A 112,214-nucleotide genomic window follows, 5' to 3' on the forward strand; every position below is an offset into this window, starting at 1 on the left:
TCAGCGCCCAGGCCCGGTCAGCGTGATCTGCCTCCGGAGCCAGGGCGTGATGCCGATCTGCAAGCCAGAGCAGGATCGCTCCGGTCTCGAAGAGGGGCCCGTCTGGCGTTTCCAGAACCGGGATAAGGCCGTGTGGATTGAGATTGCGGTAGGCGGCGGTCTCCAGTGCGCCGCCGCGCCGGTCGACCAATACCGTTTCAAAGTCTTGCCCCATCTCTGTCAGCGCCAGGCGGATCACCAGCGAGGCGTTGTCCGGAGCATAGTGGAGGCGATAGCTTGGCGTCATGGTGGGACCTTAGGAAGCTTTGCTACAGGCGTAACGTCCGTTTCCGGCGTTTCCAATAGGAAACACGGCTTCGGCGCCTGCACATCTTTCGCACTCTGCCGCCCGGTCGCCTCAAAAGGAACTTGAAACGGTGCGATGGTGGCAAAAGCCCGATTGCCCCTCGCAGTTGAGGTCAGCTTTCCTTATAAGGCCTGCAAACCTCTTTCTCGGAGCCGTTCACATGACCGGAGAACTCTCTCCCATCGACAAGGCCAAGTTCGTCGCCGCCAAGCGGGCTGCCGACATGGTCGAGGATGGCATGCGGGTCGGCCTTGGAACGGGATCGACCGCGGCCTGGCTGGTGCGCTGCCTTGGGGAAATGGTACGCGAACAGGGGCTGAAATTCACCGCCGTTCCGACCTCGACCCGCACCGCCGAGCTGGCGCGCGAGATGGGGATCGATGTGATTTCGCTCGATGAAGCCAGATGGCTGGATCTCACCATCGACGGTGCAGATGAATTCGACGCGGACCTGAACCTGATCAAGGGCGGCGGCGGTGCGCTGCTCCAGGAAAAGATCGTCGCCACCGCCTCTGATCAAATGGTCGTTATCGCCGATGCAGGCAAGGAGGTGGAAACGCTGGGCGCCTTCCCCCTGCCGGTGGAGGTCATTCCCTTTGGCTGGCAGACCTCGCAGGCGCTGATAGAGGAAACCCTTGTTTCCATGGATGTTCTGGGCCGCAATGCCACGCTCAGGATGAATGGAGATGCGCCCTTTGTCACCGATGAAGGCAACCATATTCTCGACCTGCATCTGAAGCGGATCGGCAATGCGCGCCAGCTGGCGATGGTGCTGAACCAGATCCCGGGCGTGGTTGAAAACGGGCTGTTCATCGATATCTGTGACACCGTCATCATCGGCTACGGCGATGGCAGGGTAGAAACACGCGACATAAACGAGGGCACGGTCGAGCAGGACAGGCTGGATTTCGTCGAGACCGACAATCTGTTCACCGACCTTGCGGACTAAGAAGGCAGCACTTTCATGAGCTTTGATTACGATCTCTTTGTCATTGGCGGCGGTTCTGGCGGCGTGCGAGCGGCGCGGGTTGCAGCGGCAGGCGGTGCCAAAGTGGCATTGGCCGAAGAGGACCGCTATGGCGGCACCTGCGTGATCCGGGGCTGCGTGCCGAAGAAACTGATGGTCTTTGCCAGCGAATATTCCGGCATGGTCGAAGATGCGCAGGCCTATGGCTGGGACATCCGGCCGGGCGCCTTCGACTGGAGCGCCTTCAAGGGCAAGCTGGAGGCAGAGCTGGACCGCCTTGAAGGCATTTATCGAAACCTGTTGAAAAACAGCGGCGTCGAAAGCTTTGATGCCCGCGCCAGGCTGGTCGATCCGCATACGGTCGAACTGTCTGATGGCAGCCGCAAAAGTGCCAAGCATATCCTGATCGCCACCGGCGGTCGCCCCATCGTGCCCGAATTCCCCGGCAGTGACCTTGCGATCACCTCGAACGATATCTTCCACCTCGACAAGCTGCCGGAAAGCATCCTGATCGTCGGCGGTGGCTATATCGCCTGCGAATTCGCCGGGATCATGAACGGTCTTGGGGTGAAGACCACGCAATACTATCGCGGCGCGCAGATCCTGCGCGGCTTCGATGATGAGGCGCGTGGCCTCGTGTCCGAGGAAATGTGCCAGTCCGGAATCAACCTGCACCTTGGCACCAATGTGATCGAGATGGCTCGCGAGGGTGACAAGATCCGCGTCAAGGCCACCAATGGCGATGAGGCGCTGTTCGATCAGGTGATGTACGCCACGGGCCGTGCGCCCAACGCCGATGATCTGGGGCTTGAGGCGCTTGGCATCGAGCGCGGCCGCAAGGGCGAGATCGTTGTGGACAAATACAGCCAGACCGGGGTGCCGTCTGTCTATGCCATCGGCGATGTGACCGACCGGGTGAACCTGACGCCGGTGGCGATCCGCGAAGGCATGGCCTTTGTGGAAACCGTGTTCAACGGCAACCCCACCAGCCCCGACCATGACCTGATCCCGACCGCGATCTTCACCCAGCCCGAGATGGGCACCGTGGGTCTGAGCGAGGAAGAGGCCGCCAGGCAGGAGCCGATCGAGGTCTATGCGACCTCCTTTAAGCCGATGCAGCAGGCCTTTGCCGGGCGCGCTCAGCGGGTGCTGATGAAACTGATCGTCAGCCAGGCCTCGCGCAAGGTGCTGGGATGCCATATCGTCGCACCGGGTGCGGGCGAGATGATCCAGTTGGCGGGCATAGCGGTCAAGATGGGCGCAACCAAGGAAGACTTCGATCGGACCGTGGCGGTGCATCCGACCATGTCCGAGGAACTGGTAACCATGAAAACACCTGTACGGACCGCTTGAATATCGGGCCAAAAGCTACAGGTTAGAGCGCAGTAAAACTCTTGCCGCATATCGCGGCAGCAAAGGGATAGGAGACATATGGCTGGCAATAGCGGTGGCCCCTGGGGGGGCGGAGGCTCTTCCGGCGGTGGCGGAGGCAACCGGGGTGACAACAACGGCGGTGGCGGCGGTGGCCGGCGCCCCGAGGATCCCCAGATCCCCGAGATCGACGAACTACTGAAAAAGGGCCAGGAGCAATTCCGCGTCCTCATGGGCGGTCGGGGTGGCAATGGCACCGGCGGCGGCGGTCGTGGCGGCTCGGGGGGCGGCGGTGCTCCGCTGTTCACCAAGGGCACCGTGGCAATCGGTGTGGTGGCTGCTGCTGTCCTTTGGGGCATGGCGAGCTTTTACTCGGTCAAGACCGAAGAACGCTCGGTCGAGCTGTTCTTGGGCGAATACTATGACACCGGCCAGCCGGGTCTGAACTTTGCGCCCTGGCCTTTGGTCACCTACGAGGTGATCCCTGTGCTGGTCGAGCAGACCGAGAACATCGGTTCTGGTAGCCGTGGGATGGATGCAGGGTTGATGCTGACCGGGGATGAAAACATCATCGACGTCGATTTCCAGGTGGTCTGGAACATCAACGACCCGGCTCAGTTCCTGTTTAACCTGCGCGATCCCCGCGCCACCATTCAAGCGGTTGCGGAATCCGCCATGCGCGAGATCATCGCCCAGTCCGAACTGGCGCCGATCCTGAACCGTGACCGGGGTGTCATCACGGCACGTCTCGAAGAGCTGATCCAATCCACGCTCGACAGCTATGACAGCGGTGTGAACATCGTCCGCGTCAACTTTGACCAGGCCGACCCGCCAGAGCCGGTGAAGGATGCCTTCCGCGAAGTGCAGTCCGCTGGTCAGGAACGCGATCGTCTTGAGAAACAGGCCGACGCCTATGCAAACCGCAAACTGGCGGCAGCGCGTGGTCAGTCTGCCCAGACCCTGGAAGAGGCCGAAGCCTATCGGGCTCAGGTCGTGAACCAGGCGCGCGGTGAGGCGAGCCGCTTCTCGGCTGTTCTGCAAGAGTATGAAAAGGCGCCGGATGTGACCCGTAAACGCCTTTATCTTGAAACCATGGAAGAGGTGCTTGGCAACGTGGACAAGGTCATTATCGACCAGTCCGTTGGTGAGGGCGGCCAGGGTGTCGTGCCCTATCTGCCCCTCAATGAACTGCGCCGGACGGAGGGCAACTGATGAACAAGTCGACCCTTATTCTCCCGCTTCTTGTTGTGGCGGTGGTTGCGGGCTTGTCCGCGATCTTCATCGTGGATGAGCGCGAAAAGGCACTGGTCCTGCGGTTTGGCCGCGTGGTTGCGGTTCAGGAGGCCCCTGGTCTGGCCTTCAAGATTCCGCTGATTGACGAGGTTGTCACCTATGACGACCGGATCCTCAGCCTTGAAGTCGGACCTTTGGAAGTCACTCCCGAGGATGACCGTCGTCTGGTTGTGGACGCCTTCGCCCGCTACCGGATCACTGATCTGCGCCAGTTCCGTGAAGCCGTCGGTGCGGCAGGTATTCCGGGTGCCGAAAACCGTCTGGACAAGATCATGCGCGCCCAGACGCGTGAGGTGCTCGGCTCGGTCAGCTCCAACGACATCCTGTCGTCGGATCGCGCGTCTCTGATGCTGCGAATCCGCAATGGCGCCATCAAGGAAGCCAGCGGGTTCGGCATTGAGGTGATCGACGTGCGCCTGAAACGGACCGATCTGCCGCAGGCGAACCTCGAAGCCACATTTGCGCGGATGCGCGCCGAGCGTGAGCGGGAGGCCGCCGACGAGATCGCCCGTGGTGAGGAAGCCGCCCAGCGTGTCCGCGCCCAGGCCGACCGGACCGAGGTGGAACTCGTTTCCGAAGCCGAACGTGAAGCGGAAGTCATCCGCGGTGAGGCGGATGCAGAACGCAACTCGATCTTTGCCGAAGCCTATGGTCGCGATCCCGAGTTCTTTGAGTTCTATCGCAGCCTCACGGCCTATGCGCGCTCTATGAAGGAGGGGAATTCCTCCATGGTTCTGTCGCCGGATTCCGAGTTCTTCAACTATCTGAAGTCCTCCACCGGGGCGTCTGCATCGCAGTGACCCAGGCAGCCGGCTGACGGATGATCCCGCAGCCAGCATCAAACATCTAAAGAGGTCGGCCATTGTGTCGGCCTCTTTTGCATTCTGCGCGAGATAAAAACGAATGGAGAGGGGTACAATGGCTTTCACATCGTTTTGAAGACGTGCAACATTCGTTGCAGCAAGAGGAGAAGCCCCTACATTAGACCCACTGTATTTCTGCCCTATCCGCGGAACCGCAGAGACAGGTCAGGAGGAGATACCGGAATGGCGATGACCGGAATACCGACAACAAGGAGTAGTGCCGTGCACTCACAGGCAATTTCTTATTCGGACACACAGGACAGACGAGGGGCGCCGTGGCGCTTTTTCATGCTTGCCCTGATCAGCAGCATCATGGTGCTGGCGCAGGTTGTGATGGCTCAGGCCCGACCCGAAAGCCTTGCGCCTCTGGCGGAGCAGGTCAGCCCGGCTGTGGTGAACATCACGACCACCACGGTGATCGAGGGGCGCTCGGGTCCGCAGGGGATCGTGCCCGAAGGCTCCCCGTTTGAAGATTTCTTCCGTGAGTTCCAGGACCGCAACGGCGGGAACGGTGGCAATGACGAGGCACCGCGTCCGCGCCGCTCGTCCGCTTTGGGTTCGGGCTTCGTGATTTCCGAGGATGGCTATATCGTCACGAACAACCACGTGATCGAAGAAGCCGACGAGATCGAGATCGAGTTCTTCCCTGGTGATGGCCAACCGGCGCAGCCGCTTCCGGCCAAGGTCGTGGGCACGGACCCCACAACCGATATCGCGCTGTTGAAGGTCGAAGCGCCCATGCCGCTGAAATTCGTGACCTTTGGCGACAGCGATACAGCCCGCGTTGGCGATTGGGTGGTCGCGATGGGCAACCCACTGGGGCAGGGCTTTTCGGTCTCGGCAGGGATCGTTTCCGCACGCAACCGTGAACTGTCCGGCTCGTATGACGACTACATTCAGACCGACGCCGCTATCAACCGTGGCAACTCGGGTGGTCCGCTGTTCAACATGGACGGCGACGTCGTCGGCGTGAATACGGCGATCCTTTCGCCCAATGGTGGCTCGATCGGGATCGGCTTTTCCATGGCCTCCAACGTGGTCAGCAAGGTGGTCAAGCAACTCCAGGACTATGGCGAGACCCGCCGCGGCTGGCTGGGTGTGCGGATCCAGGACGTGACCGATGACGTGGCCGAGGCGATGGGCCTTGATGCGGCCAAGGGCGCATTGGTGACGGACGTTCCTGATGGTCCTGCCAAGGAGGCCGGCATGCTGTCCGGTGATGTGATCCTCAGCTTTGACGGAACCGAGGTCGCAGATACCCGTAGCCTGGTGCGCACCGTTGGCAATACCGAAGTCGGCAAGACCGTGCGGGTTGTTGTCTACCGCGAAGGCAAGACCGAAACGCTGAAAGTCACCTTGGGTCGCCGCGAAGAGGCCGAGCGTCAGGCGTCGGCGCCTGGTGACAAGGAGGGCACACCGGAGCAAACCGAGAAGCAGCTCTTGGGGCTCTCTGTCGGCGTTCTGACTGACGAGCTGCGCGGTGAGCTGAGTGTTCCCGAAGGCACCAATGGTCTGGTGATCATGTCTGTGGACGAAACCTCTGAGGCCTGGGAGAAAGGCCTGCGCGCCGGTGATGTGATCACCGAGGCCGGGCAGCAGAAGGTCACAGGCATTGAGGATCTGGAGGCACGGATCGATGAGGCCAAAGAGGCAGGGCGCAAGTCGCTGTTGCTTCTGGTGCGCCGCAGTGGAGAGCCGCGTTTCGTGGCGCTGAACCTGTCGGAGTAATAGGTCGGACAGCTGCGACTGACACATTCGGGTTGAATGCTGAAAAAGGCCGGGGTGACCCCCGGCCTTTCTTTTGTCGGCTGCGACAGCGGGAAACGCAAAAAGAGCCATGCGCTGGCGGGCACATGGCTCTTGATGGAATAGGTGGGCATCGGGATGGAACGGTTGATGCCTTACCTGATCACGACCCTGTCATCTGTGGTGGTCCCGGTCTGTGATCCAGTTCACACTGATTTGAAAATATGTCTGGGGAAACATTTGCCTGATAGTGGCGCGCGGTCTGTCCGATGGGGGGCTCACAGCAGCTCCGGCTCTGCCAATAGCGCAAGGGCCTTGCGATCCAGGATCTGCAGGGCGCCGCGGTTGATTTCGATGATGCCGTTGCGCTTCCAGTTGGACAATGTCTTGGAAACCGCTTCGCGTGTGGCGCCAACGAATTCCGCCAGCTCGCTTTGCGACAGGCCAAGGCGGTCGTTGCCGCCTTCGGGGGTCAGGTAAAGCAGTTTGCGCGCCAGCCGTACGGGCATGGGCAGGAACACCTGTTCATTCAATTGCGCATTCATCCAGCGCATGCGCTGCCCGGCCAGGCGCAGCAGATCCCCGGCGAGATCGGGATATTGCCGGATCTGGGACAGGATGTCCCGGTTGCGCAGGCGTCGCAGCCGGCTTGGCTCGGTGGCGGTTACGGTTGCCGTGCGGGGGCCGGGATCAAAGAGAGCGATCTCGCCAAAGATGGCACCGGGGCGCATCAGGTCCAAGGTCAGTTTGCGACCCGCTGCCGAGAGGATGGAAAACTCCAGCGCGCCTTCGGTGATGGCATAGAGCGCATCACCGGTATCGCCCTGCTCGAACAGAACCTCGCCCTGCGAGAGGCGAATGTCGCTGGCCTGACTGTCCAGCATCTCTCGCAGTGGCGCAGAGGCCCCAGAGAGGAAGCCGGTGTCCGGCAGGCGGTCTTGCGGCATTGTTGTGTCTCCACAGAAGGGTGCCGCTGCATCTGGGCGGCGGCTGATCGCTTTGTCGCGCGTGACACTATCAGAGCTGTGTGGCGTGGGAAACTGGTGTTGGGTTTTCTGGGGAAGGGCGTTGGAGCGGTCCGAAGTACGGGGGGGGGGGGCTGCTCAGGTCTATCTCGGAACCGAGATCAGGCCGAGCCTGCGCGCGCTATCGAGCGATAGTTGCTGGCTTTCCAAGCCGAGGCCGCGCTGATAGCGCAGGACAGCCCGCCGGGTGGGGCGATCCATCTGCCCGGTTACGGGACCCGTGTAATGGCCCCTGACGGTCAGAGCGCGCTGCAGGGAGGCGATGAAATCCGGGGTCATATCGACCGGGCACGTGATTTCAAGCCAGCTTTCGCTGCGGGGGCGGACGATGTCCTGCCGGGTTTCGGTGCGAAAGACAGCGGGCTGTATGAGAGCGCCACCCGCGTCCCTTTGTTCGGGTTGAACCAGAACCTGCACGGTCACCGTTTCAATGATCGCAGGTCGGACGTGCCGGTCCCAGCAGGTGCCCGGCGGCGCGTCGGGAGGCGCTGTGCGCTGTGATGGGGCGCGATCCATGTCGGCAGGTGGCGTGCAGGCGGGTGCAAGGACGAGCAGGCCCAGGGCGCAGGCGCTGTGCAATAACGAGAAGGGTCGGATCATGTGCTCGGACCTCTGATGGCCTGTGGTCAGACCGGCGGGTTTTGCGGCAGGTTAGTCCATTTCCCTGGGCAGCGCAAAGGCCGGATCCTGCGCGCGCCCTTGCGGGATCAGCAGCATATCCAGAAGGCCCGATACATCTTCGATATGCTCGGCGATGAGATGGGTGACCGAATGGGCACACTGCAAGCGGCCGGTGACCCTGAGAAGCCGTCCTGAAATCACCGCGCGCCGGAACGTCTCGTAGGTCTTGCGCCAGACGATGACGTTCACCACGCCGGTTTCATCCTCCAGCGTGATAAAGATCACCCCCTTTGCCGTGCCGGGGCGCTGGCGCAGGATCACCAGCCCTGCCACGGTGATCCGTGCATTCTCGCGAACCTGTTGCAGTTGATCGGCGCGAAGGCAGTTTGGTGCCTTCTGCGGTGGCGCGCACTTTGCGGACATCATGGGCCTTGAGTGTTGTTGCTTGGAACAAATATAGAACGTGTTGCGGGGGTGTCCAGCCAGCGGGCCTTGTACCAGATAGGTCTGGTGTCGCGGCGGGGGCTTGGCTAAACAGTCTGGCAAGTACCGAGAAAGGGAAGACGTAAGCATGGCAAAGATTACCTATGTCGAACACAATGGCACCGAGCATGTTGTCGAGGTGGCCAACGGGCTGACCGTGATGGAAGGCGCGCGGGACAACAATATTCCGGGCATCGAGGCAGATTGCGGCGGTGCCTGTGCCTGCTCGACCTGTCATGTCTATATTCACCCCGATTGGGTGGAAAAGCTGCCTGCAAAGGATGACATGGAAGAGGACATGCTGGATTTCGCCTTCGAGCCCGATCCGGCCCGCTCGCGTTTGACCTGCCAGCTGAAGGTGACGGACGCGCTGGACGGCCTGATTGTCCAGATGCCTGAAAAACAGATCTGATGGCCTTTCGGGGGCAGATGGCGCGGCGTCAGCCGGATCGCTTCTGGCCCCGTTCTGCGCGCGGCGCGAGGCAAGCGCTGCGCACTTGGCTCTTCGGTGGCGCTATGGTGCTCGGCGGGCCTGTTTCTGCCCAAATGGGCGAGACCGACATCGGTCATTGGTCTCCGAGTAGTGCGGATACCATTCTTTCGGCCGAGTTTACGGGGCCGACTGCGCGCTATGCCCACGCCGTGCTTGGGGATGGGCTGGAGTGGGGTGGACTGACCCTGACCTTTGCGGGGCACAATGGCACTGCAATGTCCCTTGAGATCCAGCTGCCGCAGGATCATGTCTTCGAAGACCTTCAGCCCCGTCTGGTGGATCTGACACTGGATGGCCGCGCGAATGCCGTCATGGTGGTCGAAACGGATATGGCCCGGGGCGCGGCGCTGGCACTTTATGGCGTGGGCGGAAAGATCGCCGAAACGCCGCATATCGGGCAAAGAAACCGCTGGCTGGCTCCGATCGGGGCTGCGGATCTGGATGGGGACGGGAAGGTGGAACTTGCCTATATCGACCGTCCGCATCTGGCCAAGACACTGCGCATCTGGCGCTTTGAAGGCGACGAGTTGGCCGAGATCGCAAGCCTGCCGGGATTGACCAATCATCGGATCGGCGAAGACTTCATCACCTCAGGTATGCGCGACTGCGGCGAGGGCCCCGAGATCATCACGGTAGATGCGACCTGGTCTCGCGTTGTGGCGTCCCGTCTTGCGCAGACAGCTGTCGAGGCCAGAGACATCGGGCCATTTTCAGGGCCGGAGGCGGTTGCAAAGGCTTTGAACTGCTCCTGAATTGCCCCGCTCCAGTCAGGGGGCTGCCGCGCCGCGCCCTGCGCGGCGCCGGGCCCAACGGCCGGTCGCATTCCCTGAATGCGGCTCGGCGGGCGGGATAGTGACGCCTGAACCTAGACGGGACGGCGAAACACCAGTGAGGTGGGGCGATTGTATCCGGCATGCGTGGTTGTGCCGTTCTGCACAAAGCCCAGACGGGAAAACGTGGCGTGGTTCTCGGTCAGCTCTACCCGCGTATGCAATTCTACGGCGGGAAGCTGCAGATCCCGTGCACGCTGCAACGCATGCTCTGCCAAGACACGCGCCAGCCCTGCGCCGCGGTGTTTGCCATCTACCGCCAGTTTGCCAAGGTAGAGGCAATTCTCTTTCGGTGTCAGGAAAACACAGGCGGCAACGGGCGGGCCAAGGATCCAGATTTCTCCGCTTTCGCATTGCTCCGACATCTTCTCGACCGTCAGGTCCCGCATGGACGAGGGTGGATCAATACGCCCCTCCATATAGGCAAAACTGCGCTGAATGAGGGCAAGAACCTCAGGAAGGCGCGGGTCCTCTGCAGTCAGACGCTCCGGGGTCATGGGCTGTTGCTGCGCACGACATGATCGCCGCCGATATCTCCCAGTGAGGAGAACAGGCTGGCCGTGTTGTTGGCGCCGACCTTCTTCAACAGGCGCGCCCGGTGCACCTCGACCGTGCGATAGCTCAGATCCAGGATCCGGGCGATTTCCTTGCTGGTCTTGCCTTCGCGCAAAAGGGAATAGACCTCCCGCTCACGTCGAGTCAGTGGCTGATAGGGGCGTACGCCCGACAGATCTGCAAAGCTCCAGACAGCGCGGCCCAAAGGCTCGTCCGGGGTAAAGGTATGGCCACGCACGCGCACCCAGAACAATTCCCCGGATTTGCGTTTCATCACCCGTTCGTCCCAGTAAGGGTTGCCCTGGCCGAGGCTGGTGTCGCCGCGGTTGCGCAGGTTGTGGAATTCCTCATCTGACGGGTAGAGGAAGGCAAAAAGCCGGTCCAGCATCTCTTCGCGGGGATAACCGAACATCTGGCAAAAGCGCTGATTGCATTCGCGCAGCACGCGGTTCTCGGTCACCACGATGCCAACCGGCGAGAACTCAAACGCAAGTTGAGCCAGATCACGATCGGCATAAAGCTGATCAAGCGTGGCGGGATCCGGGTATTTGTCCATTCTGCCTCCGGGGCTTGGCAAACTTTACTAGCTTACCGCAGCAGATCTGCAAATACCTCTGAAGCCGTTTGTAGCCCGGCTATTGCCCCCCGCCGCTTGTGGCGCCCCAAGATCATTTCAGGGCGCGCCAGCCGATGTCGCGGCGGAAGAAGCCATCTTTCCAGTCGATCTGGTCGACCATGGCATAGGCGCGTGCATGAGCTTCAGTGAGGCTGCTTCCACGGGCCGTGACGTTCAGGACGCGGCCGCCATTGGCCAGGATCTTGCCGCCTTCGGATTTGGTGCCCGCATGAAAGACCATGTTGCTGCTGTCCTCGGGCAGGACGTCGAGGCCCGCGATCTCGGTCCCTTTCTGGTAGGAGCCGGGGTAGCCCTTTGCGGCCATCACGACCGTGATGGCGTGATCATCTCCCCAGTTCACCTGGGCCTCCGCCAGCCGACCTTCGGCGGCGGCATGCATCAGGTCCAGCGCCTGCGCGCCAAGCCGCATCATCAGAACCTGGCATTCGGGATCGCCAAAGCGCACGTTGTATTCAACCAGACGCGGCTGACCGTCCTTGATCATGAGGCCCGCATAAAGAACGCCCTGATAGGGCGCACCCCGCCGGGCCATTTCGGCCATGGTTGGCTTGATAATCTCTTCCATGGCGCGGGTCTCGATCTCGGCCGACAGCACCGGGGCCGGGGAATAGGCGCCCATGCCGCCGGTGTTGAGGCCGGTGTCGCCTTCGCCGACGCGTTTATGATCCTGCGCGGTGCCGATGGGTAGAACGTCTTCGCCATCAACGAGCACAAACAGCGACGCTTCCTCGCCCTCCATGAATTCCTCGATCACCACCTCGGCGCCGGCGCCGCCAAAACTGCCGCCGAACATGTCGTCGATGGCGTCAAGCGCGGTTTGCTCGTCCATGGCGACGATGACGCCCTTGCCCGCCGCCAGACCGTCGGCCTTGACCACGATGGGCGCGCCTTGCTGGCGCACATAGGCCTTTGCGGCTTCGGCATCGGTGAAATGGCCATAGGCGGCTGTGGGCGCCTTGGCCGCATCACAGATTTCCTTGGTGAAGCTTTTGGAGGCTTCCAGCTCGGCCGCCGCCTGCGAGGGGCCGAACACCAGAATACCCGCCTCGCGCAGGCGGTCTGCAACGCCTGTCGCCAGCGGGGCCTCGGGGCCAATGATGACGAAATCGATGGCGTTTTCCTCTGCAAAGGTCACCACGGCGCCGCCCTGTTCGATATCGAGGCTGGCGCAATCGGCAATCTGCGCAATGCCCGCATTGCCGGGGGCCACGATCAGCTTGTCGCATTTGGGGTTCTGCATCACTGCCCAGGCCAGTGCATGTTCGCGCCCGCCGCTGCCAAGGATAAGGATATTCATCGCACTGTCTCCGATCTGTCCGCGCCCGCGCCCTTGCCCGTGCGTCGAGGGCTTGCCTTGCTTGTCGCGCCTTCTATGCTGCGCGGGCCTGTAAAACAAGAACCGCTTGGTCGCAGGCTGGGCGTCACCTGCCCATTCGAGCGAAGACGACAAAGAGCAGCCGATGTCCGATCTGATTGACGATCCCGCCCCAGGCCAGAATGCGCCGGAATTCACCGTCTCCGAGATTTCGGGCGAGGTGAAGCGCACGCTTGAAAGTACCTTTGGCCGGATTCGGGTGCGCGGCGAAGTCGGGCGCGTGTTCAAGGCAAGATCCGGGCATCTTTATTATGACGTCAAGGATGACCGAAGCGTTCTGGCCTGCACCACCTGGAAGGGGCAGGTCGCGGGTCTTTCGGTGGTGCCGGAAGAAGGGCTCGAGGTGGTTGTCACGGGTCGTCTGACGGCCTTTGGCGCGCAATCCAAGTACAACATGAACGTCGAAGAGGTCGCCGTTGCTGGGCAGGGTGCGCTGATGGCGCTTCTGGAAAAGCGCAAGAAACAGCTTGAGGCCGAAGGACTGTTCGCGCCCGAGCGCAAGAAACCGCTGCCTTATCTGCCTGGGATCATTGGGGTTGTGACCTCGCCCTCTGGTGCGGTGATCCGCGATATCCTGCACCGGTTGCGGGATCGATTTCCGCGCAAGGTGCTGGTCTGGCCGGTTGCGGTTCAGGGCAGCAATTGCGCCCCCGAAGTGGCCCGCGCCATCGAAGGTTTCAACCTGTTGACACCGGGCGGAGCGCTGCCACGTCCGGATCTGATCATCGTGGCACGCGGCGGCGGTTCGATCGAGGATCTCTGGGGCTTCAACGAGGAGATCGTCGCGCGGGCGGCGGCAGCCTCCGAGATCCCGCTGATTTCCGCTGTCGGGCATGAAACGGACACCACTCTGATCGATTTCGTCTCTGACCGGCGCGCGCCAACGCCCACGGCGGCGGCGGAGCTTGCCGTGCCGGTGCGGCTCGATCTTCTGGCCTGGAGCGAAAACCAGGGCGCGCGTCTGGCCCGGGCGGCCGGGCAGGCGGTGCAGCAGCGGCGCCAGCGCCTGAGCGATCTGTCCCGCGCTTTGCCGCGGCCCGAGACCTTGCTGGAAACGCCTCGTCAACGGCTGGATCAGGCGAGCGACGCACTGCCACGCGCGTTGACCTCGGTGGTGCAGCGCCGCCGGGTGCAGTTGAGCGAGGCCTCGGCGGCCCTGCGTCCGGCTACCTTGCGTGGCTTGCTTGCTGGGCGAGCCAACGGCCTCAGCAACCTCTCGTCACGCCTGTCCCTGCGGCCGATCCGGCAGGAAATGCAGCGCCGACACGAGCGCATCTCCCAGCTTGGTCAGCGGCTCGAGATCGTTCAGCGCCAACGGCTGGAGCGTCAGCGTCAGCTTTTGTCGTCAGCCGGGCGACAGCTTGAGATTCTCAGCTACAAGGCGACCCTGGCGCGCGGCTATGCGGTGGTACGCTCGGGCGAGGCTATTGTGACCACGCGCGCTGCGGCGAAACAGGCGGGCCCCCTGCAGATCGAGTTCAGCGATGGCACGCTGGATCTGTCGACGGAAGCGGCGCCTGCGGCAGGTGCAACTGCAGCCAGCACCAGCAAGAAGCAGCCCAAGCCAAAGGTCAAACCCGATGAAGGCGGACAAGGTTCGCTGTTTTGATCAGGCGGGGGTCCCCCTGGGGTCAGACCCCCACGTTCGGGCCCTGGCAGATCATCTCTTCGCCGATGTCGTCCGCCTCATAAAGCTCGGTGGCTTCGGGATCGTTCTGGAAACGCGCGCTCAGCCCGTTCGGTGTCATCGAAAAGCGCCAGCACTGCGGGTCGTTGCGATCTTCATAAAGAAAGCAGATCTGGTCCGCCTGTTGATACCAGTGGCCCTCCTGGCAGCGCCCATCGAGAAATGACCAGATGACCCGGCGACCGGGCAGGTAGCGTTCGACCCCATATGCTGTGCCATCAAAACCGTAAAACAGCGTCTTACCGCGGGTGTAGCGATCAAATGCTTCCGCATCCAAAGGCTCGGCAGCTGCGCCGACAGCCGGAGCCATCAGCGCCGTACAAAAGGGAATCGTCCAGAACCAACGCATGAGGCAACTGTGCCAGATCGGAGGGCGTCAGGCCAACCCCTCTGGTCCGTTGCGTGCCAGTTTGCTCAGCTCTCTGTTCATGATGCGTTTCCAAAGGGGAGGGATCAGCGCGATCGCCCCCATCACCGGCAGGGAATGAGGCAGGGTGGGCATCTGCGGCGTGAGGCGCAACTCCGGGAAATGGCGGCCTGGATTGACGTGGTGATCGGAATGGCGCGGCGCGTTCAGCATCATCGCCGAAGAATACCAATGCGGCGCATTCCAGGACTGCTCTGGACCAACCGGAACAGGGCGACCGTCAGGCCTGAGGGGACGCCGCAAGCCGTAGTGTTGCACGTAGTCGGCCAGAAAGATCTGTATCTGCGCATGCGCGGCTACAAGGGTGAAAGACACGAGGCCACTCAGGCCTGCAGCCATGACCGTTAAAAACAGCATGAAGGCCGCGACGGCCACGTATGTCACGTAAGGATGGCCGAGCACAGGTGCAGGCTTCGACTTGCGTGCACGTGCGCTGGTCTCAGCCGCAAGCCCCGCGCGGAAGGATCCGATCCAGGCCCGCATCAAAAACCGGTAAAAGCTTTCCCCGCGCCGTGCCGAATTGGGATCCCTTGCGGTGCCCACATGCACATGATGCACCTTGAGGTGGGCCGAAGCGTGATGCCCGATCAGCATCGAAGAGTAGACCAGTACGCCAAGGCGGCGCAGCAGACGGTTTGGGCGGTGGATCAACTCATGCGCATTGGGGTGCGAGATCTGCCCCATGAACAGCCCCTGCGCCAGGATCAGCGGGATGGCGGCGCCCCATCCCAGGCGTCCGGCGGTCGTGGCGACAGGCAGCAGAAGGGCGAAATGGGCAAAGGCGAGTGTGATCTGCAACAGATCCGCGCCAAAAGGGGCTGTTTCCTGCTGCGTTTTGCGACCCAGACGGTCAAGCAGCAAGACCGCGGCCGTGATCGAGGCCAGCGCCAGCCAGATCCACACTCCGCCCCAAAGGCATCCAAGACCGATCAGCACGGTGGGGGTCAGGCTGGCGATCGCAAACAAGGCCAAGGGCGGTCTCCATTCCTGTCCCTCAAAAAGGGGCTCTGGCGCCTTTGGGCAGGCACCGGGTTTCCCTTGGTCACCTTTGACCGAGGACGCGCCCTTGGGCAAGGATGTGTGCGCTCAGGGTCGAAGGGGAGGATAGAGCGTTGGAGACATCGATACTGTTGGTGGCGGCAGGCTGCGCCTTTGCCTATCTGCTTTTCACCGCGCAGCCTGAAGGAGCGTTGCGCTCGACGCTCAAGACCGCATCGGTGGCCTTGCTGGCAGGTCTGGCCTTTCTGTCCGATGCTCCGGTGTTGCTGGGGTGCGGTCTGCTGCTTTGCGCAGTGGGCGACTATTGCCTGTCGCGGGAGGGGGAAGGGGCTTTCATGGCCGGTGTCGGCGCCTTTGCAGCCGGACACCTGGCTTATGTGGCCCTGTTCCTGACCGCACCGGGGGGCGATTTTGCGCAGCTGGCCCAGATGCCGGGGCTGGCCGTGGTGCTGGGGCTTGCGCTTCTGGGCCTCATCATGGTGCGTGTTCTTGCGCCCCGTGCGGGTGCGCTCAAGGGGGCTGTTTTGGCCTATATCCCGATCATCCTGTCGATGGGTGTCGCGGCGGCAACGCTTCCGGCGCAGGGGGCGGTGGCCTGGGCGCTGCCCGCCGCGATGGCCTTTATCGCATCAGATGTGGTGCTGGCCTTTGAAACCTTTGTCCTGCCAGACGGGCACGCGCTGCGCCGGATCGCGCCCTATGCGGTCTGGCCGCTCTACTGGGGCGCACAGATCGGGTTTTTCTTTGCCTTTTGGTGATCGGGTGGCCTTCATCCGCTTTGCAACCGGCGTCAATCCGCATTAGGTGAGAGGCAGACATACTCGCGGAGACACCGATGGCGTTTTTCTCAAAGCTCAAGGACCGGCTGTTCAAGTCCTCTTCGAAACTGGAGGACGGTCTGGATGCGATTGTCGCGGAAGGGGAAAAGGCTCCGGCTCCCGCCGAGGACCTGCGCCACCCCGAGCCGACGCCGGAGCCGGTCGACGCTGAACAACCTGTCGCCGAGGTTTCCAAAAAAGTGACCCCGACCGCCGCGCCCGCACCTGCTGCGGCGGAAAAAAAGGCCAAGGGGCCGGGGCTCCTGGGGCGTCTCATGGGGCGCGCCGGTACGGATGCCCCGCGCAGGGTTCTGGACGATGACATGCTCGAGCAGCTCGAAGAGCTGCTGATTGCATCGGATATGGGCGTGGATACGGCCCTGCGTGTGACGGCCAACATGGCCGAGGGGCGGTTTGGCAAGCGTTTGTCCACGCAGGAGATCAAGGAATTGTTGTCGGCGGAAATTGCCCGCGTGATGGAACCGGTCGCCAAACCGCTGCCAATCTATGCCAAGCGCCCGCAGGTGGTGCTGGTGGTGGGCGTCAACGGATCTGGCAAGACCACGACCATCGGCAAGCTCGCAAGCCAGTTCAAGGCCGCCGGAAAGAACGTTGTCATCGCGGCTGGCGATACTTTCCGCGCGGCGGCGGTCGAGCAGCTGCAGGTCTGGGGTGATCGCGCCGGCGTGCACGTGCTGACCGCGCCCGAAGGATCGGACCCGGCCAGCTTGGCCTTTGATGCCATGACAAAGGCCGAGGCGGAGGGCGCCGATCTGTTGCTGATCGATACCGCCGGGCGGCTGCAGAACCGGGCCGACCTGATGGAGGAGCTGGCCAAGATCGTTCGCGTCATCCGCAAGAAGGACGAAAGCGCGCCGCACAACACGCTTTTGGTGCTGGATGCCACGACGGGCCAGAATGCGCTGAGCCAGGTCGAGACCTTCCAGAAGCTGGCGGATGTTTCGGGCCTCGTGATGACCAAGCTGGACGGCACCGCCAAGGGGGGCGTTCTGGTGGCGCTGGCGGACAAGTTCGGCCTGCCAATCCATGCGATCGGCGTAGGGGAGCAGATCGACGATCTGGCACCCTTTGACCCCGAAGAATTTGCGGCGGCCTTGACCGGGTTGGACCGGTCTTGATCCGCAGCCAAGCCACTGCGCAGCCGGAGGCCAGGGGGTGAGCGAGTGGCTGATCTCGCTGGAAGGCACTGAAGCAGGCCACCAGATGGCGCTGGCGCTGGCCCTGATGGCGGCCTTTTTGCACGCGGTCTTTGGCGCGCTCCAGAAGGGGCGCCATGATCCCTGGCTGTCGCGCGGGGCGATTGATGCCTCCTACGGGCTGATGGCAGCGCCTTTCGCGCTGTTCGTGGTGCCCTGGCCCGAGCCGTATATGTGGCCGATCTTTGCCGTGGTCTGGGTGATCCACGTGGCCTACAAGATGCTGCAGGCGCTGGCCTACACCAAGGGCAGCTATACCGTGGTCTACCCGGTGGTTCGGGGCACGGGACCGCTGTTCACCGTGATCGGCGCGTATTATCTGTTCTCGGAAACCTTCACTGCGGTGCAATGGCTAGGCGTTGGGGTTCTCTTGATGGGGATATTTGGCCTTGCGGCTTACAACTACCGTTACCTCGAGACAAATCGCGACACCTTGATGGTGGCGCTGGGCCTTGCGGTGGTGACGGGGTTGTTCGTGGCGCTTTACACCACATATGACGCCTATGGCATTCGCGCGACGGCAGACCCTTTCACTTTTCTGGCCTGGTTCTTCATGATCGACGGGATCGCCATGCCGCCGGTGGCGTACCTGCGCTGGCGCAGAATGGCAGATCGACCGGCCTTGGGTCCGCTGATGGTCAAGGGCGTCTTTGGAGGTCTGGTGGCCTTTGCCTCATTCGGCGCGGTCATGCTGGCGACGCGGCTTGATAAGGTGGGAGAGGCGGCGGTGCTGCGGGAGACCTCGACTGTTTTCGCGGCGCTCATTGGCTGGCTGGTGTTGAAGGAAACCGTGGGGCCGCGCCGGATCGCGTTGATGGCCCTGATCGCGCTGGGCGCGGTGATCGTGGAGATGGGCGGCTGAACGGCCGCGACGAAGAAGCAACAGGAGCGCCAATGGCTGGCAAGAAGATCAACCCGATGTTGAAGATGGGCCTGGAGTTCGGCCCGATCATCCTCTTTTTCATAGGCTATCTGAAACTCAAGGACGAAACCTTCCTGATCGGCGGGCAGGACTATGCGGGTTTCATTCTGGTGACGGCGGCTTTTGTGCCTTTGATGATGCTGTCGACCGCCGCCCTGTGGCGCCTCACGGGGCATTTGTCGAAAATGCAGCTGGCAACTTTGGTCCTGGTGGTGCTGTTCGGGGGGCTTTCGGTCTGGTTCAACGACGAGCGGTTCTTCAAGATGAAACCGACGATGATCTACCTCTTGTTTGGCGGCCTTCTGGCGGTGGGTCTGATGCGCGGGCAGAGCTGGCTCAAGGTGGTGATGGAAGAGGTCATGCCGATGGAAGAGGAAGGCTGGATGATCCTGACCCGGAGGATCTGTGGCTTTTTCCTCGGGCTTGCGGTCGCAAACGAGGTGATCTGGCGGTTCCTGTCCACCGACACATGGGTCTATTTCAAGACCTTCGGCCTGCCGGTGGCGATGTTCCTGTTCTTCATGACACAAGGTGGGGTTTTGCAGAAATACGGGATCGAAGAGGACGAAGAGCCGGAGGCATAACTCAACGGACGGGGTGGGGGCTCCCGCGCCTGTGCGGCTCATCAAGGATGAGCCACAAACAGCCTTGGGCCTGGCAGCGCGCAACGCGCGCTGCGGTCACACTAGCCATTCTGCCCGAAGATAATCTCCTGTGCCTTGCTGTCGGAGCGGTCTCCTCGCAGGTCCGCATGAAGGCTCCGACCAGCGATGACACCGGGGCGTTCCCACAGCGTGTCCAGCCATCGGGCCAGGTTTGGCTTGTCGTCCAACGTCTGCTCCTGGCCTTCCCACAGGGATGCCCAGGGCCAGATCGCCATATCCGCAATCGTATATTCTGCACCGGTCACATATTCGTTCTCGGCCAGCTGGCGATCCAGAACCCCGTACAGGCGGGCAACCTCGGACCGGTAGCGATCCTTGGCATAGGGCAGATCCTCAGGCGCGTATTTCAGGAAATGATGCGCCTGCCCCGCCATCGGACCTACGCCGCCCATTTGCCACATCAGCCATTGATCCACCGTGACGCGGTCGCGCGCGTTTCGCCCGTAGAATTGCCCTGTCTTGCGCGCGAGATACTGCAGGATCGCGCCGCTTTCGAAGATCGAGATGGCTGCACCGTCTGGCCCCTCCGGATCGATGATCGCGGGCATGCGGTTGTTGGGGGCGATCTTTAGGAACTCTGGCGCGAACTGGTCACCCTTTGAGATGTTGATCAGGGTGCTGCTATAGGGCAGGCCCATTTCCTCAAGGGCGATGGAGACCTTCCAGCCATTTGGCGTGGGCCAGTAGTAAAGATCGATTGGGTCCTGCACGGTTATCCTCCGGGGCTGTGTCAGGGCGAGTTGATCACATGGCATGACCCGAGAACAAGGCATGCTATGCGGCCGCCACTGCACAACCCTGTGAGAAGGTTTCACGGACGCCTTCGATGCGGAAGGCAAGGCAAGCCTTCTGCATTTTGCCCAAAATTCCGCTGTCAGGCCATGTCTTTTGTTGCAAAACCTGCATTCCGGGCGCTAAGAGAACGGACAAGATTCGGCGGACTTAGTCTTGCCGCGTGGGCGATTTGTTACCGGATTGCGGGCCACGTAAAACTCACCGCTAAAGAGGTCAGGATGTGAAGGAACCCCTTTCGCTTGGCCGAACGGGGTTTTTTTGTGCGCTGCGGCGCAGGAGTGAACGAGATGAGCGACAAAAAGGACAAGGACTGGAGCAGCCGCACGCAACTGGTGCACGGCGGGACCAAGCGCAGCCAGTGGGGCGAGGTGAGCGAGGCGATCTTCCTCACGCAAGGCTTTGTCTATGACACCGCTGAACAGGCCGAAGCGCGGTTCCTGGAAACCGGCCCGGATGAATTCATCTATGCCCGCTACGGCAACCCTACTGTTGCCATGTTCGAAGAACGGATTGCCGCCCTGGAAGGGGCCGAGGATGCCTTTGCCACCGCTTCGGGGATGGCGGCGGTCAATGGCGCGCTGACTTCGGTTCTGAAAGCCGGGGATCATGTTGTTTCGGCGCGGGCCTTGTTCGGATCCTGCCTTTATATCCTGGAAAACATCCTTGCCCGTTTCGGAGTCGAGGTGACGTTCGTTGATGGCACGGATCTGGACCAATGGCGTGCAGCCGTGCGGCCCGATACCAAGGCGGTCTTCTTTGAAAGCATGTCCAACCCGACGCTGGAGGTGATCGACGTCGCCGCCGTGGCCGAGATCGCCCATGCGGTCGGCGCCACCGTGATCGTTGACAATGTCTTTTCCACACCGGTTTTTTCGAACGCCATCGCCCAGGGCGCCGATGTCGTCGTCTACTCCGCGACCAAACACATCGATGGTCAGGGCAGGGTGCTCGGCGGCGTGATCCTCGGCACCAAGGAGTTCATCCGCGGTACGGTCGAGCCTTACATGAAACACACCGGCGGATCGCTGAGCCCGTTCAATGCCTGGACGCTTCTGAAAGGGCTGGAGACGATTTCGCTGCGGGTCAATGCCCAGGTCGACAGTGCGCTGCGCATCGCCGAGGCGCTGAACGGCCATCCGGCGCTGGCGCGCATGATTTATCCCGGCCTTGCGGATCATCCCCAGAACGCATTGGTGCAGCGGCAGCTCGGCGGCAAAGGCGGCACGGTCCTGTCGCTGGACCTCAAGGGCGGTAAGGAGGCAGCCTTTGCCTTTCTCAATGCGCTGACGATCCCGGTCATCTCGAACAACCTCGGCGACGCAAAATCCATCGCGACCCATCCGGCGACCACCACGCACCAACGGCTGCCGGATGCGCAAAAGGCGGCGCTTGGCATTACGCCGGGCCTTGTGAGGTTCTCGGTTGGCTTGGAAGATCCCGAGGATCTGATTTCGGATCTGAGCCGCGCTCTTGAGGCCGCAGAGGTCTGAACGCCCATTCCCTCGGCCCATTTGAACTGGGCCGAGGCTGCAGATCCTGAGGCGGGTGGCAGTTTCTGTCCTGAACCTGCCGCATTTGTTTGATCCGTTTTGTCTTTTCGCGCGTAACGCTTTAACTTGGATCTTGTTGCACAACCGAGTGCAACAGCAGCGGAGGAATTGATTCCATGAATATCCACTCGCGCAACATGGAAGAGGCACCCGATCGGACCGAGGCAGAGGCCGCGCTCGAAACGCTGCGCCATTGGGCCAAGACCGTGACCGAGACTGAGATTGCCCAGCTTGACCCTGCGGTGGCGCGGCTTCTTCCAGAGCGCGCGGTGCAGAACTACCCGGACCTGTCTCGCATCTATCCTGGGGATTTCCTGTCGGACGAGAGCTACCGTGCGACGCTGCCCGATCTGCAGAACGGCCCCTCCAGCCTTATCCGCGGGGCGAACGAGCAGATCCAGCATGTGGGGATCTCGAATTTCCGCCTGCCGATTCGCTTTCACACCCGTGACAACGGCGATCTGACCCTTGAAACCAGTGTGACCGGCACCGTCAGCCTTGAGGCCGACAAGAAGGGCATCAACATGTCCCGGATCATGCGGTCCTTTTACAAACACGCGGAAAAGACATTCAGCTTCGAGGTGATCGAGGCCGCGCTTGAGGATTACCTGAGCGACCTCGACAGCATGGATGCGCGCATCCAGATGCGGTTCTCCTTCCCGGTGAAGGTGGGCAGTCTGCGCTCGGGTCTGTCGGGCTATCAGTATTACGATATCGCGCTGGAACTGGTTGACCGGGGCGGGGTGCGCAACAAGATCGTGCATCTCGACTATGTCTACTCCTCCACATGCCCCTGTTCGCTCGAGCTGTCTGAGCACGCGCGCCAGTCGCGCGGGCAGCTGGCAACGCCGCACTCCCAGCGGTCCGTTGCGCGAATTTCGGTGCAGCTGGAGCCAGATGCGCCCTGCCTGTGGTTCGAGGACCTCATCGACCATTGTCGCCGCGCCGTGCCGACGGAAACGCAAGTCATGGTCAAGCGCGAGGATGAACAGGCCTTTGCCGAGCTGAACGCAGCCAACCCGATCTTTGTCGAGGATGCGGCGCGTCTGTTCTGCGAGGCGCTGCAAAGCGATCCACGCATCGGTGATTTCCGGGTGGTGGCGAGCCATCAGGAAAGCCTGCACAGCCATGACGCGGTCAGCGTTTTGACCCAAGGGTCTCTCTTTGCGCAGACCAGCCTGGACCCTCAGCTTTTTGCGACCCTGATCCACCGGGGCTGAAATCAAGCGTGGCCGATGTGATCATGGTGGCAGACCTGCCGGATCACGTTTCATAGAACCCTTTCCATTTTGTGCTGCATTGCCGCATTTTCTTGCTGCAATGCAGCTTTTCCATGTTAGGCTCACCTTACGTCCGGATCCCATTTGGCTGCGGAATACACTTGTGCATGCCGGACAGGTGGTGCCGGATCTCTTTCAAGTAAGGAGTTCCCGATGATGTTTTTGTCTATCCTTCAAAACCAGCCTGCACCCTTTGCGCAATGGGTTGGCCAGGCGGCCGGGATGCAGATGAAGTACTGGCGCGCGATGTCTGCACTGGCCGCGCAGGCACCTTATGAGCAGATGCGTCTGGTACAGGCCATTGTAAGCAGCGGAAGACCTGTTGTGGCAGGCCAAGAGCGGGCGTCGATCACGACCAAGGCTGCCACCGTGTCCGCGCCTGTCGCGGCGAAACCAGAAGACAACACGAAAGAAACAGCGCCAAAGGCGGCCGCAAAACGCAAGCCTGTACAAAAGGCGCGCAAGACGGCACCGCGGAAGCCGTCGGCGGCCAAAACATCTGTCAGAAAGACGTCGGTTCGTCAGGCTGCAGTCCGACAGACAACTCCCGCCAAAGCCGCGACGCCGCCAACCCAAACCGTCTCGAAACCGGAAACGCCGGATACGGCAGCACCTGCGCCCAAACCCGCCGCGCGCCGGTCAGACCCCGCGGCGAAACCAACCACGTCCCGCTCAGGATCAACCACCAGCGCGACCAGCGCATCCACTGGCACGGGGGCTTCTAGCCCGGCCCGGACTGCGGCTGCCAAGGAGACCCCGGTCAAAGCCAAACGTGCCCCGTCAAAACCGCCAAGCCTGCCCGAGCCGCTGGCTGCGAAGGACAACGAGGGAAAGCCCTAGGCCAGTGCACGGTCCTGCGATCCCCGGTTTGACTTGACAGTCTGGGCGCAGGACGCCAACGCTTCGCGCCATGTTGGATCTCCGTCCCGTCGCATATGTCATCGGTCTGTTGGTTGCCATCCTTGGCGCCACGATGGTTTTTCCGTTCCTGATCGACCTTTATGACGGCGAGGGCCAGTGGCCGGTGTTTCTGGAAAGTGGCCTGATCTGCGTCCTTTCCGGCGGGCTTTTGGCGCTGAGCTGTGGAAATGCGGTTCAACAAGGGCTGAGCATCCGTCAGACCTTCCTTTTGACCACGTTGGTCTGGGCGGCTTTGCCTCTTTTTGGTGCCATTCCTCTGATACTTGGCGCCACCGAGCTGAGTTTCACCGATGCCTTTTTCGAGGCCATGTCAGGGCTCACGACGACCGGATCCACCGTGATCTCAGGCCTCGATGATCTGCCGCGCGGCATATTGCTGTGGCGTGGCATTCTGCAATGGCTGGGCGGCATCGGGATCATTGTGGTCGCCATGGTTTTCCTGCCAGAACTGCGGGTCGGGGGCATGCAGATCTTTCGGTCTGAAGCCTTTGACACCATGGGGAAAATTTTGCCTCGTGCTCAGGCGATCGCAAAGCAGATCTCGCTGATCTATCTGGCGCTGACCCTATTCTGCATGACCGTTTACATGGTCCTCGGGATGGGCTGGTTCGACGCATTGGTTCATGCGCTGACGACCATGTCCACCGGGGGGTTTTCCAACTACGATGCCTCGTTTGGCACCTTTTCAGGCCCGCCGGAATATGCCGCCTCAGTCTTCATGATCCTGGCGGCGCTGCCCTTTGTGCGATACGTGCAGCTAATCAACGGGCAGGGGAGCCCCATCCTGATGGACAGCCAGATCCGTGCCTTCCTTGGAACGATCCTGGTTTTGATCGTCATCACCGCCAGCGTTCTGGTCTACGTCTTTCCGCACCACCCCGAACAAGCCTTCCGCGAAGCACTGTTCAACATCACCTCGATCATTTCAGGCACAGGCTATGCAAGCGTGGATTACATGGAGTGGGGCAGCTTCCTGATCATGGTCTTTTTCTTCATTGGCCTGATCGGAGGCTGCGCGGGATCGACGGCCTGTTCGGTCAAGATCTTTCGCTACCAGATCCTCTTTGCTTCGATCCGGGTCCAGATTCAGCGTATCCGCTCCCCGAATGGGATCTTCATTCCGCGCTTTGAGGGGCGCCCTGTCGGCCCGGATGTGCTCAGCTCGGTGATTTCCTTCTTCATGTTCTTCGTGGTGACCCTTGGGATCGTGGCCTGGGCGCTGGCCCTGACCGGGCTTGATTTCATCACCGCGCTCTCCGGCGCGGCGACAGCGGTGGCAAACGTGGGGCCGGGCCTTGGCGATATCATAGGGCCGGCGGGCAATTTCTCGACGCTGAATGATCCGGCCAAATGGATCCTGAGCGGTGCCATGTTGATTGGGCGGCTTGAGCTGCTGGCGGTCTATGCGATCCTCACGATCCGGTTCTGGCGAAACTGAACGAGGGCCGCCCTCGGCCGCACAATCGTGCGCCTGTGGCAACATGCGACGGTTTGGCCCTTGTATCGCTACAATGCACGGTCTTGCCCTGAAGGGGCCGCTCCCCTATGAGGCGGTGATCGGAATCTGCGAGCGCACGGAGACGACTGCCCCATGCCCGTACTAGTAATGAAATTCGGCGGCACCTCTGTCGCCAACCTGGACCGGATCCGCCGGGCTGCCAAACGCGTTGGCGTCGAAGTGGCCAAGGGCTATGACGTGATCGTCATCGTTTCGGCCATGTCCGGCAAGACCAACGAACTGGTCGGCTGGGTCAATGAAACCTCACCGCTGTTTGACGCCCGCGAATACGACGCGGTTGTCTCGTCAGGGGAGAACGTGACGGCGGGCCTGATGGCGCTGACCTTGCAGGAAATGGACGTGCCCGCGCGCAGCTGGCAGGGCTGGCAGGTGCCGCTCAAGACCACCAGTGCCCACAGCCAGGCGCGGATCGAAGAGATCCCGACCGACAATATCAACGCCAAGTTCGCCGAAGGCATGAAGGTCGCGGTTGTGGCCGGTTTCCAAGGCATCAGCCCCGAGGGCCGTATCACCACCTTGGGGCGCGGCGGATCTGATACGACGGCGGTAGCCTTTGCTGCGGCCTTTGACGCCGAGCGCTGCGACATCTACACCGATGTGGACGGGGTCTACACCACCGACCCGCGCATCTGCGGCAAGGCGCGCAAACTGGACAAGATCGCCTTTGAAGAAATGCTGGAGCTTGCGTCCCTCGGGGCGAAGGTTCTGCAGACCCGCTCGGTCGAGCTGGCGATGCGCTATCGGGTGCGCCTGCGGGTACTATCGAGTTTTGAAGAGCAAAATGACAATGCCGGCACGCTGGTCTGTGCTGAGGAGGACATCATGGAATCCAATGTAGTGGCCGGTGTGGCCTATTCCCGCGACGAAGCCAAACTGACCGTTCAATCCGTGGCAGACCGACCGGGTATTGCGGCGACCATCTTTTCGACCCTGTCCGATGCTGGCGTCAATGTGGACATGATCGTGCAGGATATCTCGGAAGAGGGACGCACGGACATGACCTTCTCCTGCCCGATTGACCAGGTCGCCCGCGCCGAACAGGCCCTGAAAGCGATCAAGGACAAAGGTGAGCTGAACTTTGCCGAACTGGTTGCCGACAAAGACGTTGCCAAGGTCTCGGTTGTGGGTATCGGCATGCGGTCCCAGTCAGGCGTTGCGGCCAAGATGTTCAAGGTTCTCTCGGATGAGGGGATCAACATCAAGGTGATCACAACCTCCGAGATAAAGATTTCCGTTCTTATCGATCGGAAATACATGGAACTTGCCGTGCAAGCACTGCATGATGCCTTTGAACTGGATAAAGCAGCCTGATCGCACTCGGGCTGCCTGGCACAATAACCACGTGAACAGGGCCCATGGTCGACAGTACTGAATCAGAAAGCCGCAGGCTGCTTGGCCGCCTGCGCGAGGCGATGGCCGGGGATGCGCCCGGCCAGGCCCGTCTGGACAAGATTACCCACCTGATTGCAGACAGCATGGGAACCGAGGTCTGCTCGGTTTACCTGTTCCGTGATGACGAGACACTCGAACTCTGCGCGACAGAGGGTCTGAACGTCGAATCGGTGCACCAGACCCGGATGCGCATCGGCGAAGGTCTGGTCGGGCGCGTTGCGAAAACCGGCAAGGTCGTGAACACGCCCGACGCGCCAAACGCCAAGGGATTCCGCTATATGCCGGAAACTGGTGAAGAGCGGTATTCCTCTTTCCTTGGTATTCCGATCCAGCGCCTGGGCGAGATGATGGGCGTTCTGGTGGTTCAGTCAAAGGAAGCGCGGGAGTTTTCTTCCGATGCAGTCTATGCGCTGGAAGTGGTGGCGATGGTCATCGCAGAAATGGCTGAGCTGGGCGCTTTTGTCGGCGAGGGGGCGGCCCTGTCTCCATTGCACCAGCAACCCGTTCTGCTGCACGCGACCTCCGCTCAGGAAGGGGCGGCAGAGGGACACGTCTGGCTGCATGAACCCCGTGTCGTGGTTACGAACCCCATTGCGGAGGATCCGCACCGGGAGCTGCAGCGCCTGACCGAGGCGGTGGAAGAGCTGCGCGTGGGCGTCGACAAGATGCTGAAGATCTCGGAGAATGGAGACAAGGATCAGCTGCAGGTTCTTGAAACCTATCGTATGTTTGCCAATTCCAAAGGCTGGATGCGGCGCATGGAAGAAGACATTTCCCGCGGTCTGAGCGCGGAGGCCGCGGTCGAAAAGGAACAGTCCCAGGCGCGTACGCGTATGTCTCAGGTGCAGGACGCCTACCTGCGCGAACGCCTGAGCGACCTGGACGACCTCTCCAACAGGCTTTTGCGGATATTGACCGGGCAGGGGGCCGAAACAGGGGCTGAACTGCCCGAAAACCCGATCCTGATTGCGCGCAACATCGGGCCTGGGGAGCTCCTGGAATATGGCCGCTCCCTGCGCGGGATCGTGCTGGAAGAAGGCTCCGTCGGCTCCCATGCGGCCATCGTCGCGCGCGCGCTGGCTATTCCCTTGGTGGTCAACGCCAAACGGATCACCACAGAGGCGCTCAATGGTGATCATATCATGGTGGATGGCGATCAGGGGATCGTGCATTTGCGGCCGGACGAAACGGTTGTCAGCGCCTTTCGAGACAAGATCGCAATGCAGGCCGACGCGCAGGAACGCTATGCCTCGATCCGGGATAAGCCGGCGATTACCCGTGACGGCTCGCAGGTGAAGCTGGTGATGAACGCAGGGTTGATGGCGGATCTTCCCTCTCTGGAGGGGTCGGGCGCCGAGGGCGTTGGCCTTTTCCGGACCGAGTTGCAGTTTCTGGTACGAAACCAGATGCCGAAACGGTCCGAGCTTGTGGCGCTGTATCAGAGGGTTCTGGACGCCGCCCGTGGCAAGCCGGTGGTGTTTCGCACGCTGGATATCGGGTCGGACAAGGTTCTGCCCTACATGAAGCCCACGGATGAGCCGAATCCGGCACTGGGTTGGCGGGCCATTCGGGTCGGGCTGGACAAGCCGGGAATCATGCGAATGCAGCTGCAGGCCCTGATCCGGGCGGCAAATGGGCGGCCTTTGACGATCATGTTCCCGTTTGTGGCGCAGTTTGAAGAGTATCGCGCTGCGCGCAACGAGGTGGACAAGACCCTCGAACGTGAGCGTATCCTGGGGCATCCGCTGCCGGAGAGGTTGGAGGTCGGCGCGATGCTGGAAACCCCATCTCTGGCCTTTGCGCCGCATAAGTTCTTTGAAGAAGTCGATTTTCTTTCGATCGGTGGCAATGACCTGAAACAGTTCTTCTTTGCGGCCGACCGTGAGAATGAGCGCGTCCGCAAACGTTATGACTCTCTGAACGTCAGTTTTCTTACGTTCATCGAACAGATTGTGGAGCGATGCGGTCGCTCTGGTACGCCGCTCAGCTTCTGCGGTGAAGATGCCGGCCGCCCGGTTGAGGCTGTCTGTCTGGCCGCGATGGGTATCCGCACCCTGTCTATGCGACCCGCTTCAATTGGGCCGGTTAAGTCCCTGTTAATGCGTGTGGACTTATCGGATCTTCGAAAGATCATAGCGGACTCCCGCCATCGCGGCGACCAATCCGTCAGACCAGCGGTCATGCGGTATCTGCGAGATACCTGATCCTTCTTGCAATGGATTGGGGCTGGTTTGAGCATCCCGCCCTGGACTTTTGCACGCTGACCCTCCTGGGGGGAGACGTGACCTTCAACCTAAATCAGCGCCCCGTTGCCGAATTATCAACGCTGAGTTTGACGGTAGAGCGGTGCCTTTCTGCGCCGCGAGGGTGTGCGCCTGGTCATGCGCAAGCAACTTGCCGACAAATGAGGGAAGGCAGGCAGTCTCGGGAGTTTCGCTGATATCAATATTTCGATAAAAAATTGACTTAAAATTTTCCAAAAACCCCACTTTCTTTACTGTATCGGGCATTTTGGTGGGCGCGCCAAATATTTCCACAAGTTATCCTTACAGTTATCCACTGTATTCTGCGGGGTTATACGTACGCCTGACCTGAGAGGTGCGGACGCGAGGGGGGAGGCCGCAGTGCGGGACGTTTGCATGCCCTGTCTCATCAGAGGGTATTCAAGCGAAAACCTCAGGCCCCCAAAAGTTGTTCAGGAACTGTCCACAGGTTTTCCACATTAGCTTTGTGGTCAGGTACTCTGAAAATAAGGGGAAAATTGGAAGTTTGAAGAGGCGCGGACACCTCCATATGTATCATGCCCAGACTTAGCATACAGTGAAATGGTTTCCAAAAAGTTATCGGTTGGCAGGTAATAAATTTCAAGCATGAAACTTTAAGCTTGAAGTGATTGTCGTCTCGCTTATCCTGATCCCAAACAGCAAACTGTTGCGGAGGTGCGGATCATGAAAGTTGCCTGTTTGGGAGGGGGGCCTGCGGGGCTCTATTTTGCGATCTCGATGAAGCTGCGCCAGCCAGAGGCGCAGGTCACTGTTTTTGAGCGCAACAAGGCAGATGATACCTTCGGCTGGGGGGTGGTGCTTTCGGATGATGCTCTTGAAAACCTGGCCGAAAACGATCCCGAAAGCGCCGCGGAAATCCGTCGGAACTTTGCCTATTGGGACGATATCGCCGTCGTGCACAAAGGCGAGCGCACGGTTTCCGGGGGGCACGGTTTTGCCGGGATCGGGCGAAAGAAGATGCTCTTGATCCTGCAGGACCGCGCCCGCGCCTTGGGGGTCGATCTGCGGTTTGAAACCGAAGTGGGTCCAGCGGCTGACTATCAGAAAGACTACGACCTCGTCGTTGCCTGCGATGGGTTGAATTCCCGTGTTCGCACCGAGTTCGCCGAACACTTCAAGCCCAACATCGATGTGCGGCCCTGCAAGTTCATCTGGCTCGGAACGCATCAGAAATTCGATGACGCCTTCACCTTTGTCTTTGAAAAGACCAAACACGGCTGGGTCTGGATCCATGCCTATCAGTTCGATGCAGATACTGCGACCGTGATCGTCGAATGCTCGGCCGAAACCTGGGAAAACTGGGGCTTTGAGGGCATGTCCAAGGATGAGATCATTCGCACCTGCGAAGAGATCTTTGCCGATCATCTGGGGGGGCATGAATTGATGTCCAACGCGGACCACCTGCGCGGTTCGGCGGTCTGGATCAACTTCCCGCGTGTTCTCTGCGAAAAATGGTATCACGAAAACGTCGTCCTGTTGGGCGATGCTTCAGCGACGGCGCATTTTTCCATCGGCTCCGGCTCTCGGCTGGCCTTTGACAGCGCCATCGCACTGGCGGAGTTGCTGACCACCGAATCCTCGATGGAGCGGGCCTTTGAGCGGTATCAGGAAGAGCGACGACTTGACGTGCTGCGCCTGCAGTCTGCGGCGCGCAACTCCCTGGAATGGTTTGAAGAGGTTGAGCGCTATCTCGATATGGATCCGGTCCAGTTCAACTATTCCCTGCTGACACGATCACAGCGCATTTCCCATGAAAACCTGCGCCTGCGCGATGCGGCGTGGCTGAAGTCGGCAGAAAAGTGGTTCCAGGAGCGGGCAGGTGTCCCTGCCGATTCTCCGGTGCGTGCGCCGATGTTTGCGCCCTACACCTTGCGCGATATGACCCTGGCCAACCGTATCGTGGTGTCCCCGATGGCGCAGTACAAGGCGGTGGAGGGCTGCCCCACGGACTGGCATTTGATCCACTATGGCGAACGCGCCAAGGGCGGGGCGGGGCTGGTTTATACCGAGATGACCTGCGTCAGCGCTGAGGGGCGGATCACGCCGGGCTGCCCCGGCCTTTATGCGCCAGAGCACGAGGCCGCGTGGAAGCGTCTCACGGATTTCGTGCATGGCGAAACCGATGCCAGGATCTGCTGCCAGATCGGCCATTCGGGCCGCAAAGGCTCGACCCAGGTAGGTTGGGAGGAAATGGACGCCCCACTGCCCGAAGGGAATTGGGATCTGGTTTCTGCCTCGGCTTTGCCATGGTCGCCAAACAACGCAGCGCCGCGCGAAATCACCCGCGCCGAGATGGAGACGGTCAAGACAGAGTTCGTCGCCGCAGCCGAAATGGCTGATCGCGCCGGTTTTGACATGATTGAGCTTCATGCAGCGCATGGCTATCTGATTTCGTCCTTCATCTCGCCAAAATCGAACATCCGTCAGGACGAATATGGCGGTTCGCTCGAAAACCGGATGCGCTATCCGCTTGAAGTCTTTGCGGCGATGCGCGCGGTCTGGCCTGCTCACAAGCCGATGTCGGTGCGCATTTCCGCAAATGATTGGGTCGGAGACGAGGGCGTCACCCCGGAAGAGGCCGTCCAGATCGCAAAGGCGTTTTCCGATGCCGGGGCTGACATTATCGATGTTTCTGCCGGGCAGACCTCGATCGATGCAAAGCCGGTCTATGGTCGCATGTTCCAGACGCCGTTTTCGGACCGGATCCGCAACGAGGCGGGCATTTCCACGATGGCCGTTGGCAACATCTACGAGGCAGATCACGCCAATTCCATCCTGATGGCCGGTCGCGCCGATCTGATCTGCGTGGGGCGTCCGCATCTTGCCGATCCGTATTGGACGCTTCATGAGGCGACGAAAATCGGAGACCGTCTGGGCCACTGGCCGCTGCCCTATGAGGCCGGTCGCGATCAGGCTTGGCGCCTTGCGGATCGTGACGCCGAGGTGATCCGGGCATGAGCGTTGCGGGCAAACATGTGGTCATCAGCGGCGGAGGCTCCGGCGTTGGCGCTGAGCTTGCCAGCCGCTTTGCCGCCGAGGGCGCGCGCGTCACCATCCTGGGGCGCCGGATGGAGCCGTTGGAGCACGTGGCCGCAGAAACCTCTGCCTTGCCGCTGGCCTCTGATGTCACGGACCATGCGGCGGTGGAGGCGGCAATCGCAGCCGCCACGGCAAAACACGGCCCTGTTGCCATTGCCGTTGCCAATGCGGGCGCGGCGCCTTCGAAACCTTTTGACCGCATGACGGCCGCGGATTTCAATGATGCTCTCTCGGTCAATCTGGCGGGGGTCTTCAACCTGTGGCAGGCTTGCCTGCCCGGAATGAAACAGGCCGGATGGGGGCGTATGATCGCCATCGCCTCGACAGCGGGTCTCAAGGGATATCCTTATGTGTCAGGCTATTGCGCCGCAAAACATGGGGTTCTGGGCCTTACCCGCGCGCTGGCCGTGGAGCTGGCCCGCACCGGAATTACGGTGAATGCGATCTGTCCGGGTTTCATTGAAACGCCGCTCCTGCAAAGATCGCTGGACAATATTGTGGCCAAGACCGGCATGACGGCTGAACAGGCGGCAAAATCCCTGCGCGCGGGCAATCCACAGGGGCGGTTCATCCAGCCCACTGAGGTGGCCGAGGCGGCGCTGTGGCTGGCCAGCGAGGGGGCAGGATCGGTGAACGGTTCGGCCCTGCCCATATCCGGAGGAGAGATCTGAAAGGTGCCTGAGACTTCGAAAGACAGATTGCGGCTGTGGCTGCGGGTGCTGAAAGCAACCCGTGCCGTGGAAAGCGAAATCCGCGAAAACCTGCGCCGGGATTTTGCAACCACGCTGCCCCGCTTTGATGTGATGGCGGCCCTCGTGCAGCACGAGGATGGACTCAAGATGAGCCAGCTTTCGGGCGTGCTGAAAGTGTCGAATGGCAATGTCACCGGCATCATCGAGCGGCTGGTCGAGGACGGCCACGTGCAGCGCGAACCCGTGCCGGGGGACCGTCGTGCCAGCCTGGTTCGCATGACGCCTCAGGGTCGGGACGAATTCGCCCGTCAGGCCGCGGCGCATGAGGGATGGATCGACCAGATGTTTGCCGATGTGCCCCCCGAGGCCGCGCAAGCCATGGCCGAGGCGCTGGACGCTGTCGCGCGCCGTTTGGAAAACAAGGAAAAGAGCTGATGATTTCGACAGATACCAAACATTTCCTGTGCAGCGTCGCGGACGGGATCGCGACCGTCTCGCTGGATCGTCCCGAGCGCAAGAACCCGCTGACCTTTGACAGTTACGCCGAACTGCGCGACTGGTTCAGGGCGCTTCACTATGATGATGACATCAAGGCAGTGATCTTTGCCTCCAACGGCGGCAACTTCAGCTCTGGCGGTGATGTGCATGATATTATTGGCCCATTAACCAAGATGAACATGAAGGAGCTACTGGCCTTTACCCGTATGACGGGGGATCTGGTCAAGGCCATCGTGAATTGCGGCAAGCCGGTGATTGCCGCCATCGACGGGATCTGCGTGGGCGCGGGGGCCATCATCGCCATGGCTTCGGACCTCAGGATCGCAACGCCAGAGGCGAAGACGGCCTTCCTGTTCACGCGCGTTGGCCTCGCGGGCTGCGACATGGGAGCCTGCGCCATCCTGCCCCGGATCATCGGGCAGGGCCGTGCGGCTGAGCTGCTCTACACGGGCCGCGCCATGAGCGCCGAAGAAGGGGCCGCCTGGGGATTTCACAACAAACTGGTTCCGGCCGATGATCTGGAGGCAGAGGCGCATTCCTGGGCCACGCGCATCGCGGCGGGGCCGAACTTTGGCCATATGATGACCAAGACCATGCTGGCGCAGGAATGGTCGATGTCGATCGAGCAGGCGATCGAGGCCGAGGCCCAGGCCCAGGCGATCTGCATGCAGACCGCCGACTTTGAACGCGCCTACCATGCCTTTGTAAACAAGGAAAAACCGGTCTTCGAAGGAGACTGAGACACGGACGCCCGCCAAGGTCACCTGGCGGGCGTTTTCATGACGAAAGAGCTGCAAAAGACAGCCAACAGGGAGTGCAACCATGGCCGACCGGACATTTCTGAACTGGCCCTTCTTCGAGGACCGCCACCGGCAACTGGCGGCGGATCTGGACGCCTGGGCGAGCGAGAGCCTTGGCGCGATCGATCATTCCGACACCGATGCAGCCTGCCGTGCGCTGGTTGCGGCGCTGGGACAGGGCGGCTGGGCGCAGTATTCTGGCGCCACAGAGGGCGAGATGCTTGATGTGCGCAGCCTCTGCCTGATCCGCGAGACCCTGGCGCGCCACGATGGGTTGGCGGACTTTGCCTTTGCCATGCAAGGCCTTGGAACCGGGGCGATTTCCCTTTTCGGGAGTGCTGCGCAGCAGGCCGATTGGCTGCCGCTTACGCGATCGGGGCAGGCGATTTCCGCATTTGCCCTGACAGAACCGCAATCAGGTTCGGATGTGGCAAATTCCACCATGACTGCGATCCTTGATGGTGATGACTATGTTCTAAATGGAGAAAAGACCTGGATCTCTAACGGTGGGATTGCGGACGTTTACACGCTGTTTGCCCGCACCGGAGAGGGGCCGGGCGCCAAAGGTCTCTCGGCATTTGTCGTGCCTGCAGGCCTACCGGGGTTTGACGTGGTGGAACGTCAGCAGGTGATCGCGCCGCACCCGCTTGCGACGCTGCGGTTTACCGATTGCCGCATCCCCGCCAGCGCACTGATCGGCGCGCCGGGGCAGGGGTTCCGTATCGCCATGTCGGTTCTGGATGTCTTCCGCTCGACCGTGGCCGCCGCTGCGCTCGGTTTTGCCCGCCGTGCGCTGGACGAGGCTTTGGCGCGTGTGACCACTCGACAGGTGCAGGGCGCACCGCTGTTCGATCTGCAGATGGTGCAGGGGCATATCGCCGACATGGCACTGGATGTGGATGCGGCGGCGCTGCTGGTCTACCGGGCCGCCTGGACCAAGGATTCCGGCGCGGCCCGTGTGACCCGAGAGGCTGCCATGGCCAAGCTGTTTTCCACCGATCAGGCGCAGCAGGTCATCGACAAGGCGGTGCAGCTGCATGGCGGCGACGGTGTGCGCCACGGTCAGAAGGTCGAAGAGCTCTATCGCGATATCCGCGCCCTGCGAATTTACGAAGGGGCGTCGGATGTGCAGCGGGTTGTCATTGCGCGTCAGACCCTTGGCGCCTTTCAGGGAGGGAACTGAGCATGCTGGGACCGACAGCACATATCGATACCTTCACGCGGGACAACTTGCCGTCAGCGGATCAATGGCCCGAGTTCCTGCTGGATGGGTTTGACTACCCGGAGCACCTGAATGCGGCGGTCGAGCTGACCGATGCCATGGTCGACAAGGGGTTTGGAGACCACACCGCCCTGATCGGCAACGGACGCCGCCGCACCTACAAGGAGCTGGCGGACTGGACCAACCGCCTTGCCAACGTAATGACCGAGGATCTGGGCGTCAAACCGGGCAACCGGGTGTTGATCCGCTCGGCCAACAACCCGGCCATGGTGGCCTGCTGGCTGGCCGCCACCAAGGCGGGCGCGGTGGTGGTCAACACCATGCCCATGCTGCGCGCCGGAGAGCTGGCGGCCATCGTCGACAAGGCAGAGATCACTCATGCCCTGTGCGATACGCGTCTGATGGATGAACTGGTCTCCTGCGCCAAAACATCGGAGTTCCTGACATCTGTGGTGGGGTTTGATGGCACCTCGAACCATGATGCAGAGCTTGACCGGCTGGCGCTGGAAAAGCCCGTAACCTATGAGGCGGTGAAAACCGGGCGCGATGATGTGGCGCTCTTGGGTTTTACATCTGGCACCACAGGATCGCCCAAGGCCACGATGCATTTTCACCGCGATCTGCTGATCATTGCGGACGGTTATGCACGCGAAGTGCTGGATGTGCAGCCAGAGGACACTTTTGTCGGCTCTCCGCCGCTGGCCTTTACCTTTGGCCTCGGCGGTCTTGCGATCTTTCCGCTGCGCTTTGGCGCGGCGGCGACTCTGCTGGAGAATGCCTCGCCGCCAAACCTGATTGAGATCATCGAGAAGTACAAGGCGACCGTCTGTTTTACCGCACCCACAGCCTACCGCGTGATGCTGCGCGCGATGGAGGAGGGGGCTGATCTGTCCTCCCTGCGGGCTGCAGTTTCGGCCGGAGAGACGCTGCCAGCGCCGGTCTATGCGGAATGGATGGAAAAGACCGGCAAGCCAATGCTCGATGGGATCGGCGCGACCGAGATGCTGCATATCTTCATCTCCAACAGGTTCGACGATCATAAACCCGCCTGCACGGGCAAGCCGGTATCGGGCTATCAGGTGCGGGTGCTTGACAGCGCGGGCAATGAGGCTCCGCGCGGAGAAATCGGTCGCCTTGCGGTCAAGGGGCCGACCGGTTGCCGCTACATGGCGGACGACCGTCAGGCGACATACGTGCAGGACGGCTGGAACGTGACCGGTGACAGCTTCATGATGGACGAAGGGGGTTATCTGCATTTCGCCGCCCGCAATGACGATATGATCATCTCCTCCGGCTACAATATTGCGGGCCCTGAGGTCGAAGCGGCTCTTCTGGCCCATGATGCGGTTGCGGAATGCGCCGTGATCGGAGCGCCTGATGAGGCACGCGGTCAGATCGTCGAGGCGCATGTGGTGCTGTCTGCAGGCGAGGTGCCGTCAGAGGCCTTGACCAAGCTCTTGCAGGATCACGTGAAGGCGACGATCGCGCCCTACAAGTACCCGCGATCGGTGGTTTTCACCAAGGCTTTGCCAAAGACCGAGACGGGCAAGATCCAACGCTTCAAACTCAAGAGCTAGGGGCGAACCAATCCTGTTCCGCCCATCATTGGGCGGAGCATCCATCGCATGTTTGGTCTTGTGCTTGGTTCTGAATCGCGATACTTCCGGCGCCACACCACGAACACGAGTGTTCACAGTCGGCGGCGAGTTGGCGGAGTGGTGACGCAGCGGATTGCAAATCCGTGTACACCGGTTCGATTCCGGTACTCGCCTCCATTTCATTCTGAATCATATGGTTATGAGCTTTGCGGCCCTGTGCGACTCAAGGTGGGACACATAGCCACGATGATCCGAGTCTCATGACTGTCAAAGCTCAGATTGGGTCGCCGTTGCTGCTTCGAACCAGGCTGTGTGCTCCGGTTCTGGTGACCCAGCGGTAGAGCCTCTAGTGAGTCAGATCGCATCCAAACGTTACATGCCGGGGCTAAGGAGAGCTTGCTTGCCCTGTGTGAACCCCACTCGCCAAAATGCTGCGAAAGATTGCTTTGGTGGGGAAGGGCCAGTGGCGAACGAGCGGGCCATAGCGCTCGTTCGCAATCATGTGCGAGGCTCGCTAGAGGGGTTTGTATGCCGTGACATCAATCTCGATCTTGGCATCCACCATCAGCTGCGAACGCACTGTCGAACGCGCCGGAGCGCCATTCGGGAAATAGTCGGCATAGACCCGGTTGAAGGTCCAGAAATCGCGGGGGTCGTCCAGCCACACGTTGACCTTTGCAACATCTTCCAAGGTGCAGCCCGCTTTTTCGAGCACCGCAATCACGTTTTCCATCGTGCGCTTGGTCTGAGCCTCGATGCCACCGGGTTCGATTTCTCCATTTTCCTTCATGGCGACTTGCCCCGAGATGAAAACAAAATCCCCGGCGCGCACAGCTGGCGAAAATGGAAGGGACTGTCCGCCTGCACCGGTACGTTCAGCGCCAATACGTCCAATTGTCATAGGGATCTCCTGGTTCCTTTAGTTGGTTTTCGGTTTGAGAGAGGGTCGGAATAGGGGCGACCGCACCAAAGCCGCAGGTGGACAATGCAGCTGCTGTATTCGCCCAATGTGTCGCATCGGCCGGAGGCATCCCGCGCAACAAGGCTGCCAGAAACGCCCCGTTGAAGCAGTCGCCTGCGCCCGTTGCGTCGACGGCATCGACGCGCAGGGGGCTGCACAGGTGTGTGCCACTAGCATCGGACGTGATGACACCTGAGCTGCCCATGGTGAGCGCGACCGTTCTGGCGCCCATATCGTGATAGAAGCGCAGTATCTCATGTGGATCGTCCAGCCCTGTGAGCTGTCGCGCATCATCCAAACCAGGCAATGCGATATCACAGTGCTGCATGACCTCATGGGTCACGTGACGGGCTTCTTCGAGCGGCCAGAGGGCGGTTCTGAGGTTCGGATCGAAAGCAAAGCTATTGCCAGCCTCCCGGGCGCATTTCGCTGCGGTGACCACGGCGTCCCGGGATGTCTGGCTGATCGCAAGACTGATGCCTGACGCATAGAATATCTGGCAGTCGTTCAGAGCTTGTATCGGTAACAGCCCGGTATTGTATTCACGCGCGGCGGAGGACCGTCTGCGATAGGTAAAGTGATGGCCGTCATCGTCATGGGTCACGAAGTAAAGGCCAGTTTCTCCTTCCTGCTTGCGCGCGACATGGCGGGTGATGACGCTTTCAGACTGCCAAAGCTCGATGAACTGATCACCAAACGTGTCACTTCCAAGTTGGGTGAGAATTCCGGCCTGCGCGCCCTGCCGCGCGGCAGAAATCGCGACATTGGAAATGTCTCCGCCGAACCCCTGAAGGAACAGGCCGTCGTCTTGTTGATTGAATTCGATGAGTGGTTCGCCAAGGCACAGAATATCAGCCATGCCGTGCCTCGAACTCTGCAAAGGCGTCGGCGAGCCTCTTTGCCTTGAGCGCGACCGCCGCGCAGGTGTCTCCGGGGGTGAACAACGCGCTGCCGACGCCAATCATGTCCACGTTTGAGGAAAGCCAGCTTGAGAGTGTTTCCGCATTCGTGCCGCCCGTTGCAATAATGGGCGTGCCATCTGGGAGCACAGCACGCCATGCTGTGATCGCGGCAGGGCCATTCAGCTCGGCTGGGAAATACTTGAGGAGATCCGCGCCTTCAGACAGTGCAGAAAACGCTTCGCTCGGCGTGAAGACGCCCGGACATGACAACATGTCTGCCGCTTTTGTGGCTCGCACGACCTCAGCCGAGAAGTTCGGAGATACGACAAGGTGACAGCCGATATCCGACAGGCGCGCAACCTCCTGCGCGTTCAGCACGGTGCCCGCACCAATCAGCACATCTTGCGGCCATGCCGTGACCAGCGACTGGATGGAGGCAAGGGCACCCGGCGAATTCAACGTGACTTCGATGCGACGTATTCCTGCGGTGATCAGGCTGTCCGCGATGGGAAGGATTTCATCCGGTGTGATTCCCCTGAGGACCGCAAGCACCGGAATGCCTGGAAGAGTGCTGTGATCAAGCATTTGCAATGCCTTTCGCAATAGTCTTGAGCGCGCGAACCGATGTGTTGTCCGTGCAGGTTTCACCGGTGACCGCTGTGAAGGAGCGTCCCTTGCCGCCTTTGGTGATCACCAGACCAATCCGCGTGCTGCGATTTGTGCGGGACCGGCAGGGGTGCCGTTTTCGATCAGCTCGACATGGTCAAGCATATTGGCAACGACGCAGGCGTGGTTTGGAATGATGTGGAGCCTGTCGCCCACAGACAGCCCGATTGGCCCGTTGCTTACGATGCGGCCATGTTCTTCGCTGAGCTGGTCGATCGTTAGATCGTCTCGCCCCACGATCTGGCCATAGCCGTCCAGCCCCAAAAGATCCGAGGTCAGAACCTTTGAGCCGGCATCAATGATCGCGCGGGTTTCTGACGGAACGGATACCACTGTTGCCAGAACGGTGAGGGCGCAATCGCTTTGCGTGCAGGTGCCCCGCGCGAGCAGGGAGCGATCATTATACACATAGGTGCCGATCCGGTATTCGGTGGCCAATTGCATTTCATGGGCTCGCCACATATCAGGTGATCCGCCCGAAGAAATGACCTCTGCCGGACACCCCTCTGCGTTCAGCGCGTCAATGGCGTCAGCGATCCAGGACGTGACGTGATCTGCCTTGCCTGTTGGCGGATAGGTCATGAGGCCCTTGAAACGCAGGCCGGGGGACGCTGAGATTGCCTTGGCAAGGTCCAGAACGTCCTTGGGCTCTGCCACCCCGCACCGGTCGGCGCCCGTGTTGCATTCGACAAGAACGTTCAGTGGGGCACGGGCATCCTGAAAGGCGGCGCGCAAGCCCCGGATGGTCTCCATGTTGTCGACCACGACGCTTAGCCTGACCCGTGCTGCAAGGTCGCGCAGGCGTTTCGTCTTGTGCGCACCCAGAATGTTGTAGGTGATCAGGACGTCCTCAATCCCGCCTTCCGCGATCATCGCTTCGGCTTCGGAGATCTTTTGACAGGTGATGCCAATTGCGCCTTGCTCTATCTGGTATTTCGCCAAAGAGGGGAGTTTGTGCGTCTTGATATGTGGGCGCAGCTTCAGCCCGTGCCTGTCGCAATAGTCCTGAAACTTGCGGATGTTGGCCTTTGCAATATCCAGATCGACAAGGACCGAGGGCGTATCAAGCGTCGGAAACACTATGCCAGCTCCTCTTCGTGCGGATGCTCAGCGATCGGCCAGATCGCGCGTGTCAGATGCTGATAGGGTGTCTTGCGCGGGTTGTTGGGGTATGGCCCATCGACGGCCGCGTAGAGGATATGACTAGCCACAGGTGCAAAAGCCCCGTGGAAATGGTTGGTCGATTTCACGATCAGGATGCGCTTGGACGCCACATCAATGCCGAGATTGGTGAAGAGGTCGGGCGAGAACGCCTGGCTTCTGTTGGAGTTCAGAACGATATCTAGATCGCCAAGCCGGATTGCCGCGCTGTCCCCAAGGGGAACAACCGATGTTCCAAAGCTTTGCACCGCATCGCGTACCAGCCGGGTGACTTTCACCTTTGCATCGATGGGTTGTCCTGCATGGGCGGATGTTTTGCCGCCAAAGCGCAGATCCAGTTCTGCGCCTTCACCGGCGGCGAAACACAGGCGAACGGCCATCGGATCCCAGATGGTACCCAGAGCGGCTCCCTTGATGTTCATGTCCAAGGCGTGTTGCAGCAGGATGGTTGAATCGCCGGCAACGCCGCCGCCGGGGTTGTCCCAGACATCGGCAATGACAACCGGGCCGTTTTCCATCACATCCGCTCTGTCGAGAGCTTGCTCTGGAGACAGGAATTCAGGTGTGGCGCGCCCCCGGAAGCTGAAAAGCTCCGTCCCGAGGTTTCTGGCAAGCGCAGCGCCTTGAGCCGGGGTATTGTCCGTTACCACGATGATCTTGGCACCAAGATCGGGAGAGTCCCCGGCCATAAAGCCGTGAATGGCAGAGACAGAAAGCGCCTCGCCGCGCGCTTCAATCTGTTTCATGCGGTCAACGAAGCCGCGCATGGGCTGGATGCTGGTGGGGAGAACGTCCATCATCCGAACATCAAAAACCTGTATGTCCGGGCGGATCTCTCCCCGCGCGGCGCGCAGCGTCAGGTCGACACAAGCCTCGCCTGCTTCGACAAAATCGGTATGGGGGAATTCCTTGAACACCGTGATTATATCTGCGTTTTCAACCCGCTTGGCGCTCAGATGGGAGTGGGGGTCGAAACTCGCTCCGATCTTGCAGTCCGGCCCCACGATCTTGCGCGCCTGTGCAAGCAATTCCCCTTCACAATCCAGGCAGCCATCAGCGATCATCGCGCCGTGCAGCCCAAAGATCGCCGCGTCCAGGGGCAGGGCAGCCTGCAATTGTGCAAGCACTTCGTCACGCAGCCGCACCCACGTTCTGTTGCTCAACAGGCCGCCGGGTTCCGCCCAGGTCGCCGTGCCCTCGATCAATTCTATCTCGCCCAGAGTAGCGCGCGCGCGCAAAGCCGGGAAAACCGCGCTGCACAGGGTTGGCGTTTCCGGGTGCTGGCCGGGCGCTGCATAAAAGCTCTGCTCAAAGTCAGTAAAGTCCGTTCTGAGCGGAGAAAAGGTATTGGTTTCAGTCGCCAGAGAAGCACAGAAAACACGCATCGGTTCGTCCATTTGTTATTCATGGGCCGGGGGCGAGACATGCGCCCCCGGCCGTTTTGCGTCAGTCCAGGTAGCTGTCGGCGTTTGCGGCTTCGACCTCAGCCTTGAACATGCCCAACAGCTCAGAGGCTTTGGCGTCGAGGTTCTCAGCAACATGGGCATCAAATGCGGGCTGCGTCGCTGCAGCCATTGCAGCGCGCTGCTCTCCGGTGAGCGCGGTCACCTTGATTTGATCCATCAAGCCCGCCAGGCCGCGATCAGAGGCTTCGATAATGCGGGACAAACCGCGGCTTGCCGTGACGCAGTTTTCGGCTGCCACGCGCAGGGTTGCCTGCTCGCTCTCGCTCAAGCCTTCAAAGAAGGCGCGGTTCACCATGAAGGTGTAAGGAGAGAACAGGTGATTGGTCAGCGTCATGTACTGCTGAACTTCCGCGAAATTCGCAAAAGAGATGATCGGCACCGGGTTCATTTGCCCGTCGATGACGCCGGTTTGCAGACCGGAGTAGACTTCACCCCAGCTGAGCGGATAGGCCTCTGCGCCAAGGGCCTGCACGATGGTCTGGTGGGACGGCAAGGTCATGGTGCGGATCCGGATGCCGTCGAAGTCTTTCAGTTCGGCAATCGGGCGCTGCGAATTGGTCACGGCGAAGAACCCGCCTGTGTCCGGAAAGCCAAGAACAACCACATCACCGAGCGTTTCCTCGATATCTGCGGCCAGCGCTTCACCGAAGGGGCCATCAAACACTTCGTATGTCGATGCGTTGTTGGCAAAGGCGAACGGCAGGTTCAGAACGTCGATGCGCGGATAATAGCTCGCCAGCGCGCCGGTTGATGTCAGGGTGGCCTGGATCACGCCATCGCGAAGCTGCTGGACGTGCTCCGCAGCCGAACCCAGCTGGTTCGAGCCAAACACTTCGACCGTTACGCTGCCGTTGGTGTCTGCCGCCACGATGTTGGAAAACACGGCAGTACAGGCGTGGGCCGGGTTTTCAAAAGGATCGGTTTTGTTGTCATGTCCGAACCGGATGACCCCGCCTCCCGCCAGCGCGGATGTTGCGGTCAGCGCGGCCACAGCAGTTGCCAAAAGGCCTTTGGTAAATGTCTTCATGTTCTCCTCCTGTTGGTTTGAAGACGAGTGCCCTATTGGGCAAATCCGAAGGCGCGCGGCAGCAAGAGTGCGGCGTCCTCCCAGAATGCGAAGAGAAAAAGGATTGCCAGTTCTGCGATCAGGAACGGTGCCAGCTTGATCGAAATCCGCTCCAGCTTTTCGCCGGTGACCGAAGACAGAACGAACAGGCAGGCACCTACCGGGGGCGTCATCAGCGAAATATTGAGCGCCAGGACAAAGATGATGCCTGCGTGGATCGGCTCCATCCCGATTTGTTCAGTGAGTGGGACCAGGACCGGGGCCAGGATGATCAGGATCGCGGTGATGTCCATGACCATGCCGACGACCAGAAGGACACCGATGATGATCGCAATCACGGCCACCGGATTGTCCGAGATGTTCAGAACCGTTGAGGCAATCGCCTGCGGGATGCGCTCAAAGCTCATCCACCAGCCGAGGATCCCGGCAAAGGCGATGATGACAAATATGACCCCGGTGATCCGGGCGGTGCGGACCAGCATGCCGTAGAAATCGGGCAGGGTCAGCGTGCGATAGACAAAGACCCCGATAAACAGTGCATAGGCAACGGCAATGGATGCAGCTTCGGTCGGGGTGACGATCCCGCCAAGAATGCCGCCCAGAATGATCAGCGGCATGAGAAGCGCGGTGATCGAAGACAGAAGCGTATCCCAGACTTCCCGCAGAGTTGCGCCGCGTGCGGCCTTGGGCAGGTTCTCGCGCTTCCCGCCGATCACGATGATTGCCATGCAGACCAGGCAAATCACCAGGCCGGGCAGGATCCCTGCGGCGAACAGCCCGCCGATCGATACGCCCATCAAAGAGCCGTAGACGACCATAAGACCGGAAGGTGGAATGGTCGGCCCGATGATGGAGCCCGCTGCGGTTACGGCGCAGGCATAGTCACGTCTGTATCCTTCTTTGACCATCGCGGGGACCAGTGTCCGGCCAAAAGCGGCCGCGTCTGCGGTGGCGGATCCTGTCAGCCCTGCGAAGAAGACGGATGCCAGCATATTGGTGTGGGCAAGGCCGCCGCGAAATCTGCCGACGAGAACCTGCGCCAGTTTCACAAGGCGATCGGTGATGCCGATCCCGTTCATCACTTCACCAGCCAGGATGAAGAACGGCATGGCGAGAAAAGGGAAGATATTGAGGCCATTGAAGATCTTGCTTGGCCCGATGGCGAGGAAATTGGTTCCCCCGATACTGATCAAGCCAGCCACTCCGGCCATTCCGATGGCAAAACCAATGGGCATTCCAAACAGGATCAGCCCGACAAAAATGAGGGCAACAATCATATCTCTGCCTCCTGTCGATCCAGTTGCGTTCCGCGATCCCGGATTACGACGAGTATGAGTTGGAGGACGGCCAGGAAGGCAGCGACCGGAATTGCCCAGAAGAACGGCTCGAGCGTTGCGCCAAAAATCATGGCCTGACGGGTGGCGCCGGTCTGTGCAAAGCCGATACCAAACCAGAGCACATATCCAAAAAGCGCAATCGCCATCAGGTCGATCGCAATCAAGATCGCATGCCTGACCCGGGCAGGAAGCGCCATCAGAAAGGACGTCAGTCCGATGTGTTCACGCCTTGCGATGCCCGATGAAACGGCAAGCATGGCGGCCCAAATCATGAGATACCGTGCGAGGGCTTCTGGCCATGGCAGTTGCCAATGGAACCAGTACCGGTCGATGACGCCGATCCACACGTCAACGACCAAGGCGACCATCAGTGCCGCGACAATGGCTTCGGTCGCGCGATTGATCCGGTTGCTGAGCCTAGTTACAACGTGAATGAGCAATTCATCCTCCTCAATGAAACTCAAGTAGAATTTGGTGGCGAATCTGGTGGTTCGTCAAGTTAAAAATGTCACTAAGTTACAAAAATGGTCAAAACTTTGCGCGATATGGCTTTGTCTTGACCGAATAATGTAGCTCAGTTACGAAATGGGTATGGGGGACACATGACAAACGAACCGAACGATCAAACTGCCCAACGCACACCTGCAGCCATCGATCTGATCTCAAACCTCAAGGGTCGGTTCAATGACCTTCCGGCGCGCGAAAAGAAGGTCGCCGCTTATGTTCTTGATCATCTTGAAACGATCAGCTCCATGACGATTGCAGAGCTGGCGGCCGCATGCGAGGTGAGTACGCCGACGGTTGTGCGCTTCTGCCGGTCCATGGGAAGCGATGGATTTCGTGAATTCAAGATACGTCTTGCGCAGAACCTGGCCGTCAGCTTGCAGTATCTGGTCGTCGATCCCGGGCAGGTGCGCTCGCCTGACACGGGCAATATCGACCAGATCGTCGGTGCGTTGTCGGCGACCTTGAATATCATGCGAAAACAGGTGTCCGATGCGGATGTGTCGGACGTGGCAGATATTCTGACCGGAGCGCGCTCCGTCGTGGTCGGTGGCCTCGGTGGAGGCTCCTCCATGCTGGCGAGTGAGACTGCGAACCGATTGTTTCGGCTTGGCATTCCGGCGGTTGCCATCTCGGATAGCTATTTGCTCCAGATGCGTGCCGCAACGCTTGAGGCAGGTGATGCGCTCTTGTTGATCTCTGCAAGTGGAGAGGCTGGAGAGGTTCTGAGCGCGGCTGAAATCGCCAACGGCTACGGCGCGGCAACCGTCGCCATTACAAAGAGCGACAGCCGCTTGGCGGCAACGGCAAAAGCTGCGGTCGCCGTGGATCTTCCGGAGGATCCTGACGTGCACAAGCCGACGGCATCGCGCTATGCCTTCCTGGTGATCATTGACGCCATTGCCATGAGCGTCGCGCAGAATCTGCCGGAGCGCACAACGGAAAACCTGCGTCGCATCAGGGCGTCGCTGACCGCATATCATGGGCGCACTGGACCTCAGCCGTTAGGCGATTGACGCCTTTAACGGATTTGCGGCTGGTGTCCTCGTTAACAGGCGTCGGAATCGCATTCCGACACATCCCAGAAGCCTGACGGCGATGGCTGCGTGCAGGCTCAAGGCTGTTCCTTCAGTCTCTTTGCATGTTCACGCAGGGCGAACTCCTGGATCTTGCCCCGCAGAGGATCTTGGGGTGCTTGTTAACATAAACCGTCCCGGAGCTTTGTAGGCAGCCAGTCGGTCGCCGCACCAGGCCCGCAATGCCGCTGTATCGATCTCGTGCCCCTCGGAAGGCTGGATCAAGGATTAGGGAGGCATTTTTCATGAGGCATGGCAACCACGGCTGTAATCTCTACCGAGGGGTGGCTGCAAAGGACATTCTCCACCTCGACGGAGGAAATGTTCTCGCCAGTTGAAGTGATGATATCCTTGGAGCGAGCCTTGAGCTGGATATGGCCGTCGGGGTGTTTCTCCCCCAATTCACCCGCGTGGAACCATCCGCCCTCAAAAGCCTTTTTGGTGGCCGCCGGGTTGCGGAAATACCCTTTCATCGCAACATGGTCGCGGAACATGACCTCACCCATCGTTTTGCCGTCCTTCGGGACCGGCTGCATGGTCTCTGGATCAAGCACGTCCAGCCCTTCGCGGGGCAGATAGTGCATGTACTGGCGCGATTTGAGGCGGGTCAGTTCCTCGCCTGGTAGGAAAACCTGCTGTCGTGCCAGTCGTCTATGACGGCTGGTCCGTAGGTTTCGGTCAGCCCGCAAAGATGGATGACATCAAAGCCTGCGGTTTTCATGTCGGCCAGCCGTTTCAATGAAGCATGGGGCAGCGTCCACAGGTCGACCGCGTGTTTGCGCATGTAGGTGGTCAGCGCATTGCCCTGTGCCAGAAAGTAGGCGCCGCGGTGATGTGAAACCAAGCGCTTGGGGGCCCCAGTGGTGCCGGAGCTGTAGTTGATCGAGTGCAGGATCCCGCCGCAGAAGGGTACGCCCTAATGGTATTCCAGCACGGTCGGCGTGTTGGGAAGCTGGGCTGACACCATATCGCCGCGCCCGAGCCCACGCCGGGCCAGTGCCGAAGCCAGCCGCCCGGATCGCGCCTAAAACTCCGCATAGCTGCGACGCAAACCGCCATGAATGATCGCCGTATGACCCGGCAAAACGGTGGCTGCCCGCTCAAGAAAGGTGAGCGGGGTCAGCGGCTGATGGTTCGCAGGATTGCAGTCCAGATCCGTGTTGCAGGGGGTCATGATCATGGCTCGGGCATCCTGCCACTGAGGCGCGCGCTTCTCGATGAAGGCACCGATGCCCTCTTGGGCACCCTGTGCCAGCATGTTGTCCACCATCACCTGTCTGGCTTAGGCATAGGCCTCTGTCAGAGGCATTTCGCGCTGCGTATAAAAGGCACGCTTGCCTGTCGCCGACGTCATGTTGGACTTGGAAGCGGTCTTGTCCGCCATTTCGCCGGTGGCCTCTTGCAGTGCGTCCTCGCTGACCACGCGGTTCACAAGACCGATTTCTGCGGCGCGCGCGGCTGTTGAATTGCACGGTGTGTTCGTTTGAATACTGACCGGATTGCAATGCCTGCCCGGCGCGCTGCCAGTGCAGCTCGATGGAAAGTTCTGACATAAACATGGGTCTCTTGTTCCGAAAGGCAGAGAGGGGACACGCGCCGAGGCACAGCGCGCGCCGCTCAGGATGCGAGGCCTCAGGCCGCCGCGATCTGCTTCTTTGGGTCGTAGAAGGGGCGTTCGACGACGATCGCTTTGGTCGGACCCGAAAGCGTAACCACTTCGACCTCGGAGCCGAGCACGACAGCATCTGCATCCACCAGGGCCAGGGCGATGTTCTTTTCAAGGCGCGGCGAATAGACGGCCGAGGTGACCTTGCCGATTTCCCGGCCCTCCTGATTGATTTTCCAGAACGTCGTGTTGGGAGCAGAGAGAGGGTCGCAGTCAATCACCAGGCCGATCTGTTTGCGCTTGGCGCCTTGCTCCTTGATGCGGCGCAGCGCGGCCTTGCCGATGAACTCGGCCTCCATGTCCAGATTGACGAGGCGGTCAAGGCCCAGCTCAAACGGGTTGGTGTGGATGTCCGCGTCTGCGTGATAGGACAGCATGCCGCCTTCGATACGGCGGATCGAGGAGGTGTGCCCCGGCTTCAGCCCGTGGTCCATACCCGCCGCCATGATGCGCTCCCAGAGTTGATCGCCTTTGGAGCCGTCACGCAGATAGAGTTCATAGCCCAGCTCGCTTGACCAGCCAGTGCGGGAGACGATGAGCGGAATGCCATCCAGTTCGACCTCGCGGAGCCAATAGTACTTGAGGTTCAGAATGTCTTCGCCAAACAGCTCAGCCATGATCTTCCCGGAGTTCGGGCCCTGAAGCTGGAGCGGAGAGACGTCCGGTTCGGTGATCTGGACATCAAGGCCCGAGTTCACCGCCACACCCTGCGCCCAAAGCAAGATGTCGCTGTCGGCGAGGGAAATCCAGAAGTGGTTTTCGGCAAGGCGCAGCAGGATCGGATCGTTCAGAATGCCGCCTTCGGCATTGGTGATCAGGATGTACTTGCACTGGCCGACGGCCAACTTGGACAGATCACGGCAGGTCAGCATCTGAATGAATTGGGCCGCGTCCGGGCCGGTGACTTCGACCTGGCGCTCAACAGCCACGTCACAGAGGATCGCCTCGTTCACCAGGTTCCAGAAGTTCTGCTCCGGATCACCGAAATCTCGGGGGATATACATATGATTATAAACAGAGAAAGCCTTAGCGCCCCAACGCACTGTCGCGTCGAAGTAGGGAGATTTGCGGATTTGGGTGCCGAAGCCAAAGTCGTCTGTCTGCGTCATGTTTTCGCCCTTGTAGCAGGTGGCCTGACTGGCCGGTACGTGTTGAAACCTGCGGACGATTTAGAGTGGAAAATCACATAGTGTTGGTCTGAAAATATCTCGGTCTTTGGACTGATTGGTCCAAAGACCGATCCGTTTTCAGACCGTTCGGACCTCGTCTGTTTTTCATGGTCTATTTGCGACAAGTTTTGCCAGATTTGGCCGACTCGTCTTGATCTGACGTGTTGCGATATAGGTCAGGTAGCGATCGATCCCGAGTTCAGCAGATAGCATGTCATCCATCAGGGTCTGAAAGGCTGCAAGGCTTGGCGTTGCCGTCTTCATCACGTAGTCCATGCCGCCGCCTGTCGACACGCAATCCGTGACTTCATCAAGGTTGCGAATATAGGCCTCGAAGCGCTCGAAGTCTGTCTTGCGATGATGCGTGAGCGAGATCGTGACGATGACTTGGGTGAAATCCACGATACGCTCAAGGACCAGTTCCGCGTGATACCCGCGAATGTAACCAGCCGCCTTCAGCCTATCCAGGCGCGCCCAGCAGGGGATTGGCGACAGGTTTACCAGTTCGGCCAGCTTGGCCTTGCTCAACTGCCCATGCTGCTGAACCGCGCTCAGAATGCGGATATCTGTTGCATCAAGCCCTGGTTTTTTCATGCACGAATGGTTCCGTTGGGGTGCAAGACTCGCCTAAGACTGGCGTTATTCGCCGATTAAGACACCCAAAATCGGAGCGCTGCTCTGTCGTTTTCGACTTTTTCTCTTGTGATTGCGCCAGTCAAGTCAGGCTCAGACCAGCGGAAGCGCCTGATCGGTGTCGCCGACCTCCGGACCGCTGGTTAAGGCGAGGGCAAAACCCGCAAGGCCCCAATCCTTGGGGCCCTGCGATCTTTATCAGTGGGTCAACTGCGGCACGTGTCTTGCCGGAAACTGACGTTCTGCCTGTGCGTTTACTAGCGCACGACATGTACCGCGCATTTCGCATGGCGGACCACTTGCGCGGCGGTGGAGCCGAGCAGGAGATCCTGCATTCCGGGGCGGTGGGACGCGACAATGATCAGGTCCGGCTTGTTCTGATCCGCCCAGTCCAGGATGGACCTGCCTGAGTGCCCCTCGATCACCAGCCCCTTGGCATTGGGCAGCGTATCGGCAAGGGCGGACAGTTCGCTCTCGATGGCCTGACGGGCCTCTGCCATGTAGTCGGCCGGCATGTAGGAGATCGCGTAGGACGGGATCTGTTCTACCACATGCAAAAGCGTGATCGTGGCCTCTGGCGTTGCCAGCAGCTTCGCCAGTTTCAGCGGCGCAGTGATGTCGCGGTCAGGATCAAAGGAAATCGGCACTAGAATATTGTGATACATGGTGTCCTCCAGTCGTTCGGTTTTTGTCCTCAAGATGCAAGGCGCGCGATTGCCGAGCCTTGATCCAAATCAGTATTTCTTCTTTTCAGTCGCCAAAGGTCGCGGCGACCTCATACATCACCGGCTCGAAACTGCGGCACAGGGAGCTGATGTGACGATTGCGTTCGCGCATTTCAGCGGTGCGCAACATCTGCATGAAGTCCTCTCGCCTTTGCCATTGTGAGTAGTTCGCGATCCGGGTCTGGGCATCGTTCACGTGCAGGCCGGCAGCAATGAAGCCTTGTTGGCGGGAGATGTAGCTTTCATAGGCATCGGTCAGCGCATCCAGCAAGTCCTGGCATGTCCCGGGCATCGTTTCGAATGTCGTAATGACGGTTTGCACCTCGCCTGATGTGGAAATGTTGAGCATTATCTCCTCCCTTGCGCGCTTTGCGGTAAGGCGAGCCTACGATGGTTCCAAAGAAAATGGGTAGATTTCTTTTGGGGCGGTTGAGTTTGCGCCGAAAACACGCAAAGGTGGCGGTCATATTTTTCACTCAACCAAGAGCCTTGGACTTGCGACCTGGCATACCGCTTATTCTGTTGGCTGTGTCTCTTGCCACACCACTTCGGGCTGGGCCATGGATGCAAGGCGCGGGGCAGGGGTTTGCATCCGCCAGTGCAACCATACGCCAAGCAGAAACAGACAAGTGGCGCCATGAGCTGAATTATTTTGGCGAATATGGTTGGTCGGACCGGGTCACCCTTGGAGTGGATCTGAACCAGAATGATCGCGTTTCGGGGCATGCGCTCCTGTTTGCGCGGATACCGCTTGCGATGCGATACAGCGCTTTTCCGGTGGCCCTTTCCGTCTCTGGGGGTGGGGCGCATCAGCGGGGGACATGGAAAGCTATGTACCGCGTGACCCTGTCGGCCGGGCATAGCTTTCAGACCGAGCGCGGCAGCGGCTGGGTCTCTGCCGATGCAACGTATGAACTCCGCCATGGTGCAGATGATCCAACATGGAAACTGGATGCAACGATCGGGTGGAATAGAGCAGGAACTCTTTCACCCATGCTTCAGATTGAAACGTCCAAAAGGTCTGGGGAACCGCTCGTATATGCTGTGATACCAAGCCTGCGCTACGAGGTCAGCGAGCATCAGGCTGTCGTTGCCGGGTTGGAATACAAGGAGGCGGGCCAGCGCAGTCTTGGCCTGCGGCTTGCCCTGTGGCATAGGTTCTGAGCTGCCAGAGACATCCAGGTCGAACATGAGCGATCCCATCCGTCCAACCGATGAAGATGCCCGCCAACTGGCGCGGGACCTGATGGCGCAGGCCCGTTTTGCGGCTTTGGGTGTCATTGACCAGACGGGATATCCGCTGGTCACACGGGTGGCATTCGGGCTGTGCCCGCAGGGGCAGCCTGTCAGTTTGATCTCGGGCCTCGCGGCCCATACGCGGGCCCTCGGGGCGAACCCGGCATGTTCACTCATGGTCGGCGAGCCTGGTGATCGGGGCGATCCGTTGACGCATCCCAGGATCAGCCTGCAGGGCAGGGCGCATTTCGTGCCGAATTCCGGCGAAGAGCATGCCGCGCTGGCTGATCACTATTTGCGCACGCACCCCAAGGCAAAGCTCTATATCGGTTTTGTGGACTTTTCCTTTGTCCGCTTCACTGTCGAGGCCGGATATCTGAACGGGGGATTTGGCAAAGCCTTTCACCTGACCCCCGCGGATTTGTCCCAACCCGGCTGAACTCGGGGCTGCGCAGCCGATGAGGTTCCTCTAACGGTCCACTCGGACGATCACTTGCACTTCGCCTCTCAAGGCTTCCTGCCAGCGCAATCTGATCTGATCGCGATTGCTGCCTTGCTCCACTTCCACATAAGGCGTGGCATAGCGCGTGCTGCCGCCTGCAGTGCGTATGGGGCCAATGGCCGTGACCGCGTCAACCTTGCGGGCGCGCCCCTCAAACGGCAGTTGCAGATCCGTTGCAACGGTCCATGATGTGGCCGCGCTGCCTTGGACATGTTCGAGCCGCAAGGGGCTGGCGGCGCCATGCGTCACATTGTGGTAGGTGTTGCCCTCAAAAAACACCATCCTCGTGCGGCTGAAATCAAGATCCGCAAAGCTGGTATCGACCCGCTCGACCCGGTCAATGGATCCATTGATCGAGCGGAACTTGTTGCCGGAAACGGTGATCCCGTTCAGGAAGTGACCCGTCCCGTAGGGCTTGACTACGATATAGCTGAACCAGGGGGCGACATCGCCGGAGAGGAACACATTGTCTGTTATGGACAGGGCGCTGAAGGAAAACCCGCCGGTGAAGTCCGGGGTTGGATCGTACTCGTTGGTCCATTCGACAAAGCAGTTGTCGATGTAATTGTCCGACACGGTGGAGGCGTTGTAGTTCTCGGTCAGCACAAGGCCCGCAGTGCGCACCCCATTGGCGACCTCGTCTCCCTGAAAGAAGTGGTTCCCCGTGACGGTGTTGTTGCCGCCCGCCAGCAGGGCAAAGTGGCGGAACTTGGTGGCGCGGTTGTTGCGCAGTTTTGCATCGTTGGCGTTGGCGTTGAGTGCAATGCTGCTGCGGCTTGAAACGTCCAGCGGCTCTTCTGCGGACAGGAACTGGCAATTGTCCACCAGTATGCCCTGACAGCCGGTTCCAATCGAGGTGATCCCCCGATCCTTGGGGCGCGAGACAAAGCAGTGATCAAGGCTGAAGACCGTCCCAGAGAGGGCAAGACGGATCGCGCTGGAGTGAGAATTGCACTGAACCTCGATCTCGGTCATGCCGAATTTGCTAAGCTGACTGAACCCTGAGAAATCCAGCATGTACTTGAAGTCCCGGAAGGTGAAATTCTGCGTGCCGACCGCATCGAACAGCGGCTTGCTGAGCGTGAGCTCACCCGCGCCGGTATTCTTTTCGCGCACATAGACTTCGCGTCCGACCCCGCTGCCCTCGACCAGAGCCCCGACCGGAATATTGGCGATATTGCTGACATTGGTCAGCTTGCGCGAGTCGCCCGTGCTGTAGGTCGCCTGCGAGGTCACGACATCGGTATCCCAGGCCGCGCCGCCCACCGCCGAGAATTGCCCGTTGCGAATAACGCGGCGTGTTGCGTAGGAACTGCGATTTGGGACGGCGGCCTGCATATCGATCGGAGCGGTCACGGAGATCATGCGTCCCTTCAGATCAAGGGATTCATGGTCCACGTTGTTCAGGAGTGCCTGAAAGGCCTTTTTGAAGCCCAGCTCCTCGTCTCCGAAGGCGGCGGCATAGGAGGGAAAGTCGAAGTTCCGGCGCAACAACAGCATCCTGTCGGTCGCCATGGTGACGGTACCCTGGAATATCACATCGCTGTCCAGTGATACCGTACTACCCAGGAGGAAGCTGCCTTCGGGAACCAGCAGTCGGCGACCGTTCGCCGCCGCATCCGCAGCCTCGAACGCAGCGGTGTTGTCCTGTACGCCATCGCCAATCGCGCCATAGTCGGTGACGTCCACCAAGCTGAGCATATCGCGCAGGAAGGCGCTGGTAATATCCGTGATCTCGATATCGTCAATGCGCACCACCCCGCCATTGGGGCCGATCAGATCCAGACCCAGGTGGCCATATGTGGCCGAGATGCCCCACGGCATATCAACGCCAGAGCGGCTGCCGGTTCCCACAATGGCCGTGATCTCGAAGACGCGCCCGTAGGATGACAGGGTCGTGCTGCTGCCGATTTCGACAACGCCAGATACGTGGGCATTGCTGGAGTCTCCGGCCCAGCCGGCAATGCGCACGCTGGGAAGCGCGCCGCTGATCGCCTTTACCCGCGCCTTTACCTGCAGGTAGCAGCCCGGCAGGATCGGCGTTTGCACCATGTACCGAAGCCGCTGCGTGCTTTCGGTCTTCTGCAATTCAAGACAGCCGCCGAAATCCGCATCCGCCGCGACCAGGGCCGCGTTTATGGCTCCGTCGTAGGTGTCGGAGCCGGGAGTTCCATTGCCGCTGGACCATTGATCAAGCCCCTCCTCGAATGGCGCAGGCATCAGTTGCAAACCGTCGGTGATTACCTTGTTCATGGAAAACCCTTTCCTATGCCGCAGGAGCGCATGGGGCGCTGTTGCGAAAAGGGTTTAGTCCGTCTGGATTAACTGTGGCTCAGGCAGGCGCGCGGTGCCTGTGCATCAGGCGCTGCCCTCCGGCGCGCGCAATATCTGTACGGCGTTGATTTTCCAGTCCGATCCCCGGTCGACCATTTGATAGTCGAGAAGGTGCAAACGCCCGTCCCGATCGCGGATGAGCACACGCTGCCACAGCAATCCGGCGACCTCCCTCAGGCCCAGGTAGCGCACCTCGGCCGGGCTCAGGACCATCGGATAGCCGCGCTCCACCATTTCGCCAAAGGTCTCGGCTGTACCAAACAGGTTCTGGATCGAGGGTGAGGCATGGTCGAATGCGGCCGAGTAGTCCTCTGCGCGAAAGGCCTCAATCTGTGCCGCAATTACGGACTTGATTCTGCCTTGCTCGGTGGCGGCAGCGGGAAAGCCCCAAGCAACCAGAAAAAAGAAAACACTGATGAACCTCAGCATGGCACCCTCCCGCTGCCGACCACTATTCATCCTAGGGCGGGGCCAGAGGCGGTCAAAAAAAGGACGCCAAAAATGGCGTCCCTCACGGCTTCGTGATCGTGTGCCGCGTGCTAGGCAAGCTCCCCGGCCAGCGCCTTGTCGATCAATGCAACGGTCTCATCGACGCCATAGAGGGCGACAAATCCGCCGAACCGCGGCCCCTGGCTGGCGCCGAGCAGAACCTCGTAAAGCGCCTTGAACCAGTCGCGCATGTTCTCTTTGCCAAAGTGTTCGCGGCCCACTTCGAAGACGACGCCTTGCAGGGCTTCGCCGGTGTTCTCGCCGTCGAACGCGGCCAGTTTGGCGCGGAACTCTTCCAGCGCGGCGCGTTCGGTATCGCTGGGCGCGCGGAAGACTTTTTCCGGCTCCACAAAGTCCTCGTAGTACTTCACCGCATAACCCGCCGCAGCATCAAGGTCGGGGTGCGTTTCCGGCGTTGCCTCTGGCGCATAGCGGCGGATGAAGCCCCAGAGGGTCTCTTTGTCATGCGCCGAAGCCACCGACGCGAGGTTCAGCAGCATCGAGAAGGGCACCACCATCATCGACTGCGGTACGTCCCCGCCGTGGATATGCCAGACCGGGTTGTTGAGCTGCGCCTTCAGGTCCTGTCCGTGGTAGGCGCGCAGCTGTTGGTGGTACTCGTCCATCGCCTTGGGGATCACATCGAAATGCATCCGTTTGGCGGTCTTGGGCTTCTGGTACATGAAATAGGCCAGACTCTCGGTCGAGGCATAGGTCAGCCATTCATCGATCGACACGCCGTTGCCGGAGGTTTTCGAGATCTTCTGGCCGTTCTCATCGAGAAACAGCTCGTAAGTGAAATGCTCGGGTGCGCGCCAGCCGAGGATCCGGCAGATGCCGTCATAGATCGGCGTATTGGTGCTGTGATCCTTGCCGTACATCTCGAAATCGACTTCAAGCGCGGCCCAGCGGGCGCCAAAGTCCGGCTTCCACTGCAGTTTCACATTTCCGCCGGTGACGGGCAGGGTCCATTCCTTGCCGTCCTCATCGTCAAAGGTGATGGTGTGGTTTTCCGCATCCACCTTTTTCATCGGCACGTAGAGAACCCGCCCCGTTTCCGGGTGGATCGGCAGGAAGATCGAATAGGTCTGGCGGCGTTCCTCGCGCAGGGACTTGAGCATGACCTCCATGATCTCGTCATACTTTTCGCAGGCGCGTTTCAGGATCTCGTCGAACTGGCCGGTGCCATAGAATTCGGTGGCCGAGTAGAAATCATACTCGAACCCGAAGGTGTCGAGGAAGCGGCGCAGCATGGCGTTGTTGTGATCGCCAAAGCTCTCGTGCGTGCCAAAGGGATCGGGCACCGAGGTCAGCGGTTTTTGCAGGTGATCCTTCAGACTGTCTGCATTGGGCACGTTGCCGGGGATCTTGCGCATCCCGTCCAGGTCATCGGAAAAACAGATCAGCCGCGTCGGAATGTCCGAGATGACCTCGAAGGCGCGTTTGATCATCGTGGTGCGGGCAACCTCGCCAAAGGTGCCGATATGGGGCAGGCCCGAGGGGCCATAGCCGGTTTCAAACAGCACATAGCCCTTCTCCGGCGCGCCCTTGGCGTAACGTTTGAGAATGCGACGTGCTTCTTCAAACGGCCAGGCTTTGCTCGTCAGAGCGGTTTCGCGCAGTTCAGACATGTTGTTCTCCATCGGTCGCCCCGAGGGGGCGGTTATCCGCATAACCGGCATGCACCTTGCATCCGGCCTCTCCCTCTATTGTGCCGGTGCAGCATGAGTCAATAAACACTGGCGCAGAACTGCCTCTCAGCCTCTGCAAAAACGGGGTCCATGGCCCTTTTGCGCGGCGATCCACCGCTGTGTTGACCTATTTGGTGAACCGGCGTGGTTGCGCCTGACGCAATCCCCGCCTATCGTCCGTTTCAAATGCAAATCCATGAAAAGGTTGCGCCAATGAGTGAGCTAGCCCCTCATCCGATGACCCCGCAAGATTGCCTTGTGGCGCTGATGGTGGCGATTTCGGCTTCGGACGAGAACATCCGAACGGCCGAGCTGGTCAAGATCCAGTCGGCCGTCAATATGCTGCCGGTCTTTGGGGCTTATGACATCGACCGGATCAACACGATCTCGCAGACCGTGTTTGACCTTTTTGAGCAGGAAGATGGCCTGGATGCGCTTTTTGGCCTGATCCGCGACAACCTGCCCGAGCGGTTGTTCGAAACCGCCTACGCGCTGGCTTGTGATGTTGCGGCGGCCGATGGCAGCCTCGCCGAGACCGAGCTGCGTCTTCTGGAAGAGATCCGCTATGAGCTGAACATCGACCGTTTGCACGCAGCTGCCATCGAACGCGGCGCCCGCGCACGGCATATGGTGTAAAACGCCAGGCGCTAAAGTGTCGGCGTATGGCTCTTTGGCACTTCGCCTGAAGCAAAACCTTTTGACGAAAATGCTGGAGATATTGAATGACGATTTCCTCGAAATCCATTGGCGTGTTGTCACTTGTTTCGTGCCTGTTCCTCGCGGCGTGCGGCGGAACAACATCGAGCGATCAATCGTCGGCTGGCGGTTTCAACAAGACCCGCAGTAATGGTGCCAAAATTGTTGTTGACGGCACCCCGATCAACTGGCTGATCACAGGCGGAATGAAGCACAGTTCGGGCGCTGACGGCGCTCTTTTCCTTTTCTTCAATCCCGGTACAGACAAGCCTTCCATGAACACGTCCCTCGCTCTGTCACAGCGTATCGCTCTGGCTGAAAAAGCGGTTGCGGCGCACCCCAAATGCGAATGGGTGGGCTTTGATCCGGCATTCCACAAGAGTCTGGCAGGAAATACCGGCAGCCCGAAAAGTGAACTGTGGGCGCCCGTCAAGTGTTGATCTGAGCGCTTCGCGACCGCTCAAGGCTGCACCGGATTAGCTGTCATCGTCGGCCGCGCGAAGAGCGCGGCTGCGATGGGCTGCTGAATTGTGAGCATCTCAAGCCGTATTGCGGCACAAAGATCTCGGTGGGGGGCCTGGGCGTCTTGGGCAATGGGCAATGTCGGGAGATGTGGCTCAGGCCGCGCGGATCTTTTTCAGATCGCTGCGACCAAGGGACAGGCGTGCAAGTTCTCCGTAGGTCTTGCGCACCTGGCCGCGTCCTTCGTCGCCCGTGAGGTAGCGCGCAAGGCTCAGCTCCGGGAAGAGCTCGAACAGCTCGCGCATGTTTTCCGCGGACAGTCCCCGGATTGCCTCTGGGCCGGGCCAGAACGTCTCGGTCGCGATGCCTTCGGCAAAGATCACCTCATGCTGCTCGGTCATCAGGTGTACATAGGTCACGCCATGGGGGGCAGAGGTTCTTTGTCTGCATTTGCCGTCGATCTTCGACAGCAGTTTGGCTGACAGAAAACTTTCGCCAAAAGGAAGGTCGCGCTCAAAAGTGCGGCTATGGACCATGAAACGGTGCTGCGGGGAAACCCACATGGGGCGCTCCGGGGACAGAAGGCCATTGGGCGCGATGCAATAGGGCCGCAGGTGCGGACGCAAGGCCAGTTCTGCTGCGCTCAGGTCACGTTTGCCGACCCAGATGACGGGTTGGTAGCCATTGTCCGCCGTCTGCAGCAGATCTCCGACCTGGATTTCTCCTGCGGGCACCGCGCCGCGTTTGGTCGCGATCATCACATCCTGCGTGAAGCAGGGAATACCGGCGGCATAGAGCTGTTCATGCGTGCTCATCTGCGCGGGTGTCACGCCGCTCAGCACAAGCTTTTCCCCGCTTGGGAATGTCAGCAGGGCATTCCCGAAACCGTCATCGCTGACCACGACGTCGCTGGTGCGCACCGCGCCCAGAGGTCCGGTGCCGCCGGTCAGTTCCGAAACATCCAGCTGATCGTTGTAAAAGCTGTTGGCGTCATCGTCTCCGAGGTCGAAGTCGCTGATGGTGTCAACGCCTCCGGCAGTCGTAAGGACGACTTTGTCATAGCCCGCACCGCCGGTAATGAGATCGTCGCCGGCGCCCATCTTGACGGTATCGTCGCCGGCACCCGCATCGATGACCACGCCCGCCGTATCCGCCGAGGCGTCCACGATGTCGGCCTGGTTCGTCAGATCCAGTGCTTCGATTTCGGAGAAGGTGATCGTGTCGGTGCCGTCCGTTATCGTACCGGCCTCGGGGCCGGTATAGGTCACCGAAACGCCTGTCGTGACCGGGGTCAGGTCGACCGTATCATAGTCCACCCCGGCTTCGCCCCCCGATAGGGTGTCGTTGCCAAAGCCGTCGGACATGCGGAAGACATCCATGTCGGCCTCGCCGAACATCAGGTCGTCGCCCGCACCACCGACCAGCAAGTCGTTGTCGACACCGCCGTAAAGTGTGTCGTTGCCGTCGCCACCCTCCAAGGTGTCGTTGCCTTCAGTAGCAACGATGCTGTCGTTGCCGACGCCACCGACAAGGCTGTCGTCACCGGCAGAGTTCCTCAGCGTATCGTCGCCTTCACCGCCGAGCAGTGTGTCGTTGCCAAGGCCGGTGGTCAGATAGTCATCGCCCGCGCCACCCTCGATGTAGTCATCGCCTTCGCCGCCCGCGATCGTGTCGCCGCCATCGCCGCCGTACATGGTGTCATTGCCGACGCCGCCCTCCATGAGGTCGTTCCCGTCGCCACCATCCAGCATGTCGTTGCCTTCGTCGCCGTAAAGAGCGTCATTGCCGCCCTGACCATAGACGATGTCGTTGCCGTCACCGGCGACAATGGTGTCCGCGCCCTGATCAATCACGGTGACAACCGCATCATCGATCACATTCCCGGACAGGGTGAACCCTGAAAGACCGACCCGCGTCTGCAGGGTAAACTCAATGGCAGAGCGATCCTCGAACTCCGCAGAAAACCAGGAATCCTGGTCCGTGTACATGTTCGCTTCGGTACCGGTCGCCGTCACCATGTTTCCGTCGATTGCGGTGTTCAGAGAACTGTCCGCAGAAACGCCGAAAGAGGTGAAGCTGTTGCCGTCGACAACTACGGCCTCGGCGTCGCCGTAACCGCTGTTGTCATCGACGTCATTGAAGGTCGCCGTGGAATTCAGGTAGACTGGATTGCCCGTAACCGGATCGAAGAATTCCAGACGGAAGGTCGCGCGGTCTCCGGCCTGATCGCCATCGAGCAGAATCTCTGCCCCCTCGGCATAGCCAAATCTCACGAGCAGATCGGGATTGTCCTTGTCAACCAGAACAAGGCGGCCCCAGACCTTGCTGCCGTCTGCCAATGTGGCCACGTCCCGAAAGATCGCACTGTCCCCGGCGGATCCGAGGCCGCCGTCATGCGAGATGCTCTCAATGTTTCGGATATCCAGACGCAGTGGGCTGGCATCGACGCCCTGGTCAAAACCTTCTCCCATGTCGCCATAGAGAACGTCATTCCCTGCACCGCCATCGATGACATCGTCGCCTTCTTCGCCGGCAACGGTGTCGTCGCCGCGGGCGGCGTCGATGGTATCGTTCCCGGTGCTTCCGCCCATAATGTCGGCGCGGTTGGTGCCGGTAAGACTGGCAACAAGGTCATCTACCCACTCTGGTCTGGCCATTGCGTGCTCTCAATCCTGATCGTCGTTTCACCACGGGCGACTTTGAAAGAGACAGCGCGATCTCTTTGGCCCGCAGAAGTCCAGCGATACAGGGTTTGCAATAAGGAATGGTAAAGCAGCGTAAATTCGCCATGCACAAGCGGGTGCGCCGGTGATGGGGCGGCGCGCGGCAAGAGTGGCTTGCCCCAATGTCCGTGTCAGAAAATGGCCAAAGGCGGCGCAGTCAGGTCTGAGGCGTACCCGAGCCGGACGCCGGGAGGTGAGGTTCTGTCACGTGGGGCGCACAGCGAAGTGGCGTCAGTCCTTGCCTAGGGTGTGCCGGATGGCTCGGGCGATCAGCGTGGGTACGCCCTCAGCGGAACCCAGCACAGGGAGGAGGGCGCCCTGAAAGGCAGCCTCGGCAAGGGCTTCGGGAATATCCTGTCGCACGTGATCACCGCTTTGGGCGAAAAACGGCAAACACAGCGTCTGGGCGGGCAGGGCGCGGGCGGCTTCGTCGATGCCGGGAGCTTGCTCGACATAAGCGGGCTCAATCGTTGCACCCGGCAGCAAGTCTCGCAGGCGGGCGGCAAAATCTTCGGCGGCTTCGGCCGCTTTTGGTCCACGTGCGGACCCGTGCGCGGCCAGCAGAAGGCTGAGCGGCTGTTCTGACCAGCCTGCGGCGCGCTGCGCTCCGCGCACCATGCCTGCCGCAACACCCGGCAGATCAGGGTCAAGGCCAAACGGGGTGGCCATGATGTAGTTTCGCCCCTTCAAGCGGTCAGGAAGAACCTTGGAGGTGAACCACCCGCGGGCCATGAAAAACGGGTAGATGACCGCTCCGTCGACCATGACCTTTTCCAAGGCACCGGGGCATGCCAGCGTGGCTGAGCGTACCTCCCAGCCCGGAAGATGAGTGCCCACAGCATGGGCCACCTCCCGCAAAGCTGCTTCGGGGGGCTGGGGAGCCGAAGGTTGGCCGTGGGCTACAAGGATGGCCGTGTGTGTGGCTGACATGGTCATTCGTTCTTTCAACTGTTCTTGCGCCGCCGCGCCCGGCTGCTGCATTCAGAATACATATGGACAGTGTACGCAAGGTGCCCGCGAACGGATGACTCGGCGCCCGGCTGAAACAGTGGCTTGGCAATCGCATGGCACAAGTGGATGAGCCAGAGGTCAGCGCGTCAGGGTTGCAAAAAACCTTTAAGACACGGCGGGTTTGAGTCCTTCGTGAATTCGCCGACTTCGCGGCAAAGAAGGTGGTTGACCTCCCTGTCGCCTTCACCTAAATCACGTCTCACCCTGAGCGGGTATGGTGAAATGGTATCATAAGAGCCTTCCAAGCTTAAGGTGCGGGTTCGATTCCCGCTACCCGCTCCAAGGTCCCCCGGCACATATCGATCGATGGCGGCGCACACTGCCCGCACCACGCTGACTGCAGTTGGCCGTGGCACGGGCTTACCGGCGGCCGGGCGGTGCGTTTCTGCGTCATGCGGCCAGATGCCCTTGGCCTGAGCGCTTGACCTATGGGGCTCGCAAGGCCATGAACCTTCGGGACATTGAAAGGCTATCAGACAGGGTACGGCATCTTGTCTGAACGACTGTTAGAAGGATCTGGAATGGCGCGCACGACGGCAGCACCGAACGCGAATGAAGAGCGGCAGGGATCGCGCAAGATCGGCGTGCTGGCAGCGCTCTGGCCCTTCATGAGACCCTATCGGGCGCTGATGTTCATGGCTACCTGCGCTCTGGTGCTGACGGCGGGTGTGTCGCTCAGTCTGCCTTTGGCGGTGCGCCGGGTGGTGGACAATTTCCGCTTCTCGGATACGGCGCTTTTGAACCAGTATTTCCTTGCGGCGCTGGGCATGGCAGCCTTGCTGGCGGTGGGCACCGGCCTGCGCTATGCGCTGGTGACGCGTTTGGGCGAACGGGTGGTGGCCGATATCCGCAAGGCGGTGTTCGACCGGGTCATCGGCATGAGCCCGGAGTTTTACGAGCGCATCATGACCGGCGAAGTCCTAAGCCGGATCACCACCGATACTACACTGATCCAGTCGGTTCTGGGTTCCTCTGTTTCCATCGCCCTGCGCAACATGCTCTTGTTCGGCGGCGGCATGATCCTGATGCTTCTGACCTCGGCCAAGCTGACGGGGCTGGTGCTGCTGATCGTGCCCGCGGTTGTGGTGCCGATCCTGGTGCTGGGGCGCCGTCTGCGGGCGATCAGCCGCGAAAACCAGGACTGGATCGCGGCCTCTTCGGGGAACGCGGGCGAGGCGCTGGGCGCGGTGCAGACCGTGCAGGCCTTCACCCACGAGGAGACCAGCCGCCAGAAATTCGCGAAGATGACCGAAACGGCCTATGACGTCTCGCGCAAACGGATCCGCACGCGCGCTTTTCTGACCGTCATCGTCATCCTGCTGGTCTTTTCCGGTATCGTGGGCGTCCTGTGGATGGGGGCTGTCGATGTGCGCAGCGGCAATATGAGCGAGGGAAGCCTTGTCCAGTTTGTCATCTATGCTGTGCTTGTTGCCGGCTCCGTCGCGGCCCTGTCGGAAATCTGGAGCGAGCTGCAGCGTGCGGCCGGTGCGACCGAGCGGTTGATTGAACTGCTCAGTGCAACCGACCCGGTGGTGGATCCTGCGGCTCCCAAGGCGTTGGCGCAGCCGGTGCGGGGAGAGATCCGCTTTGACAATGTGATGTTCCGCTACCCGGCGCGCCCGGACGTTCTGGCGCTGGATGACGTCTCCCTCGTCATTCAGCCGGGGGAAACCATTGCCTTTGTCGGCCCGTCCGGTGCGGGGAAGACCACCATCATTCAGCTGATACAGCGGTTTTATGACCCCAATGAGGGCGCGGTGCGTCTGGATGGGATCGCGCTCAGCGATCTTCAACGGGATGACTTCCGCAAACATATCGCCATGGTCCCGCAGGATCCGGTGATCTTCGCCGCTTCGGCCCGTGAAAACATCCGCTTCGGTCGTCCCGAGGCCAGCGATGCCGAGGTCGAGGCCGCCGCAAAGGCCGCCGCCGCGCATGAGTTCATCTCGGCGCTGCCCGAAGGCTATGACAGCTATGTGGGCGAGCGCGGCGTGATGCTGTCGGGCGGTCAGAAACAGCGCATTGCCATCGCCCGTGCGATCCTGAGGGATGCGCCGGTTCTGCTTCTGGACGAGGCGACTTCGGCGCTTGATGCCGAAAGTGAGCGACTTGTGCAGGCTGCCGTGGATGACCTCAGCCAGGGCCGTACGACCCTGATCGTCGCGCATCGTCTTTCGACTGTGAAAAAGGCGGATCGGATCGTTGTGATGGACCAGGGCCGGATTGTTGCGACCGGCACCCATGATACATTGGTGGCAGAGGGCGGTCTTTATGCGCGCCTGGCGCGGCTTCAGTTCACCGACGGGCTTGCTGCAGAGTAAACACCACCCAGGGTGCCCAATATTCGTATCTGACCGGGTTTCCCCTTGGTAAACTGGTGCTTTGTCGCAGCGTAAAAAGGCTGCTTGCCTTGACGTGACCTCTGCGCTGCGCTTGCACAGCGCGGGTTTTGCACCCATTTTAGTTGCAGGAGACAATACCCCCGAAAACAGGGGGCAGGGGAGGACATCAATGCCGTTTGCCACGTTGGAAGACACCAAGGCGGTCGAGAAAGAAATGTCGTGGGAGCAGCGGGATCTGCCTGCGACTCTGTACGGGCTGTTGTCGCGTACGGCAGGCAAGTTCCCAAACAACAATGCGATCAGCTATCAGATCTTTTCCGGTCCCAAGGACAAGGCCGAAACCCTGACCTGGAGCCAGCTCAAGGACCAGGTGACTCAGGCGGCAAACATGTTCCGCGAGCTTGGCATCGGCGAGAATGACGTGGTTGCCTATGTGCTGCCGAATTGTACCGAGACGCTGGTGACCATGCTGGGTGGCGCCGTGGCTGGGATCGTCAATCCTATCAACCCGCTGCTGGAGCCTGAACAGATCGCCTCGATCCTGCGGGAAACCAACGCCAAGGTGGTGGTGACACTCAAGCCCTTCCCCAAGACGGATGTGGCCCAGAAGGTGGCCGAGGCTGTGCGCCACGCGCCCCATGTGAACACCATCCTGGAAGTGGACCTGAACCGCCATCTGACGCCTCCGAAGTCGTGGATCGTGCCTCTGGTGCGTCCCAAGCTGGATAGAAACAAGGCGCAGCTGGCCCATGCGGATTACAAGAGCTTCACCAAAGAGCTGCGCAAACAGCCCACGACGCTGCAGTTTGCTGACAGTACGGAAGATCGTGTCGCCTGCTACTTCCACACCGGTGGCACCACGGGCATGCCCAAGGTGGCCCAGCACAAGTATTCCGGTATGATCTACAACGGCTGGATCGGGCACAGCCTGCTGTTCACTGAAGAGGACAATATCATGTGTCCTTTGCCGCTGTTCCACGTTTTTGCCTGTCACGTGATCGTCATGGCGGCGGTTGCTTCTGGGGCGCATGTGGTCTTCCCCACGCCTCAGGGTTATCGCGGAGATGGGGTGTTCGACAACTTCTGGAAACTGATCGAACGCTGGAAGATTTCTTTCATCATCACTGTGCCCACGGCGATTTCCGCCAAGATGCAGCGCCCGGTGGATGCGGATATCTCTACCGTGAAGACCGCGTTCTCGGGCTCCGCTCCGTTGCCGGTGGAGCTGTTCCGCCGGTTCGAGAAGGCGACCGGCGTCAATATCGTCGAAGGCTACGGTCTGACCGAAGCGACCTGTCTTGTGTCCTGCAACCCGGTGGACGGCGAAAAGAAGATCGGCTCGATCGGCATTCCCTTCCCCTATACGGATGTGAAGATCATCAAGTCCACCGCCGATGGGCTGGTGGAATGCGGCACCGATGAGGTGGGCGAGATCTGCGTTTCCAACCCCGGCGTCTATGCGGGCAATACCTATACCGAGGCCGAGAAGAACGCGGATCTCTATTTCCACGACAGCTACCTGCGCACAGGGGATCTGGGCCGTATCGACGCCGATGGCTATGTCTGGATCACGGGCCGCGCCAAGGATCTGATCATTCGCGGTGGCCATAACATCGACCCCGCCGAGATCGAGGAGGCGCTTTTGGGTCATGAGGCCGTGGCCTTTGCCGGTGCCATCGGCCAGCCGGACCTGCACGCGGGCGAGGTGCCTTGCGCCTTTGTCGAACTGGTCGAGGGCGCCAGCGTGACCGCAGAAGAGCTTATGGATTACTGCAAGGTCCATATCCATGAACGCGCGGCGATCCCGAAACACATGACCATTTTGGACGAGCTGCCCAAGACCGCCGTTGGCAAGGTCTTCAAGCCGGATCTGCGCAAGAATGCCATCACGCGCATCTACAACGAGGCGCTGCTGAAGGCGGGTCTGCCTGCCCGTGTCGAAGCGGTGATCGACGACAAGAAACGCGGTCTGGTGGCACAGGTCGAGGCAAACGGCTCCTGCGATGCCGAAATCGCTCAGGTTCTGGGCGGCTTCACCCGCCCGTGGGAGCATCTGCCACAGGCTCAGACTGCGGCCTGAGCCAAACGAAAACGCGACACGGCAAAGCGCCCTCCGGGGGCGCTTTGTTGTCGTTTTGGCATTCCCTTTCTGCCTCTTCGTGGCCTAGGCTTTGCAGGCAGGAATACTGGAGGCGTCCTTGTCATGGACTATGAAAAGCTGATCGATGCGGAAACCTGGGGCTTTATCCGCAAGACTGCGGACTGCTACCCGGCAGATACGGCGGAGCGGTCCATCGCCGAGCAGCGCGCGATCTATGATGCAATGTCCGAGAGTTTCCGAGCACCGCGCCCGGATGTGGTTGACTGCACCGATACCCTCGCTTCCGGGGTTCCAGTGCGCGTCTACACCGCAGGCGATCCAACCCGCACGGTGATGTACTGCCACGGCGGCGGCTTTGTCGTTGGCGGCCTTGAAAGCCACGATGACGTCTGCGCCGAGATTTGTGCACAGAGCGGCTATCGTGTGGTGGCCGTGGACTATCGCCTCGCACCCGAGCACCTGCACCCGGCCATGTTCGAGGATGCAGGGGCGGCCTTTGAATGGTGTCTCTCCGAATTTGACGGAGGTATCGTTTTGGCGGGCGACAGCGCCGGGGCGAACCTCTGTGCGGCGGTGGCGCATCGCGCGCGCGGGTCAACCGACCGCTTGTTGGGCCAGGTTCTTGTCTACGGCGCCTTTGGCGGGGATGTGAACGCCGGATCCTACGTTGAGCACGCCGATGCTCCGATGCTGACCCGTGACGAGATCCTGTTCTATCAGCGCATCCGCTGCGTGGGGGGCACCCCGCCCAAGGGCGATCCCACATTCGCACCGCTTCATGACAGCGACTTCTCTGACCTTCCGCCGACCGTTCTGGTCACCGCCGATTGCGACCCGGTGCGCGATGACAGCCGCGCCTACCGGGATCGGATCCTTGCCGCAGGGGGCAGGGCACATTGGATAAACGAAGAGGGCCTTGTGCACGGCTATCTGCGCGCCCGCCATTCGGTTCAGCGTGCGCGCGACAGTTTCGAGCGGATTTCAGTGGCGATCGAGGCCCTGGGCCAGGAGGTCTGGCCCTACGACTGAACGGTCACCCTGCGTACTGCTGGCAGGGCACCTCTCCGATGCGTTCGTAGTTCATCCAGCCACCGCTGATCGTGCGCCAGTCGCCCCTGCCCTGAGAGACGGTGACATAGGTCCAACCGGCGCCGGGCCAATGCCCGTATGACACGGTTTGCCCCGGTATGATGGAGCCCACGACGGGGGTGTCGGCGCCTTGGCCTGCGTGCAGCGTGACCTGTGGCCCCATCCAGCCGATACAGGCGCTTTGCCCTTCGTCGGGGATCGGAATGTCCCAAAGCTGCCGCCGCACAAAGAGGTCATCGAGATCAAGGTGCGGCTGCTTTGTGTTTACACGGCAGGACATCTATTTTTCGGCGGCGCGCAGCCTTGCGACGGTCCGATTGTCCTGGGGGCTGAGCGTGACGGACTTGCCGATACAGGGGCCTGTGCCAAAGACAGCCTGTCCCAGAACCGATCCAAAGCAATACCCTGCCTGATCCATGATCGCATTGCGCGTGTACCAGAGATCGTGGCAGTAATCGCTGGCCGCAGCAGGACCGGCCAGCAAGGTGAGGGCAATTAGCATTCGTTTCACGGGTAGCTCCCTTGGCAATCTAACTGTGGCGCCAAAACTTCGCAGCTTTTGATTGCAAAAGGATTACACCAGAAACGGTTTGGCTTTCATGGTCTCGGCAATGGGAGCACCAAGACGAGACAGGATTGTTGGCGCCAGCTGCAACTGGTCGATCACAGCGTCCTCGGCGGGGCCGTCGGCATCACCAAAGTAGTACAGCGCGGTTTCCTGCTGGAGCGGGCTGCGCCCGCCGTGGTGGCCGCGTTCGTCCTGGCCGTGGTCGGCGGTGACGATCACCTCATAGCCCATCTTGCGCCAGCGCGGGATGAAGGGGGCCAGCATTTCGTCCATCACCGCGCAGGCATGGTCCATCTCCTGGCAATCATGGAAGAACCGATGCCCCATACTGTCGAGCGTGCAGGTGTGCAGCATGCCGTAGTTCAAATCGAACCGATGGGCGAGGTTGGTAAGCGTACCAAAGAGATCCACATCCGATGGTGTCATCTGGTTGATCAGCCCATAGCCCGTCATGGTGTGAAAACGGCCGTGGTTGATCGTCTCGCTCTCGGGTTCGTCATATTCGATATCGCGCACGTAGTCGAAGGGATGGCGATTGAAGAACTCGGACCAAAAGCTGTGAGCGACAGCGCCGGTCACGCCGCCGCCCGCGCGCACCTGGCTGAAGACGTCCTTGTGCGACAGGCGAAACACATTTCCGTTTCCGGTGCAGCCATGCTCGGCCGGGGCGACGCCGGTGTGGATGGAGGCATAGCAACTGGCCGAGATCGAAGGCAGCACCGCGCGCTGCTTCCAGACGCGGGCATCGCCGCTGTCCACCCAGCCTTCGAGATTGCCGAACAGGCGGCGGAAGTTGCGCCAGGGCACGCCGTCCAGAATGATCAGAAGGAGTTTGCGGTCCATATTCATCTATCCTTGCAGGTGAGGAGCCATCGGGGAAAGGAAACAGGCCCGCGAGGGGGCGGGCCTGCAAGCTATGCTTAAGGGGCTGACATGGTCAGTTGCCTGCGCTTTCCATCTTGCGGTTGGCGATGACTTCTTCCAGCCAGCCAAGCCGCATTTCAGGGACCGAGCCGAGCAACAGATCGGTGTAATCATCGAAGGGCGGCGACAGAACCTCTGACTTGCTGCCATAGCGCTGCACACGGCCCTGATACATCACGGCGATATTGTCCGAGATGGCCCGCACCGTCGCCAGATCGTGGGTGATGAACAGATAGGCCACGTTCTCGATCTTTTGCAGATTGAGCAGCAATTTCAGAATGCCGTCCGCCACCAGCGGGTCGAGCGCGGATGTCACCTCGTCGCAGATGATCATCTTGGGCTTGGCCGCCAGCGCGCGCGCGATGCAGACACGCTGCTTCTGACCGCCCGACAGCTCGGCCGGGTAGCGGTCGATGAAGCCTTCGCCCAGTTCGATCTCGTCCAGCAGTTCGATGATGCGCTTGCGCTTTTCAGCGCCCTTCATGCCGAAGTAGAACTCCAGCGGGCGCCCGATGATGGTGCCGACCGTCTGGCGCGGGTTCATCGCTACATCGGCCATCTGGTAGATCATCTGCAATTCGCGCAGGTCGTCCCGCGTGCGGCTGGGCAGATCGGGGGAGAGCACACGGCCTGCAAATTCGATCTGGCCCTCGCGCGGCGGCAGAAGACCCGTGATCACGCGGGCGAGGGTGGATTTGCCAGATCCGGATTCGCCCACCACCGCCAGTGTCTGGCCGGGGTAAAGGTCGGCGTTCACATTGTGCAGCACGTCGAACTTGGTGCCCTTGTAGCGCGCTGTGATGTTGCGGATGCTGAGCACCGGCTCGCCCGAGGGCGTCTTTTCTTCATGCTCGATCGAGCGGACCGACACCAGCGCCTTGGTGTAGTCTTCCTGCGGCGCGTTGATGATCTGGTTCACATCGCCGTATTCCACCATGTCGCCATTGCGCAGCACCATGATGTCATCGCTCACCTGTGCCACAACGGCCAGATCGTGGGTGATATAGAGCGCCGCCACACCGGTATCGCGGATCGCTTCCTTGATCGCCTTCAGTACGTCGATCTGCGTGGTCACATCCAGCGCCGTCGTGGGCTCGTCAAAGACCACAAGATCGGGCTCTGGGCACAGGGCCAGCGCCGTCATGCAGCGCTGCAGCTGCCCGCCCGAGACCTGGTGCGGGTAGCGCTCTCCGATGTGGTCGGGATCGGGCAGGCCAAGCTTGGCAAAGAGTGCGCGCGCGCGCGCCTCGGCGTCCTTCTTGGAAAACTTGCCTTGCTCGATCGCGGCCTCGGTGACCTGCTCCATGATCTTCTTGGCCGGATTGAACGAGGCTGCCGCGGATTGCGACACATAGGTGACCTCGCCGCCGCGCAGGGCCCGCACATCCCGGAAAGAGGTTTTCAGAATGTCTCGCCCGTTGATCCAGACTTCACCGCCCGTGATCCTCACGCCGCCCCGGCCATAGGCCATGGAGGCCAGGCCGATGGTGGATTTCCCGGCGCCGGACTCACCGATCAGGCCCAGCACCTTGCCCTTTTCCAGATCGAAACTGACGCCATGCACGATTTCGATGTCATGGGGCTTTTCGCCCGGCGGGTAGACCGTGGCGCCGATCTTGAGGTCGCGGACTTTTACGAGGGGATCGCTCATCCGCGGCCTCCTTTCAGCGAGGTGGTTCGGTTCAGGATCCAGTCGGCCACCAGATTCACCGAGATGGCGAGGGTGGCGATGGCAAAGGCCGGCATCAGCGCGGCCGGGGCGCCATAGACGATGCCTTCGGCGTTTTCCTTCACAATGCCGCCCCAGTCCGCCTGCGGCGGCTGAATGCCAAGGCCGAGGAACGACAGGGTCGAGACGAACAGAACCATGAAGATGAAGCGCAGGCCCATTTCGGCCACCAGCGGCGACAGGGCATTGGGCAGGATTTCGCGGAAGATGATCCATGCGGTTTTCTCACCGCGCAGACGCGCGGCTTCGACATAGTCCATAACCTCGATATCGACGGCGACGGCGCGCGACAGGCGGAAGACGCGGGTGGAGTCCAAAAGACCCATCACCACAATCAGAACCGGCAGGGTCACCGGCATCACCGACAGAACCACAAGGGCAAAGATCAGTGACGGGATCGACATCAGCAGGTCTACGAAACGCGACAGCAGTTGGTCCACCCACCCCCCGGCCACGGCGGCCAGAAAACCCAGCACGGATCCGGTGGTAAAGGACAGGATGGTGGCTGCGGTGGCGACAAAGATCGTGGTCTGCCCGCCGTAGATCATACGCGACAGCAGATCGCGTCCAATACCGTCGGTGCCCAGAAGGAACTCGGCGCTCGGCGGATCCCAGAAGCCGGAACTGACGACTTCGTCATAGCCATAGGGCGCCAGCAGCGGCGCAAAGATGGCCGCGAGGAAGTAAAGCGCGGTGAAGAAGATCCCAATGGCTGCAGCAAGAGGAATTCTCATTTCGGGTGCCTCAGTCTTGGGTTGGAAAGGATGGCGACGATATCGGCAATCATGTTGAGACCGATATAAACGGCGGCAAAGATGATACCGCAGGCCTGCACAACCGGAACGTCCCGTTTGGACACGCTATCCACCAGGTACTGACCCATGCCGGGATAGACAAAGACCACTTCGATCACCACGACGCCCACCACCAGGTAGGCAAGGTTCAGCATCACGACGTTCACGATCGGTGCGATGGCGTTCGGAAAGGCGTGGCGATAGATCACCTGAAAACTGTTGAGGCCCTTCAGTTCGGCCGTCTCGATATAGGCCGATTGCATCACGTTGAGGATCGCAGCGCGCGTCATGCGCATCATGTGCGCCAGTACCACAAGGGTCAGCGTCGCGACCGGCAGGGCTATGGCAACCAGCTTGTCCAGAAGCGGCGCATCGGGGCGAAAGGCTGCGGCGGTCGGGTAGAACCAGCCCATCTTCACGCCAAAGAAGAACATCAGCACATAGCCGATCAGGAACTCAGGGATCGAGATCGAGGCCAGGGTGACGCCGGAAATCATCTTGTCGGGCCAGCGCTCACGATAGCGCACGGCCAGAAGCCCAAGGAAAATGGCCAGCGGCACGGCTATGATGGCGGCCCAAAAGGCGAGGAAAAGGGTGTTGGACAGACGCTGTGCGATGCTCTCGCCAATGTCCCGTCCCGAGGTTAGGGCCGTGCCCAGATCCCCCTGCATCAGCCCGCCCAACCAGGAGAAATACCGTTGCAGGGCAGGTTCATTGAGGCCGAGTTCGGCCCTCAGGTTGGCCAGAGCCTCCGGGGTTGCCGACTGCCCCAGAATGGACTGCGCCACATCCCCCGGAAGGATGATGGTTCCCGCAAAAATCAAGGCCGAAACAAGCAATAGCAGGAACAGGCCCAGCGCAATGCGCTGGACCAATAGTTTTACAATGAGGGGCATCTTATGCCTTCACCCACATTCTGTGCGGAGCGTAGGAGTTCATCAGGGCAAAGCCCTTGGTGTCTTCGACCCAACCGGCCAGGCGATCCGAGGTTGCATCGACAAAGTCGTTGAACATCGGGCAGATCAGGCCGCCTTCGTCACGCAGGATGGTGGACATGTCCGCATACATCTGGGTCCGCTTGCCGGTGTCCAGCTCGGCCCGCGCCGCCAGCAGCAACTGGTCGAACTGCTCATTGTTGAAGCGGGTGTCGTTCCAGTCAGCCGAGGACAGATAGGCCGTGGTGAACATCTGATCCTGGGTCGGACGGCCGCCCCAGTAGCTGGTGCAGAAGGGCTGCTTGTTCCAGACCTCGGACCAGTAGCCGTCGTTCGGCTCACGCTTGACGTTGAGGTTGATGCCCGCACCCGCGCAGGACTGCTGGAACAGAGCCGCCGCATCCGGTGCACCCGGGAAGGAGTTGTCCGAGGTGCGCAGCAGGATCTCGCCGTCATGGCCCGATTTCTTGAGGTGGAACATGGCCTTGTCCGGGTCATATTCGCGCTGTTCGAACTCTGTATAGAGCGGGTAGGAGGCGTTGATCGGGGTGTCGTTGCCGACCGAGCCAAAGCCGTTCAGGATCTTGTCGACCATTTCCTGACGGTTGATGCCGTATTTCAGCGCCATGCGCACATCGTTGTTGTCAAACGGCGCCGTGTTGCAGTGCATGATGAACACATAGTGGCCGGGGCCGCTGGTGGTGTGCAGGTTGATGCCCGGAGCGCGGCCCACCAGTTTCGCGGTGCGCGGTGGCACGCGGTCAATCATGTCAACCTGACCGGACTGCAGCGCCGCAACGCGGGCGGTGTTGTCGTTGATGACGATGTATTCGATGGTTTCGGCATTGCCCAGATCGCCCCAATAGTTGGGGTTCTTCTCGGCGACGAACCGCACGCCCATGTCGGCTTCTTTCAGCACATAGGGGCCGGTGCCGATGGCTGCCGACGGATCATCCTTGCCGCCGCCAGGCTGGATCGCCAGGTGATAGTCGGCCAGCAGATAGGGAAGGTCGGCGTTGGGGGTGTCCAGCTCGATGACGACGCTGTCACCTTCGCCAGAGACATTCTTGATGCCGCGCATGATCCCGAGGGCGCCGGACTTGGTGTCTTCGCCCGAGTGCCGGTCCATGGTCTGCACCACGTCGTCGGCCGTGACAGGTTTACCATTTGAGAAGGTGATGCCCTGGCGGATCTTGAAGGTCCAGACGCGGGCGTCGGCCGAAGCGGAGAAGCTTTCGGCAACCTTGCCCTGGATGCCGCCATCGTCGGCCAGCTCGACCAGCGATTCACCCCAGAGGCGGATCACAGAAAGGGCCACCTGGTTGGTTGCCAGCGCCGGATCAAGACTGTCGGTGGTGCTGCCGCCCTGCAGGCCAACACGGATGGTGCCGCCTTTTTGGGGGCCTGCAGCCATCACTTCGGTGGACAGCAGCGCGTTTGCAGCAGCGGCCGTGAGGCCCAGCGCGGCGGCGCGGCCCATGAACTCGCGGCGGCTCATCATGCCTTTGGCGGCCTGACGGGCCATGAAATGCAGTTGGTCTTTCATCGATTTCTCCCAGTTGAATGTACCGCTTTGCGCAGTTTTTCTTGATTGGCTATTCAAGATTTGCGCATTTGCAGCGGCCTCGCAAGCTTTAATCCCTGTGCCGCTGCGATGGTCCAATTCCGTCGATGGGCATTGGTGCGGTCAACAGGTCGCCTTTTCGCAGTGATATGCCGCATTTTTGTGAAAGAAAACCGGTGGCTGAGAAAAAGTGATCAAAAGCGACAGAAATATGCCGTTTTTGTTCCGTTGCGTTTTTCAGGCGACCTTCAGCAATGCGTGGTCATTGAATGGCTAGGAGATGAGAATCGCAGCCACTACCAGTCTGCGGTATCCATCCAGATCGTGACCGGTCCGTCATTCAAAAGACGCACCTTCATGTCCGCTCCAAAACGACCCCGCTCAACCGGCAGGTCCTGGGTTGCCAAAGCAGCGCAGAAATGGTCGTAGAGCCGCGCTCCGGTTTCAGGGTCCGAGGCGGCAGAAAAACCGGGCCGGTTGCCGCGCCTTGTATCGGCGGCCAGGGTGAATTGGCTGACGGCCAGTACCGCGCCGCCAATATCCCTGACGGATCGATTCATCTTGCCTGCCTCATCCTGAAAGATGCGCAGCTTGGCGATCTTGGTGGCCAGCCGGTCGGCCTCGGCCTCTCTGTCGCCCTCCATGGCGCAGACGAGCACCAATAGCCCGCTGCCGATCTCTCCGGTGATCTCGCCATCAACTGTGACAGAGGCGTCGCTGACGCGCTGAATGAGGGCTCGCATGGGTGCTGTCCTTCGTTTCTTGAGATAGTTGTCAGCCGCGCCAGTCAGCGAACTCGTCCAACGGGGCGCGGCCGGTGCGGAATGCGTTGGCCGGGTGGTCCGTGTCTGCATAGCCAAAGCTGAGTGCGCAGAGGATCAGCCGGTCCTCGGGGATCTCCAGCATCTCATGCAGCATGGGCGCGAAGGAGGCGACGGCGGCCTGAGCGATGCTGGCGACACCCGCCGCCTGCGCGGCGAGTGTAAAGGCCGAGACAAATCCGCCGCAGTCCATGGCGCCATAGGATCCGAGCTCTTTCGGGGACGACAGGATGGCGCAATGGGGCGCTCCGAATAGGGCAAAGTTTTCCATCATCTGCCGGGCCGATCCCGCGCGGTCCCCTTTTTCCACGCCCACGGCCTCATAAAGCGCCCATCCGCATTCGCGGCGGCGCGCCTGGTATTCACCCGAATACCCATCGGGAAAGGGCAGATCCGGGGCGTGACCACCGGCCATGGCCGAATCGGTCAGGGCCTTGCGAAGCCGTTCTGTTTCGGTGCCGCTGGTGATCGTCACTTTCCAGGGCTGGGCATTGCACCACGAGGGCACCCGCTGCGCCGCGCACAGGATCTGCTCTATCATCGCACGGTCCACCGGATCGGGGCGAAAGGCACGGCAGCTGTGCCGGGCCGTGAACAGGGCATCCAGCGCTGCAAGGTCGGGCAGTGTGGTCATTTTTGGCTTTCCTCCGGTTGCGCGGCGCCACAATGGCCATGGGCATCACGGGCCGCAAGAGATGATTTGAGATGGATCAAGGGGATCGGCACTGGGTTGTGCTAGTCTGCGCCTGTCTCAATCAGGAGGATTGATCCATGGTGGAAAAGACCGAGCACAGCGGTTTCTGGCCTTCGCTTTACGATCCCTTCCGTGCCCTTGGTGCCCGGGTTGCGGATTGGCTGAACCCGGCAACCGAAGCCTCGTCCGGCGACAAGGCCTATGACATCACGATGGAGCTGCCGGGCGTCACCGATGACGATGTGGAGCTGACGGTGGACAATGGCGTTCTGACCATCAGCGGCGAGAAAAAGACCTCATCCGAGAGGAAGGGTGACACCTGGTATTTCAGCGAGCGCCAGTATGGTGCGTTCCGCCGTGCCTTCCGGCTGCCCGAGGATGCGGACGGGGCCGCGGCCAGCGCGCGAATGGAGGATGGGGTGCTGCATATCAGCGTGCCGAAGAAGGCGCTGCAAAAGCCCGAGACGGCAAGGAAGATCGAAATCTCCAAGGGTTGACCTTCGGCAGAACCGTGAGCCTCCAGAGCCTCGCCGCGGCGGGGCTTTGTCGGTGTCGAATAAACTCTGCGGCTATTGATTGCCGACGTAAACGGCCACGCCGACCAGGATCAGTGCCACGGCCACCGCACCCGCAATCTTCCAGGCGGAGTAGGGGCGCTCGCCCTGCACGCGGCCCGATTGGCCGTTCACCACGAACCGGTAGCTCTTGCCCCGGTATTTGTAGGCAGCCAGCCAGACCGGCAGCAGGATATGCTTGAACGTGACGTCCGAGACCTCGGTGTCGATATGGGCAATGCGCTGACGATCGCCTCCGATGTCAAAGCGCACGTCGCGTTCGATCACCCGGTCCATGCGCTCTCTTGCCTCGCCAAAGCCGTCCTGCAGGGACACTGCATAGGCCTCGGCTCTGAAACCGGCCAAATACTGCGGCTGATAGGGTTCAAGCGCAGACAGGTCCCAGGGCTCCAGCGCATCGGTATAGCGTTTCGGCAGGCTTTTGGAGGCCAGCACCAGGACATCGTCAAAGAAGCGCTTTACACGGCCCGATACCGGACGCCAGCGTACCTTTGCCACCTGTCTCGCCGTGGGCTTGCCGTCGATCATCACGGTTTCCGTGACATAATAGACGGTGCCGCGCTCCCCCCGGTAGGCGCTGCGGGTATCGGCATCATAGGTCCAGTAGGGGACATAGATCCCCTCCATCCGGCGGCCCTTGCGGGCGTATTCCTTCAGGCCACTTGGGGCGAACCACAGGCGGCCCAGCCAATCGGTCATGGCCTTGTGGGCGCTGCGCTCATCCATGGCAAAAGGCAGAACGCCCTTTGGTTTGATGTGGCGGCTCTCGCCCGTATCGGTGACCACGGGCGTTGCGCAAAACGGGCACTCGCGGGCATGGGTGGTTGGGTCGAACTCCACCTCTGCGGCGCAGTTCGGACACTTGGAGACGCGCGTGGTCTCCATATCCGCCTCTGGGAGTTGCCGATCCAGCGCTGCACGAAAATCCATCTCCCGCAGGGCCCCGCCGCGCCACGGTCCCCCCGCGATCCTTTCCTCATGCCCGCAGTGGCTACAGCAGAGCGTGCCGCTTCGCGGATCAAAGCGATAGTCGGCGCCGCATTGCTCGCAAGGAAAACGGTGAGTCTCACTGGGCGTATTGGCCGTATCCGTCAAGGGAGCAGACTCTGCGGCGCTTAGGCCCGGTGGCGGTGGCGGTGAGGACACGTGTGTTTCTCGCAAATCTTGCGTTTCAGAGGTGAAACCGAAGCGTTCAAGGGATCAGCCGCCCGGGGCGGGTGGCGGCGGAGGCGGCGGCAGGATGGTAAAAAGCTGCGCCAGTTCGGTCACATCTCCTGCGCGCTGCCATCCGTCCTGACCGGGAGTCCAGACATAGGTCTCGCGTTTGAGCTGCCCTTCCTGCGCCATACGGCCAAGGCGTGCTTTCGAGTAGGGCCCTGTGGTCTGTCCATTCTCGGCGATGTGCCAGACGTGCTCCACCGGCGGTGGCGGCGGAGCGACCGGTGCGGCCTGGGGGTGGGCCTGCGCAGCAGCGGGCGCGGGGCGGGGGCCCCAAGGGCCGGCGGGTTGACCCGCTGCGCCCTGTGCCACCTGCTGTGCCATCGCCATGCCCATGCCCATGCCAAGACCCGCGCCCATGCCGCTGTTTGGCGTGCGCGCGGCGGCATCCATCGCCTCGGCCGCTGCAAACTGCGTGTACCGGCCCAAGTCCCCGATGATGCCCATCTGGGTGCGCCGGTCCATGGCCTGCTCCACCGCGGGCGGCAGGGAAATGTTCTCGATATAGAGCTCCGGGATGGACAGGCCGTATTCCGCCACCGTTGCCGAGATTTCTGCAGCGACCAGCTTGCCCAGATCTGCGGTATTGGCCGCCATGTCCAGCACCGGAATGCCCGAGCCTGCCACCACCCGGCTGAATTCCTGCACGATGATGTTGCGGATCTGGAAGCTGATTTCGTCCATGGTGAACTCACCATCGGTGCCGACAATCTCGGTCAGGAACCGCGCCGGATCGACCACCCGCACCGAGTAGCTGCCAAAGGCGCGCAGGCGCACCGGCCCGAACTCCGGGTCGCGGCAGATGATCGGGTTCTTGGTGCCCCATTTCAGATCGTTAAACCGCGTGGTGCTGACGAAATAGACCTCGGATTTGAAAGGGGATTGAAACCCGTGGTCCCAGTGCTGCAGCGTCGTCATCACCGGCATGTTGTTGGTCTCAAGCATATAAAGACCGGGGGTAAAAACATCGGCGAGTTGCCCCTCATGGACAAAGACCGCCGCCTGACCTTCGCGCACCGTCAGCTTGGCGCCATACTTGATCTCATGACCTTCGCGTTCAAAGCGCCAGACCATGGTATCGCGGGTATCATCCACCCAGTGGATGACGTCGATGAACTCTCCGGTCAGGAAGTCGAAAATACCCATCTGTCAGGTCCTCTTCATGTCGTGTTCAAGGGCGCGTGCCGCCGGTTTCAAAGGGGCTGCCCCATCAGTTCGCGGGCAATGATACGGGTAATGGGGCGCGCCTCTTCGGCGCTCATGCCCGTGGTCAGGCGTGGATCGTAAAGCATCTGCAGCAGCTTTTCGTCATGGCTGGTGAGAAAAGCAAATTCGTCATCATCGTTGAAGATGGAAGGGCGCGCCTTGGGGCTGTCGTTCAAGAGGCCCAGCCCTTGGGCGATTTCCTCGTGAATGCAACTGTTGCGCACCAGGTCCGGGTGCTCGGCGCGGATAAGCGCAACGCCGCGTATGTAGTCAAAGGGGCTGCTTTGCGCGCCGCCCGCGAGCACAAAGCAATAGTGCGTGCGCGGCGGGTCCACGAATAACTGGAAATCGCCTTGGCTGATGTTCGGCAAAAGGGCACGCACGCGATCAGCCACAAAGGCACCGTCATCCTTGCCTGCAAAGATCACGTGAAAATTCGCGCGTCTTTGCACGGCGGAAATGGGATGTTTGGTGATCCGGCCCAGCCTTGCGGCAAAGCTGGCCACCCGTTCATTGTCCACAAGACGCTGGCCATCCGGCACCGATGGGCCGAACTCGGCTTGAATGCGGACCGGTCCCGACCAGCGCGACAGGCCGCCGGTCGCACCGCCACCACGGCCCGCGTATTCGTTGTAAAAGGAAATGGCTTCGAAATTCGTCGCCAGATCTTCGGCATCGTAGGGCGTGTCCGGGCCTCCGCCATCGGTGCGCAGCAGGCCCCGCGTCAACAGATCCTGCTGCAAGACGCGGTAGTACTGTCGCAGCTCGGCGCTGGCTGCGGATGGGGCAGCCGGGACGGACAGGGAAGCCGGGCGTGGTTTTGGAACCAGAGACTCCCCGCGCCCTGCGGGCATGCATCCCATCGCGAGGAAACCGAGGCCCAACGCCAGAAGGCGGCCACCCTGCCGTAGGGCCCTTGGCCCTTGTTCGGAGCCTCCGATATATGATGCCGACTTTGCCATCGGGTCAGGTCGGAACGGCCGTGCCCGTGTTGTCTCCGATCCCATCGCGCCGTGCCTTTGCCGCTGCCAGCGTGTCACGCAGGTCCGCTTCCATCTTCTTGAGGTCTTCCTCGGCGGCGGCGCGTTTGGCCTTTCCTTCGTCAGCGATCTGCAGGCTTTCCTGGATGGTGCCGATCAGATCCGCGTTGGCCTGTTTCACGGCCTCAATGTCAAAGACACCGCGTTCCATTTCCTGACGGATCATCTTGTTGCTTTCACGCAGATTGGCGGCGTTCGATGTGAGCAGCTCATTCGTCAGGTCATTGGCATCGCGCACCGCGGCGGCGGCCTCGGCCGAGCGCTGGATCGTGACGGCCTGCGCCAGCTGCGTCTCCCACAGAGGCACGGTGTTGACGAGGGTCGAGTTAATCTTGGTGACCAGCGACTTGTCGTTTTCCTGAACCAGGCGGATCGACGGCAGCGATTGCATCGTGACCTGACGGGTCAGTTTCAGATCGTGCACCCGGCGCTCCAGGTCGTCCCGCGCGGCACGCAGATCGCGCAGCTCTTGTGCACGGATGACCTGATCGGCCTCGGCAGCGGCCTGCACGGCCGCTTCGAGCGCCGGAATGTCGTTGCTGTCGAGATCTGCAAGTTTGGCTTCACCTGCCGCGATGTAGAGCGCCAGCTCATCGTAGAAATCGAGGGTTTTCTCATAAAGCAGGTCGAGCGACTTGATGTCTTTCAGCAGCGTGTGCTCGTGCCCCAGAAGATCGTCGGTGATCTTGTCAATCTGCGCCTGAATGGTTTCGTAGCGGGCTGTGAACTTGGCGAAAGGCGCGGCGCGGCCCAAAAGGCGTTCCCAGAAGGTCGGCTTGCGGCGTACATCCAGCTCGGACACCGAAAAGCCCCGGATCGTGGTGACAATATCGCGCAGGGAGTCGCCGGCCGGGCCGACGTCCTTGTTGCGCACATCGGCCAGCATTGCCTGGCTGATCGTCTGCAGTTCGGCCTGCGCGCCAGATCCGAACCCGATGATCGAGTTGCTGTCGCTCATGTCGATCTCGCCGATGCGCTTGTGGATCGCTTCGCTGGTGGCGGCATCCGCCTGCGCCAGGGGCGGCACATCGCCCGCCGGGACCGGAAGTTCCACAGCGGTCACCTCGGTGACGAGGGCTTCGGCCTCAAGGGCTTTTTTCTGAACGGTCTCGGACATCAACGGCGTTCCTCAGGTCAAAGTGTCAGTTGCGGTCCAGCTGGACCCCTTCGCGCTGCAGACGATCCCGCAGCACATCGATTTCAATGGTCAGGTCACTGCGGTCTTCGAGCAGCATCTTCTGTGTGCGGGCCGCAAAATTCTTTTCCAGATCGTCCAGCAGGGCAAGATAATCCTTGCGGGCCTCGGCATCGCGGCTGCGCGAGAAAATGTCGGCGAACTTGATTGTGGCATCGCGCGCGCCCTGCAGGTAGACGGTCAGATACTTGCGGGCACCGGTCAGATCGCGCGGGTCTTCCTCGATGGTGCGGAACATCTCGCGGGCGACCGACTGGAAACGTTCGACACGGGCCTCGAGATCCCGGTCCTGCGCGCGCAGCGCCGCATCGCGCATGGCGTTTAGGTAAGCTTCGGCCTCATCCACGGCGCGGGCGACGCGGCTTTGCTGGAAATCATCGACACCCTCAACGCCCTTGTCCTGCAAGGGATCGATCCCGAAAGCCGTCATGTGCAGGCCCGTGGCCGCCAGGCCATAGACAGCGGCGACAAGGATCCCCGGCTCTGCTTTCCAAGCGGCCAGCGCGGCACCGGCGCCGGTCAGGATCGAGGCGAGAATCTTGCGGGGCAGTGCCGGTTTGCGCGCCACCTTGCGGGCGGCAAAGGCTGTCTCCGCGCGCAGGCCTTCGCGCAACAGGAAAGCGGCCCCGGTCCACAGCGCGGCCGCCGTTCCCCCAAGGGCCAGTCCCGTCGCGCCATCGTTCAGCGACAGAAGCAGCAACACGCCACCCGGCACGAACATCGTGTTGGCGCGTGCGCCGACCGGATCGACCTTGGCATTGCGGAATGAAGTTCCTTTGGGCGCGGCGTTTCCTGCGGATGAGGCGTTCGATTGATCCGATCCGCCGTCCGGGCTGTACTTGCCGCCATACCTCAGAGCCATGCGCTCAGCCTCCCACGATCCAGCCGGTGCTCAGGCCGAACATCAGGATCATCAGGGCTGCAAAGGCGACTTTCTGCACGCGGGCTCCCCCAGGAGTTAGGTTTACATGTCCGAAATCTAAGAGATGAGGCGCGCGCTTACTAGGGGGAAGTCTGTTCCAGATGCCTCAGCGCCGGGGATTTTTGCCGATTGGCCCTTTTCCGGGGCGGGATGGGCCCTTTGCCCCCGGACGAGGTTTCTTTCCACTCGCGGGCTTGTCCCTTTGATCCGGTTTTGATCCCCGAACACCCGCTTTGGGGCCTGGTTTGCCGCGCTCCATGTCTTCGCCGCGATAGGGAGGCGGTGTTTTTCCAGATGTTTTGCGACCGGGACGCGCGCCTCGGGTGGGTTTGGCCCGCGCTGCCGCGCCCGATGTGTCCGCGCTTTCCGGCTCAAGACCCAGCTGATCGCGGATCACGCGGGAGCGCAGTTCTTCGACCTCTCCGGGTTTCAGTGACCCAAGCTGGAAGGGGCCGTATGAAAGCCGCAAAAGGCGGTTCACCGAAAAGCCGATATCCTCAATAGCGCGGCGGATCTCGCGGTTCTTGCCTTCGCGCAGGCCCACGGTCAGCCAGGCGTTGGCGCCTTGCTGGCGGTCCAGGGTCACGATCATCGGCTGGAACTTTTCGCCCTCGATCACCAGCCCCTTTCGCAGCGGTTCGAAATCGCTTTCCTGCGGGCGGCCCTTGATACGAACACGGTAACGGCGCAGCCAGCCGGTGGAGGGCAGTTCCAGCTTGCGCTTGATGCCGCCGTCGTTTGTCAGCAGCAACAAACCTTCGGAGTTGAGGTCGAGACGCCCCACTGTCATCACCCGAGGCAGATCTTCGGGCAGTTCATCAAAGATCGTCTTGCGGCCCAGCTCGTCGCTGGTGGTGGTCACAAGGCCCGCCGGTTTGTGATAGAGCCACAGGCGCGGGGCTTCGGCCTCGGGCAAGGGTTTGCCATCGACCAGGATGCGGTCCGTGCCGGTTACGTTCAGAGCGGGGCTGTCGATCACCTTGCCATTTACCGCAATGCGCCCCTCGGCGATCATCCGTTCTGCCTCGCGCCGCGATGCAACACCTGCGCGTGACAGGACTTTGGCAATCCGGTCGCCGTCGGGCGTGGTTTCGGCGCCCAAGGTGTCGGTTTGCGTGGTTTTGCGGGCCGCTGCCGTTGGGCGGGCGGGGCGTTTGGGGGATGCGGGTGTCTTGCTCATCCCTTCGCCATAGAGCATTCCGGCGCCTTGCGAAAGCGCACATTCTGCGGCAGTGAGGGGGTATGGTGTTTCGCTCTCATATGTCTATCGCCCTCGAAGAGGCCCGCGCAGCGGCGGCGAGGGGGGAGGTGCCGGTCGGAGCGGTCTTGATTGCGCCGGATGGTACGGTGGCGGCGCGCGCCGGGAACCGCACCCGCGAGCTGTCGGACCCCACGGCCCATGCAGAGGTTCTGGCGATCCGCGCCGCCTGCGCTGCGCGCGGATCGGAACGGCTGGCAGGCTTTGATCTTTATGTAACGCTGGAGCCTTGCGCCATGTGCGCGGCGGCCATTTCGGCAGCCCGGATCGCGCGGGTGTACTACGGGGCCTCTGACCCTAAGTCCGGCGGCGTGGCCCATGGCGCTTGCGTCTTTTCCCACCCGCAGGCGCATCATGCACCGGAAGTCTATGAAGGGATCGCCGAAGAGGAATGCGCCGCGCTTTTGAAAGAGTTCTTCAGCGCCCGGCGGTGAGCCGCCATATCTACATTGAAAAACCATGGCTGGACAGCAACGCGTCATTCCGCCAAGGTGTTCTGCAAATGTTCTCTTTTGGGTCGGGCGGATTTTGAATTGAGCAAGGTGATTGTCGGAAAAGACGGGCGTGCCCGCTGCGCCTGGAGCGCCACTGCGCCCGAGTTTAACGCCTATCACGATGCGGAGTGGGGCTATCCGGTCGGGGATGACATTCGCCTCTTTGAGAAGATCTGCCTTGAAAGTTTCCAGTCGGGCCTCAGCTGGCGCACCATCCTGGCCAAGCGCGAGAATTTCCGCGCGGCCTTTTGCGGGTTTGACTGGACCAAGGTCGCCCTCTTCACCGAAGAGGACGTGGAGCGCCTGTTGCAGGATGCGGGCATCATTCGCCATCGCGGCAAGATCGAGGCGGTGATCAACAACGCCCGCCGCGCGCAGGAGCTGGTTGAGGAAGCCGGATCGCTGGCCGCATTCTTCTGGAGTTATGAGCCGGACCCGGACAGCCTGCCCGAGCCGCAGACCAAATCGACCAGCCCAGAGTCCGTCGCGCTCTCCAAAGCGCTGAAGAAACGCGGCTGGAAATTTGTCGGCCCCACCACCGTTTTTGCCTTCATGCAGGCGATGGGGCTGATCAATGACCATGCGACGGGGTGCCATTGCAGGGTCAGCGCAGCCAAGGCGCGCGTGGCATTTCAAAAACCCATGTTCACAAACCTTGTTGGTCCGCGTTGAGCCCATATTGACCGATGCTGAGGAATGCCCGAATGGCGGCTTTTCTGAGAGATTAGAGACCCTGAACTCCTATGTATTTGCCCCGCAGAACTAAGAGCATACCCAGCAAAACACTGAATGACATGAGTGGCCACGACAGAGCGAAGAAGAGTTCAGATCCACTGTCAGGATAAGCAGGAAAAGGCCCCTGTAGAACGGTGCATGCCGAGTGACCTCGTACCAGAATTTCAAAGCTCAGGCGTGAAGAAAACCAAAGTTGCCAAAAAATGATGGGAAAAACTGGAAGGGAGAACAAAACGATAGTGCGGCCTCGCGGCGACAGCCACAAACCGAGTATAGCAATGCCATAGAGTAGAAATGAAAAAACTACGCCATGCAAACGATCTGCGTCACCTTGCGTACAAGTGCCTGCAACACGTGCGAGCACTGTATTGCCCGCTGCTAGGTAGAAGCACATGATAGATAGGGGCTGCCAGAGTTTCATCGTGTCAGCTTAGTCCTGTAAACTCGATCCGCATACGTCTCGCATCACAGTCAATAGCGGGCGTGCGTGCAGCCGCAGCGAAAAGTCGCTTCGTTCGCTTCGAGACCAATGCGATTTCCTGAGGTTTGTATAAAAACGCCTGTCTACAGGTCGATTGCGGTCATCACCTCGGGTTCGATCACGTCGACGCCGGGCAGGCCTGCCATCAGATCCTCTGCCGATTGTTCGAGCAGCGGGAAGGTCTTGTAGTGGCAGGGGATCACGGTCTTGAAGTTGAAATACCGTTTGGCCGCATAGGCTGCCTGTTTCATGTCCATAGTGAAATGACCGCCTGCGCATAGGATGCCCACATCGGGTTTGAAGTAATCCCCGATCCAGTCCATATCCGCCATGATCGCGGTGTCGCCCGAAATGTAGACGGTCTTGCCCTCGGCCTGCAGGATGTAACCGACTTCGGATCCACCGGTGCGCAGCCCCTCAGGGGTGGAAAAGGTGGAGCTGTGCGAGGCGGGCACCATCGAGAGTTTCACGCCGCCCAGATCCACCGTGCCGCCCTTGTTGAAGCCGATGGTCTCGATCCCTTCGGTTTCACCCCAGAAGCCCATCAGATCGTACTGACCTGCGACCGGGATGTTCAGCTTTTTCGCCAGAGGCAGCACGTCGACCACATGGTCGAAATGCGTGTGGGTCAGGATGATATGGGTCGCGCCCGCGATTGCCCCGTCATGCTGGTCTTCGGGCAGGCTCGGGTTGCCGGTCAGCCAGGGATCCAGCAGCAGCACCTTGCCTTCGGTCTCGAAACGGAAACTGCCGTGGCCCAGCCAGATGATCTTCATGGTTTTTCTCCCCGTGTTGGATTTTTCCGAACTCTAGCATTGCGGGCACAGGAATCCACCGTCATGCACCTTCGGCTTGCCTTCTGGGGCGGGAAAGGCGCCAGTCAGGCTTGCGGCGCGGGCAGCGCGGCGGTAAACGCGACAGGAACACGAGATGAGGGTTTCCATGTCGATTGACCAAAGCACAGCCGCCAAGGTGGCCAAACTGGCCCGGATCAAGGTCGAAGAGAACGCGCTGCCTGCCCTGGCGGACGAGTTCAACACCATCCTGGGTTTCATCGAACAGCTGAACGAAGTGGATGTGGAAGGGGTCGAACCGATGACCTCGGTCACGCCGCAGCGTCTCAAGCGTCGCGAGGATGTGGTCAATGATGGGGGCCAGCAGGACAAGATCCTCTCGAATGCCCCCGACGCCCGCGAGGGCTTCTTTGCGGTCCCCAAGGTGGTGGAGTAAGACATGAGCGAGTTGAACAAACTGGGCCTGGCCGAGGCGCGCGACGCGCTACGCAAAGGCGAAACCACCTCCGTCGAGCTGACCGAAGCCTGTCTCAAGGCGATCGACGGCGCCGATGCTCTCAACGCCTTTGTGCACAAGACGCCCGAGATCGCGCTGGAGCGCGCCAAGGCCGCCGACGCGCGCATCAAGGCGGGCGATGCACCGTCGATGTGTGGTCTGCCGGTGGGGATCAAGGATCTCTTCTGCACCAAGGGTGTCGACAGTCAGGCGGCGTCGAACATCCTGAAAGGCTTCAAACCCGAGTATGAGAGCACCGTGTCGCAGAAACTGCTGGATGCGGGATCTGTTATGCTTGGCAAGCTGAACATGGACGAATTCGCCATGGGCTCGTCCAACGAAACTTCGGCCTATGGCGATGCGGTCAGCCCCTGGCGGCGTGAGGGCAGCGATACGAAGCTGACACCGGGCGGATCTTCGGGCGGCTCGGCCTCTGCCGTGGCAGCGGACCTGTGCCTTGCGGCGACCGGCACCGACACCGGCGGCTCGATCCGCCAACCTGCGGCCTTTACCGGCACGGTTGGTATCAAGCCCACCTATGGACGCTGCTCGCGTTGGGGCATCGTGGCCTTTGCCTCTTCGCTGGATCAGGCGGGCCCGATGACCAAATCCGTGCGCGATGCGGCGATCATGCTCGAAGCCATGGCTGGGCACGACCCCAAGGACAGCACCAGCGCCGATCTGGCCGTGCCGAACTTTGAGGCGATGCTGACCGGCGATATCAAGGGCAAGAAGATCGGTATCCCGAAGGAATACCGCATGGAGGGCATGCCGGCCGAGATCGAAAAGCTTTGGGCCGATGGCACCGCGATGCTGAAGGACGCAGGTGCCAAGATCGTCGATATCTCGTTGCCGCACACGAAATATGCGTTGCCTGCCTATTACGTGATTGCCCCGGCAGAGGCGTCTTCGAACCTCGCGCGCTATGACGGCGTGCGTTACGGTCACCGTGCGACGCTGGCGCAGGGCGACGGCATCACCGAGATGTACGAAAAGACCCGCGCCGAAGGCTTCGGCCATGAGGTGCAGCGCCGCGTGATGGTCGGCACCTATGTGCTGTCTGCCGGTTTCTATGACGCCTACTACAATCGCGCACGCCGCGTGCGCACCCTGATCAAGAAAGACTTCGAGGACGTTTTCGCTGCGGGGATCGATGCAATCCTGACACCGGCGACGCCTTCGGCGGCCTTTGGTCTGGGGGAGATGACCGATGCGGATCCGGTGCAGATGTACCTGAACGATGTGTTCACGGTCACGGTGAACCTCGCGGGCCTGCCGGGTATCTCCGTGCCTGCCGGTCTGGATGCGCAAGGATTGCCGCTTGGTCTGCAGCTGATCGGGCGTCCCTGGGAAGAAGGCGATCTGCTGAACACCGCCTATGCGCTGGAGCAGGCAGCCGGGTTTGTGGCAAAACCGGGAAAATGGTGGTAGAACCGGGTAAAACAAAAGCAGTACCCGCTTGACCAAACACAGGTGATCCCGATGCGTCTCCTCGTCTCCCTCGCCGCCGCTGGCAGTATTCTGGCCCTGGCAGCCTGCTCTCCGCCGGTGCCGGACAGCGCGGCCGGCGTGGGGATTGACGATGATCCTTTTGCTGCACGCCCTGATATCGGGACGACGATCAACGGCGATGCGCTGATCCCGCCTGCACGGGTGTCGAGTGAGCCACTGTCGACGACCAGCAACTTGCAGGCGGCCCCGCGCAGCGCCGGATCCATTGCCGGGGCAGGGACGCTTGCGCAAACCGCGAGCAACGAGGACATTGCGCGCGAAGCCGCTGCTGCCCTGCGCGCGGCGCAGAACAATTCGGGCGTGGCTCCGCTTGAAGCCAGCCCGTCAAACCCGGCGCCGCAGTTGATCGGCAATCCGGGCCTGTCGGATGAGAACAGCTTTGATGCGGTATCGGCGCGGCAGACCATCGAAAGCGATGCCGAGCGCCTGAAACGCCAGCGCGCGCAGTATCAGGTGGTGGCGCCTACCGAGCTACCCACCGTCGCGCCCAGCCAGCGCGACCCGAATATCGTACAATATGCCCTCAGCACTTCGAACCCTCCGGGGAATCGGATCTACAGCCGCTCGGGCATCAACCTGCAGTCTCGTTCGGCACGCAATTGCGCCGGCTATGCTTCGCCTGAACTGGCGCAGATTGCCTTTCTTGAGGCGGGTGGCCCGCGGCGTGATCGCTACGCGCTTGATCCGGATGGGGACGGCTACGCCTGTGGCTGGGACCCCTCGCCATACCGTCTGGTTCTCAACAGCGGTTCCTGATGGGACTGTTCTGATGGGCGCGCGCGTGTCTGATGCCATCTGGCACCCAAGTCCGAACCACACGGTGCGTCGCGATGGGCTGACACCAAGCCTTGTGGTGCTCCACTATACGGCCATGCAAAGCGCAGAGGCCGCACTTGAGCGCCTGTGCGATCCGGTGGCCGAGGTATCGGCCCATTACCTCATCGGGCGTGACGGAACGCTCTGGCAGATGGTCGAGGAAGATCAGCGCGCCTGGCACGCGGGCGCAGGGGAGTGGTGCGGGCTGCAGGATATCAACTCCCGCTCCATCGGGATCGAGCTGGACAATGGCGGCGATCATCCCTTCTCGGCACCACAGATGGATCGGCTGGAGCAGCTTCTGACAGAAGTGATGCGACGCTGGCGCATGTCGCCGGATGCGGTGATCGGCCATTCTGACATGGCGCCGGATCGAAAAATCGATCCGGGCCCGCGCTTTGACTGGGCGCGACTGGCGCGGCAGGGGCTCGCGCGGCAGGGCGCTGAGGCCGTGGCGGGCGCAGGCGGCCTGATGGAGCCGGATATGCTGGATGCTGCGCGGTTCCGGGCCTATGCTCGCGACATTGGCTATACTGCACCGGTGGATGATGAGGCGCTTCTGGCCGCCGTGCGCCTGCGCTATCGTCCGCAGGCCAGGGGTCCGCTGTGCCCAGAGGATTTTGCGCCGCTCGGGCAGGCGGAACTCTGGGGCTGACCTCCTCATCATCCTCTTGACCACAACGAGATGAGCGCATAGGTGCGGGCTGCGCAGAAGGCTGGACGGCCGCGCAGAAGGCTTGCCTTCCGCGAGGAAAGTCCGGACTCCCTAAAGCAACGGTGCCGGGTAACGCCCGGGCAGGGCAACCTGACGGATAGCGCCACAGAAATGAAACCGCCACGCCCCCGGCAACGGATCAGGGCGCGGTAAGGATGAAACGGTGGGGTAAGAGCCCACCGCGCTCCTGGCAACAGGGGTGGCACGGCAAGCCCCACCGGGAGCAATGCCAAATAGGGCCCCCGCGCGGGCAGGTCCCGGCAACGGGAAACCGCCGCTAGGCACGCTTTAGCCAAGAGGGGCCGGGTTGGCAGCTAGAGGTGCGCAGCAATGCGCATCGCAGATGAATGGTCGTCCATGGGGCTGTGCCCCGGGACAGAATCCGGCTTACAGGCCTTCTGCGCAAAATATCCCCCCGAATCCTATTGACTTGGGGGGCAGTGCAGGTAAAAGCGCACGCTCATATAGGAATTTACCGAGAGGCCCCCTGCCTTTTCGGACGCAGGAGAAGCACCATGGCGAAGCCGACGACCATCAAGATCCGCCTGAACTCGACCGCGGGCACGGGCCACTTCTACGTGACCAAGAAAAATGCACGCACCATGACCGAGAAAATGGTTGTGCGTAAGTACGACCCGGTTGTGCGCAAGCACGTCGAGTACAAAGAAGGCAAAATCAAGTAAGCCGTTCCGGCATACCAGATTTGGAAAGGGTCACGCTGTGCGTGGCCCTTTTTCGTTCGACGATAGCGAGCTGCTGAAAGTCCGACACAGACGGAATGGTGCGCGGCGATGCGTTTCGAATTTGAACAAATTACCCGATAGAATAGGGGCGCTGTACGAAAGGATAGTCCCCTTTTCGCCCCAATTCGTGGCTATACTGTTAAGGTGGGTTAACAGAGCCAGGTGGGTGTTCTTGTGATTAAGCGTGTTTTGTTTAGTGCGGCGTTGATGGTTGCAGTCGTGCCGGGGCCGAGTGTGACAGTCGCCGGTGTCGCGACCCCTCCGGCGCCCGTTGTGGCCGGTCCCCTGTCCATCGTGGCGGAGCCTCTTGATGCCCGGTCTCGGCAGGCATCTGGCAACTTGGCGATGCAGGTTGAGGTCTTGGGTCGTTCGCTATCGCTGTCGGTGGTGCGGGCTGGGTCAACCGGGCTTGCGGTTCTCAGCACCCCGGCGCGCAGTGTGATTTCAAGCCTGCCGGATATTGCGCCAAGCGAATTTCAGGCACTGGCCGCCCGGGAAAGCGGCTGCAGCGCAACGGGCGAGGTGCAGGTCCTTGGCAGTGATCGCGGCACGGTCGCCCTGGCCACGGGGCTGAGCTGTTCCTGAGCGATGAGAGCGCCCTCAGGCGCCTGTTCTCCATTCAGCGACCGTTGTGACGGGGGTAAGTCCCACTCGGCTCATCAGCGCGGCCGAGGCGGCGTTGAAGGTTGCATAGGTTGTTACGAGCGTTCCAACCTCCATGGCCTTGCAGCGCGCCTGAATTTCCCTGATCAGGCTGCTGCCGACGCCGAGACGTCGAAAGGGCGTATCTACGGTGATCTGATGAAGCATCACCCGCGTGCCGCCGCGTACAATGGGCAGGCAGCGCCTGTCTTCGATCTCGTAGATCGCATAACCCAACACGGCGCCAGAGGGGCTGTGTGCGGCTATGGCGTGAACACTCTCTGTCGCAAGCTGCTCTGTAAGGTCGGCATCGTCAGGGCTCGCCGGGCAACGCTCTGGCTGGTTCTCGGCATGAATGGCGTGGAGGTCTTGCAATAGAGGCACCAGGCAGGCTGCCTGATCTGCTGCGATATCTGAAATCTTCATCGCTCAATTCCTGAGGCCTGCAAAAATAAAGGGCGGACAAAAAGAAAGGGCGGATCTTGCCGATCCGCCCCTTGCCGAAGTCTTGATATGTGGTGTCGCTTATTCGCGGTTGCCGAGCAGCTGGAGCAGCATCATGAACAGGTTGATGAAGTCCAGATAGAGGCTGAGGGCGCCCATGATCGCGGCCTTGCCCAGCCACTCCTGATCGCCGGAATGGGCCATCTGCAGGTAGGTGTTCTTGATGTTCTGGGTGTCATAGGCGGTAAGGCCCGCAAAGATCAGAACACCGATCACCGAGATCGCGAATGCCATCGCGGAGGAGGCCAGGAAGATATTCACGATCGAGGCCACGATCAGACCGATCAGACCCATGATCAGGAAGGTGCCCATCGCGGACAGGTCCTTCTTGGTGGTGTAGCCCACCAGCGACAGGCCCGCAAAGGCGATGGCGGTGATCAGGAAGACCTGAATGATCGAGTCACCCGTGAAGACCAGGAAGATCGAGCTGATAGACAGGCCCATCACTGTGGCGAAGGTGTAGAACACCAACTGCGCGGCAGAGGCCGACAGGCGGTTGATCGCGGCGCTGAAGCCAAAGACAAAGGCCAGCGGGGCGAACATGATGACCCACTTCAGCGGGGATGCGTAGATCGCATAGCCGAGGCTGGTCAGATACTTGTCCGCACTCAGCTGAGCGGCAGCGCCGGACGGATCGCTGGTGACCGCAAGGCCGGAGATGGCCCAGGCCGCCAGGAATGTGATGAAGGTACCCACGGACATCGTGCCGTAGACCTTGTTCATATGGGCGCGCAGGCCCGCATCGATCTCGGCAGAGCGGGCGCCTGCTGCAGAACGAATGGTGTCAAACTGTGCCATGTATCATGGTCTCCGTTTCCAAAACTCTCCCTCGCTGTACCAACCCAAGGTCTTACCCCGAGGGCTGTGCACAGCGTTCCGTCGAAATATCGGGTCTTTGCGCTAACGGTTCAAGTCCGGGGCACGAAGATTCAGTCGAAAAACATGAAAAGATGCATGGTGAAAACATGAAAAAGGCGCATCAAATAAAAGATGCGCCTTTAGGCATTGATCGTCATGTGAAGGGGCCCTGTTCAGCGCAGCCAAAAATCGGGGGCATCCCAGAACGGGCGGCGGGCTTCGCTGTCTGCGGCTTTTCGGCTGATGCCGATATCAGAGAGGGCAGTATCGTCCAGTTTGGACAGCGCACGTCGCTGACGGTTCAGGGCAAAGGCGAGGGCGATGCGGTCTTTCAGGTTGCGACGCGCCCTGGCGCGGGCCGAGGGGAGTGAAATGTAGGTCATAATTGGTGTCCTTTCGTGCTTGCTTGATGGTTTCTCGTGTCTTCATCATTTCTGTTGATGTATATGGGAGAATGTGCTGTATTTTGAAAACGAATGTTTTTGATATTAAGCATCAAGGATTGTTATGACTCGAAACCTCGATCTGACGACGCTGCGCTCTTTTGTAGCGGTTGCCGACAACGGCGGCGTGACTCGTGCGGCCGGATTTTTGCATCTGACCCAATCTGCGGTCTCCATGCAGCTCAAACGCCTTGAAGAGCTGTTGGGGCTGGATTTGCTGGACCGCTCGGGGCGCACCATTGCGCTCACCCCGTCGGGAGAGCAGCTCTTGGGCTATGCCCGGCGCATGGTGGCGCTCAATGACGAGGTGATCACCCGGCTGACCGATCAGGCCTTTGAAGGCGAAGTGGTTCTGGGCGTGCCGCACGATGTGGTCTATCCGGTCATCCCTCGCGTGCTGCAGCGGTTCAACACCGCCTTTCCCCGCGTGAGCGTCAATCTGGTGACCTCTAACACCCGGGACTTGAAGGCGGGTTTTGCCAAGGGGGCCTATGATCTGATCCTGACCACCGAAAGCATGGCGGGGGAAGGGGGCGAAGCGATTCACGAAATGCCCTTGCGCTGGATCGGTGCCGCGGATGGGTCGGCCTGGCGGCAGCGGCCGCTGCGGCTCGGGTTCTGCCGCAACTGTATCTTCCGCGCCTCTGCGACGGCGGCCCTGGATGAGGCCGGGATCGAGTGGGACATGGCGGTCGATAGCGAATCCGATCGCACGGTCGAGGCGACAGTGAGCGCGGATCTGGCGATCAGCGTGTTGCTGGAGGGGACCCAGCCGGCTCACCAGGAGATCATTGATCACGGAGATCTTTTGCCGGATCTGCCCGTTCAGCAGATCAACCTTTACGGGGCCGATCGCGTGCGCGCGCAGTATGTCGGGGATCTGGCCAACATCATCCGTCAGGGCTTTGCCGCCCTGCGCCCTACGGCACTCAGGGCTGCCAGCTGAGGTTCACCGTCGCGAAGGTGCCGGGTGGTTTACGGCGTGATCACCACTTTCCCGGTCGAGGCGCGGCTGCGCAACAGTTCCATGCCCTCGGCAACCTTCGACAGGGGGAGCACATGGCTGATATGGGGCTTGATCCGGCCGGCCTGGTACCAGTCAAACAGAGTTGAAAAAGCGGACTGCATCACTTCGGGCCGCGCTTTCAGGTATCCGCCGATGTAGAACCCGATCACGGTGAGGTTCTTGACCAAAAGGTGGTTGGCCGGGATCTGGGGCACCTCTCCGCTTGCAAAGCCGATGGGCAGAAGTCGCCCGCATGGATTGGTGGCCCGGAAGGCCGCCTTCCACACCGGCCCACCCACCGCATCGTAGACCACGTCGGCTCCGCCAAGGTCCTTGACGATGCTGCGCAGGTCTTCGCTGTCGTCGATCAGGTGGTCGGCACCTGCCTGTCGGGCGACCTCCAGCTTGTCGGCGCCGCGCGCATGGGCAATGACGCGCGCGCCCATCAGCTTGCCAACCTCCACGGCTGTCAGGCCAACGCCGCCGGCCGCTCCGGTCACCAGGAGTGTTTCTCCCGGCTGCAGGCGCGCGCAGTGATCCAGCGCAACCAGGCTGGTGCCATAGGCGATCTGCAGGGCGGCTGCGTCTTCAAAGCTCATGGCATCTGGGATCCGCACGGCGCGGTTGGCATCAAAAGCGCCGACTTCGGCCAGACCGCCCTGACCGCAATAAACCGCGACCCGGTCGCCAATCGAAAAGCCTGTCACGCCGTACCCCAGCTCGCTGACGGTGCCCGCAACTTCAAGGCCGGGCACGAACGGAGGCTCTGGCGTGTCCTGATAGGTTCCCTTCTGCATGAGCAGATCGGCAAAGTTCAGCCCGCAGGCAGCAATTTCGACTCCGATCTGGCCGGGACCCGGTCGGGGGGTGGCCAAATCCGCCAGCTGCGCAGGGGTGTCAAAGCCGGTTACAAGGTAAGCCTGCATCATATCCTCAAACGGTTGCGTCCAGTGAGTGATTCGCGTGGTGACTGTTTGACAACAGTTGGTTGGAATTCACCTCACTATTTATGGGGAGGACGTATTTCATATGTTATTGGTCAAATTAGCATGACAAAATGCCACATGAAATCATGCATTTGGATGTCCCGGCTTGTTGCGGGTCCAAGTGAGGCTTGAATTCAACCGTGGAGGTCGTAAGGTCTTCTGCAAGGTTGAGCCTTTGTCGCAGTTTGGGGCGGTTCGCTAAGGTGGATCGAACGCGATATCCATGCGGATTTTGTAGAACATTGCGGCTGATCTGGCCCTAACCACTTTGGTATAACTAGGAGATGGCACATGGCTCATCCAGTAGATGTGCATGTCGGCAAGCGGATTCGTCACCGCCGCTGGCTGATTGGTATGACACAGCAGCAACTTGCCGAAAAAGTCGGGATCAAGTTCCAGCAGATTCAAAAGTACGAAACCGGTGCAAACCGGGTCAGCGCATCCAGGCTTTGGGATATTTCCGATGCGATGGAGGTTCCTGTCAGCTTCTTCTTCGACGGTCTGCAGGAAGATGGAAAGGCTTCGTCTGAGGCTGGTTCCGTGCCCGAGGATCTGATGGGGGACAAGGAAGCTCTGGACCTGGTGCGCTCCTATTATGCGATCCCCGAGAACCAGCGTCGGCGCCTGTTCGAACTGGCCCGTGTTCTGAGCGACGCAGCCTGAAATGCAAAAGACCCCTGAGGGGTCTTTTTTTTGTTGTATTCGGCTGGGCGCAATGGCACCGGCTAGATTATGACAGATGTTTCTCTTTCCGACCTCGATGTCGCACATCGTGCCGCTGATGCGGCAGCTTCCGTGATTCTTCCTTATTTTCGCCAGCGCGGCCTTGGGGCCGAAAACAAGCTGGAGGCGGGGTTTGACCCGGTGACCGTCGCCGACCGTGAGGCCGAGCAGGCAATCCGAGCCGTGCTGTCTGAGCTGCGTCCCGAGGATGGGATCCTCGGAGAGGAGTTTCCACCGATCGAAGGTTCCTCCGGGCGCACCTGGGTTCTTGATCCGATCGACGGCACCCGTGGCTTTATCAGTGGCACACCCACCTGGGGTGTGCTGATTGCGCTGTCTAATGCACAGGGCCCGGTTCTGGGCGTGATCGATCAGCCCTACACGGGGGAGCGGTTTGTCGGATCTGCCGATGTCGCGCAGATGTCGGGGCCGCACGGCGTTGCCGAACTTGCCACCCGAGGCACCCGGTCGCTGGAACAGGCGATCCTTTTCACGACATTTCCAGAGGTCGGCACTGCCGAGGAACGCGCAGGCTTCGAGCGTGTCTCGCGCGAAGTCCAACTGACCCGTTATGGAATGGACTGCTACGCCTATGCCTTGCTGGCCGCCGGTCATATCGACCTTGTGATCGAGGCGGGCCTCAATGCCTATGACATTCAGGCACCCATCGCGGTAATTGAGGCTGCAGGCGGGATTGTGACCAACTGGCAGGGCGGTCCGGTTCACGACGGTGGTCAGGTTCTGGCCGCGGCAAACGCGGATCTGCATGCCCTGGCCCTTGGGCTGCTGCAAAACGCCTGAAACAGGCTTGAGCACGCGACGGGGGATGCGATATCGTGACCTAGGTCCGAGTCCTTTGCCCCTGTTCTGTCGGACCCTCTTCACACTTCAAAACCGAAACGGGCGACATAGGAGTGTGAAATCATGCAGGATATCCTGATCGAAAAGGCCATGACCGTCATCACCATGGATGATGCGGGCAGTGTACTGCATGACGCCGACGTGCTGATCCGGGGCGGTCAGATCGCGGCGGTCGGGCAGGGGTTGGTCACCTCTGGTGAGCGCGTGTCGGGGAAGGGTTGCGTTGTAACGCCAGGCCTGGTGAACACCCATCACCATCTTTACCAGAACCTCACCCGTGCGGTGCCGGGCGCACAGGATGCGCTGCTGTTTGGCTGGCTCCAGCGGCTTTATCCGATCTGGGCGCGGTTCGGCCCGGAAGAGATGTACGTATCGGCGCAGCTGGGGCTGGTGGAACTCGCGCTGTCGGGCTGTACGCTCAGCTCGGACCACCTTTATCTTTATCCAAATGGGGCGCGGCTGGAAGACACGATTCATGCCGCCTGCGAAGTGGGCCTGCGCTTTCACCCGACGCGCGGTGCCATGAGCATTGGCGAAAGCAAGGGTGGCTTGCCACCCGACAGTCTGGTCGAGGAAGAGAGCGCGATCCTTGAGGACATGATCCGCGTGGTGGATGGTTTTCATGACGCGGGCGAAGGCTCCATGTGCCGGGTGGGGCTGGCGCCGTGCTCGCCTTTTTCGGTCAGTCGTGAATTGATGCGCGACGCGGCCCTCCTGGCGCGCGACAAGGGTGTGATGCTGCATACGCATCTTGCCGAAAACGACGAGGATATCGCCTATAGCGAGGCGCAGTTCGGCTGCCGCCCCGGCCAATATGCCGAGGAACTCGGCTGGACCGGGGGCGATGTCTGGCACGCTCATTGCGTGAAGCTGGACGCGGCTGAGATCGACCTGTTTGCCCGCACGCGCACGGGCGTCGCCCATTGTCCCTGCTCCAACTGCCGCCTTGGCAGCGGCATTGCTCCGGTACGGGCGATGCGGGATGCTGGCGTGCCGGTGGGGCTGGGAGTGGATGGCTCTGCGAGCAACGACATGGCGACGCTGATCGGCGAGGCGCGTCAGGCGATGCTGTTGCAACGGGTGGCAAACGGCGCAGACGCCATGAGCGCCTACGAGGCGCTGGAAATCGCCACGCGTGGCGGCGCCGATATTCTGGGCCGCCACGATTGCGGGCGGCTCAGCCCCGGCAAACGCGCCGATGTAGCCGTCTGGGATGTGACGGGCGTGGCCTCCAGCGGCAGCTGGGATCCAGCCGCGCTGCTGTTGGCAGGGCCTGCGCAGGTGAAGCACCTGTTTGTCGAGGGGCGGCAGATCATCTCTGACGGAGAGGTGACCAGCATCGATCTGCCGAATCTGCTGGAGCGGCACGGGCGCCTTGCCCGTGCGCTTGCCGCGCAGGCCTGAGTTCAGACCCTGCGCCCGCCGATCCAGACCTGGCTGACAGCCCGGTCATCGCCCATCATGATGGTGGCAAAGGCGGCTTCCCATATGTCCGCCGCGCGGGCGGCGCGCTGGGCGATCGCGGGGGTGGAGGCGAGATCCAGAACCACCAGATCGGCGTCCATGCCCGGGGCGATGTTTCCGATTCTGTCGTCAAGGCGCAGTGCGCGTGCCGAGCCTTGCGTGGCCAGCCACAACAATTCGGCTGCGTGCATCGGCGTTCCGCGCAATTGGCCGATCTCATAGGCCGCCGCCATGGTGCGCAGCATCGAAAAGCTGGAGCCGCCGCCGGTATCGGTGGCAAGGCCAATACGATGTCCATCGGCCATCAGCCCGGCCATATCGAACAGGCCGGATCCGATGAAGGTGTTCGATGTCGGGCAGTGCACCAGTGCCGCATCATGTTCGCGCAGGCGGTCCCGCTCACGCGGCTCAAGGTGGATCGCATGGCCATAAATCCCGCGCCCGCCCAAAAGGCCAAAGGCTTCGTAGGTGTCGAGATAGTCGCGCGCATCCGGGAACAGGTTTTTCACCCAGGCGATCTCGTCCGTCTGCTCGCTGAGGTGGGTCTGCATCAGGCAATCCGGGTTCGCCGCCCAGAGTGCGCCCATCGCTTCCAGCTGTTCGGGCGTGGAGGTCGGGGAGAACCGCGGTGTGATCGCATAGGATAGCCGGTCCACCCCGTGCCAGCGGGCAATCAGCGCGGTGCTGTCGTCATGGGCGGACTGGGGCGTGTCCTGCAGCCCTTCGGGGGCGTTTCGGTCCATGCAGGTCTTGCCCGCAACCACACGTTGCCCCCGCGCCCGAGCGGCGGAAAAGAAGGCATCGACGCTTTCGGGATGGATGGTGCAATAGCTGCAGACCGTGGTGGTGCCATGGGTGGCGGTCAGGTCCAGATAGCGCGCGGCGACCGCATCGGCATAGGCGCGGTCCCCGAAACGCATTTCTTCGGGGAAGGTGTAGCTGTTCAGCCAGTCGATCAGCCGCTTGCCCCAGCTGGCGATGATCGCTGTCTGCGGATAGTGCACATGGGCATCGACAAATCCCGCCAGGATCAGCTTGCCCGTGTGATCGTGGACTTCGGCGCCAGGGAACTGGCCAAGTACGTCATCAAACGTGCCAACAGCGGCGATGGTTCCGCGGTGCAGAGCGACAGCCTCGTGCAGATGGGCTGCCTCTTCCGGGCGTTCCTCGGCAAAAGGGTCCCGGTCGAAGGACAGAACCTGCCCCCGCAGGATGCGCGCAGCAGCTCGGTCCGTGCTCGTCTTGGTGCTCATTGTGTCATGTGCCTTCCCGTGAAATCGCGGTCACAGGATACGCGCAGGCTTTCGGTCGGTAAATTGCGTCATTGTCATTGTTTTTCGGTAGCTGCTTCTTCTATTCATGGGGCGACGAGAAAAGGGGCAGCTCATGAGCACTGACGGCGACATCATCGGAAGCGACACCGGCCCTGAAGATGCCTACACCCTCGATCGTCGGCATGTTGCACAGATCCTTTATGCGGTGGATACAAATGATCAGGCGCGTCTGGCTGAGCTTATGGAGCCGCTGCATGCGGCGGATATCGCCGACCTTTTGGAGCAGATCAACTCTTTCGACCGGGCCCGGCTGATCCGCCTTTACGACCGTGAGTTCGATGGTGAGATCCTGTCGGAACTGGATGAGTCGATCCGCGAGGAGGTGATCCTGCTCCTGACGCCTCAGGTGCTGGCCGAGGCGGTTCGGGAACTGGACAGTGACGATGTAGTCGATCTGGTCGAGGATCTTGAAGAGCCGCAGCAGGAAGCCATTCTTGATGCGCTTGAGGATTCGGACCGGATCGCGGTCGAGCAATCGCTGAGATACCCGGAAAGCTCGGCCGGCCGCCTCATGCAGCGCGAAGTCGTGATGGCGCCCGAACACTGGTCCGTGGGCCAGGCGATCGATTTCATGCGCGAGCGCTCGGATCTTCCGGATCAGTTCTATCATGTGGTCGTGGTCAATCCGCGTCTGCATCCCGTTGGCAATGTGACGCTTGGGCGGATCATGTCCTCGCGCCGGGATGTGGCGCTGAGCGATCTCTTCGAGGACACCTTCCAGGTGATCCCGGCCGATCAGGATGAAGAAGACGTCGCCTATGCCTTCAACCAGTACCACCTGATCTCGGCCCCCGTGGTCGACGGGGAAGGGCGCCTGGTCGGCGTCATTACCATCGACGATGCCATGGCTGTGCTCGACGAAGAACACGAAGAAGATATCCTGCGCCTCGCCGGTGTGGGCGAGGGCAGCCTGTCGGACAGGGTCATGGAAACGACAAAACAGCGGTTGCCCTGGCTCGCGGTCAATCTGGTCACGGCGGTTCTGGCCTCCATGGTGATCGCCCTTTTCGAGGATACCATCGCGCAGTTCGTGGCGCTTGCCGTGCTGATGCCGATCGTGGCCTCGATGGGCGGCAATGCGGGCACCCAGTCGCTGACCGTTGCCGTGCGATCGCTGGCGACGCGCGACCTCACGGGCTCGAACGTCTGGCGCGTGATCCGACGCGAAGCCTTGGTTGGCCTCGTGAACGGGCTGATCTTTGCCGTGGTCATGGGGGCTGTTGGAATTGTCTGGTTCGGCTCGCCTCTGCTGGGGGCGGTGATCGGCGTCGCGATGGTGATCAATCTGGTCGTTGCCGGTCTGGCAGGCACGGCTGTTCCGGTCATCCTCGAAAAGATCGGGGTGGACCCGGCTCTGGCCTCGGGCGCTTTTGTGACGACAGTGACCGATGTCGTTGGCTTTTTCGCCTTCCTGGGGCTGGCTGGTCTGGTGCTGCTGTAAGCAGGGGCACCCCAAGAGGGAATTCGGAATGACACCACTGACGGACATCAAGGCTGAGGCCCGCAAGGCTGCATTCTTACGGCGCAAGGCGGCGTTCGAGATGCGAAAACCGGGGGCAGCCGGGCACCTGTCCGAGGTGCTGGCCGGGTATCGCGGAGTTCCCCTGGCGGGCTATATGCCGATCCGCACCGAGATCGATCCCTTGCCCGCCATGGCCGAAGCTGCCGCCCATGGCGATGTGGGCGTGCCGGTGATCGAAGGTCAGGGGCTGCCGCTCAGGTTCAGCCGCTGGCAGCCCGAATGTGCGCTCCGGGATGGCCCCTTTGGCGCCAGGGTGCCCGTGGTGGATGATTTCTTTGAGCCCGAGATCGTGATCGTGCCCCTTGTGGCCTTTGACCTGAACGGTGGGCGGCTGGGCTATGGTGGTGGCTTTTACGATCGCACCCTTGAAAGGCTGCGCGCGCGTCGGGCCACCCTTGCCGTCGGGTTTGCATTTGATGCCCAGCAGGCAGAAAGCCTGCCGCTGGAGCCGACCGACCAGCCGCTTGACATGATCGTCACCGAAAGCCGGATCGTCCAGTTGCCGCGCTGAGCGGCGCGCAATGTGACTTCGTCTCCATACGAAAATGCTGGCCGATCCTGGCGGAGGGCTTGCTCTGCCGGGCTGCGCTGCCTAGGAGAGAGGCCATGAGAATACTGTTTCTAGGCGATGTGATGGGCCGCGCCGGGCGCCGCGCCATCACCGAGAACCTGCCGCGCTTGCGCCAGGAGTGGCGACTCGATTTCGTTGTGGTCAATGGGGAAAATGCCTCTAACGGCATGGGCCTCAGCGGGGATCATGCAAAGGCGCTTCTGGACGCCGGTGCGGATTGCCTGACGCTGGGTGATCACGCCTTTGACCAGAAGGATATGCTGCAGTTCATCGAAAAAGAGCCGCGCATCATCCGTCCCATAAATTTCGCCAAGGGCGCACCGGGGCGGGGGCATCGGTTGTTCAATGCGCCGGGCGGGCGCAAGGTGCTGGTGACGCAGGCGCTGGGTCAGGTCTTCATGAAACGGGCTTATGATGATCCGTTCGGCGCAGTCGAAGGTGTGCTCAAGGCGCACCCGCGCGGCGGGCTGGCTCAGGCGGTGATCGTCGATATGCACTGCGAGGCGACCTCCGAAAAAATGGCGATGGGGCACTTCTGCAATGGCAGGGCCTCGCTTGTGGTGGGGACGCACACACATGTTCCGACGGCCGACGCGCAGATCCTGTCAGAGGGCACGGCCTATCTGACGGATGCGGGCATGTGTGGCGATTATGATTCCGTCATTGGCATGGAAAAGGCGGAACCCATGCGGCGGTTCCTGACGGGCATGCCGAAAAGCCGGTTCACTCCGGCGAACGGCGAGGCGACCCTGTCCGGTGTCTACATTGAAACCGACGACAGAACCGGGGCGACCAAGCTCATCCGCATGGTGCGCAATGGCGGCCTTCTGCAAAAGGATGGACCCGGCGACTGATCTGTCGAACATCGGTTCCGAGGGCTTCGGTCCTGCCGTGTAAACACCCGGATTCTGTGCTTTTGATTCAGCGGGATTACGCAAGCTCTTGCCTCCCCATTTCGGATCGGGAACACTCTGTGCTGGCGCGTTCTGATCCCATGGGCGTCTCCAGTTCAACGAATGTGAGTTATTGCCGGATATGCAGGTTTTTCAAATTGCGGAGAACGGGAACGCCTTTCTCGCTCTATTGATCGTCGTGGGTATGTTTCTGGCCTTCCTCAAGGAAAGCTACCCGACCGAGGTGGTGGCCCTCGCGGGGGTGTCGCTGATGCTGGCGACCGGGGTTCTGCCTTATGATGCGGCGCTTCCGGTGCTGTCGAACCCTGCGCCCTGGACGATTGCGGCGATGTTCATCATTATGGGCGCCCTGGTGCGCACCGGGGCATTGGATGCCTTTACGCAGGTTGCGCGCAAACAGGCAGAGGTGAACCCCCGGCTGGCGATTGCCCTGTTGATGGGCTTTGTTGTTGCAGCGTCTGCCATCGTTTCAAACACGCCCGTTGTTGTCGTGATGATACCGATCTTCATCCAGATTGCGCGCACGCTGGATGTCTCTGCCTCCAAGATGCTGATCCCGCTCAGCTATGCGGCGATCCTGGGTGGGACCCTGACCCTGATCGGGACCTCGACCAATCTGTTGGTGGATGGCGTGGCCCGGGCGCAGGGGCTGGCGGCGTTCACGATTTTCGAGGTGACCCCCCTTGGGCTGATTCTTGTGATCTGGGGCATGATCTATCTGCGCTTCATAGGGCCGCGCCTGCTGCCCGAGCGCGACAGCCTGGCAGATCTTCTGAGCGACCGCTCGAAGATGAAGTTCTTCACCGAGGCGGTGATTCCGCCTGACAGCAACCTCATCGGGCGTGAAGTGACCGGTGTTCAACTGTTCAAACGCCCGGGCGTGCGCCTCATCGACGTGATCCGCGGCGATGTCTCGTTGCGGCGCAACCTCAAAGGCGTGGAACTGCAGGTGGGGGATCGCGTGGTGCTGCGCACCCAGATGACGGAACTTCTGAGCCTGCAGCGCAACAAGGAGTTGAAGCGGGTCGACCAGGTTTCGGCGGTGGAGACCAAGACGGTCGAGGTTCTGGTCACGCCCGGCTGCCGACTGGTGGGGCGGTCCCTCGGTGCGATGCGCCTGCGCCGCCGCTATGGGGTCTATGTGCTGGCGGTGCACCGGCGCAACCAGAACATCGGAGTGCAGCTGGATGACCTCGTGGTGCGGGTGGGCGATACGCTGCTTCTGGAGGGGGCACCTGCCGACATCCAGCGCCTTGCCGCCGATACCGACATGGCCGATGTTTCGCAGCCCACACAGCGGGCCTATCGCCGCAGCCATGCCCCATATGCCATTGCGGCACTGATCGGGATCGTGGTCATGGCGGCGCTTGGAGTGGCTCCGATCCTGATGCTGTCGATCATCGCGGTGGCGCTGGTTCTGGTCAGCCGGTGCATCGATGCGGATGAGGCGTTTTCCTTCATCGACGGACGGCTTCTGGCGTTGATCTTTTCGATGCTGGCGATAGGTGCGGCGCTGGAAAGCTCAGGCGCGGTTCAGATGATTGTCAACGCCATTGCGCCGGGCCTGTCCATGTTGCCGCCGTTTCTGGTGGTCTGGGCCGTCTATCTTTTGACTTCGGTCCTGACGGAATTGGTCTCGAATAACGCGGTGGCCGTGGTGGTTACCCCCATCGCAATCGGATTGGCGCAGGCGATGGGGCTGGATCCACGTCCTCTGGTGGTGGCGGTCATGGTCGCGGCCTCGGCCTCCTTCGCAACGCCGATCGGTTATCAGACGAACATGCTGGTCTACGGTCCCGGCGGCTACAAGTTCGCTGATTTTCTGCGCGTTGGCATTCCCTTGAACCTCAGCATCGGTCTGTTGGCCTCGGCAGTTATTCCACTCATCTGGCCGCTCTGACGTCGCCCTACATTGGCCAGAAGATCAGGATGGCGGGGATCGAAACGGCTACGATCAGGATCTCCAGTGGCAGGCCGATGCGCCAGTAGTCCCCAAAGTGGTAGCCGCCCGGCCCCAGAACCAGCGTGTTGTTCTTGTGACCGATGGGGGTGAGGAAGGCCGCAGAGGCTGCAACGGCGACGGCCATCAGGAATGGGTCGGGAGAGACACCAAGCGCGTTGGCCATCTGGATCCCGACAGGCGCTGCGACAATCGCGGTGGCGGTGTTGTTCAGGACATCCGACAGGGTCATTGTGACCACCATCAGAACAGTCAGAATCGCCCAGGCAGGCAGGCCCTCCGTAAGACCGATCAGACCGCTTGCAATCAGCTCGGTGCCGCCTGAGCTGTCCAAAGCGGCGCCAAGGGGAATCATTGACCCCAAAAGCACGACCACGGGCCACTCCACATGATCATAAATCTCCGCCACGGGCAGGATTTTGGCCAGGACATAGGCGATGGCAACAAGTCCCAGTGCGACCGGCAGGTAGACGATCCCGACGGATGCGGCCAGAACGGCAGCAGCAAAGAGACCGATGGCCAGCCAGGTCTTGTCGTTGGCGGTCACGGCAAGGCCACGTTCGGCCAGCGGCAGACAGCCCAGCCACTCGGTCACGTCGGCGCCGCGGTCGCGTGGGCACAACAGCAACAGGATGTCCCCAGGTTCAATCGTCGTCTGACGGATATGGCTGGTGAGCCGACGACCCTGCCGTGAGATACCCAACAGAACTGTGCTTTGCCGCCAGGCAAGGCCGACGCCCTGGGTTGTGCGACCATTGACGCGGGATGTCTCTGGCACCACCACTTCGACCAGCTCAAGCCCCTCGCCGGCTGCGGTCAGTTTTTCCTGCCGTGCGGCATCGGCAAAATCGAGAGACAGGGCGGTGCGGAACTCGTCCAGGGCCTCGGGCGTTGCCTCGATGACCAGCGTATCGGCTGCCCGCAGGCTGTAACCGCTGGCCCGGCCATAGATCCGCTTGCCATTCCGGATCAGGCCGAGGATCGCGACATCGGCCTTTTCCGCTTCGCTGTCCAGCTCGCCAAGCCGTTTGTCGATCAGGGCAGAGCCCTCGGGCACGGTCAGCTCGGCAATGTAATCGGCGATCTGCGCTTCGGAAGCTCCGGCGGCGTTTTCGCGCTGGGGGATCAGGCGCCAGCCGATCAGTGCCACAAAGGCAAGACCGGCGACCGAGGCGACCAGTCCGACCGGAGCGAAATCAAACATTTGAAACGGCGCGCCAAGGGTCTCCTGCCGGATCGAGGCGATGATGATATTGGGGGGCGTGCCGATCAGTGTGACCATACCGCCAAGGATCGTCGCAAAGCTGAGCGGCATCAGGCTGAGGCCCGGCGCGCGGCCTGCTTTTCGCGCTGTCTGGATGTCGACGGGCATGAGCAAGGCCAGCGCGGCAACGTTGTTCATGAAGGCCGACAGGACCGCGCCGATCCCGCCCATGAGAGCAATGTGCAGTCCCAGTGCGCGGGTGCTGTCCACCAGGGTTCGGGTGATCAGAAAGACCGCGCCGGACCGCACCAGCCCGGCCGAAACCACCAGAACAAGGGCGACCACCAGCGTGGCCGGGTGACCAAAACCGGCAAAGGCGTCCTTGGCGGGAACCACGCCCACCAGGACGGCCACCATCAGAGCCGAGAACGCGACAAGGTCATACCGGAAACGTCCCCATAGCAGCATTGCAAACACGGCTCCAAAGATCGCAAAAAGAATGCCTTGATCCAATGTCATTCGCCTGTTCCCTGAGTGTCCAAAGCTGCACGTCGCCGAGGTGTGGATTCAGTCTTGCCGAAAGCGGTGGCAGATACCAGCGGATGTCGGGTCTTTTGCGCCCAAGGCCATTTCCTGCCTCGCCGCACAGTTGCCAGCAATCTCTTGCGGCCCGCAAGACCTGCCTGTATCAAACGCCCCGACACGCAAAAACCGCTAAGAATGGAGACTGGCGCATGGCAGGCCACTCAAAATGGGCGAATATTCAGCACCGCAAGGGGCGCCAGGACGCGGCGCGCTCGAAACTCTTTTCCAAACTGTCCAAGGAAATCACCGTGGCCGCGAAGATGGGCGACCCGGACCCGGAAAAGAACCCGCGTTTGCGGCTGGCCGTCAAAGAGGCCAAAAGCCAGTCCGTGCCCAAGGATGTGATCGAACGCGCGATCAAGAAATCGCAAGGGGGCGATGCCGAAAGCTATGATGAGATCCGCTATGAAGGCTATGGCCCAAATGGTGTTGCGGTGATCGTCGAGGCCATGACCGACAACAAGAACCGCACCGCCTCAAACGTGCGCTCCACCTTCACCAAGAATGGCGGCAACCTGGGCGAGACCGGCTCGGTCGGTTTCATGTTCGAGCGCAAGGGCGAAGTGACCTATCCTGCCTCCGTTGGCGATGCGGATACCGTTATGATGGCCGCTATCGAGGCGGGCGCCGAAGATGTGGAAAGTTCTGAAGATGGCCATATCATCTATTGCGCGGACACTGATCTCAATGATGTCTCCAGCGCGCTGGAGGCGGAACTTGGCGAATCCGAGTCGACCAAGCTGATCTGGAAGCCGACCACCACCACCGAGCTGGATCTAGAAGGCATGCAGAAGCTGATGAAACTGGTGGATGCGCTGGAAGACGATGACGACGTGCAGCGCGTGACCACCAACTTTGAAGCCTCCGATGAGGTGATGGCGCAGCTTTGACGGCGCGCCGCATCTGCAGAAACGAAGAAAGGCCTGCCAATGCGCGGGCCTTTTCCTGTTTTTCGGGCTGTCAGTCCAGGCTGCGATAACGCAGGATATTGCCGCGCGGCAGATAGATCAGATCGAGTTCCAGATCGGTGATCCGCTCAATCGCATAGCAAGCGGTATCGCCGGTTTCCTCTTCCAGGGTCCACAGGTAGGGGCCGCCTCCCTCGAATGTGCCACAGCTGTCCCATATCGCGACGTATTCGCGGCTGGTGAACTGGTCATCATAGCTGTTGTCAAGTTCCGCCCCGAGAACATTGAAGCGGGCGCTCGGGTCATCAACCGAATACCAGGTGCCCTGCAGGGTATTGAGAATATTGTCGTTTATGGTCCAGGGGCGCGTGGTGACGTTGCGCAGCACAACGTCGGCCGTTCGGTCATAGTAGTCCACGATGTCGCCGTCGACAAAAATCGGCGTTCCGGGTGAAAGCTGCTGCATCAGATCAAAAAGAGCGGAGGGCGTGCGCCAGTCTTCGGTGACGTAGAAGGCGGTGCCGGAGGCGTGGAAGCTGCAGATGCGCTGTCCGTCATGGGTGCAGCCCTGCATGATGGCGGCATCGGCATAAGGCTCCCCATGGGTGCCGGGGGCGGCCCTGTCGGCGGGCTCTGCGGTGCCCGGCGGAGGTGTGGGGGCGGAGCCCGCCGCGTCATCGACCAGCGTCAAGGTGAAGTGCCGCGCCGACTCGCCGGTGTCGACCTGCCGGAACCCGGTGCTGTCATACCCCCGCGTGGCGCAGTTCTCGTCACCCTGAATGGTAAAGACGTCCGGCGTTGTGCAGAACATGTAGTCTCCGCTGGCAAACGGCGCTCCTGCATCGGTGGCGAGGTAATAGTAGTATCTGTTCTGCAACTCCCCGCGCACAGGTTCCTGACAATCGCCATGGGCAATGTTCCACCACCCCTTAGAAACCCAGCTTTTGCCTTCGGCATAGCCGACCGCGATACTCAGGCTTCGCCCCGACGAATTACATATCTCCAAGCCTGCAAACACAGGACTGGCAAAAAGGCTGATGGCAAAGGCAAGACCCAGTCCGGCGGCGTTCATGAAGCGCTCCTCAAAAGCTGTCGGATCAGCCTAGGCGGCGGGTCTGCCTGCGGCAAGGCAAAGGCAAGCGCGCAGTTAATTCGCGGTAAGATATTGGCGCGCGGTTGCGACGACAGCCTTTGTCACCGGCGCAAGGGCCGGGGCCATGATCCGGCTCACCTGCCAGCCAAGGGGAACATCCAGCGGGGTGTCGGGGCGTATTTCGACCAGCTCTCCGTTCGCCAGCTCTTCCTTGACCAAAGCCAGCGGGTTCATACCCCATCCCAAACCCGCCTTGGCGGCATCCACGAAGGCCTGGCTTGAGGGGGTGAAGTGCGCAGGGGGTGCAAGGGCAGGGGCCACGTGGGTCTCAAGCCAACGCCGTTGCAGCGCATCCTTTGCATTGAAGACGAGGCAGGGGGCGGCGGAAAGCGTGGCCGCGCTGACGCCATCTGCAAACCAACGCTTCATGTATGCGGGGCTGGCCGTGGCCACGTAGCGCAGCGCACCCAGATCAAACAGATCGCAGCCCGTCACCGGTTTGCTGCCATGTGTGACGGCGGCCGAGACGTCTCCGCGCCTCAGCCAGTCGGCGCTGTGATCCTGATCGTCAATAACGAGGTCAAACAGCAGATCGGGGCAGGCCGCCATGGCCGGAACGAACCAGGTCGCAAGGCTGTCGGCATTGATCGCGCAGCGCAGTTGGGGCGCCGTACCATTCAGGGGCAGGGATAATTCGCGGGCGACCTGACCCTCAAGCAAGGCAACATCCTCGGCGTGTTTGGCCAGGCGCAGGCCTGCAGCCGTCCCCGAACAAGGCTGCCCCCGGTCCACCAGGACGGTGCCGATCCGGTCTTCGAGGGCCTTGATCCGCTGCGAAATCGCCGAGGGCGTGACGTTCAGGGCGTGGGCCGCGGCTTCAAAGGAGCCATGGCTCAGAACTGCACTGAGGGCGGCCAGTTGATTGGGGACAAGTTGCATTAGAAACTCTTAATCGGGGCAAGCATCTTTAATTGGATTATTCCGCTGCACCGAAATAGTCAAAGTGACACAACGAAAACAGCAATAGGATCCGGTCATGTCCTCCAGCCTTGTTTCCGGCTTTGCGCTTGGATTCAGCCTCATCATGGCGATCGGGGCGCAGAATGCCTTTGTGCTGCGTCAGGGCTTGCGACGGGAGCACATCTTTTGGATCTGTCTTACCTGCGCGGGATCGGATGCGGTGCTGATCTACGCCGGAGTGCTGGGTCTTGGCGCGGTATCCGAAGCGGTGCCGGGCTTCGAACTTGCGATGCGGATCGCCGGTGCCGGGTTCCTGGTCTGGTATGGCGCACGCAGCCTGTGGGCGGCCCGTCGCGGCGGCGAGGCCCTCAGGCCGGACATTGGCCATGGACCGCAGGCCATCCTGCCCGTCTTGGCCACTGTTCTGGCGCTGACCTGGCTCAACCCGCATGTCTATCTCGATACGGTCGTTCTTTTGGGCAGCATTTCAGCGCAGTACCCGCAGCCGCTCGTCTTCGGGTTCGGTGCAATGGCGGCGAGTTTCGTTTTCTTCTTTTCGCTCGGGTATGGCGCTGCCTTGCTGGCGCCCGTCTTTGCGCGTCCCAGGTCCTGGCAGGTTCTGGAGGTCGTCATCGGCCTCACCATGTGGGGAATTGCGGCAAAGCTCCTGCTGATGTGATTCAAGCGATGTGACGTTGAGAATAATTGTCATGTTCAGGGTTGTACCCCGATTGGTTTGGGTGTTCTTTCTTGCATCATGAGCGATGCGCAGCAGACAGAGAAACCAGCCCATAACCCCGTCAAGGGCATCTTCTGGATGCTTGTCACCGGCCTGTGTTTTGTGGCGGTGACGGCGCTGGTGAAATATCTCGGCGGGCGGATTCCACCGGCCGAATCTGCCTTTCTGAGATATCTGTTGGGCCTTGTTTTCCTCATCCCGATGATCGGTGCGGTGCGGCGGGCGAGTCTCACGCCAAAGCTGTGGGGGCTTTTTGCTGGGCGGGGCGCGCTGCATACCTTGGGCGTCATGCTCTGGTTCTTTGCCATGACCCGCATTCCCCTGGCCGAAGTCACGGCGATGAACTATCTCGCTCCGGTCTATGTGACACTCGGTGCGGCGGTGTTTCTCGGTGAAAAGCTGGCCATGCGCAGGATTGCAGCCATCGTTGCCGCGCTGATCGGAGCCGTGATCATCCTGCGCCCCGGTTTTCGTGAAATCTCACCGGGTCACATTGCGATGCTTGTGGCGGCCGTTGCCTTTGGCGGGTCGTATCTTTTGGCCAAGTTCACGGTCGATGGCACCAACCCGACCGTCGTTGTTGCGATGCTGTCGCTATGGGTGACTGCGGGGCTTGCGCCCTTTGCCATGGCTGTTTGGGTGACACCGACCCTTGCCGAACTGGGAATCCTGTTTGGCGTGGCCTGTTTCGCAACCGCGGGTCACTACACCATGACGCTTGCCTTTGCTGCAGCGCCGGTCGCTGTGACGCAACCGGTGACATTTCTGCAGCTGATCTGGGCCACGCTCTTGGGCGCTGTGGTTTTTGATGAGGCCGTGGATATCTGGGTGGTTTCAGGCGGTGCGCTCATTCTGGGCGCGATCAGCTTTATCACCTGGCGCGAAGCGGTGCTGAAACGCCGCGCAATCACGCCGCCAGTGCCTGCGACAAAGGTCTAACGCCCGCATGAGGCGTCCTCAGGACAGGGCCATATCCACCACCCGATGCGCCGCGGCACGGGCGGCTTCGGGATCGACGCTGCCTTCGGTCTGTGCGGCCTGCAGCCAGACGCCGTCCATATAGCATTGCAGCGCCTGCCGGGCGGTTTCGACACGGGCCTCTGGAACCAGACGCCGCAGCTCTGCCAGAAAGTGACTGCGCACCCGCGCGCGGTTGATCCGGTGAAGGCGCGACAGGCGCGGTGAATAGGGCGCGCTGGCCCAGAACTGCATCCAGAGGCTGCATTGCGGCACCGTGAACAGATCGTCCGAGAAATTGGCATCCATCACCGCATAAAGCCGTTCTTTGGGGGTTCGGGCCTGTCCGTACCCCTCAACCATGGCGCGCCGCAGTTTGCGCAGAAGGTGGCGCATGGTGGCTTCCATCAAGCCCTCTTTGGAGCCGAAGTAGTAGTTTATCGATGCAGCCGAAGCACCAGCCTCGGCGGCAATCTCTGCCATGGTCACAACACCATAGCCGCGCTTGTGTACGGCCACGATGGTGGCTTCGATCAGCTCTTCGTTGCGGATGTCACGGATACGTTTTCTGCCCATGACGCAGTTTTGCGGCACATGGACGCTGGTTTCAACCGCTGTTATGTTGATTTTAAAAGTTGTATCACTGTTCAAAAAAATGTTTGGCTTGGACATGGGACGTGTTAGGTACGGCACGGTCCGACGGACAACCGAGGCGTACCTGCGCATGGACGCCGATATGCGAAGGTCAGGAGAACGCTGATGTCTGCACCCAACATTCTGATCCTGATGGTGGACCAGTTGAACGGGACACTGTTCCCGGATGGTCCAGCGGACTGGCTGCATGCGCCCAACCTCCAGAAATTGGCGGCGCGTTCGACCCGGTTCGCCAATGCCTATACCGCCTCTCCGCTGTGCGCGCCGGGGCGGGCAAGCTTCATGTCGGGGCAGTTGCCGTCACGCACCGGGGTCTATGACAACGCCGCCGAATTCCGCAGTGACATCCCCACCTATGCGCACCATTTGCGCCGGGCGGGCTACTACACCTGCCTGAGCGGCAAGATGCATTTTGTCGGCCCCGATCAGCTCCATGGTTTCGAGGAACGCCTGACCACCGACATATACCCCGCAGATTTCGGCTGGACGCCGGACTATCGCAAACCCGGAGAGCGGATCGACTGGTGGTATCACAACATGGGCTCTGTCACCGGGGCAGGGGTGGCGGAGATCTCCAACCAAATGGAGTACGACGACGAGGTCGCCTATCACGCCAAGGCCAAGCTTTATGATCTGGCGCGCGGCAAGGATGACCGCCCCTGGGCAATGACCGTCAGCTTTACCCATCCGCACGACCCCTATGTGGCGCGCAGAAAATACTGGGATCTTTACGAGGACTGCGCGCATCTGCTGCCTGAGGTTCCGGCGATGGAGTACGAGTCGCACGACGCCCATTCAAAGCGGATCTTCGATGCCAACGACTGGCGCAGCTTTGACATCACCGAAGACGATATCCGCCGCTCCCGCCGGGCTTACTTCGCCAATATCTCGTACCTGGATGACAAGATCGGCGAGATCCTCGAGGTGCTGGAAACCACCCGGCAAGAGGCGATCATCCTGTTCGTGTCCGACCACGGCGACATGTTGGGTGAGCGCGGCCTGTGGTTCAAGATGAGCTTTTTCGAAGGTTCATCCCGCGTGCCCTTGATGATCAGCGCGCCGGACCTGCCTGCGGGGCGGATCGATGCGCCGGTCTCGACCCTGGATGTGACGCCCACCTTAGGGGCGCTGGCCGGGCTGGACCTGGCCGAGATTGCCCCCTGGACCGATGGCGAAAGCCTGGTGCCGCTGGCCAAGGGGGTAGAGCGCGCCGCGCCTGTGGCGATCGAATATGCAGCTGAGGCCTCTTATGCGCCGCTCGTTTCTCTGCGCTATGGCAAGTGGAAGTACAACCGCTGCGCGCTGGATCCCGATCAGCTGTTCGATCTGGAATCGGACCCGCACGAGCTGCGCAACCTGGCCGAAGATCCGGCCCATGCCGGAACGCTTCAAACCCTTCGTGCCAAATCCGAGGCGCGTTGGGATCTTGCCGATTTTGACGCTGATGTCCGCGCCAGCCAGGCTCGGCGCTGGGTCGTTTACGAGGCGCTGCGCCAGGGCGGCTACTACCCCTGGGACTACCAGCCGCTGCAAAAAGCATCCGAACGCTACATGCGCAATCACATGGACCTCAACGTGGTTGAGGACAACGCCCGCTTTCCGCGTGGCGAATGACAAACCCTTTTAAACCGGTACAGAGCATGACACATCCCGCACAGCCCAAAGCCAGCCATTTCATCAACGGCGAATATGTCGAGGACACGAGCGGCACGCCGATCCCGGTGATCTATGCCGCCACCGGCGAGGAAATCGCCACCGTCTATGCCGCGACGCCCGAGATCGTGGAGCGCGCTCTGGCCTCGGCCAAAGAAGCGCAAAAGACCTGGGCCAAGATGACCGGAACCGAGCGCGGCCGCATTCTGCGCCGCGCCGCCGACATCATGCGCGAGCGCAATCATGATCTGTCGGTGCTGGAAACCTATGACACCGGCAAGCCTTTGCAGGAAACGCTGATCGCAGATGCCACCTCGGGTGCCGATGCGCTGGAGTATTTTGGCGGCCTGGCAGGCAGCCTGACCGGTGAACACATCCCCTTGGGCGAGGACTGGGTCTACACGGTGCGCGAACCTCTGGGGCTTTGCGTGGGCATCGGGGCCTGGAACTACCCCACCCAGATCGCCTGCTGGAAGGGCGCACCGGCGCTGGCCTGTGGCAATTC

The 112,214-nt window shown here is 60.9% G+C and carries 108 protein-coding genes, 2 tRNA genes, 1 other RNA gene, 1 pseudogene and 1 riboswitch (2 of these 113 only partly in view); of the genes and pseudogenes, 56 read left to right on the top strand and 56 right to left on the bottom strand.

What is annotated here, in order from left to right:
• Window positions 1-286: the 5' portion of a glutathione S-transferase family protein gene (locus AADA15_RS03865; RefSeq protein WP_341640232.1), read on the bottom strand. 422 nt of this gene lie to the left of the window's left edge; 286 of the gene's 708 nt are visible here — the first part of the coding sequence; it begins with the start codon at window positions 284-286; its stop codon lies off the left edge, out of view.
• A gap of 220 nt (window positions 287-506) precedes the next feature.
• On the opposite strand from AADA15_RS03865, the gene rpiA reads away from it, so the two are divergent.
• The 5 genes from rpiA to AADA15_RS03890 all read left to right on the top strand — a co-directional run bounded on the left by rpiA (window position 507) and on the right by AADA15_RS03890 (window position 6,568).
• Window positions 507-1,295 (top strand): ribose-5-phosphate isomerase RpiA, encoded by a 789-nt coding sequence (gene rpiA, locus AADA15_RS03870; RefSeq protein WP_341640233.1) that lies wholly within the window; start codon window positions 507-509, stop codon window positions 1,293-1,295.
• Window positions 1,296-1,310: 15 nt separating this feature from the next.
• Window positions 1,311-2,666, top strand: coding sequence for a glutathione-disulfide reductase (gene gor / locus AADA15_RS03875; protein ID WP_341640234.1), 1,356 nt, complete (start codon window positions 1,311-1,313; stop codon window positions 2,664-2,666).
• Window positions 2,667-2,744: 78 nt separating this feature from the next.
• A complete protein-coding gene (gene hflK / locus AADA15_RS03880; protein ID WP_341640235.1) occupies window positions 2,745-3,896 on the top strand; it encodes an FtsH protease activity modulator HflK in 1,152 nt (383 codons plus the stop codon).
• Entirely contained in the window at window positions 3,896-4,777 is an 882-nt protein-coding gene (hflC, locus tag AADA15_RS03885) for a protease modulator HflC (RefSeq protein ID WP_341640236.1), read from the top strand. The genes hflK and hflC overlap by 1 nt, the downstream gene beginning before the upstream one ends.
• 351 nt (window positions 4,778-5,128) lie before the next feature.
• Window positions 5,129-6,568 (top strand): Do family serine endopeptidase, encoded by a 1,440-nt coding sequence (locus AADA15_RS03890; protein ID WP_341640237.1) that lies wholly within the window; start codon window positions 5,129-5,131, stop codon window positions 6,566-6,568.
• Window positions 6,569-6,864: 296 nt separating this feature from the next.
• Here AADA15_RS03890 and AADA15_RS03895 read toward each other — a convergent pair whose 3' ends face one another.
• The 3 genes from AADA15_RS03895 to AADA15_RS03905 form a co-directional block, all read right to left on the bottom strand.
• The gene (locus AADA15_RS03895; protein ID WP_341640238.1) at window positions 6,865-7,533 is read right to left on the bottom strand and encodes a Crp/Fnr family transcriptional regulator; all 669 of its coding nucleotides are present in this window, start codon (window positions 7,531-7,533) and stop codon (window positions 6,865-6,867) included.
• 162 nt (window positions 7,534-7,695) lie between these two features.
• A complete protein-coding gene (locus tag AADA15_RS03900; protein WP_341640239.1) occupies window positions 7,696-8,211 on the bottom strand; it encodes a peptidoglycan-binding domain-containing protein in 516 nt (171 codons plus the stop codon).
• Window positions 8,212-8,262: 51 nt separating this feature from the next.
• Entirely contained in the window at window positions 8,263-8,655 is a 393-nt protein-coding gene (locus tag AADA15_RS03905) for an OB-fold nucleic acid binding domain-containing protein (protein ID WP_341640240.1), read from the bottom strand.
• Between the two features lie 148 nt (window positions 8,656-8,803).
• Here AADA15_RS03905 and AADA15_RS03910 point away from each other — a divergent pair, with 148 nt between their 5' ends.
• Both AADA15_RS03910 and AADA15_RS03915 read left to right on the top strand, forming a co-directional pair.
• Entirely contained in the window at window positions 8,804-9,127 is a 324-nt protein-coding gene (locus AADA15_RS03910; RefSeq protein ID WP_341640241.1) for a 2Fe-2S iron-sulfur cluster-binding protein, read from the top strand.
• A 134-nt stretch (window positions 9,128-9,261) separates the two neighbouring features.
• The gene (locus AADA15_RS03915; RefSeq protein ID WP_341640242.1) at window positions 9,262-9,960 is read left to right on the top strand and encodes a VCBS repeat-containing protein; all 699 of its coding nucleotides are present in this window, start codon (window positions 9,262-9,264) and stop codon (window positions 9,958-9,960) included.
• A 113-nt stretch (window positions 9,961-10,073) separates the two neighbouring features.
• Here the strand turns inward: AADA15_RS03915 and AADA15_RS03920 are convergent, their stop codons facing one another.
• The 3 genes from AADA15_RS03920 to purD form a co-directional block, all read right to left on the bottom strand.
• Complete coding sequence (locus tag AADA15_RS03920) at window positions 10,074-10,535, bottom strand: GNAT family N-acetyltransferase (protein ID WP_341640243.1); 462 nt, start codon at window positions 10,533-10,535, stop codon at window positions 10,074-10,076.
• Window positions 10,532-11,149 (bottom strand): LuxR C-terminal-related transcriptional regulator, encoded by a 618-nt coding sequence (locus AADA15_RS03925; protein ID WP_341640244.1) that lies wholly within the window; start codon window positions 11,147-11,149, stop codon window positions 10,532-10,534. Before AADA15_RS03925 ends, AADA15_RS03920 begins: the two co-directional genes overlap by 4 nt.
• Before the next feature lie 112 nt (window positions 11,150-11,261).
• Window positions 11,262-12,527, bottom strand: coding sequence for a phosphoribosylamine--glycine ligase (purD, locus tag AADA15_RS03930; RefSeq protein ID WP_341640245.1), 1,266 nt, complete (start codon window positions 12,525-12,527; stop codon window positions 11,262-11,264).
• Window positions 12,528-12,690: 163 nt separating this feature from the next.
• Here purD and xseA point away from each other — a divergent pair, with 163 nt between their 5' ends.
• Window positions 12,691-14,214 carry an exodeoxyribonuclease VII large subunit gene (gene xseA / locus AADA15_RS03935; protein ID WP_341640246.1) on the top strand — a complete coding sequence of 508 codons (1,524 nt, stop codon included), beginning with the start codon at window positions 12,691-12,693 and terminating at the stop codon, window positions 14,212-14,214.
• A 22-nt stretch (window positions 14,215-14,236) separates the two neighbouring features.
• On the opposite strand, the gene AADA15_RS03940 is transcribed toward xseA, so the two are convergent.
• The gene (locus AADA15_RS03940; RefSeq protein WP_437343167.1) at window positions 14,237-14,641 is read right to left on the bottom strand and encodes a hypothetical protein; all 405 of its coding nucleotides are present in this window, start codon (window positions 14,639-14,641) and stop codon (window positions 14,237-14,239) included.
• 27 nt (window positions 14,642-14,668) lie between these two features.
• Entirely contained in the window at window positions 14,669-15,691 is a 1,023-nt protein-coding gene (locus AADA15_RS03945) for an alkane 1-monooxygenase (RefSeq protein ID WP_341640247.1), read from the bottom strand.
• Between the two features lie 140 nt (window positions 15,692-15,831).
• Between AADA15_RS03945 and AADA15_RS03950 the strand changes: the two genes are divergently transcribed.
• The 4 genes from AADA15_RS03950 to AADA15_RS03965 all read left to right on the top strand — a co-directional run bounded on the left by AADA15_RS03950 (window position 15,832) and on the right by AADA15_RS03965 (window position 19,259).
• Window positions 15,832-16,476, top strand: coding sequence for a lysoplasmalogenase family protein (locus AADA15_RS03950; protein ID WP_341640248.1), 645 nt, complete (start codon window positions 15,832-15,834; stop codon window positions 16,474-16,476).
• A 77-nt stretch (window positions 16,477-16,553) separates the two neighbouring features.
• Window positions 16,554-17,675, top strand: a complete 1,122-nt coding sequence (gene ftsY, locus AADA15_RS03955) for a signal recognition particle-docking protein FtsY (protein WP_341640249.1) — start codon at window positions 16,554-16,556, stop codon at window positions 17,673-17,675.
• Window positions 17,676-17,712: 37 nt separating this feature from the next.
• Window positions 17,713-18,615, top strand: a complete 903-nt coding sequence (locus tag AADA15_RS03960; protein ID WP_341640250.1) for an EamA family transporter — start codon at window positions 17,713-17,715, stop codon at window positions 18,613-18,615.
• Between the two features lie 32 nt (window positions 18,616-18,647).
• Window positions 18,648-19,259 (top strand): inner membrane-spanning protein YciB, encoded by a 612-nt coding sequence (locus AADA15_RS03965; RefSeq protein ID WP_341640251.1) that lies wholly within the window; start codon window positions 18,648-18,650, stop codon window positions 19,257-19,259.
• A gap of 101 nt (window positions 19,260-19,360) precedes the next feature.
• Here AADA15_RS03965 and AADA15_RS03970 read toward each other — a convergent pair whose 3' ends face one another.
• On the bottom strand, window positions 19,361-20,050 hold the full coding sequence (locus tag AADA15_RS03970; RefSeq protein WP_341640252.1) for a glutathione S-transferase N-terminal domain-containing protein: 690 nt from the start codon (window positions 20,048-20,050) through the stop codon (window positions 19,361-19,363).
• A 235-nt stretch (window positions 20,051-20,285) separates the two neighbouring features.
• Window positions 20,286-20,364, top strand: a riboswitch (SAM riboswitch).
• Window positions 20,365-20,422: 58 nt separating this feature from the next.
• On the opposite strand from AADA15_RS03970, the gene metZ reads away from it, so the two are divergent.
• Entirely contained in the window at window positions 20,423-21,625 is a 1,203-nt protein-coding gene (metZ, locus tag AADA15_RS03975; RefSeq protein ID WP_341640253.1) for an O-succinylhomoserine sulfhydrylase, read from the top strand.
• A gap of 176 nt (window positions 21,626-21,801) precedes the next feature.
• A complete protein-coding gene (gene folE2 / locus AADA15_RS03980) occupies window positions 21,802-22,905 on the top strand; it encodes a GTP cyclohydrolase FolE2 (RefSeq protein WP_341640254.1) in 1,104 nt (367 codons plus the stop codon).
• 581 nt (window positions 22,906-23,486) lie between these two features.
• On the opposite strand, the gene AADA15_RS03985 is transcribed toward folE2, so the two are convergent.
• Entirely contained in the window at window positions 23,487-23,789 is a 303-nt protein-coding gene (locus tag AADA15_RS03985; protein ID WP_341640255.1) for a hypothetical protein, read from the bottom strand.
• An 86-nt stretch (window positions 23,790-23,875) separates the two neighbouring features.
• Between AADA15_RS03985 and AADA15_RS03990 the strand changes: the two genes are divergently transcribed.
• The 3 genes from AADA15_RS03990 to ptsP all read left to right on the top strand — a co-directional run bounded on the left by AADA15_RS03990 (window position 23,876) and on the right by ptsP (window position 29,001).
• The gene (locus AADA15_RS03990; RefSeq protein WP_341640256.1) at window positions 23,876-25,324 is read left to right on the top strand and encodes a TrkH family potassium uptake protein; all 1,449 of its coding nucleotides are present in this window, start codon (window positions 23,876-23,878) and stop codon (window positions 25,322-25,324) included.
• A gap of 153 nt (window positions 25,325-25,477) precedes the next feature.
• Window positions 25,478-26,716: an aspartate kinase gene (locus AADA15_RS03995; RefSeq protein WP_341640257.1), complete on the top strand. Its 1,239-nt coding sequence runs from the start codon at window positions 25,478-25,480 to the stop codon at window positions 26,714-26,716.
• A gap of 44 nt (window positions 26,717-26,760) precedes the next feature.
• Window positions 26,761-29,001 carry a phosphoenolpyruvate--protein phosphotransferase gene (gene ptsP / locus AADA15_RS04000; protein WP_341640258.1) on the top strand — a complete coding sequence of 747 codons (2,241 nt, stop codon included), beginning with the start codon at window positions 26,761-26,763 and terminating at the stop codon, window positions 28,999-29,001.
• Window positions 29,002-29,085: 84 nt separating this feature from the next.
• Here ptsP and AADA15_RS04005 read toward each other — a convergent pair whose 3' ends face one another.
• Window positions 29,086-29,334: a hypothetical protein gene (locus tag AADA15_RS04005; protein WP_341640259.1), complete on the bottom strand. Its 249-nt coding sequence runs from the start codon at window positions 29,332-29,334 to the stop codon at window positions 29,086-29,088.
• Window positions 29,335-29,745: 411 nt separating this feature from the next.
• Here AADA15_RS04005 and AADA15_RS04010 point away from each other — a divergent pair, with 411 nt between their 5' ends.
• The 7 genes from AADA15_RS04010 to AADA15_RS04040 all read left to right on the top strand — a co-directional run bounded on the left by AADA15_RS04010 (window position 29,746) and on the right by AADA15_RS04040 (window position 37,108).
• A complete protein-coding gene (locus AADA15_RS04010) occupies window positions 29,746-32,040 on the top strand; it encodes a bifunctional salicylyl-CoA 5-hydroxylase/oxidoreductase (RefSeq protein ID WP_341640260.1) in 2,295 nt (764 codons plus the stop codon).
• On the top strand, window positions 32,037-32,792 hold the full coding sequence (locus AADA15_RS04015) for an SDR family NAD(P)-dependent oxidoreductase (protein WP_341640261.1): 756 nt from the start codon (window positions 32,037-32,039) through the stop codon (window positions 32,790-32,792). The genes AADA15_RS04010 and AADA15_RS04015 overlap by 4 nt, the downstream gene beginning before the upstream one ends.
• 3 nt (window positions 32,793-32,795) lie before the next feature.
• Window positions 32,796-33,248 (top strand): MarR family winged helix-turn-helix transcriptional regulator, encoded by a 453-nt coding sequence (locus AADA15_RS04020; protein WP_341640262.1) that lies wholly within the window; start codon window positions 32,796-32,798, stop codon window positions 33,246-33,248.
• Complete coding sequence (locus AADA15_RS04025) at window positions 33,248-34,051, top strand: enoyl-CoA hydratase family protein (protein ID WP_341640263.1); 804 nt, start codon at window positions 33,248-33,250, stop codon at window positions 34,049-34,051. Before AADA15_RS04020 ends, AADA15_RS04025 begins: the two co-directional genes overlap by 1 nt.
• 82 nt (window positions 34,052-34,133) lie before the next feature.
• Window positions 34,134-35,294: an acyl-CoA dehydrogenase family protein gene (locus AADA15_RS04030; RefSeq protein ID WP_341640264.1), complete on the top strand. Its 1,161-nt coding sequence runs from the start codon at window positions 34,134-34,136 to the stop codon at window positions 35,292-35,294.
• A gap of 2 nt (window positions 35,295-35,296) precedes the next feature.
• A complete protein-coding gene (locus AADA15_RS04035; RefSeq protein WP_341640265.1) occupies window positions 35,297-36,910 on the top strand; it encodes an AMP-binding protein in 1,614 nt (537 codons plus the stop codon).
• A gap of 124 nt (window positions 36,911-37,034) precedes the next feature.
• Window positions 37,035-37,108, top strand: a tRNA-Cys gene (locus AADA15_RS04040).
• A gap of 337 nt (window positions 37,109-37,445) precedes the next feature.
• On the opposite strand, the gene AADA15_RS04045 is transcribed toward AADA15_RS04040, so the two are convergent.
• From AADA15_RS04045 to AADA15_RS04080, 8 genes are all read right to left on the bottom strand, one after another.
• Window positions 37,446-37,832 (bottom strand): RidA family protein, encoded by a 387-nt coding sequence (locus AADA15_RS04045; protein ID WP_341640266.1) that lies wholly within the window; start codon window positions 37,830-37,832, stop codon window positions 37,446-37,448.
• Window positions 37,807-38,751, bottom strand: coding sequence for a sugar kinase (locus tag AADA15_RS04050; protein WP_341640267.1), 945 nt, complete (start codon window positions 38,749-38,751; stop codon window positions 37,807-37,809). Before AADA15_RS04050 ends, AADA15_RS04045 begins: the two co-directional genes overlap by 26 nt.
• Complete coding sequence (locus tag AADA15_RS04055) at window positions 38,744-39,379, bottom strand: 2-dehydro-3-deoxy-6-phosphogalactonate aldolase (protein WP_341640268.1); 636 nt, start codon at window positions 39,377-39,379, stop codon at window positions 38,744-38,746. Before AADA15_RS04055 ends, AADA15_RS04050 begins: the two co-directional genes overlap by 8 nt.
• A gap of 105 nt (window positions 39,380-39,484) precedes the next feature.
• A complete protein-coding gene (locus AADA15_RS04060) occupies window positions 39,485-40,540 on the bottom strand; it encodes a D-TA family PLP-dependent enzyme (protein ID WP_341640269.1) in 1,056 nt (351 codons plus the stop codon).
• Window positions 40,540-42,006: a M81 family metallopeptidase gene (locus tag AADA15_RS04065; RefSeq protein ID WP_341640573.1), complete on the bottom strand. Its 1,467-nt coding sequence runs from the start codon at window positions 42,004-42,006 to the stop codon at window positions 40,540-40,542. Before AADA15_RS04065 ends, AADA15_RS04060 begins: the two co-directional genes overlap by 1 nt.
• Before the next feature lie 61 nt (window positions 42,007-42,067).
• Window positions 42,068-43,114: a TRAP transporter substrate-binding protein gene (locus AADA15_RS04070; protein WP_341640270.1), complete on the bottom strand. Its 1,047-nt coding sequence runs from the start codon at window positions 43,112-43,114 to the stop codon at window positions 42,068-42,070.
• A gap of 32 nt (window positions 43,115-43,146) precedes the next feature.
• The gene (locus AADA15_RS04075; RefSeq protein WP_341640271.1) at window positions 43,147-44,430 is read right to left on the bottom strand and encodes a TRAP transporter large permease; all 1,284 of its coding nucleotides are present in this window, start codon (window positions 44,428-44,430) and stop codon (window positions 43,147-43,149) included.
• Window positions 44,427-44,930, bottom strand: coding sequence for a TRAP transporter small permease (locus tag AADA15_RS04080; RefSeq protein ID WP_341640272.1), 504 nt, complete (start codon window positions 44,928-44,930; stop codon window positions 44,427-44,429). Before AADA15_RS04080 ends, AADA15_RS04075 begins: the two co-directional genes overlap by 4 nt.
• A gap of 162 nt (window positions 44,931-45,092) precedes the next feature.
• Here AADA15_RS04080 and AADA15_RS04085 point away from each other — a divergent pair, with 162 nt between their 5' ends.
• Window positions 45,093-46,010 carry a MurR/RpiR family transcriptional regulator gene (locus AADA15_RS04085; RefSeq protein ID WP_341640273.1) on the top strand — a complete coding sequence of 306 codons (918 nt, stop codon included), beginning with the start codon at window positions 45,093-45,095 and terminating at the stop codon, window positions 46,008-46,010.
• Between the two features lie 98 nt (window positions 46,011-46,108).
• On the opposite strand, the pseudogene AADA15_RS04090 reads toward AADA15_RS04085, so the two are convergent.
• From AADA15_RS04090 to AADA15_RS04115, 6 genes and pseudogenes are all read right to left on the bottom strand, one after another.
• A pseudogene (locus tag AADA15_RS04090) lies at window positions 46,109-47,250 on the bottom strand (AMP-binding protein).
• A gap of 102 nt (window positions 47,251-47,352) precedes the next feature.
• Window positions 47,353-47,502, bottom strand: coding sequence for a hypothetical protein (locus AADA15_RS04095; protein ID WP_341640274.1), 150 nt, complete (start codon window positions 47,500-47,502; stop codon window positions 47,353-47,355).
• Between the two features lie 200 nt (window positions 47,503-47,702).
• On the bottom strand, window positions 47,703-48,845 hold the full coding sequence (locus AADA15_RS04100; protein ID WP_341640275.1) for a glycine cleavage T C-terminal barrel domain-containing protein: 1,143 nt from the start codon (window positions 48,843-48,845) through the stop codon (window positions 47,703-47,705).
• Between the two features lie 165 nt (window positions 48,846-49,010).
• On the bottom strand, window positions 49,011-49,499 hold the full coding sequence (locus tag AADA15_RS04105; RefSeq protein ID WP_341640276.1) for an Lrp/AsnC family transcriptional regulator: 489 nt from the start codon (window positions 49,497-49,499) through the stop codon (window positions 49,011-49,013).
• A 296-nt stretch (window positions 49,500-49,795) separates the two neighbouring features.
• Window positions 49,796-50,203, bottom strand: a complete 408-nt coding sequence (locus AADA15_RS04110; RefSeq protein WP_341640277.1) for a universal stress protein — start codon at window positions 50,201-50,203, stop codon at window positions 49,796-49,798.
• An 85-nt stretch (window positions 50,204-50,288) separates the two neighbouring features.
• The gene (locus AADA15_RS04115; RefSeq protein ID WP_341640278.1) at window positions 50,289-50,612 is read right to left on the bottom strand and encodes an antibiotic biosynthesis monooxygenase family protein; all 324 of its coding nucleotides are present in this window, start codon (window positions 50,610-50,612) and stop codon (window positions 50,289-50,291) included.
• Between the two features lie 41 nt (window positions 50,613-50,653).
• Between AADA15_RS04115 and AADA15_RS04120 the strand changes: the two genes are divergently transcribed.
• Complete coding sequence (locus AADA15_RS04120) at window positions 50,654-51,427, top strand: hypothetical protein (RefSeq protein ID WP_341640279.1); 774 nt, start codon at window positions 50,654-50,656, stop codon at window positions 51,425-51,427.
• 25 nt (window positions 51,428-51,452) lie between these two features.
• Complete coding sequence (locus AADA15_RS04125; protein WP_341640280.1) at window positions 51,453-51,938, top strand: HugZ family pyridoxamine 5'-phosphate oxidase; 486 nt, start codon at window positions 51,453-51,455, stop codon at window positions 51,936-51,938.
• A 30-nt stretch (window positions 51,939-51,968) separates the two neighbouring features.
• Here the strand turns inward: AADA15_RS04125 and AADA15_RS04130 are convergent, their stop codons facing one another.
• From AADA15_RS04130 to AADA15_RS04140, 3 genes are all read right to left on the bottom strand, one after another.
• Window positions 51,969-54,254, bottom strand: coding sequence for a glycosyl hydrolase family 28-related protein (locus tag AADA15_RS04130; protein ID WP_341640281.1), 2,286 nt, complete (start codon window positions 54,252-54,254; stop codon window positions 51,969-51,971).
• Window positions 54,255-54,359: 105 nt separating this feature from the next.
• Window positions 54,360-54,764, bottom strand: a complete 405-nt coding sequence (locus AADA15_RS04135; protein ID WP_341640282.1) for a DUF4864 domain-containing protein — start codon at window positions 54,762-54,764, stop codon at window positions 54,360-54,362.
• 110 nt (window positions 54,765-54,874) lie between these two features.
• A complete protein-coding gene (locus AADA15_RS04140) occupies window positions 54,875-56,455 on the bottom strand; it encodes a lysine--tRNA ligase (RefSeq protein ID WP_341640283.1) in 1,581 nt (526 codons plus the stop codon).
• Window positions 56,456-56,728: 273 nt separating this feature from the next.
• Between AADA15_RS04140 and AADA15_RS04145 the strand changes: the two genes are divergently transcribed.
• On the top strand, window positions 56,729-57,151 hold the full coding sequence (locus tag AADA15_RS04145; RefSeq protein WP_341640284.1) for a tellurite resistance TerB family protein: 423 nt from the start codon (window positions 56,729-56,731) through the stop codon (window positions 57,149-57,151).
• A gap of 86 nt (window positions 57,152-57,237) precedes the next feature.
• On the top strand, window positions 57,238-57,651 hold the full coding sequence (locus AADA15_RS04150; protein ID WP_341640285.1) for a hypothetical protein: 414 nt from the start codon (window positions 57,238-57,240) through the stop codon (window positions 57,649-57,651).
• Window positions 57,652-57,828: 177 nt separating this feature from the next.
• Here the strand turns inward: AADA15_RS04150 and AADA15_RS04155 are convergent, their stop codons facing one another.
• Together AADA15_RS04155 and AADA15_RS04160 are read right to left on the bottom strand one after the other, a co-directional pair.
• Window positions 57,829-60,330, bottom strand: a complete 2,502-nt coding sequence (locus AADA15_RS04155) for a Hint domain-containing protein (protein ID WP_341640286.1) — start codon at window positions 60,328-60,330, stop codon at window positions 57,829-57,831.
• Between the two features lie 297 nt (window positions 60,331-60,627).
• On the bottom strand, window positions 60,628-61,332 hold the full coding sequence (locus tag AADA15_RS04160) for a CbiX/SirB N-terminal domain-containing protein (RefSeq protein WP_341640287.1): 705 nt from the start codon (window positions 61,330-61,332) through the stop codon (window positions 60,628-60,630).
• Between the two features lie 283 nt (window positions 61,333-61,615).
• Between AADA15_RS04160 and AADA15_RS04165 the strand changes: the two genes are divergently transcribed.
• The 4 genes from AADA15_RS04165 to AADA15_RS04180 all read left to right on the top strand — a co-directional run bounded on the left by AADA15_RS04165 (window position 61,616) and on the right by AADA15_RS04180 (window position 66,879).
• Window positions 61,616-61,689: transfer RNA gene (locus AADA15_RS04165), tRNA-Gly, on the top strand.
• Window positions 61,690-61,928: 239 nt separating this feature from the next.
• On the top strand, window positions 61,929-63,728 hold the full coding sequence (locus AADA15_RS04170) for an ABC transporter transmembrane domain-containing protein (RefSeq protein WP_341640288.1): 1,800 nt from the start codon (window positions 61,929-61,931) through the stop codon (window positions 63,726-63,728).
• A gap of 190 nt (window positions 63,729-63,918) precedes the next feature.
• A complete protein-coding gene (locus AADA15_RS04175; RefSeq protein ID WP_341640289.1) occupies window positions 63,919-65,829 on the top strand; it encodes an acyl-CoA synthetase in 1,911 nt (636 codons plus the stop codon).
• Window positions 65,830-65,952: 123 nt separating this feature from the next.
• Entirely contained in the window at window positions 65,953-66,879 is a 927-nt protein-coding gene (locus AADA15_RS04180; protein WP_341640290.1) for an alpha/beta hydrolase, read from the top strand.
• Between the two features lie 4 nt (window positions 66,880-66,883).
• Here the strand turns inward: AADA15_RS04180 and AADA15_RS04185 are convergent, their stop codons facing one another.
• From AADA15_RS04185 to AADA15_RS04225, 9 genes are all read right to left on the bottom strand, one after another.
• Window positions 66,884-67,219 (bottom strand): DUF4453 domain-containing protein, encoded by a 336-nt coding sequence (locus AADA15_RS04185; protein ID WP_341640291.1) that lies wholly within the window; start codon window positions 67,217-67,219, stop codon window positions 66,884-66,886.
• Window positions 67,220-67,441 (bottom strand): YARHG domain-containing protein, encoded by a 222-nt coding sequence (locus tag AADA15_RS04190; RefSeq protein ID WP_341640574.1) that lies wholly within the window; start codon window positions 67,439-67,441, stop codon window positions 67,220-67,222.
• 72 nt (window positions 67,442-67,513) lie between these two features.
• Window positions 67,514-68,350 carry an alkaline phosphatase family protein gene (locus AADA15_RS04195; protein WP_341640292.1) on the bottom strand — a complete coding sequence of 279 codons (837 nt, stop codon included), beginning with the start codon at window positions 68,348-68,350 and terminating at the stop codon, window positions 67,514-67,516.
• Between the two features lie 94 nt (window positions 68,351-68,444).
• On the bottom strand, window positions 68,445-70,082 hold the full coding sequence (locus tag AADA15_RS04200) for an ABC transporter ATP-binding protein (RefSeq protein WP_341640293.1): 1,638 nt from the start codon (window positions 70,080-70,082) through the stop codon (window positions 68,445-68,447).
• Window positions 70,079-70,894, bottom strand: a complete 816-nt coding sequence (locus tag AADA15_RS04205) for an ABC transporter permease (protein WP_341640294.1) — start codon at window positions 70,892-70,894, stop codon at window positions 70,079-70,081. The genes AADA15_RS04200 and AADA15_RS04205 overlap by 4 nt, the downstream gene beginning before the upstream one ends.
• Window positions 70,891-71,850 carry an ABC transporter permease gene (locus AADA15_RS04210; RefSeq protein WP_341640295.1) on the bottom strand — a complete coding sequence of 320 codons (960 nt, stop codon included), beginning with the start codon at window positions 71,848-71,850 and terminating at the stop codon, window positions 70,891-70,893. The genes AADA15_RS04205 and AADA15_RS04210 overlap by 4 nt, the downstream gene beginning before the upstream one ends.
• 1 nt (window position 71,851) lies before the next feature.
• Window positions 71,852-73,435 carry an ABC transporter substrate-binding protein gene (locus tag AADA15_RS04215; RefSeq protein WP_341640296.1) on the bottom strand — a complete coding sequence of 528 codons (1,584 nt, stop codon included), beginning with the start codon at window positions 73,433-73,435 and terminating at the stop codon, window positions 71,852-71,854.
• Between the two features lie 314 nt (window positions 73,436-73,749).
• Complete coding sequence (gene dtd / locus AADA15_RS04220) at window positions 73,750-74,196, bottom strand: D-aminoacyl-tRNA deacylase (protein WP_341640297.1); 447 nt, start codon at window positions 74,194-74,196, stop codon at window positions 73,750-73,752.
• Window positions 74,197-74,227: 31 nt separating this feature from the next.
• The gene (locus AADA15_RS04225) at window positions 74,228-74,908 is read right to left on the bottom strand and encodes a nitroreductase (RefSeq protein WP_341640298.1); all 681 of its coding nucleotides are present in this window, start codon (window positions 74,906-74,908) and stop codon (window positions 74,228-74,230) included.
• 137 nt (window positions 74,909-75,045) lie between these two features.
• On the opposite strand from AADA15_RS04225, the gene AADA15_RS04230 reads away from it, so the two are divergent.
• Window positions 75,046-75,465: an Hsp20/alpha crystallin family protein gene (locus tag AADA15_RS04230; protein WP_341640299.1), complete on the top strand. Its 420-nt coding sequence runs from the start codon at window positions 75,046-75,048 to the stop codon at window positions 75,463-75,465.
• 72 nt (window positions 75,466-75,537) lie between these two features.
• Here AADA15_RS04230 and AADA15_RS04235 read toward each other — a convergent pair whose 3' ends face one another.
• The 6 genes from AADA15_RS04235 to AADA15_RS04260 all read right to left on the bottom strand — a co-directional run bounded on the left by AADA15_RS04235 (window position 75,538) and on the right by AADA15_RS04260 (window position 82,304).
• Complete coding sequence (locus tag AADA15_RS04235; RefSeq protein WP_437343168.1) at window positions 75,538-76,689, bottom strand: primosomal protein N' (replication factor Y) - superfamily II helicase; 1,152 nt, start codon at window positions 76,687-76,689, stop codon at window positions 75,538-75,540.
• Between the two features lie 54 nt (window positions 76,690-76,743).
• Window positions 76,744-77,907, bottom strand: a complete 1,164-nt coding sequence (locus AADA15_RS04240) for an SPFH domain-containing protein (protein ID WP_341640301.1) — start codon at window positions 77,905-77,907, stop codon at window positions 76,744-76,746.
• A gap of 47 nt (window positions 77,908-77,954) precedes the next feature.
• Window positions 77,955-78,830: a DUF2927 domain-containing protein gene (locus AADA15_RS04245; protein WP_341640575.1), complete on the bottom strand. Its 876-nt coding sequence runs from the start codon at window positions 78,828-78,830 to the stop codon at window positions 77,955-77,957.
• Between the two features lie 103 nt (window positions 78,831-78,933).
• Window positions 78,934-80,124, bottom strand: coding sequence for a toxic anion resistance protein (locus AADA15_RS04250; RefSeq protein ID WP_341640302.1), 1,191 nt, complete (start codon window positions 80,122-80,124; stop codon window positions 78,934-78,936).
• Window positions 80,125-80,149: 25 nt separating this feature from the next.
• Window positions 80,150-81,064 (bottom strand): 5-bromo-4-chloroindolyl phosphate hydrolysis family protein, encoded by a 915-nt coding sequence (locus tag AADA15_RS04255; RefSeq protein WP_341640303.1) that lies wholly within the window; start codon window positions 81,062-81,064, stop codon window positions 80,150-80,152.
• Between the two features lie 166 nt (window positions 81,065-81,230).
• On the bottom strand, window positions 81,231-82,304 hold the full coding sequence (locus AADA15_RS04260; RefSeq protein WP_341640304.1) for a pseudouridine synthase: 1,074 nt from the start codon (window positions 82,302-82,304) through the stop codon (window positions 81,231-81,233).
• Window positions 82,305-82,366: 62 nt separating this feature from the next.
• Here AADA15_RS04260 and AADA15_RS04265 point away from each other — a divergent pair, with 62 nt between their 5' ends.
• The gene (locus AADA15_RS04265; RefSeq protein WP_341640305.1) at window positions 82,367-82,816 is read left to right on the top strand and encodes a nucleoside deaminase; all 450 of its coding nucleotides are present in this window, start codon (window positions 82,367-82,369) and stop codon (window positions 82,814-82,816) included.
• A 99-nt stretch (window positions 82,817-82,915) separates the two neighbouring features.
• A complete protein-coding gene (locus AADA15_RS04270) occupies window positions 82,916-83,548 on the top strand; it encodes a DNA-3-methyladenine glycosylase I (protein ID WP_341640306.1) in 633 nt (210 codons plus the stop codon).
• A gap of 627 nt (window positions 83,549-84,175) precedes the next feature.
• Here the strand turns inward: AADA15_RS04270 and AADA15_RS04275 are convergent.
• The gene (locus AADA15_RS04275; protein ID WP_341640307.1) at window positions 84,176-84,868 is read right to left on the bottom strand and encodes a metal-dependent hydrolase; all 693 of its coding nucleotides are present in this window, start codon (window positions 84,866-84,868) and stop codon (window positions 84,176-84,178) included.
• 166 nt (window positions 84,869-85,034) lie between these two features.
• Here AADA15_RS04275 and gatC point away from each other — a divergent pair, with 166 nt between their 5' ends.
• The 7 genes from gatC (at window position 85,035) to AADA15_RS04310 (ending at window position 89,753) form a co-directional block, all read left to right on the top strand.
• On the top strand, window positions 85,035-85,322 hold the full coding sequence (gatC, locus tag AADA15_RS04280; protein WP_341640308.1) for an Asp-tRNA(Asn)/Glu-tRNA(Gln) amidotransferase subunit GatC: 288 nt from the start codon (window positions 85,035-85,037) through the stop codon (window positions 85,320-85,322).
• Window positions 85,323-85,325: 3 nt separating this feature from the next.
• Window positions 85,326-86,813: an Asp-tRNA(Asn)/Glu-tRNA(Gln) amidotransferase subunit GatA gene (gatA, locus tag AADA15_RS04285; RefSeq protein WP_341640309.1), complete on the top strand. Its 1,488-nt coding sequence runs from the start codon at window positions 85,326-85,328 to the stop codon at window positions 86,811-86,813.
• A gap of 51 nt (window positions 86,814-86,864) precedes the next feature.
• A complete protein-coding gene (locus AADA15_RS04290; protein WP_341640310.1) occupies window positions 86,865-87,650 on the top strand; it encodes a hypothetical protein in 786 nt (261 codons plus the stop codon).
• A 13-nt stretch (window positions 87,651-87,663) separates the two neighbouring features.
• Window positions 87,664-88,365, top strand: coding sequence for an N-acetylmuramoyl-L-alanine amidase (locus AADA15_RS04295; protein ID WP_437343169.1), 702 nt, complete (start codon window positions 87,664-87,666; stop codon window positions 88,363-88,365).
• A gap of 53 nt (window positions 88,366-88,418) precedes the next feature.
• An RNA gene (gene rnpB, locus AADA15_RS04300) (RNase P RNA component class A) lies at window positions 88,419-88,831 on the top strand.
• 109 nt (window positions 88,832-88,940) lie between these two features.
• Window positions 88,941-89,108 (top strand): 50S ribosomal protein L33, encoded by a 168-nt coding sequence (gene rpmG, locus AADA15_RS04305; protein ID WP_007814563.1) that lies wholly within the window; start codon window positions 88,941-88,943, stop codon window positions 89,106-89,108.
• 267 nt (window positions 89,109-89,375) lie between these two features.
• Window positions 89,376-89,753 carry a hypothetical protein gene (locus AADA15_RS04310; protein WP_341640312.1) on the top strand — a complete coding sequence of 126 codons (378 nt, stop codon included), beginning with the start codon at window positions 89,376-89,378 and terminating at the stop codon, window positions 89,751-89,753.
• A gap of 15 nt (window positions 89,754-89,768) precedes the next feature.
• On the opposite strand, the gene AADA15_RS04315 is transcribed toward AADA15_RS04310, so the two are convergent.
• From AADA15_RS04315 to AADA15_RS04325, 3 genes are all read right to left on the bottom strand, one after another.
• On the bottom strand, window positions 89,769-90,236 hold the full coding sequence (locus AADA15_RS04315; RefSeq protein ID WP_341640313.1) for a GNAT family N-acetyltransferase: 468 nt from the start codon (window positions 90,234-90,236) through the stop codon (window positions 89,769-89,771).
• Between the two features lie 99 nt (window positions 90,237-90,335).
• A complete protein-coding gene (locus AADA15_RS04320; protein WP_341640314.1) occupies window positions 90,336-91,112 on the bottom strand; it encodes a Bax inhibitor-1/YccA family protein in 777 nt (258 codons plus the stop codon).
• Between the two features lie 233 nt (window positions 91,113-91,345).
• Window positions 91,346-91,555 carry a DUF1127 domain-containing protein gene (locus AADA15_RS04325; RefSeq protein ID WP_341640315.1) on the bottom strand — a complete coding sequence of 70 codons (210 nt, stop codon included), beginning with the start codon at window positions 91,553-91,555 and terminating at the stop codon, window positions 91,346-91,348.
• Between the two features lie 124 nt (window positions 91,556-91,679).
• Between AADA15_RS04325 and AADA15_RS04330 the strand changes: the two genes are divergently transcribed.
• Window positions 91,680-92,561, top strand: coding sequence for a LysR family transcriptional regulator (locus AADA15_RS04330; protein ID WP_341640316.1), 882 nt, complete (start codon window positions 91,680-91,682; stop codon window positions 92,559-92,561).
• Window positions 92,562-92,590: 29 nt separating this feature from the next.
• Here the strand turns inward: AADA15_RS04330 and AADA15_RS04335 are convergent, their stop codons facing one another.
• Window positions 92,591-93,547: an NADPH:quinone oxidoreductase family protein gene (locus AADA15_RS04335; RefSeq protein ID WP_341640317.1), complete on the bottom strand. Its 957-nt coding sequence runs from the start codon at window positions 93,545-93,547 to the stop codon at window positions 92,591-92,593.
• Window positions 93,548-93,898: 351 nt separating this feature from the next.
• On the opposite strand from AADA15_RS04335, the gene AADA15_RS04340 reads away from it, so the two are divergent.
• The 3 genes from AADA15_RS04340 (at window position 93,899) to AADA15_RS04350 (ending at window position 96,595) form a co-directional block, all read left to right on the top strand.
• Window positions 93,899-94,270 carry a helix-turn-helix domain-containing protein gene (locus tag AADA15_RS04340; RefSeq protein WP_341640318.1) on the top strand — a complete coding sequence of 124 codons (372 nt, stop codon included), beginning with the start codon at window positions 93,899-93,901 and terminating at the stop codon, window positions 94,268-94,270.
• Window positions 94,271-94,339: 69 nt separating this feature from the next.
• Complete coding sequence (hisN, locus tag AADA15_RS04345; protein ID WP_341640319.1) at window positions 94,340-95,131, top strand: histidinol-phosphatase; 792 nt, start codon at window positions 94,340-94,342, stop codon at window positions 95,129-95,131.
• Window positions 95,132-95,254: 123 nt separating this feature from the next.
• The gene (locus AADA15_RS04350) at window positions 95,255-96,595 is read left to right on the top strand and encodes an 8-oxoguanine deaminase (protein WP_341640320.1); all 1,341 of its coding nucleotides are present in this window, start codon (window positions 95,255-95,257) and stop codon (window positions 96,593-96,595) included.
• 2 nt (window positions 96,596-96,597) lie between these two features.
• Here AADA15_RS04350 and guaD read toward each other — a convergent pair whose 3' ends face one another.
• Window positions 96,598-97,908, bottom strand: a complete 1,311-nt coding sequence (gene guaD / locus AADA15_RS04355; RefSeq protein WP_341640321.1) for a guanine deaminase — start codon at window positions 97,906-97,908, stop codon at window positions 96,598-96,600.
• A gap of 133 nt (window positions 97,909-98,041) precedes the next feature.
• Between guaD and mgtE the strand changes: the two genes are divergently transcribed.
• The 4 genes from mgtE to AADA15_RS04375 all read left to right on the top strand — a co-directional run bounded on the left by mgtE (window position 98,042) and on the right by AADA15_RS04375 (window position 102,896).
• Window positions 98,042-99,430: a magnesium transporter gene (gene mgtE, locus AADA15_RS04360; protein ID WP_341640322.1), complete on the top strand. Its 1,389-nt coding sequence runs from the start codon at window positions 98,042-98,044 to the stop codon at window positions 99,428-99,430.
• A gap of 28 nt (window positions 99,431-99,458) precedes the next feature.
• Window positions 99,459-100,022, top strand: a complete 564-nt coding sequence (locus tag AADA15_RS04365) for a 5-formyltetrahydrofolate cyclo-ligase (protein WP_341640323.1) — start codon at window positions 99,459-99,461, stop codon at window positions 100,020-100,022.
• 95 nt (window positions 100,023-100,117) lie between these two features.
• Window positions 100,118-100,936 (top strand): TIGR00282 family metallophosphoesterase, encoded by an 819-nt coding sequence (locus AADA15_RS04370; RefSeq protein ID WP_341640324.1) that lies wholly within the window; start codon window positions 100,118-100,120, stop codon window positions 100,934-100,936.
• A 181-nt stretch (window positions 100,937-101,117) separates the two neighbouring features.
• Window positions 101,118-102,896: an SLC13 family permease gene (locus AADA15_RS04375; RefSeq protein WP_341640325.1), complete on the top strand. Its 1,779-nt coding sequence runs from the start codon at window positions 101,118-101,120 to the stop codon at window positions 102,894-102,896.
• Window positions 102,897-102,903: 7 nt separating this feature from the next.
• Here AADA15_RS04375 and AADA15_RS04380 read toward each other — a convergent pair whose 3' ends face one another.
• Window positions 102,904-104,679, bottom strand: a complete 1,776-nt coding sequence (locus AADA15_RS04380) for an SLC13 family permease (RefSeq protein ID WP_341640326.1) — start codon at window positions 104,677-104,679, stop codon at window positions 102,904-102,906.
• Between the two features lie 215 nt (window positions 104,680-104,894).
• Here AADA15_RS04380 and AADA15_RS04385 point away from each other — a divergent pair, with 215 nt between their 5' ends.
• The gene (locus tag AADA15_RS04385) at window positions 104,895-105,635 is read left to right on the top strand and encodes a YebC/PmpR family DNA-binding transcriptional regulator (RefSeq protein ID WP_341640327.1); all 741 of its coding nucleotides are present in this window, start codon (window positions 104,895-104,897) and stop codon (window positions 105,633-105,635) included.
• Window positions 105,636-105,705: 70 nt separating this feature from the next.
• On the opposite strand, the gene AADA15_RS04390 is transcribed toward AADA15_RS04385, so the two are convergent.
• Both AADA15_RS04390 and AADA15_RS04395 read right to left on the bottom strand, forming a co-directional pair.
• Entirely contained in the window at window positions 105,706-106,725 is a 1,020-nt protein-coding gene (locus tag AADA15_RS04390; RefSeq protein ID WP_341640328.1) for a DUF1036 domain-containing protein, read from the bottom strand.
• Between the two features lie 75 nt (window positions 106,726-106,800).
• The gene (locus AADA15_RS04395) at window positions 106,801-107,685 is read right to left on the bottom strand and encodes a LysR family transcriptional regulator ArgP (RefSeq protein ID WP_341640329.1); all 885 of its coding nucleotides are present in this window, start codon (window positions 107,683-107,685) and stop codon (window positions 106,801-106,803) included.
• A gap of 97 nt (window positions 107,686-107,782) precedes the next feature.
• On the opposite strand from AADA15_RS04395, the gene AADA15_RS04400 reads away from it, so the two are divergent.
• A complete protein-coding gene (locus AADA15_RS04400; RefSeq protein ID WP_341640330.1) occupies window positions 107,783-108,385 on the top strand; it encodes a LysE/ArgO family amino acid transporter in 603 nt (200 codons plus the stop codon).
• Between the two features lie 78 nt (window positions 108,386-108,463).
• A complete protein-coding gene (locus AADA15_RS04405; protein WP_341640331.1) occupies window positions 108,464-109,384 on the top strand; it encodes a DMT family transporter in 921 nt (306 codons plus the stop codon).
• Between the two features lie 18 nt (window positions 109,385-109,402).
• On the opposite strand, the gene betI is transcribed toward AADA15_RS04405, so the two are convergent.
• Entirely contained in the window at window positions 109,403-109,978 is a 576-nt protein-coding gene (betI, locus tag AADA15_RS04410; RefSeq protein WP_341640332.1) for a choline-binding transcriptional repressor BetI, read from the bottom strand.
• 183 nt (window positions 109,979-110,161) lie between these two features.
• On the opposite strand from betI, the gene betC reads away from it, so the two are divergent.
• Window positions 110,162-111,670 (top strand): choline-sulfatase, encoded by a 1,509-nt coding sequence (gene betC / locus AADA15_RS04415; protein WP_341640333.1) that lies wholly within the window; start codon window positions 110,162-110,164, stop codon window positions 111,668-111,670.
• 26 nt (window positions 111,671-111,696) lie between these two features.
• Window positions 111,697-112,214: the 5' portion of a betaine-aldehyde dehydrogenase gene (gene betB / locus AADA15_RS04420; RefSeq protein WP_341640334.1), read on the top strand. Its footprint extends 940 nt past the window's final position; 518 of the gene's 1,458 nt are visible here — the first part of the coding sequence; it begins with the start codon at window positions 111,697-111,699; the stop codon falls past the right edge of the window.

This window comes from Phycobacter sedimenti (genome assembly GCF_038148855.1).
GTDB lineage: Bacteria > Pseudomonadota > Alphaproteobacteria > Rhodobacterales > Rhodobacteraceae > Phycobacter > Phycobacter sedimenti.

Bases quoted from the DNA above. Each gene is read 5' to 3' on its own strand.
- rpiA (WP_341640233.1), top strand. From the start codon at position 507: ATGACCGGAGAACTCTCTCCCATCGACAAGGCCAAGTTCGTCGCCGCC.
- gor (WP_341640234.1), top strand. From the start codon at position 1,311: ATGAGCTTTGATTACGATCTCTTTGTCATTGGCGGCGGTTCTGGCGGC.
- hflK (WP_341640235.1), top strand. From the start codon at position 2,745: ATGGCTGGCAATAGCGGTGGCCCCTGGGGGGGCGGAGGCTCTTCCGGC.
- hflC (WP_341640236.1), top strand. From the start codon at position 3,896: ATGAACAAGTCGACCCTTATTCTCCCGCTTCTTGTTGTGGCGGTGGTT.
- AADA15_RS03890 (WP_341640237.1), top strand. From the start codon at position 5,129: ATGCTTGCCCTGATCAGCAGCATCATGGTGCTGGCGCAGGTTGTGATG.
- AADA15_RS03895 (WP_341640238.1), bottom strand. From the start codon at position 7,533: ATGCCGCAAGACCGCCTGCCGGACACCGGCTTCCTCTCTGGGGCCTCT.
- AADA15_RS03900 (WP_341640239.1), bottom strand. From the start codon at position 8,211: ATGATCCGACCCTTCTCGTTATTGCACAGCGCCTGCGCCCTGGGCCTG.
- AADA15_RS03905 (WP_341640240.1), bottom strand. From the start codon at position 8,655: ATGTCCGCAAAGTGCGCGCCACCGCAGAAGGCACCAAACTGCCTTCGC.
- AADA15_RS03910 (WP_341640241.1), top strand. From the start codon at position 8,804: ATGGCAAAGATTACCTATGTCGAACACAATGGCACCGAGCATGTTGTC.
- AADA15_RS03915 (WP_341640242.1), top strand. From the start codon at position 9,262: ATGGGCGAGACCGACATCGGTCATTGGTCTCCGAGTAGTGCGGATACC.
- AADA15_RS03920 (WP_341640243.1), bottom strand. From the start codon at position 10,535: ATGACCCCGGAGCGTCTGACTGCAGAGGACCCGCGCCTTCCTGAGGTT.
- AADA15_RS03925 (WP_341640244.1), bottom strand. From the start codon at position 11,149: ATGGACAAATACCCGGATCCCGCCACGCTTGATCAGCTTTATGCCGAT.
- purD (WP_341640245.1), bottom strand. From the start codon at position 12,527: ATGAATATCCTTATCCTTGGCAGCGGCGGGCGCGAACATGCACTGGCC.
- xseA (WP_341640246.1), top strand. From the start codon at position 12,691: ATGTCCGATCTGATTGACGATCCCGCCCCAGGCCAGAATGCGCCGGAA.
- AADA15_RS03940 (WP_437343167.1), bottom strand. From the start codon at position 14,641: ATGCGTTGGTTCTGGACGATTCCCTTTTGTACGGCGCTGATGGCTCCG.
- ftsY (WP_341640249.1), top strand. From the start codon at position 16,554: ATGGCGTTTTTCTCAAAGCTCAAGGACCGGCTGTTCAAGTCCTCTTCG.
- AADA15_RS03965 (WP_341640251.1), top strand. From the start codon at position 18,648: ATGGCTGGCAAGAAGATCAACCCGATGTTGAAGATGGGCCTGGAGTTC.
- metZ (WP_341640253.1), top strand. From the start codon at position 20,423: ATGAGCGACAAAAAGGACAAGGACTGGAGCAGCCGCACGCAACTGGTG.
- folE2 (WP_341640254.1), top strand. From the start codon at position 21,802: ATGAATATCCACTCGCGCAACATGGAAGAGGCACCCGATCGGACCGAG.
- AADA15_RS03990 (WP_341640256.1), top strand. From the start codon at position 23,876: ATGTTGGATCTCCGTCCCGTCGCATATGTCATCGGTCTGTTGGTTGCC.
- AADA15_RS03995 (WP_341640257.1), top strand. From the start codon at position 25,478: ATGCCCGTACTAGTAATGAAATTCGGCGGCACCTCTGTCGCCAACCTG.
- ptsP (WP_341640258.1), top strand. From the start codon at position 26,761: ATGGTCGACAGTACTGAATCAGAAAGCCGCAGGCTGCTTGGCCGCCTG.
- AADA15_RS04010 (WP_341640260.1), top strand. From the start codon at position 29,746: ATGAAAGTTGCCTGTTTGGGAGGGGGGCCTGCGGGGCTCTATTTTGCG.
- AADA15_RS04015 (WP_341640261.1), top strand. From the start codon at position 32,037: ATGAGCGTTGCGGGCAAACATGTGGTCATCAGCGGCGGAGGCTCCGGC.
- AADA15_RS04025 (WP_341640263.1), top strand. From the start codon at position 33,248: ATGATTTCGACAGATACCAAACATTTCCTGTGCAGCGTCGCGGACGGG.
- AADA15_RS04030 (WP_341640264.1), top strand. From the start codon at position 34,134: ATGGCCGACCGGACATTTCTGAACTGGCCCTTCTTCGAGGACCGCCAC.
- AADA15_RS04035 (WP_341640265.1), top strand. From the start codon at position 35,297: ATGCTGGGACCGACAGCACATATCGATACCTTCACGCGGGACAACTTG.
- AADA15_RS04045 (WP_341640266.1), bottom strand. From the start codon at position 37,832: ATGACAATTGGACGTATTGGCGCTGAACGTACCGGTGCAGGCGGACAG.
- AADA15_RS04050 (WP_341640267.1), bottom strand. From the start codon at position 38,751: ATGGCTGATATTCTGTGCCTTGGCGAACCACTCATCGAATTCAATCAA.
- AADA15_RS04055 (WP_341640268.1), bottom strand. From the start codon at position 39,379: ATGCTTGATCACAGCACTCTTCCAGGCATTCCGGTGCTTGCGGTCCTC.
- AADA15_RS04065 (WP_341640573.1), bottom strand. From the start codon at position 42,006: ATGCGTGTTTTCTGTGCTTCTCTGGCGACTGAAACCAATACCTTTTCT.
- AADA15_RS04070 (WP_341640270.1), bottom strand. From the start codon at position 43,114: ATGAAGACATTTACCAAAGGCCTTTTGGCAACTGCTGTGGCCGCGCTG.
- AADA15_RS04075 (WP_341640271.1), bottom strand. From the start codon at position 44,430: ATGATTGTTGCCCTCATTTTTGTCGGGCTGATCCTGTTTGGAATGCCC.
- AADA15_RS04085 (WP_341640273.1), top strand. From the start codon at position 45,093: ATGACAAACGAACCGAACGATCAAACTGCCCAACGCACACCTGCAGCC.
- AADA15_RS04100 (WP_341640275.1), bottom strand. From the start codon at position 48,845: ATGACGCAGACAGACGACTTTGGCTTCGGCACCCAAATCCGCAAATCT.
- AADA15_RS04105 (WP_341640276.1), bottom strand. From the start codon at position 49,499: ATGAAAAAACCAGGGCTTGATGCAACAGATATCCGCATTCTGAGCGCG.
- AADA15_RS04110 (WP_341640277.1), bottom strand. From the start codon at position 50,203: ATGTATCACAATATTCTAGTGCCGATTTCCTTTGATCCTGACCGCGAC.
- AADA15_RS04115 (WP_341640278.1), bottom strand. From the start codon at position 50,612: ATGCTCAACATTTCCACATCAGGCGAGGTGCAAACCGTCATTACGACA.
- AADA15_RS04120 (WP_341640279.1), top strand. From the start codon at position 50,654: ATGGTTCCAAAGAAAATGGGTAGATTTCTTTTGGGGCGGTTGAGTTTG.
- AADA15_RS04125 (WP_341640280.1), top strand. From the start codon at position 51,453: ATGAGCGATCCCATCCGTCCAACCGATGAAGATGCCCGCCAACTGGCG.
- AADA15_RS04130 (WP_341640281.1), bottom strand. From the start codon at position 54,254: ATGAACAAGGTAATCACCGACGGTTTGCAACTGATGCCTGCGCCATTC.
- AADA15_RS04135 (WP_341640282.1), bottom strand. From the start codon at position 54,764: ATGCTGAGGTTCATCAGTGTTTTCTTTTTTCTGGTTGCTTGGGGCTTT.
- AADA15_RS04140 (WP_341640283.1), bottom strand. From the start codon at position 56,455: ATGTCTGAACTGCGCGAAACCGCTCTGACGAGCAAAGCCTGGCCGTTT.
- AADA15_RS04145 (WP_341640284.1), top strand. From the start codon at position 56,729: ATGAGTGAGCTAGCCCCTCATCCGATGACCCCGCAAGATTGCCTTGTG.
- AADA15_RS04150 (WP_341640285.1), top strand. From the start codon at position 57,238: ATGACGATTTCCTCGAAATCCATTGGCGTGTTGTCACTTGTTTCGTGC.
- AADA15_RS04155 (WP_341640286.1), bottom strand. From the start codon at position 60,330: ATGGCCAGACCAGAGTGGGTAGATGACCTTGTTGCCAGTCTTACCGGC.
- AADA15_RS04160 (WP_341640287.1), bottom strand. From the start codon at position 61,332: ATGACCATGTCAGCCACACACACGGCCATCCTTGTAGCCCACGGCCAA.
- AADA15_RS04170 (WP_341640288.1), top strand. From the start codon at position 61,929: ATGGCGCGCACGACGGCAGCACCGAACGCGAATGAAGAGCGGCAGGGA.
- AADA15_RS04175 (WP_341640289.1), top strand. From the start codon at position 63,919: ATGCCGTTTGCCACGTTGGAAGACACCAAGGCGGTCGAGAAAGAAATG.
- AADA15_RS04180 (WP_341640290.1), top strand. From the start codon at position 65,953: ATGGACTATGAAAAGCTGATCGATGCGGAAACCTGGGGCTTTATCCGC.
- AADA15_RS04185 (WP_341640291.1), bottom strand. From the start codon at position 67,219: ATGTCCTGCCGTGTAAACACAAAGCAGCCGCACCTTGATCTCGATGAC.
- AADA15_RS04190 (WP_341640574.1), bottom strand. From the start codon at position 67,441: ATGCTAATTGCCCTCACCTTGCTGGCCGGTCCTGCTGCGGCCAGCGAT.
- AADA15_RS04195 (WP_341640292.1), bottom strand. From the start codon at position 68,350: ATGGACCGCAAACTCCTTCTGATCATTCTGGACGGCGTGCCCTGGCGC.
- AADA15_RS04200 (WP_341640293.1), bottom strand. From the start codon at position 70,082: ATGAGCGATCCCCTCGTAAAAGTCCGCGACCTCAAGATCGGCGCCACG.
- AADA15_RS04205 (WP_341640294.1), bottom strand. From the start codon at position 70,894: ATGAGAATTCCTCTTGCTGCAGCCATTGGGATCTTCTTCACCGCGCTT.
- AADA15_RS04210 (WP_341640295.1), bottom strand. From the start codon at position 71,850: ATGCCCCTCATTGTAAAACTATTGGTCCAGCGCATTGCGCTGGGCCTG.
- AADA15_RS04215 (WP_341640296.1), bottom strand. From the start codon at position 73,435: ATGAAAGACCAACTGCATTTCATGGCCCGTCAGGCCGCCAAAGGCATG.
- dtd (WP_341640297.1), bottom strand. From the start codon at position 74,196: ATGCGAGCCCTCATTCAGCGCGTCAGCGACGCCTCTGTCACAGTTGAT.
- AADA15_RS04225 (WP_341640298.1), bottom strand. From the start codon at position 74,908: ATGACCACACTGCCCGACCTTGCAGCGCTGGATGCCCTGTTCACGGCC.
- AADA15_RS04230 (WP_341640299.1), top strand. From the start codon at position 75,046: ATGGTGGAAAAGACCGAGCACAGCGGTTTCTGGCCTTCGCTTTACGAT.
- AADA15_RS04240 (WP_341640301.1), bottom strand. From the start codon at position 77,907: ATGGGTATTTTCGACTTCCTGACCGGAGAGTTCATCGACGTCATCCAC.
- AADA15_RS04245 (WP_341640575.1), bottom strand. From the start codon at position 78,830: ATGGGATGCATGCCCGCAGGGCGCGGGGAGTCTCTGGTTCCAAAACCA.
- AADA15_RS04250 (WP_341640302.1), bottom strand. From the start codon at position 80,124: ATGTCCGAGACCGTTCAGAAAAAAGCCCTTGAGGCCGAAGCCCTCGTC.
- AADA15_RS04255 (WP_341640303.1), bottom strand. From the start codon at position 81,064: ATGGCTCTGAGGTATGGCGGCAAGTACAGCCCGGACGGCGGATCGGAT.
- AADA15_RS04260 (WP_341640304.1), bottom strand. From the start codon at position 82,304: ATGAGCAAGACACCCGCATCCCCCAAACGCCCCGCCCGCCCAACGGCA.
- AADA15_RS04265 (WP_341640305.1), top strand. From the start codon at position 82,367: ATGGTGTTTCGCTCTCATATGTCTATCGCCCTCGAAGAGGCCCGCGCA.
- AADA15_RS04275 (WP_341640307.1), bottom strand. From the start codon at position 84,868: ATGAAGATCATCTGGCTGGGCCACGGCAGTTTCCGTTTCGAGACCGAA.
- gatC (WP_341640308.1), top strand. From the start codon at position 85,035: ATGTCGATTGACCAAAGCACAGCCGCCAAGGTGGCCAAACTGGCCCGG.
- gatA (WP_341640309.1), top strand. From the start codon at position 85,326: ATGAGCGAGTTGAACAAACTGGGCCTGGCCGAGGCGCGCGACGCGCTA.
- AADA15_RS04290 (WP_341640310.1), top strand. From the start codon at position 86,865: ATGCGTCTCCTCGTCTCCCTCGCCGCCGCTGGCAGTATTCTGGCCCTG.
- AADA15_RS04295 (WP_437343169.1), top strand. From the start codon at position 87,664: ATGGGCGCGCGCGTGTCTGATGCCATCTGGCACCCAAGTCCGAACCAC.
- rpmG (WP_007814563.1), top strand. From the start codon at position 88,941: ATGGCGAAGCCGACGACCATCAAGATCCGCCTGAACTCGACCGCGGGC.
- AADA15_RS04310 (WP_341640312.1), top strand. From the start codon at position 89,376: ATGGTTGCAGTCGTGCCGGGGCCGAGTGTGACAGTCGCCGGTGTCGCG.
- AADA15_RS04315 (WP_341640313.1), bottom strand. From the start codon at position 90,236: ATGAAGATTTCAGATATCGCAGCAGATCAGGCAGCCTGCCTGGTGCCT.
- AADA15_RS04320 (WP_341640314.1), bottom strand. From the start codon at position 91,112: ATGGCACAGTTTGACACCATTCGTTCTGCAGCAGGCGCCCGCTCTGCC.
- AADA15_RS04325 (WP_341640315.1), bottom strand. From the start codon at position 91,555: ATGACCTACATTTCACTCCCCTCGGCCCGCGCCAGGGCGCGTCGCAAC.
- AADA15_RS04330 (WP_341640316.1), top strand. From the start codon at position 91,680: ATGACTCGAAACCTCGATCTGACGACGCTGCGCTCTTTTGTAGCGGTT.
- AADA15_RS04335 (WP_341640317.1), bottom strand. From the start codon at position 93,547: ATGCAGGCTTACCTTGTAACCGGCTTTGACACCCCTGCGCAGCTGGCG.
- AADA15_RS04340 (WP_341640318.1), top strand. From the start codon at position 93,899: ATGGCTCATCCAGTAGATGTGCATGTCGGCAAGCGGATTCGTCACCGC.
- hisN (WP_341640319.1), top strand. From the start codon at position 94,340: ATGACAGATGTTTCTCTTTCCGACCTCGATGTCGCACATCGTGCCGCT.
- AADA15_RS04350 (WP_341640320.1), top strand. From the start codon at position 95,255: ATGCAGGATATCCTGATCGAAAAGGCCATGACCGTCATCACCATGGAT.
- guaD (WP_341640321.1), bottom strand. From the start codon at position 97,908: ATGAGCACCAAGACGAGCACGGACCGAGCTGCTGCGCGCATCCTGCGG.
- mgtE (WP_341640322.1), top strand. From the start codon at position 98,042: ATGAGCACTGACGGCGACATCATCGGAAGCGACACCGGCCCTGAAGAT.
- AADA15_RS04365 (WP_341640323.1), top strand. From the start codon at position 99,459: ATGACACCACTGACGGACATCAAGGCTGAGGCCCGCAAGGCTGCATTC.
- AADA15_RS04370 (WP_341640324.1), top strand. From the start codon at position 100,118: ATGAGAATACTGTTTCTAGGCGATGTGATGGGCCGCGCCGGGCGCCGC.
- AADA15_RS04375 (WP_341640325.1), top strand. From the start codon at position 101,118: ATGCAGGTTTTTCAAATTGCGGAGAACGGGAACGCCTTTCTCGCTCTA.
- AADA15_RS04380 (WP_341640326.1), bottom strand. From the start codon at position 104,679: ATGACATTGGATCAAGGCATTCTTTTTGCGATCTTTGGAGCCGTGTTT.
- AADA15_RS04385 (WP_341640327.1), top strand. From the start codon at position 104,895: ATGGCAGGCCACTCAAAATGGGCGAATATTCAGCACCGCAAGGGGCGC.
- AADA15_RS04390 (WP_341640328.1), bottom strand. From the start codon at position 106,725: ATGAACGCCGCCGGACTGGGTCTTGCCTTTGCCATCAGCCTTTTTGCC.
- AADA15_RS04395 (WP_341640329.1), bottom strand. From the start codon at position 107,685: ATGCAACTTGTCCCCAATCAACTGGCCGCCCTCAGTGCAGTTCTGAGC.
- AADA15_RS04400 (WP_341640330.1), top strand. From the start codon at position 107,783: ATGTCCTCCAGCCTTGTTTCCGGCTTTGCGCTTGGATTCAGCCTCATC.
- AADA15_RS04405 (WP_341640331.1), top strand. From the start codon at position 108,464: ATGAGCGATGCGCAGCAGACAGAGAAACCAGCCCATAACCCCGTCAAG.
- betI (WP_341640332.1), bottom strand. From the start codon at position 109,978: ATGGGCAGAAAACGTATCCGTGACATCCGCAACGAAGAGCTGATCGAA.
- betC (WP_341640333.1), top strand. From the start codon at position 110,162: ATGTCTGCACCCAACATTCTGATCCTGATGGTGGACCAGTTGAACGGG.